This window comes from Variovorax sp. P5_A3 (assembly GCF_056400665.1).
The window spans coordinates 1-113,708 of sequence record NZ_JBFUKW010000007.1; the positions used below are offsets into that span (position 1 = coordinate 1).

General features: G+C 65.7%; 102 protein-coding genes, 2 tRNA genes, 1 other RNA gene and 2 pseudogenes (1 of these 107 running past the window's edge). 54 read left to right on the forward strand and 53 right to left on the reverse strand.

Going from position 1 to position 113,708, the window contains the following annotated elements; translation table 11 throughout:
• The 3 genes from AC1D3B_RS12370 to AC1D3B_RS12380 form a co-directional block, all read right to left on the reverse strand.
• Window positions 1-203, reverse strand: a 203-nt coding sequence (locus tag AC1D3B_RS12370; protein WP_478190966.1) for a DUF2950 family protein, incomplete at its 3' end; no start/stop codon positions are given.
• A gap of 45 nt (window positions 204-248) precedes the next feature.
• Complete coding sequence (locus tag AC1D3B_RS12375) at window positions 249-1,814, reverse strand: DUF3300 domain-containing protein (protein WP_478190967.1); 1,566 nt, start codon at window positions 1,812-1,814, stop codon at window positions 249-251.
• Between the two features lie 43 nt (window positions 1,815-1,857).
• A complete protein-coding gene (locus AC1D3B_RS12380) occupies window positions 1,858-2,544 on the reverse strand; it encodes a response regulator (protein WP_478190968.1) in 687 nt (228 codons plus the stop codon).
• 267 nt (window positions 2,545-2,811) lie between these two features.
• On the opposite strand from AC1D3B_RS12380, the gene AC1D3B_RS12385 reads away from it, so the two are divergent.
• Entirely contained in the window at window positions 2,812-3,657 is an 846-nt protein-coding gene (locus tag AC1D3B_RS12385; RefSeq protein WP_478190969.1) for a Crp/Fnr family transcriptional regulator, read from the forward strand.
• 16 nt (window positions 3,658-3,673) lie between these two features.
• Here the strand turns inward: AC1D3B_RS12385 and AC1D3B_RS12390 are convergent, their stop codons facing one another.
• Window positions 3,674-4,102, reverse strand: a complete 429-nt coding sequence (locus tag AC1D3B_RS12390) for a response regulator (protein WP_478190970.1) — start codon at window positions 4,100-4,102, stop codon at window positions 3,674-3,676.
• Window positions 4,103-4,230: 128 nt separating this feature from the next.
• Between AC1D3B_RS12390 and AC1D3B_RS12395 the strand changes: the two genes are divergently transcribed.
• From AC1D3B_RS12395 to zwf, 13 genes are all read left to right on the forward strand, one after another.
• Window positions 4,231-6,777, forward strand: coding sequence for a sensor histidine kinase (locus tag AC1D3B_RS12395; RefSeq protein ID WP_478190971.1), 2,547 nt, complete (start codon window positions 4,231-4,233; stop codon window positions 6,775-6,777).
• 3 nt (window positions 6,778-6,780) lie between these two features.
• Complete coding sequence (locus AC1D3B_RS12400) at window positions 6,781-7,695, forward strand: LysR family transcriptional regulator (protein WP_478190972.1); 915 nt, start codon at window positions 6,781-6,783, stop codon at window positions 7,693-7,695.
• Window positions 7,696-7,870: 175 nt separating this feature from the next.
• On the forward strand, window positions 7,871-8,287 hold the full coding sequence (gene madL / locus AC1D3B_RS12405; protein WP_478190973.1) for a malonate transporter subunit MadL: 417 nt from the start codon (window positions 7,871-7,873) through the stop codon (window positions 8,285-8,287).
• A gap of 5 nt (window positions 8,288-8,292) precedes the next feature.
• Window positions 8,293-9,057, forward strand: coding sequence for a malonate transporter subunit MadM (gene madM, locus AC1D3B_RS12410; protein ID WP_478190974.1), 765 nt, complete (start codon window positions 8,293-8,295; stop codon window positions 9,055-9,057).
• 9 nt (window positions 9,058-9,066) lie between these two features.
• A complete protein-coding gene (gene mdcA / locus AC1D3B_RS12415) occupies window positions 9,067-10,749 on the forward strand; it encodes a malonate decarboxylase subunit alpha (RefSeq protein ID WP_478190975.1) in 1,683 nt (560 codons plus the stop codon).
• Between the two features lie 12 nt (window positions 10,750-10,761).
• Window positions 10,762-11,097: a malonate decarboxylase acyl carrier protein gene (gene mdcC / locus AC1D3B_RS12420; RefSeq protein ID WP_478190976.1), complete on the forward strand. Its 336-nt coding sequence runs from the start codon at window positions 10,762-10,764 to the stop codon at window positions 11,095-11,097.
• Window positions 11,094-11,972, forward strand: coding sequence for a biotin-independent malonate decarboxylase subunit beta (locus tag AC1D3B_RS12425; protein WP_478190977.1), 879 nt, complete (start codon window positions 11,094-11,096; stop codon window positions 11,970-11,972). The genes mdcC and AC1D3B_RS12425 overlap by 4 nt, the downstream gene beginning before the upstream one ends.
• 13 nt (window positions 11,973-11,985) lie before the next feature.
• Window positions 11,986-12,687 (forward strand): biotin-independent malonate decarboxylase subunit gamma, encoded by a 702-nt coding sequence (locus AC1D3B_RS12430; RefSeq protein WP_478190978.1) that lies wholly within the window; start codon window positions 11,986-11,988, stop codon window positions 12,685-12,687.
• Entirely contained in the window at window positions 12,684-13,388 is a 705-nt protein-coding gene (gene mdcG / locus AC1D3B_RS12435) for a malonate decarboxylase holo-[acyl-carrier-protein] synthase (protein WP_478190979.1), read from the forward strand. The genes AC1D3B_RS12430 and mdcG overlap by 4 nt, the downstream gene beginning before the upstream one ends.
• Entirely contained in the window at window positions 13,385-14,248 is an 864-nt protein-coding gene (locus AC1D3B_RS12440) for a triphosphoribosyl-dephospho-CoA synthase (RefSeq protein ID WP_478190980.1), read from the forward strand. The genes mdcG and AC1D3B_RS12440 overlap by 4 nt, the downstream gene beginning before the upstream one ends.
• Window positions 14,245-15,153 (forward strand): acyltransferase domain-containing protein, encoded by a 909-nt coding sequence (locus tag AC1D3B_RS12445; RefSeq protein WP_478190981.1) that lies wholly within the window; start codon window positions 14,245-14,247, stop codon window positions 15,151-15,153. Before AC1D3B_RS12440 ends, AC1D3B_RS12445 begins: the two co-directional genes overlap by 4 nt.
• A gap of 43 nt (window positions 15,154-15,196) precedes the next feature.
• Window positions 15,197-17,164, forward strand: a complete 1,968-nt coding sequence (gene acs, locus AC1D3B_RS12450) for an acetate--CoA ligase (protein ID WP_478190982.1) — start codon at window positions 15,197-15,199, stop codon at window positions 17,162-17,164.
• Window positions 17,165-17,231: 67 nt separating this feature from the next.
• The gene (zwf, locus tag AC1D3B_RS12455) at window positions 17,232-18,698 is read left to right on the forward strand and encodes a glucose-6-phosphate dehydrogenase (protein ID WP_478190983.1); all 1,467 of its coding nucleotides are present in this window, start codon (window positions 17,232-17,234) and stop codon (window positions 18,696-18,698) included.
• A gap of 3 nt (window positions 18,699-18,701) precedes the next feature.
• Here the strand turns inward: zwf and AC1D3B_RS12460 are convergent, their stop codons facing one another.
• The 5 genes from AC1D3B_RS12460 to AC1D3B_RS12480 form a co-directional block, all read right to left on the reverse strand.
• On the reverse strand, window positions 18,702-20,153 hold the full coding sequence (locus tag AC1D3B_RS12460; RefSeq protein WP_478190984.1) for a cytochrome P450: 1,452 nt from the start codon (window positions 20,151-20,153) through the stop codon (window positions 18,702-18,704).
• A gap of 224 nt (window positions 20,154-20,377) precedes the next feature.
• Entirely contained in the window at window positions 20,378-20,788 is a 411-nt protein-coding gene (locus AC1D3B_RS12465) for a hypothetical protein (protein ID WP_478190985.1), read from the reverse strand.
• Window positions 20,789-20,901: 113 nt separating this feature from the next.
• Entirely contained in the window at window positions 20,902-22,380 is a 1,479-nt protein-coding gene (locus AC1D3B_RS12470) for a DUF1254 domain-containing protein (protein ID WP_478190986.1), read from the reverse strand.
• 149 nt (window positions 22,381-22,529) lie between these two features.
• Complete coding sequence (locus AC1D3B_RS12475; protein WP_478190987.1) at window positions 22,530-23,993, reverse strand: DUF1254 domain-containing protein; 1,464 nt, start codon at window positions 23,991-23,993, stop codon at window positions 22,530-22,532.
• A gap of 121 nt (window positions 23,994-24,114) precedes the next feature.
• A complete protein-coding gene (locus tag AC1D3B_RS12480) occupies window positions 24,115-24,744 on the reverse strand; it encodes a hypothetical protein (protein ID WP_478190988.1) in 630 nt (209 codons plus the stop codon).
• 189 nt (window positions 24,745-24,933) lie between these two features.
• Between AC1D3B_RS12480 and AC1D3B_RS12485 the strand changes: the two genes are divergently transcribed.
• On the forward strand, window positions 24,934-25,986 hold the full coding sequence (locus AC1D3B_RS12485; protein ID WP_478190989.1) for a helix-turn-helix domain-containing protein: 1,053 nt from the start codon (window positions 24,934-24,936) through the stop codon (window positions 25,984-25,986).
• Between the two features lie 147 nt (window positions 25,987-26,133).
• Here the strand turns inward: AC1D3B_RS12485 and AC1D3B_RS12490 are convergent, their stop codons facing one another.
• Window positions 26,134-26,682 (reverse strand): cytochrome b, encoded by a 549-nt coding sequence (locus tag AC1D3B_RS12490; protein ID WP_478190990.1) that lies wholly within the window; start codon window positions 26,680-26,682, stop codon window positions 26,134-26,136.
• Window positions 26,679-27,737: a catalase family peroxidase gene (locus AC1D3B_RS12495; RefSeq protein WP_478190991.1), complete on the reverse strand. Its 1,059-nt coding sequence runs from the start codon at window positions 27,735-27,737 to the stop codon at window positions 26,679-26,681. Before AC1D3B_RS12495 ends, AC1D3B_RS12490 begins: the two co-directional genes overlap by 4 nt.
• 96 nt (window positions 27,738-27,833) lie before the next feature.
• Here AC1D3B_RS12495 and AC1D3B_RS12500 point away from each other — a divergent pair, with 96 nt between their 5' ends.
• Window positions 27,834-28,304, forward strand: a complete 471-nt coding sequence (locus AC1D3B_RS12500) for an SET domain-containing protein (RefSeq protein ID WP_478190992.1) — start codon at window positions 27,834-27,836, stop codon at window positions 28,302-28,304.
• Between the two features lie 48 nt (window positions 28,305-28,352).
• On the opposite strand, the gene AC1D3B_RS12505 is transcribed toward AC1D3B_RS12500, so the two are convergent.
• The 5 genes from AC1D3B_RS12505 to AC1D3B_RS12525 form a co-directional block, all read right to left on the reverse strand.
• On the reverse strand, window positions 28,353-28,625 hold the full coding sequence (locus AC1D3B_RS12505; RefSeq protein ID WP_478190993.1) for a lipoyl domain-containing protein: 273 nt from the start codon (window positions 28,623-28,625) through the stop codon (window positions 28,353-28,355).
• Window positions 28,618-29,679, reverse strand: a complete 1,062-nt coding sequence (locus AC1D3B_RS12510; protein WP_478190994.1) for an alpha-ketoacid dehydrogenase subunit beta — start codon at window positions 29,677-29,679, stop codon at window positions 28,618-28,620. The genes AC1D3B_RS12505 and AC1D3B_RS12510 overlap by 8 nt, the downstream gene beginning before the upstream one ends.
• Window positions 29,676-30,701, reverse strand: coding sequence for a thiamine pyrophosphate-dependent dehydrogenase E1 component subunit alpha (locus AC1D3B_RS12515; protein ID WP_478190995.1), 1,026 nt, complete (start codon window positions 30,699-30,701; stop codon window positions 29,676-29,678). The genes AC1D3B_RS12510 and AC1D3B_RS12515 overlap by 4 nt, the downstream gene beginning before the upstream one ends.
• A 13-nt stretch (window positions 30,702-30,714) precedes the next feature.
• The gene (locus tag AC1D3B_RS12520; RefSeq protein ID WP_478190996.1) at window positions 30,715-31,137 is read right to left on the reverse strand and encodes a 2,4'-dihydroxyacetophenone dioxygenase family protein; all 423 of its coding nucleotides are present in this window, start codon (window positions 31,135-31,137) and stop codon (window positions 30,715-30,717) included.
• Window positions 31,138-31,198: 61 nt separating this feature from the next.
• Window positions 31,199-32,206, reverse strand: a complete 1,008-nt coding sequence (locus tag AC1D3B_RS12525; RefSeq protein ID WP_478190997.1) for an AraC-like ligand-binding domain-containing protein — start codon at window positions 32,204-32,206, stop codon at window positions 31,199-31,201.
• A 248-nt stretch (window positions 32,207-32,454) separates the two neighbouring features.
• Here AC1D3B_RS12525 and AC1D3B_RS12530 point away from each other — a divergent pair, with 248 nt between their 5' ends.
• From AC1D3B_RS12530 to AC1D3B_RS12565, 8 genes are all read left to right on the forward strand, one after another.
• Entirely contained in the window at window positions 32,455-34,785 is a 2,331-nt protein-coding gene (locus AC1D3B_RS12530) for a heavy metal translocating P-type ATPase (RefSeq protein ID WP_478190998.1), read from the forward strand.
• A complete protein-coding gene (ccoS, locus tag AC1D3B_RS12535; protein WP_478190999.1) occupies window positions 34,785-34,922 on the forward strand; it encodes a cbb3-type cytochrome oxidase assembly protein CcoS in 138 nt (45 codons plus the stop codon). Before AC1D3B_RS12530 ends, ccoS begins: the two co-directional genes overlap by 1 nt.
• Before the next feature lie 72 nt (window positions 34,923-34,994).
• Window positions 34,995-36,437 (forward strand): cytochrome-c oxidase, cbb3-type subunit I, encoded by a 1,443-nt coding sequence (gene ccoN, locus AC1D3B_RS12540; protein ID WP_478191000.1) that lies wholly within the window; start codon window positions 34,995-34,997, stop codon window positions 36,435-36,437.
• A gap of 10 nt (window positions 36,438-36,447) precedes the next feature.
• Window positions 36,448-37,074, forward strand: coding sequence for a cytochrome-c oxidase, cbb3-type subunit II (ccoO, locus tag AC1D3B_RS12545; RefSeq protein WP_478191001.1), 627 nt, complete (start codon window positions 36,448-36,450; stop codon window positions 37,072-37,074).
• Between the two features lie 11 nt (window positions 37,075-37,085).
• Entirely contained in the window at window positions 37,086-37,232 is a 147-nt protein-coding gene (locus AC1D3B_RS12550; protein WP_478191002.1) for a cbb3-type cytochrome oxidase subunit 3, read from the forward strand.
• Window positions 37,229-38,143: a cytochrome-c oxidase, cbb3-type subunit III gene (ccoP, locus tag AC1D3B_RS12555; protein ID WP_478191003.1), complete on the forward strand. Its 915-nt coding sequence runs from the start codon at window positions 37,229-37,231 to the stop codon at window positions 38,141-38,143. Before AC1D3B_RS12550 ends, ccoP begins: the two co-directional genes overlap by 4 nt.
• Window positions 38,144-38,153: 10 nt before the next feature.
• Window positions 38,154-39,593, forward strand: a complete 1,440-nt coding sequence (gene ccoG / locus AC1D3B_RS12560) for a cytochrome c oxidase accessory protein CcoG (RefSeq protein WP_478191004.1) — start codon at window positions 38,154-38,156, stop codon at window positions 39,591-39,593.
• An 18-nt stretch (window positions 39,594-39,611) separates the two neighbouring features.
• Window positions 39,612-39,887, forward strand: a complete 276-nt coding sequence (locus AC1D3B_RS12565) for a FixH family protein (RefSeq protein WP_478191005.1) — start codon at window positions 39,612-39,614, stop codon at window positions 39,885-39,887.
• A 13-nt stretch (window positions 39,888-39,900) separates the two neighbouring features.
• Here the strand turns inward: AC1D3B_RS12565 and fnr are convergent, their stop codons facing one another.
• The gene (fnr, locus tag AC1D3B_RS12570; RefSeq protein WP_478191006.1) at window positions 39,901-40,617 is read right to left on the reverse strand and encodes a fumarate/nitrate reduction transcriptional regulator Fnr; all 717 of its coding nucleotides are present in this window, start codon (window positions 40,615-40,617) and stop codon (window positions 39,901-39,903) included.
• A gap of 154 nt (window positions 40,618-40,771) precedes the next feature.
• Here fnr and hemN point away from each other — a divergent pair, with 154 nt between their 5' ends.
• A complete protein-coding gene (gene hemN / locus AC1D3B_RS12575) occupies window positions 40,772-42,154 on the forward strand; it encodes an oxygen-independent coproporphyrinogen III oxidase (protein ID WP_478191181.1) in 1,383 nt (460 codons plus the stop codon).
• Window positions 42,155-42,156: 2 nt separating this feature from the next.
• Complete coding sequence (locus tag AC1D3B_RS12580) at window positions 42,157-42,873, forward strand: sulfite exporter TauE/SafE family protein (RefSeq protein ID WP_478191007.1); 717 nt, start codon at window positions 42,157-42,159, stop codon at window positions 42,871-42,873.
• Window positions 42,874-42,882: 9 nt separating this feature from the next.
• Here AC1D3B_RS12580 and AC1D3B_RS12585 read toward each other — a convergent pair.
• Window positions 42,883-43,113: pseudogene (locus tag AC1D3B_RS12585) on the reverse strand (acetyl CoA synthetase); the annotation flags it as partial.
• 183 nt (window positions 43,114-43,296) lie between these two features.
• Here AC1D3B_RS12585 and AC1D3B_RS12590 point away from each other — a divergent pair.
• The gene (locus tag AC1D3B_RS12590; RefSeq protein ID WP_478191008.1) at window positions 43,297-44,700 is read left to right on the forward strand and encodes a phenylacetate--CoA ligase family protein; all 1,404 of its coding nucleotides are present in this window, start codon (window positions 43,297-43,299) and stop codon (window positions 44,698-44,700) included.
• Between the two features lie 63 nt (window positions 44,701-44,763).
• Here the strand turns inward: AC1D3B_RS12590 and AC1D3B_RS12595 are convergent, their stop codons facing one another.
• Together AC1D3B_RS12595 and AC1D3B_RS12600 are read right to left on the reverse strand one after the other, a co-directional pair.
• Complete coding sequence (locus AC1D3B_RS12595; RefSeq protein WP_478191009.1) at window positions 44,764-45,207, reverse strand: universal stress protein; 444 nt, start codon at window positions 45,205-45,207, stop codon at window positions 44,764-44,766.
• A gap of 134 nt (window positions 45,208-45,341) precedes the next feature.
• Window positions 45,342-46,118 carry a Rossmann-fold NAD(P)-binding domain-containing protein gene (locus AC1D3B_RS12600; protein WP_478191010.1) on the reverse strand — a complete coding sequence of 259 codons (777 nt, stop codon included), beginning with the start codon at window positions 46,116-46,118 and terminating at the stop codon, window positions 45,342-45,344.
• Between the two features lie 195 nt (window positions 46,119-46,313).
• Between AC1D3B_RS12600 and AC1D3B_RS12605 the strand changes: the two genes are divergently transcribed.
• A complete protein-coding gene (locus tag AC1D3B_RS12605) occupies window positions 46,314-46,982 on the forward strand; it encodes a Crp/Fnr family transcriptional regulator (protein WP_478191011.1) in 669 nt (222 codons plus the stop codon).
• On the opposite strand, the gene AC1D3B_RS12610 is transcribed toward AC1D3B_RS12605, so the two are convergent.
• The 10 genes from AC1D3B_RS12610 to AC1D3B_RS12655 form a co-directional block, all read right to left on the reverse strand.
• Window positions 46,976-49,021 (reverse strand): PAS domain S-box protein, encoded by a 2,046-nt coding sequence (locus AC1D3B_RS12610; protein WP_478191012.1) that lies wholly within the window; start codon window positions 49,019-49,021, stop codon window positions 46,976-46,978. The two genes, AC1D3B_RS12605 and AC1D3B_RS12610, sit on opposite strands and share 7 nt — an antisense overlap.
• Entirely contained in the window at window positions 49,021-49,746 is a 726-nt protein-coding gene (locus tag AC1D3B_RS12615; protein ID WP_478191013.1) for a winged helix-turn-helix domain-containing protein, read from the reverse strand. The genes AC1D3B_RS12610 and AC1D3B_RS12615 overlap by 1 nt, the downstream gene beginning before the upstream one ends.
• A 56-nt stretch (window positions 49,747-49,802) precedes the next feature.
• Window positions 49,803-52,514, reverse strand: a complete 2,712-nt coding sequence (locus AC1D3B_RS12620) for a bifunctional acetate--CoA ligase family protein/GNAT family N-acetyltransferase (RefSeq protein ID WP_478191014.1) — start codon at window positions 52,512-52,514, stop codon at window positions 49,803-49,805.
• Window positions 52,515-52,518: 4 nt separating this feature from the next.
• On the reverse strand, window positions 52,519-53,445 hold the full coding sequence (locus AC1D3B_RS12625; protein ID WP_478191015.1) for a histone deacetylase family protein: 927 nt from the start codon (window positions 53,443-53,445) through the stop codon (window positions 52,519-52,521).
• Window positions 53,446-53,457: 12 nt separating this feature from the next.
• A complete protein-coding gene (locus tag AC1D3B_RS12630) occupies window positions 53,458-54,288 on the reverse strand; it encodes a universal stress protein (protein ID WP_478191016.1) in 831 nt (276 codons plus the stop codon).
• Window positions 54,289-54,338: 50 nt separating this feature from the next.
• Entirely contained in the window at window positions 54,339-54,713 is a 375-nt protein-coding gene (locus AC1D3B_RS12635; RefSeq protein WP_478191017.1) for a TraR/DksA family transcriptional regulator, read from the reverse strand.
• 97 nt (window positions 54,714-54,810) lie between these two features.
• On the reverse strand, window positions 54,811-55,794 hold the full coding sequence (locus AC1D3B_RS12640) for a zinc-dependent alcohol dehydrogenase family protein (RefSeq protein WP_478191182.1): 984 nt from the start codon (window positions 55,792-55,794) through the stop codon (window positions 54,811-54,813).
• A gap of 35 nt (window positions 55,795-55,829) precedes the next feature.
• Window positions 55,830-55,961, reverse strand: a complete 132-nt coding sequence (locus AC1D3B_RS12645; RefSeq protein WP_478191191.1) for a hypothetical protein — start codon at window positions 55,959-55,961, stop codon at window positions 55,830-55,832.
• A 59-nt stretch (window positions 55,962-56,020) separates the two neighbouring features.
• Window positions 56,021-56,203, reverse strand: coding sequence for an SDR family NAD(P)-dependent oxidoreductase (locus tag AC1D3B_RS12650; RefSeq protein ID WP_478191018.1), 183 nt, complete (start codon window positions 56,201-56,203; stop codon window positions 56,021-56,023).
• Window positions 56,204-56,205: 2 nt separating this feature from the next.
• Window positions 56,206-56,865, reverse strand: a complete 660-nt coding sequence (locus AC1D3B_RS12655; RefSeq protein ID WP_478191183.1) for a BON domain-containing protein — start codon at window positions 56,863-56,865, stop codon at window positions 56,206-56,208.
• A gap of 234 nt (window positions 56,866-57,099) precedes the next feature.
• On the opposite strand from AC1D3B_RS12655, the gene AC1D3B_RS12660 reads away from it, so the two are divergent.
• A complete protein-coding gene (locus AC1D3B_RS12660; protein WP_478191019.1) occupies window positions 57,100-57,855 on the forward strand; it encodes a universal stress protein in 756 nt (251 codons plus the stop codon).
• 117 nt (window positions 57,856-57,972) lie between these two features.
• Here AC1D3B_RS12660 and AC1D3B_RS12665 read toward each other — a convergent pair whose 3' ends face one another.
• Both AC1D3B_RS12665 and AC1D3B_RS12670 read right to left on the reverse strand, forming a co-directional pair.
• Window positions 57,973-59,700, reverse strand: coding sequence for a cation acetate symporter (locus AC1D3B_RS12665; protein WP_478191020.1), 1,728 nt, complete (start codon window positions 59,698-59,700; stop codon window positions 57,973-57,975).
• Window positions 59,697-60,005 carry a DUF485 domain-containing protein gene (locus AC1D3B_RS12670; RefSeq protein WP_478191021.1) on the reverse strand — a complete coding sequence of 103 codons (309 nt, stop codon included), beginning with the start codon at window positions 60,003-60,005 and terminating at the stop codon, window positions 59,697-59,699. Before AC1D3B_RS12670 ends, AC1D3B_RS12665 begins: the two co-directional genes overlap by 4 nt.
• 183 nt (window positions 60,006-60,188) lie before the next feature.
• On the opposite strand from AC1D3B_RS12670, the gene acs (AC1D3B_RS12675) reads away from it, so the two are divergent.
• The 3 genes from acs (AC1D3B_RS12675) (at window position 60,189) to AC1D3B_RS12685 (ending at window position 65,434) form a co-directional block, all read left to right on the forward strand.
• Window positions 60,189-62,111 (forward strand): acetate--CoA ligase, encoded by a 1,923-nt coding sequence (gene acs / locus AC1D3B_RS12675; protein ID WP_478191184.1) that lies wholly within the window; start codon window positions 60,189-60,191, stop codon window positions 62,109-62,111.
• A 63-nt stretch (window positions 62,112-62,174) separates the two neighbouring features.
• Window positions 62,175-62,996 carry a universal stress protein gene (locus AC1D3B_RS12680; RefSeq protein WP_478191022.1) on the forward strand — a complete coding sequence of 274 codons (822 nt, stop codon included), beginning with the start codon at window positions 62,175-62,177 and terminating at the stop codon, window positions 62,994-62,996.
• 53 nt (window positions 62,997-63,049) lie between these two features.
• Window positions 63,050-65,434, forward strand: coding sequence for a phosphoketolase family protein (locus AC1D3B_RS12685; RefSeq protein WP_478191023.1), 2,385 nt, complete (start codon window positions 63,050-63,052; stop codon window positions 65,432-65,434).
• A gap of 46 nt (window positions 65,435-65,480) precedes the next feature.
• Here AC1D3B_RS12685 and AC1D3B_RS12690 read toward each other — a convergent pair whose 3' ends face one another.
• A complete protein-coding gene (locus AC1D3B_RS12690; protein WP_478191024.1) occupies window positions 65,481-69,161 on the reverse strand; it encodes an AsmA family protein in 3,681 nt (1,226 codons plus the stop codon).
• Window positions 69,162-69,332: 171 nt separating this feature from the next.
• Here AC1D3B_RS12690 and AC1D3B_RS12695 point away from each other — a divergent pair, with 171 nt between their 5' ends.
• Window positions 69,333-71,078, forward strand: coding sequence for a bifunctional aminoglycoside phosphotransferase/ATP-binding protein (locus AC1D3B_RS12695; RefSeq protein ID WP_478191025.1), 1,746 nt, complete (start codon window positions 69,333-69,335; stop codon window positions 71,076-71,078).
• A gap of 48 nt (window positions 71,079-71,126) precedes the next feature.
• Here the strand turns inward: AC1D3B_RS12695 and AC1D3B_RS12700 are convergent, their stop codons facing one another.
• Complete coding sequence (locus tag AC1D3B_RS12700; protein ID WP_478191026.1) at window positions 71,127-71,654, reverse strand: universal stress protein; 528 nt, start codon at window positions 71,652-71,654, stop codon at window positions 71,127-71,129.
• A gap of 138 nt (window positions 71,655-71,792) precedes the next feature.
• Here AC1D3B_RS12700 and AC1D3B_RS12705 point away from each other — a divergent pair, with 138 nt between their 5' ends.
• Both AC1D3B_RS12705 and AC1D3B_RS12710 read left to right on the forward strand, forming a co-directional pair.
• Entirely contained in the window at window positions 71,793-72,215 is a 423-nt protein-coding gene (locus tag AC1D3B_RS12705; RefSeq protein WP_478191027.1) for a universal stress protein, read from the forward strand.
• A 93-nt stretch (window positions 72,216-72,308) separates the two neighbouring features.
• Window positions 72,309-72,452 carry a hypothetical protein gene (locus AC1D3B_RS12710; RefSeq protein ID WP_478191028.1) on the forward strand — a complete coding sequence of 48 codons (144 nt, stop codon included), beginning with the start codon at window positions 72,309-72,311 and terminating at the stop codon, window positions 72,450-72,452.
• A 54-nt stretch (window positions 72,453-72,506) separates the two neighbouring features.
• Here the strand turns inward: AC1D3B_RS12710 and AC1D3B_RS12715 are convergent, their stop codons facing one another.
• The 11 genes and pseudogenes from AC1D3B_RS12715 to AC1D3B_RS12765 all read right to left on the reverse strand — a co-directional run bounded on the left by AC1D3B_RS12715 (window position 72,507) and on the right by AC1D3B_RS12765 (window position 82,338).
• Window positions 72,507-73,136: a 3'-5' exonuclease gene (locus AC1D3B_RS12715; protein WP_478191029.1), complete on the reverse strand. Its 630-nt coding sequence runs from the start codon at window positions 73,134-73,136 to the stop codon at window positions 72,507-72,509.
• Window positions 73,133-74,953, reverse strand: coding sequence for a putative nucleotidyltransferase substrate binding domain-containing protein (locus AC1D3B_RS12720; RefSeq protein ID WP_478191030.1), 1,821 nt, complete (start codon window positions 74,951-74,953; stop codon window positions 73,133-73,135). Before AC1D3B_RS12720 ends, AC1D3B_RS12715 begins: the two co-directional genes overlap by 4 nt.
• A 194-nt stretch (window positions 74,954-75,147) precedes the next feature.
• Window positions 75,148-75,906: pseudogene (locus AC1D3B_RS12725) on the reverse strand (YoaK family protein); the annotation flags it as partial.
• A gap of 215 nt (window positions 75,907-76,121) precedes the next feature.
• Window positions 76,122-77,924 (reverse strand): SulP family inorganic anion transporter, encoded by a 1,803-nt coding sequence (locus tag AC1D3B_RS12730; protein WP_478191031.1) that lies wholly within the window; start codon window positions 77,922-77,924, stop codon window positions 76,122-76,124.
• A 125-nt stretch (window positions 77,925-78,049) separates the two neighbouring features.
• Window positions 78,050-78,256 (reverse strand): hypothetical protein, encoded by a 207-nt coding sequence (locus AC1D3B_RS12735; protein ID WP_478191032.1) that lies wholly within the window; start codon window positions 78,254-78,256, stop codon window positions 78,050-78,052.
• A 131-nt stretch (window positions 78,257-78,387) separates the two neighbouring features.
• Window positions 78,388-78,464: transfer RNA gene (locus tag AC1D3B_RS12740), tRNA-Arg, on the reverse strand.
• Window positions 78,465-78,569: 105 nt separating this feature from the next.
• A complete protein-coding gene (locus AC1D3B_RS12745) occupies window positions 78,570-79,358 on the reverse strand; it encodes an SDR family NAD(P)-dependent oxidoreductase (RefSeq protein ID WP_478191033.1) in 789 nt (262 codons plus the stop codon).
• 114 nt (window positions 79,359-79,472) lie between these two features.
• Window positions 79,473-79,549 (reverse strand) — tRNA-Pro (locus AC1D3B_RS12750).
• 50 nt (window positions 79,550-79,599) lie between these two features.
• On the reverse strand, window positions 79,600-80,304 hold the full coding sequence (locus tag AC1D3B_RS12755) for a glutathione binding-like protein (protein ID WP_478191034.1): 705 nt from the start codon (window positions 80,302-80,304) through the stop codon (window positions 79,600-79,602).
• A gap of 71 nt (window positions 80,305-80,375) precedes the next feature.
• The gene (locus AC1D3B_RS12760) at window positions 80,376-80,636 is read right to left on the reverse strand and encodes a UBP-type zinc finger domain-containing protein (protein WP_478191035.1); all 261 of its coding nucleotides are present in this window, start codon (window positions 80,634-80,636) and stop codon (window positions 80,376-80,378) included.
• A 22-nt stretch (window positions 80,637-80,658) separates the two neighbouring features.
• On the reverse strand, window positions 80,659-82,338 hold the full coding sequence (locus tag AC1D3B_RS12765) for an FAD-dependent oxidoreductase (protein WP_478191036.1): 1,680 nt from the start codon (window positions 82,336-82,338) through the stop codon (window positions 80,659-80,661).
• A 138-nt stretch (window positions 82,339-82,476) separates the two neighbouring features.
• Between AC1D3B_RS12765 and AC1D3B_RS12770 the strand changes: the two genes are divergently transcribed.
• The 3 genes from AC1D3B_RS12770 to AC1D3B_RS12780 all read left to right on the forward strand — a co-directional run bounded on the left by AC1D3B_RS12770 (window position 82,477) and on the right by AC1D3B_RS12780 (window position 86,062).
• The gene (locus AC1D3B_RS12770) at window positions 82,477-83,340 is read left to right on the forward strand and encodes a GNAT family N-acetyltransferase (protein WP_478191037.1); all 864 of its coding nucleotides are present in this window, start codon (window positions 82,477-82,479) and stop codon (window positions 83,338-83,340) included.
• A 64-nt stretch (window positions 83,341-83,404) separates the two neighbouring features.
• The gene (gene ppk1 / locus AC1D3B_RS12775; protein WP_478191038.1) at window positions 83,405-85,594 is read left to right on the forward strand and encodes a polyphosphate kinase 1; all 2,190 of its coding nucleotides are present in this window, start codon (window positions 83,405-83,407) and stop codon (window positions 85,592-85,594) included.
• Window positions 85,595-85,600: 6 nt separating this feature from the next.
• Window positions 85,601-86,062, forward strand: coding sequence for a SixA phosphatase family protein (locus AC1D3B_RS12780; protein WP_478191039.1), 462 nt, complete (start codon window positions 85,601-85,603; stop codon window positions 86,060-86,062).
• Window positions 86,063-86,083: 21 nt separating this feature from the next.
• Here AC1D3B_RS12780 and AC1D3B_RS12785 read toward each other — a convergent pair whose 3' ends face one another.
• Window positions 86,084-87,604, reverse strand: coding sequence for a Ppx/GppA phosphatase family protein (locus AC1D3B_RS12785; protein WP_478191040.1), 1,521 nt, complete (start codon window positions 87,602-87,604; stop codon window positions 86,084-86,086).
• A 243-nt stretch (window positions 87,605-87,847) separates the two neighbouring features.
• On the opposite strand from AC1D3B_RS12785, the gene pstS reads away from it, so the two are divergent.
• The 7 genes from pstS to phoR all read left to right on the forward strand — a co-directional run bounded on the left by pstS (window position 87,848) and on the right by phoR (window position 94,580).
• A complete protein-coding gene (gene pstS, locus AC1D3B_RS12790) occupies window positions 87,848-88,885 on the forward strand; it encodes a phosphate ABC transporter substrate-binding protein PstS (protein ID WP_478191041.1) in 1,038 nt (345 codons plus the stop codon).
• A 22-nt stretch (window positions 88,886-88,907) separates the two neighbouring features.
• Window positions 88,908-89,978 carry a phosphate ABC transporter permease subunit PstC gene (pstC, locus tag AC1D3B_RS12795; protein WP_478191042.1) on the forward strand — a complete coding sequence of 357 codons (1,071 nt, stop codon included), beginning with the start codon at window positions 88,908-88,910 and terminating at the stop codon, window positions 89,976-89,978.
• Entirely contained in the window at window positions 89,975-90,859 is an 885-nt protein-coding gene (gene pstA / locus AC1D3B_RS12800; RefSeq protein ID WP_478191043.1) for a phosphate ABC transporter permease PstA, read from the forward strand. Before pstC ends, pstA begins: the two co-directional genes overlap by 4 nt.
• An 8-nt stretch (window positions 90,860-90,867) precedes the next feature.
• Window positions 90,868-91,647 (forward strand): phosphate ABC transporter ATP-binding protein PstB, encoded by a 780-nt coding sequence (pstB, locus tag AC1D3B_RS12805; RefSeq protein WP_478191044.1) that lies wholly within the window; start codon window positions 90,868-90,870, stop codon window positions 91,645-91,647.
• Window positions 91,648-91,656: 9 nt separating this feature from the next.
• Window positions 91,657-92,358, forward strand: a complete 702-nt coding sequence (phoU, locus tag AC1D3B_RS12810) for a phosphate signaling complex protein PhoU (protein WP_478191045.1) — start codon at window positions 91,657-91,659, stop codon at window positions 92,356-92,358.
• Window positions 92,359-92,502: 144 nt separating this feature from the next.
• A complete protein-coding gene (gene phoB / locus AC1D3B_RS12815; RefSeq protein ID WP_478191046.1) occupies window positions 92,503-93,195 on the forward strand; it encodes a phosphate regulon transcriptional regulator PhoB in 693 nt (230 codons plus the stop codon).
• A 44-nt stretch (window positions 93,196-93,239) separates the two neighbouring features.
• A complete protein-coding gene (gene phoR, locus AC1D3B_RS12820; RefSeq protein ID WP_478191047.1) occupies window positions 93,240-94,580 on the forward strand; it encodes a phosphate regulon sensor histidine kinase PhoR in 1,341 nt (446 codons plus the stop codon).
• On the opposite strand, the gene AC1D3B_RS12825 is transcribed toward phoR, so the two are convergent.
• The 3 genes from AC1D3B_RS12825 to AC1D3B_RS12835 form a co-directional block, all read right to left on the reverse strand.
• Window positions 94,564-95,904, reverse strand: coding sequence for an MATE family efflux transporter (locus AC1D3B_RS12825; protein ID WP_478191048.1), 1,341 nt, complete (start codon window positions 95,902-95,904; stop codon window positions 94,564-94,566). The genes phoR and AC1D3B_RS12825 overlap by 17 nt on opposite strands.
• Complete coding sequence (locus AC1D3B_RS12830) at window positions 95,897-97,645, reverse strand: hypothetical protein (protein ID WP_478191049.1); 1,749 nt, start codon at window positions 97,643-97,645, stop codon at window positions 95,897-95,899. The genes AC1D3B_RS12825 and AC1D3B_RS12830 overlap by 8 nt, the downstream gene beginning before the upstream one ends.
• Window positions 97,646-97,727: 82 nt before the next feature.
• Window positions 97,728-97,994 (reverse strand): type B 50S ribosomal protein L31, encoded by a 267-nt coding sequence (locus tag AC1D3B_RS12835; RefSeq protein ID WP_028253870.1) that lies wholly within the window; start codon window positions 97,992-97,994, stop codon window positions 97,728-97,730.
• Between the two features lie 160 nt (window positions 97,995-98,154).
• On the opposite strand from AC1D3B_RS12835, the gene AC1D3B_RS12840 reads away from it, so the two are divergent.
• Entirely contained in the window at window positions 98,155-99,216 is a 1,062-nt protein-coding gene (locus AC1D3B_RS12840) for an oxidoreductase (RefSeq protein WP_478191050.1), read from the forward strand.
• 25 nt (window positions 99,217-99,241) lie between these two features.
• On the opposite strand, the gene rho is transcribed toward AC1D3B_RS12840, so the two are convergent.
• Window positions 99,242-100,507 (reverse strand): transcription termination factor Rho, encoded by a 1,266-nt coding sequence (gene rho, locus AC1D3B_RS12845; protein WP_478191051.1) that lies wholly within the window; start codon window positions 100,505-100,507, stop codon window positions 99,242-99,244.
• A 184-nt stretch (window positions 100,508-100,691) separates the two neighbouring features.
• Entirely contained in the window at window positions 100,692-101,024 is a 333-nt protein-coding gene (trxA, locus tag AC1D3B_RS12850; RefSeq protein ID WP_028253873.1) for a thioredoxin TrxA, read from the reverse strand.
• 129 nt (window positions 101,025-101,153) lie between these two features.
• Here trxA and AC1D3B_RS12855 point away from each other — a divergent pair, with 129 nt between their 5' ends.
• The 4 genes from AC1D3B_RS12855 to AC1D3B_RS12870 all read left to right on the forward strand — a co-directional run bounded on the left by AC1D3B_RS12855 (window position 101,154) and on the right by AC1D3B_RS12870 (window position 108,579).
• Window positions 101,154-103,706 carry a PD-(D/E)XK nuclease family protein gene (locus AC1D3B_RS12855; protein ID WP_478191052.1) on the forward strand — a complete coding sequence of 851 codons (2,553 nt, stop codon included), beginning with the start codon at window positions 101,154-101,156 and terminating at the stop codon, window positions 103,704-103,706.
• Between the two features lie 8 nt (window positions 103,707-103,714).
• Window positions 103,715-106,969: a UvrD-helicase domain-containing protein gene (locus AC1D3B_RS12860; protein WP_478191053.1), complete on the forward strand. Its 3,255-nt coding sequence runs from the start codon at window positions 103,715-103,717 to the stop codon at window positions 106,967-106,969.
• Window positions 106,966-108,204, forward strand: a complete 1,239-nt coding sequence (locus AC1D3B_RS12865; RefSeq protein ID WP_478191054.1) for a TIGR03862 family flavoprotein — start codon at window positions 106,966-106,968, stop codon at window positions 108,202-108,204. Before AC1D3B_RS12860 ends, AC1D3B_RS12865 begins: the two co-directional genes overlap by 4 nt.
• A 90-nt stretch (window positions 108,205-108,294) precedes the next feature.
• Entirely contained in the window at window positions 108,295-108,579 is a 285-nt protein-coding gene (locus tag AC1D3B_RS12870; RefSeq protein ID WP_478191055.1) for a hypothetical protein, read from the forward strand.
• Between the two features lie 408 nt (window positions 108,580-108,987).
• Here the strand turns inward: AC1D3B_RS12870 and ffs are convergent.
• Window positions 108,988-109,084: signal recognition particle sRNA small type (gene ffs, locus AC1D3B_RS12875), an RNA gene on the reverse strand.
• A gap of 24 nt (window positions 109,085-109,108) precedes the next feature.
• Window positions 109,109-110,230 (reverse strand): M12 family metallopeptidase, encoded by a 1,122-nt coding sequence (locus tag AC1D3B_RS12880; protein WP_478191056.1) that lies wholly within the window; start codon window positions 110,228-110,230, stop codon window positions 109,109-109,111.
• Window positions 110,231-110,342: 112 nt separating this feature from the next.
• Here AC1D3B_RS12880 and dnaX point away from each other — a divergent pair, with 112 nt between their 5' ends.
• From dnaX to AC1D3B_RS12900, 4 genes are all read left to right on the forward strand, one after another.
• On the forward strand, window positions 110,343-112,157 hold the full coding sequence (dnaX, locus tag AC1D3B_RS12885) for a DNA polymerase III subunit gamma/tau (RefSeq protein ID WP_478191057.1): 1,815 nt from the start codon (window positions 110,343-110,345) through the stop codon (window positions 112,155-112,157).
• A 40-nt stretch (window positions 112,158-112,197) separates the two neighbouring features.
• Window positions 112,198-112,530, forward strand: a complete 333-nt coding sequence (locus AC1D3B_RS12890; RefSeq protein ID WP_012747441.1) for a YbaB/EbfC family nucleoid-associated protein — start codon at window positions 112,198-112,200, stop codon at window positions 112,528-112,530.
• Between the two features lie 18 nt (window positions 112,531-112,548).
• Entirely contained in the window at window positions 112,549-113,139 is a 591-nt protein-coding gene (gene recR, locus AC1D3B_RS12895) for a recombination mediator RecR (protein WP_478191058.1), read from the forward strand.
• 156 nt (window positions 113,140-113,295) lie between these two features.
• Window positions 113,296-113,708, forward strand: partial view of an ABC transporter substrate-binding protein gene (locus tag AC1D3B_RS12900; protein ID WP_478191059.1) — the 5' end (the start) only. Its footprint extends 622 nt past the window's final position; the window shows 413 of its 1,035 coding nt (coding positions 1-413); it begins with the start codon at window positions 113,296-113,298; its stop codon lies beyond the right edge, outside the window.

The following is a 113,708-nucleotide window of genomic DNA, read 5'->3' on the forward strand; positions in this document are numbered from 1 at the left end:
TCGGGCACGAAGCGGCGCCAGTCGGGGCCGAGCACGGTTCGCAAGGCGACCACATCGCTGTGCGCAATGGCGTCGACGAAGGCCTGCGCCGCGGCATCGGGTGTCGGATAGGCCTTCTGCGCGAACGAAGATCCCGAGGCCAGCGACAGGGTGATCGCGACGGCCGCCGCCAGGGGCTTGAAGAGTGAGCTTTGAATGGACATGATCCGGCCTCTTGGGTGGATGGATTGCGTCATGTGGGCCTCCTGTCAGCGACGGCCGCCACCGCCGCCGCCTCTCCCGCCACCACCACCTCCACCGCCGCGCCCACCACCGCCGCCGCCCGCGCGCGCGCCGCCGCCCCCGCCGGCGCTTGGGCGTGCGCCGCCTCCGCCGCTCATTTGGGGGGCACCGCCTCCGGCGCTTGCCCGAGCGCCCCCTCCGCCATGGCTCTGCATGGATTGGCGGCTGGCATCGCCGCGGCTCGCCTGCTGGCGGGCCTGTCCGCCGGCGTCGCCTGCACCTCTGAGGGCGTTGTCGCCGCCGCGTCCGCCAGCGCCCCCGGGACCACCAACCCCGCCCGGACCGCCAACGCCTCCAGGACTACCGACACCTCCAGGACCGCCAGCGCCCCCGGGACGGCCTGGGCCGCCGGCTCCGCCGACACCTCCAGCACTGCCGACGCCTCCAGGACCGCCAACGCTCCCGGGTCCGCCGGGGCCCCCGGGTCCGCCAACACCCCCGGGACCACCAGCGCCCCCAGGACGACCAGCGCCTCCGGGCCCGCCAGCGCCTCCGGGTCCGCGACCCGCGCCACCTGCGGCGGCTTGGGCCCGATCCCTGGTCGCCGGGTCGTTGCGAAGCTGGTCGCGGCCCTGGCCCGGGTCCATGCCGCGTTGCTGCAACTGGGATTGCGCCTGCTGGCGTTGTGCATCGCGTCCGCGGTAGTCCCCGCGCTGGTCCGCGCCGGCCACGTTCTTCCCGAACTGCTGCTGGCTCGCCGAATCCCGATAGGGTACGCCGCGCCGGTTGGTCGCGTTGTGCTGGAAGTTCGTCTGGTTGGCGCTGATCTGCCGGCTGGCGTTGACGCTGTTGTAGCGGTTCACGTTCACGTTGACGTTGCCGCCGCCCCAATTGGCATTGCCCCAGAGCGCCGCGGTGGCTGCCACACCCACGCCGAACGCGATGCCGGTGGCGAGTGCGGCGCCGGGGTAGTAGTAGGGTGCCGGCGGGTAGTTGTATGGCGGGTACGCTGGATAGGGCCATGCGCCGTACACCACCGTCGGGTTGTAGGAGGGCACGTAGACCACCTGCGGATTCGTCGGCTCGATCTTGATCACCGTCTGCTGCGTCTGCGGCTCCTGCTCGACGATGACATTCTGTTGCTCGGAACTCTTGAGGCTGCCCGTCTTCTGCGCCTGGCCACGCAGCCGCTGCGCCGAGTCGAGCACATCCTTGGACGACGCCAGGAAGGCATCACCCAGGTTCTGCACCCAGTCCGGCCTGTCGCCCATCGTCTGCAGCACCTGCGGAAAAGCGACCAGCGACTGCACGCTGGGATCCCATGGCTGGTCGGCGACCAGCTTCAGCGCTGCATCGCCCTTCTGGTCCGGGTGGGCCTTGGACCATTTGGCCGCATCGGCGACATCCGCCGGATAGGTCGCGGCCATCAGCACCTGCGACAGCAGCGAATCGGGGTACAGCGCGATGGGCGCCATCATCTGATCGAGCTGCTCGCGGGAAAAGGTCGGCGCCTGCTGCGCGCCCGCCAGCGCCGTGAACAGCGCGGCGGCGAGCATGAGCGCGCGCCCGAAACGGATCATCAAGCCTTGCATGAGGCCTTCCTTTCTTGGGGGCAGTCGATCACGGGTTCAGTCATCAAAGAGGCAAGGCCTGTAGGAACGGATCGTCGATCCGGTTCTCGAGCGCATAGCGAACCAGTTCGGCGGTGCTCGATACCTGCAGCTTGTCCTGGATGCGGGTCTTGTGCGTGCTCACCGTCTTCACCGACAGGTGCAGCGCGTCGCCAATCTCGGCGAGTCGCTGGCCGGCGGCGACGCGACGCAAGACATCGAACTCGCGGTCCGTCAAGAGCATATGGCGTGGCGATTCCGTCGATCCGTTGAGTTGCTGCACGACCCGCTCCGCGAGGCTCTCGGTGACGTAGGCGCCACCTGCCGCCACCCGCCGCACGGCGGCCACCAGTCCCGTGGCCGCGATGTCCTTGGTGACATAGCCGTTGGCGCCGGCCTTGAAAGCCCGCATCGCATATTGCGCTTCGGCATGCATGCTCAGGACCAGCACGCGCACGCCGGGGAATTCGGTCCTGATGCGCCGCACCAGCTCGAGGCCGGTCATGCCCGGCATCGACAGGTCGACGAGCGCGAGGTCGAAGGGGTTCGCGCGAAGGAGTTCGAGCGCCTCGAAGCCCGTGACGGCCTCGGTCAAGCTCCAGCCGTTGCCGGCCGGATCGAGCACGCGCTTCAGTCCTTCCCGAACGATCGAGTGATCATCGACAAGTAGCAGTCGCAGCGTCGGCATGGCTGCGTTGGTCGAGACTGTCAAGGTGTCCCCTCCGGGTCCGGCCGCGAAACCGCCGCCTGGCTCGCGCTTGCCCATCTTCTGACTTTGACGCCAAACGCGAGTCTCCACAAGAGAGCGAGCCCCCGGGGCATTGGGACTGCGCCCGGTCGTGCGTTCGGAATATTCCTAATCCCGCAAGGCGCAATCCGCGGCTCAGCGGAGCCTTGGCCCGATGTTCAAGCGGCAGGCTTCGCCGCAAGCTTCGTCCCTTGCTGTCACCTTCCTTCCGCCAGCCAGGAGCGCATTTCCATGGACATCCTCCCCATGCGTGACACGCCGGTTCAATCGATCCATTCGCCCATGCGTGGCGCGACGCGCATCGCCGGCACCGACCGTGGCGAGTGGACGAGCCTGCACGAGGTGTTCGATCTCATCGGCGTGTCCGACGTCGATGTGCAGCAGATGCCGGTGCCATTGCCGGCCGTGCGTCGCCTCCGCGCGGGCGAGGTGGTCTACATGGAGGGCGCGCCGACCTCGTCCATTTATGTCATTCGCACGGGCACCGTCAAGCTCTTTCGGACTGCCGAGGATGGCTACGAGCAGGTCTTCGGCTTCGTTCGCCGGGGTGACATGCTGGCGTGCGACGCGCTCTCGGGCGAGCGCCACATGATGTCGGCGGTGGCCCTGGAGGATGCCAGCGTGCTTTCCATCGCGCTGTCCGACTTCTACGCGCTCGCGCAGCATCTGCCGGCCTTCGATCGCGGCGTCATGCGCGCCGTGAGTCATTCGATGATCGACCTGATCCAACTGTCCGACATGATGGCTGCCGTCGCGTCGGAAGTGCGGTTGGCAAGATTCCTGGTGGACCTGTCGCGGCGGATGTCGGCAAGCGCTCAATCCGCACGATCCCTTCGGCTGCAAATGACGCGCCGCGACATCGGCAGCTACCTTGGCGTGGCCCACGAGACGATCAGCCGCTCGTTCGCCGCATTGGCCGAGGCGGGCCTGATCGAGGTGGAGCAGCGCAAGGTCGAGATCCTCGATCCGGATGGGCTGCAGCACTACGCGCAAGGCACGCGGGCCCCCGTCAAGGCGGAGTTTCGCGCTCCGCAGGCGGCGTCGCGGCCCAGGCGCAGGCTGGCGCTCGCGGCCTGATCGAACCCCGCGGCGCTCAGGCCTTGGCTGAGCGCGCCGCGAGGGATTGCGCCATCGCAAGGTCCGCGATGCAGTCTCGCGCCTGCTGGAACTCGGTTCCCTTGTCGAAGTAGGCAAGGGCTCCGGCGTCGATGTGCTTTTTCCGCATCGATGCCCACCCGAATTGCGAAAACACGACCACCTTGATGTTCGGGTAGTGCTGCCTGACGTAGTGCAGGACATCGATGCCCCGGTCATGCCCGCGCAACTTGGCGTCCAGCACGATCAGGTCCGGCCGGCGCGATCCGATGGACGCCAGCGCCGTGGCCACGTCGCCGGCGTAGCCGACGATCTCGATGCCCGGCGCGGTCGTGAGGAGCGCGCCGAAGCTCTGCTGGATTGCCATGGAGTCGTCGACCAGAAGCACCTTCACCTCTGCACCTCGCGTTGGTCCGTCTTCATTCATCTTGCAGTCATATTGCCCTCGAACGCTGGTGCACGAGATGCGACTTCTCAATGATTCGGCAGAAAGAATCACGTTTTCGGGCATCCTACGGCGATCCGCCCCAATTTCTCGGAGTGGCCAACGATTCCATGGCTTCGTGGCTTGAGAACCTGTCGATCCGCAGCCGCATCATCCTGTTGATGATGGGGGTCGCGCTGCCTGTCGCGGCACTCCTGACTTGGCTCCTGGCCATCGACGTTCGCCGGACACGCGATGCCGGACATGAAAAAGTCTGGATCCTCGCCACGGGGACGGTCGCCGATCTCCAGCGCGTGCTGGACCGGTTCGAGTCGGTGATGGCGCGGGTGGCCGCACGCCCGATGGTCAGGGCTCTCGATCCCGCGCGCTGCGATCCGCTGGTTGCGGAGTACCTGCAGCTCAGCCCGATGTTCGTGGGGTACGCGGTGCGTGACGCGTGGGGCAATGTCGTGTGCCGCCACGAACCGGCGCCTGCTCCGTCGGCGATCGTCACGGACGCAGCCAGCGCCGAGCCTGCCTTGCCTGCCGGCGCGTTCGGTGTTAGCGACCTTTCCGTCGACGCCCGCACGGGCCGGAAGATCGTGGCGTTGAGCCATCCCGTTCGCGACGACAGAGGAAGGCAGATTGGCCAGTTGTTGATGACCGTCGATCTGGTGGCGCTGAACACGCATTTGCTCGATTCGACACCGGAACGCGCCGTCGTCACCGTCGTCGACCGGACCGGGGCTGTCCTCTTGCGATCGGCGGACCTCGACACCTTCATCGGAACGCGGCCGGCCGCTGGCGAGCCGGACCCTTCGAAGGGCCTGCGCGAAGGCTTTGTCGCGGCGAAGGGGCGTGACGGCGTGCCGAGGCTGCTTGCCTTCCAGACGCTTCCCCGCATCGGATGGCGGGTGGACGCGAGTCTTCCCGAGGACCAGGTCTTCGTCGACTACAGGGCCGCCATCACGCGAACCATCGGCATCGCCGTGGGACTGTGCCTTGCGCTGGGCCTGGCATGGCGCCTGGCGGTGCGCCCGCTCTATACCGTGATCCTGCGCGACATCACCGAACGCAAGAAGGCCGACCAGGACCTTCGCGCGAGTGCGTCGAAGCTCCAGGCGGCGCTGTCGAGCATGAGCGACGCGGTCTGCATATCCGATGTCGATGGCCGCCTCGTCGAGTTCAACGATGCGTTCGCCGGATTCCATGGATTTGCGGACAAATCCGGATGCAGCAGGATGCTTGCGGACTACCCGCGCATCCTGGAGATGGTCATGCGCGACGGTGGTCATGCGCCGCTGGAGGATTGGCCGCTCCATCGGGCTCTGCGAGGGCAGGTCGGGACCAACGTCGAGTACCTGTTGCGGCGCAAGGACACGGGAAGGAAGTGGATCGGCAGCTACAGCTTCGCGCCCATGCGCTCCGACAACGGAACGATCACCGGCGCCGTGATGACGGCGCGCGACGTGACGGCGATCAGGGAGGTTCAGCTCGATCTCGCGTCTTCGCATTTCGCGCTGCAACGGCTCATCGCCTCGCGTGACCAGGTCCAGGAAGAAGAGCGCAAGCGCATTGCGCGCGAACTGCACGACGATCTGCAGCAGACGCTGGCGGCGATTCGCATGGACCTGCATGTCATCGGAGAACGTTTCGGAGCCGGGGCCCCCGACTTGCCCGCGCTGGTTGCCGGAGCCGACCGCCTTGCCGAACGGGCCGTCGTGTCGACGCGCCGCATCGTGAATGACCTGCGCCCGCCCATGCTCGAAGACCTTGGACTGGTGACCGCGCTGGAAGCCATGGCCCACCAGTTCAGCCAGCAATCCGGCATCGCATGCCGGATCGACGCGGCCGACGACGTGTCCGACGAACTGCTGGAAGAGTCTTCGGTCGCCATCTGCCTGTACCGCGTGGCCCAGGAGGCGTTGAACAACGTGGCCAAGCATTCCCGGGCCAGGGAAGTGCACATACGGCTCGTGAGAGCACCGGCGAACTCGATCTCGCTGCGTGTCAGGGACGACGGCCAGGGCATGCAGCCCGCGGACAGCCGGAAGCTCGAATCGTTCGGGATCCTGGGCATGCGGGAGCGAGTGCGCGCCCATGGCGGTGTCATGCACATCGAAAGCTCGCCCGGAGCTGGCACTGTCCTCGGCGTCCTGCTCCCGCTGAACGTTGCGACGTCGATGCCCCGTCCGTCGGAACCGGGCCGGTCGGGCGACTGTCCCGAAGCGACGTCGGCCTCCGCGACCCTCGACGACCCGCACACGATGTCGCGGCTCCTGAGTCGCGCGACGGACAACACACTGCAGGATGTGATCGACGCCATTTCAGGCATCGTCGCGGTCATGGACCGACGCGGCACGATCCGCTTCGTCAATCGTGCGTGGACGCAGTTCGCGGATTGCAATGGCAATCCGGGCACGCTGTCGATCGGCCCGGGCGCAAGCTATCTGGAGGTCTGTCGACGCAGTTCGCTCGACGATGCGACGGCACTGAACATTCTGCGCGGTCTGGAGCAGGTTCTGTTCGAGGGGCGGGCGGCCTTCACTTGCGAGTACGCGTGTCATTCGCGGGACGAACTGCGATGGTTCCGGATGCATGCCACGCCGATGGCGAATGGCGACGTGATGGTCGCCCACTTCCTGATCAGGACCGAGAATGCCATCGGAGTGCACTGACCCATGCTCATACGCATCGACGAGGAAATCACCTTTCGCAAGCTGGAGATCCTCCTTGCTTTCATGGAGACGGGCAATCTCGCCCGTGCGGCCGAGCGCCTCGACGTCAGCACGGTGAGCGTCCATCGGGCGCTTCATTCGCTCGAGGCAGGCGCTCGATGCGCCCTGTTCCGCCACGAGGGGCGCAACCTGCATCCGACCGATGCTGCGCGCGAACTGGCCGAAGTCGCGCGCGAAGTGCTGCGCACGATGTCCGACGGCATTCGCTCGACGCGCGAACTGGCCGGCTATTCGGCCGACCGGATTCGCATCGGCTCGCTGTATTCCCTGACCAGCCGCACGGTGCCGACGATCGTGATGGGCATGAAGGTCCGCAAGCCCGAATTGCAGCTGGAACTGGTGCTCGGGTCCAATGCCGACCTGCTGCAGCGGCTACGCGACGGCACGGTCGATGCCGCGTTGATCGGGAGGCCCGAAGGCGCCGCCGACGTGGAATCGGAGCTGCTGTTCGAGGACGACATCTTCTTCGCCGCACCGACCGGTTCACGCTACGCCGACCTCCAGGAGGTCGACCTGGGCGCATGCGCCAACGAACCCTTCGTGAGCCTGGGCGAAGGTTTCGTGACCTACACCGGCTTCCAGGACGCGTTTCGGGTTGCCGGCTTCACGCCCAATGTGGTCATGGAGACCGGGGACATCTTCTCGCTGATGAACCTGGTGAGCGGCGGCGTGGGCTACACGCTCCTGCCCGGCCGTGTGCGCGGCGTGATGCCCCAGCGGGTGCAGTTGCTGCCGCTGCAGGAGCGCTACCTCATGCGCCAGAAGATCGGTGTCAGCTTCCTGCGCACGCGCGAGCGCGACCCGAACCTGCTGGCGCTGCTGGCCGTGTGCCGAATGGCGCGCGCAGACCTCTCCTGATGCCCCGCCGGGCCTCCCAGCGAGTTCAGGGTTAACCCTCGATCGTTTCGCTGTGCGTGTTTTTGCGCGCGGGTGGTTAATTGATCGCATCCGGTGCCACCGGTACCTTTCGTCTCCAGGGAACGAGTTCCCCCGGGTCGCGCAGTTCGCGCGCCACGAACCAGGAGACAAACCCATGATCATCTACGGCACCGCGCTACTGGCAGTCTGCCATCTGCTCGGCATCTTCATCGGCGATTTGCTCGGGCAGGCGCTGGGCGTCAAGACCAACGTGGGAGGCGTCGGCATCGCGATGCTGCTGCTGATCTTCGCGCGCATCTACATGCAGAAGAAGGACATGCTGCCCAAGCTCACCGAACTCGGCGTGGAGTACTGGGGCGCGATGTACATCCCGGTCGTGGTCGCCATGGCGGCCCAGCAGGACATGGTGTCCGCGCTGCGTGGCGGCCCGGTGGCCTTGCTCTCGGCCATCGCGGCCGTCGGCCTCTGCGCTGTCGCCATCTCGGTCATCAATCGGACTGAGCGCATGGAAGACGAACCGGTGAGCGCCCCGATCCTGCACGACAACCCCTTGCTCGCTGAAGCGGAGTGAACGCCATGCTCGAAATCCTCGAAAAAGCCGCGGCCCTGAATGGCCTCGTCACTGCCTTCGCCATCGTCGGCTTCGTCGTCCTGATCTCGGGACAGATCTCGCGCCGGCTGACCATGGGCCGCGTCCACGGCTCGGCCATTGCCATCGTCATCGGACTGGCGCTCGCCTACTGGGGCGGCACGCAGACCGGCGGCCACAAGGGGCTGGCCGACATGTCGCTCTTCGGCGGCATCGGCCTGATGGGCGGGGCGATGCTGCGCGATTTCGCCATCGTCGCGACCGCGTTCGAAGTGCAGGCCACCGAAGCGCGCAAGGCCGGGATGATCGGCGTGGTCGCGCTGTTGCTGGGCACCGTACTGCCCTTTATCGTCGGTGCGGCGATCGCGTGGAGCTTCGGCTACTCGGACGCCGTGAGCATGACGACCATCGGCGCCGGTGCGGTGACCTACATCGTCGGTCCGGTGACGGGCGCTGCCATCGGCGCCACACCGGACGTGATGGCGCTGAGCATCGCCACCGGCCTGGTCAAGGCCATCCTTGTGATGGTCGGCACGCCGGTCGCGGCGCGCTTCCTGCGCCTGAAGACGCCGCGCTCCGCCATGGTGTTTGGCGGACTGGCCGGCACGGTGAGCGGCGTGTCGGCGGGCCTTGCCGCCACCGATCGCAAGCTGGTGCCCTACGGCGCGCTGGTGGCGACCTTTCACACGGGCCTCGGTTGCCTGCTCGGCCCGTCGCTCCTGTTCTTCGCAGTCAAGGCACTGGTGCACTGAGGACTTCACATGGACCGCATGATCTGGAATACCAAGACGGCCAACCGCAACGCGCGGCTGGCAAGGGTCTCGCAGGCGCTCGGCGCGCAACGCGTGGGCAAGTGCGTGGCGACCGAAGCGATTGGCCAACTGCTCGAAGCCGCGCTCGAACCCGGTGATCGCGTTTGCCTCGAAGGCAACAACCAGAAGCAGGCCGACTTCCTGGCGAAGGCGCTGGTGCAGCTCGATCCCCAACGCATCCACGACCTGCACATGGTGCAGTCGGTGCTTGCACTGCCGGAGCACCTGGACATCTTCGAGAACGGTATCGCGTCGCGACTGGACTTCAGCTTCTCGGGGCCGCAGGGCGCACGGCTGGCCAAGCTGGTCTCAGCGGGCCGCATCGAGATCGGCGCGATCCATACCTACCTCGAATTGTTCGCGCGGTACTTCGTCGACCTGACGCCCAAGGTCGCGCTGGTGGCCGCGCAGGCAGCCGATGCCGAGGGCAACCTCTACACCGGCCCCAACACCGAGGACACGCCGGCGATCGTCGAAGCGACGGCCTTTTCCGGTGGCATCGTGATCGCCCAGGTCAATGAAATGGTCGACGGCAAGACGACCACGCTGCCGCGCATCGACATCCCGGGCGACTGGGTCAGCTATGTGGTGAAGGCACCGAGCCCCAACTTCATCGAGCCCCTGTTCACCCGCGACCCTGCGCAGATCAGCGAGATCCAGGTGCTGATGGCGATGATGGCGATCAAGGGCATCTACGGCGAATACGGCGTGCAGCGCCTGAACCACGGCATTGGCTTCGACACCGCGGCCATCGAACTGCTGTTGCCGACGTACGGCGAATCGCTGGGCCTGAAGGGCAAGATCGCGAAGCACTGGGCGCTGAATCCGCACCCGGCGCTGATTCCGGCGATCGAGGCGGGATGGGTCGAGTCGGTCCATTCCTTCGGCTCCGAGTTGGGCATGGAGGACTACATCCGCGCGCGCTCCGACGTGTTCTTCACCGGGCCCGACGGCAGCCTGCGCAGCAACCGCGCGCTCTGCCAGGCGGCGGGCCATTACGCGTGTGACCTGTTCATTGGCTCGACCTTGCAGATGGATCTCGACGGCAACAGTTCGACCGCAACGCTGGGTCGCATCGCCGGCTTCGGCGGTGCCCCCAACATGGGTGCCGATGCACGCGGCCGGCGTCACGCGAGCCCCGCATGGCTGAAAGCCGGCCGCGAGGCACGCGCCGGCCGCAGTGGGGCGGCAGGCACGCCGCGCGGGCAGAAGCTGGTGGTGCAGATGGTCGAGACCTTCCGTGAACACATGCAGCCCGCCTTCGTCGACCGGCTCGATGCATGGACGCTGCAGGAGCAGGCCGGCATGGACCTGCCGCCGATCATGATCTACGGCGACGACGTGACGCACATCCTCACCGAGGAAGGCATCGCCAACCTGCTCCTTTGCCGCAGCGATGCCGAGCGCGAGCAGGCCATCCGCGGCGTGGCGGGCTACACCTCCGTAGGTCTGGGGCGGGACAAGCGCGCGGTGGAAAACCTGCGCGACCGCGGCGTGATCCGCCGCCCGCAAGACCTCGGCATCGACCCGCGCGACGCCACCCGCAACCTCCTGGCCGCGCGCAGCATGCGCGACCTCGTGCGCGCCTCCGGTGGGCTCTACCAGCCGCCCAAGCGCTTCCGCAACTGGTAAGGAACAACCGACATGAGCGACATTCCCGTGGGGATCGAAACCCTGGACTTCTCATTCGCTGGCGGCCGACCCGTCGGCACATTCGCACCGGTGCTCGTAGGCGTGGTGGGCTCCGGCAATCTCGAAGTGATGCTCGAAGCTTCCGCCGACGACAAGTGCGTGGTGCGCGTCGAGACTTCCGCTCGCGGCTTCGGCCCGATCTGGCAGGCCGTTGCCGATGACTTCTTCGCGCGCCATCCGCTCGGCGGGCTGCGCGTCTCCATCAACGACATGGGCGCCACGCCCGCCGTCGTGAGCCTGCGGCTCGACCAGGCCGTCGCCGAATTGCCTCAAGGAGCGTCCTCATGATCAGCTTTGCCGAATGCTCTGCGCGCGAGCGCCTTGCCTTGCTGTTCGATGCGGGCAGCTTCCATGAATGGATTCCGCCGTCCGAGCGGCTCACCAGTCCGCACCTTGCGCAACTCGGCGTGCCCTCGGCCTTCGACGACGGCGTGGCGATCGGGCGGGCGAAGCTCGATGGGCATGACGTCTTCGTCGGCGCGCAGGAGGGCGCCTTCATGGGCGGCGGCGTAGGCGAAGTGCATGGGGCCAAGCTGGTCGGCATGCTGCGGCGGGCCTTGCGCGACCGGCCCGCTGCGGTGATCCTGCTGGCCGAGTCCGGCGGCGTGCGCCTGCACGAAGCCAACGCCGGCCTGATCGCAGTGTCGGAAGTGATGCGCGCCGTGCTGGACGTGCGCGCTGCGGGCATCCCGGTGATCGTGCTCATCGGCGGCGCCAACGGCTGCTTCGGGGGCATGGGCATCGTGGCGCGCTGCGCCGACTACGTCGTGATGAGCGACGTCGGCCGGCTCGCCATGTCGGGCCCCGAAGTCATCGAGGCCTCGCACGGCGTGGAGGAGTACGACTCCCGCGATCGGGCCCTGGTATGGCGCACCAGCGGGGGCAAGCATCGCTGGCTGACCGGGGACTGCGATGCGCTGGTCGAGGACGACGTGCAGGCCTTCCGCGAGGCAGCCATCGCCGCGATCGCGCAGTCGAGGCCGGTGACCCTCGAATCGCTCGAAGCCGAGCACGCGTTGCTCGATACCCGCTTGCATCTGCTTCCCCTGGAGACCGACGGGACCGATGCGGCGACATGGCTGTGGCACGAACTCGGCATCGAGAAAGCCGAGTGCGTGCCCGAACTGGATGTAGGCGCGGTGCGCGCGTTGCGCAGGGCATGAAAGGCGAACGAACATGAACTGGAATGCACTCGTGACCCAGCTTTTCGGGTCCTATCACGGCATGCGCGCTGCAGGCGATTTCCTCGAAGGCGACGTGATGTTCGAAGGCCGATCCCTCACGGTCGTCGGCACCACGAACCATGCACCGATCGGTGTCGCGCTGGCCCTGGCGCAGGCCCGTGTGATCCTCGACACGATCGCGCAGCATCCGGGGCGGCCCATCCTGCTGCTGATCGACACGCAGGGCCAGCAGTTGCGACGGCGTGACGAGACGCTGGGCATCAACCGCGCGATGGCGCATCTGGGCATGTGCATCGACCTGGCACGGCGGCGCGGCCATCAGGTCATCGGGCTGGTGTACGACCAGGCGCTTTCGGGCGGCTTCATCACCTCGGGGTTGATTGCGGACGCCTGCTACGCCTTGCCGGAAGCCGAGATCCGCGTGATGCGCATTCCGGCGATGGCGCGGGTCACGAAGCTGTCGGAAGAAACGCTCACGGCCTTGTCGCAATCGAATCCGGTGTTTGCGCCGGGGGTCGGCAACTATGTCGCGATGGGCGGCGTTCGCGCATTGTGGGAAGGTGATTTGCGAAAGGCGCTGCGCGAGGCCTTGGCAGATTCCCCGGTCGAGGACACGCGGGCTCGGGACGGGGCCGAGCGCGGCGGGCGCAAGCTGGCGGCGTCGGTCGTGCAGCGCGTGCTGGCAGCGGCGTGACACGCGAGGGCTGCACCGTGGAAGCGCTGCGTCGACATCGACTCGCGCGCCTGACCGTCGCAGGCTGGGCCGCCGTGCTGGCGCGGCCCTGGGACGAGCAAGCGCGCGACTGCCTGGCGCACTGGGCTGCACATCGATTGCCGTTGGTCGTGACTCGGCAATCGATCGACGCGGGTGCCGGCGAACGGGTCGGTCTGGGCTTGCCTGCACCGACACAGTGGGAACGTCGGCGTATTGCGGTGCAGGTTCCGCACACCTCGGTGTCGTGTTTCGATGAATTTGCCGACCTCGGCGAGATCCTGTCGCTCTTGCCGCATTCCGCGCAGCCCGTGGCCAGCGATCTTCGGGGCGGACTCGCAACATGCGGTGCGACGGCGCGTGTCTACGGCAGCTATGGCTGGCAAGCCATCAGTGGCCTCGATCACGTGCGTCCGGGCTCCGATCTCGACCTGTGGGTGGCTGTGGAGGATGTGGCACACGCAGATGCGGTTGCTGGCCAGTTGCATTCCCTTGCCATCGAACGTCCAAGAGTCGACGGCGAACTCATGTTCCCTGACGGGACTGCCGTGGCATGGCGCGAGTGGGTCGAATGGCGGGCAGGGCGGGCGCGCGCCGTGATGGTCAAGCGACTCACGGGTGCTGCGCTACGACATGACACCGCCTGGTGTGGGGGCGACCGCATCGCGGCGCTGGCAGCATGAACGCAGCGCGCCTGTCCCAAGGCCACGCAGCGCCGCTGACGCCGACGGCGATCGGCCGCGCGGCCACGCTGGCCTTGCATGACGAACTCGCGCTGACGCCCAAGCCGGGGCTCGTCACACTGGTAGACAACGGCAGCCATCAGGACATGGACGCGCACACCTTCATGCGCAGCCTGTTCGCATTGCGCGGCTACTTCGTGCAGATTGCCGAAGCGGGCCACACTGGCGCCGAGTTCTCCGTTCTCGAACGCTGCGGCATCGCCGCCGAAGCGCGGATGCTGGCGGCCACGAAAGGGATCAACACGCATCGCGGTGCGATCTTCATGCTGGGCCTGTTGTGCGCAGCTGCCGGTGCGGTCGCGCGTGAGTGCGATGGTCCCATCCACACGGCGCAACTGCGCGACGCGCTGCGTCGACATTGGGGCGACGCGCTGATGGCACGCAGCAAGCGCGTTTCGACACTGCCCGGCGGCATCGCCGCGCGGCGACTCGGTCTGCGCGGCGCTTCGGAGGAAGCGGCATTGGCCTTTCCGGTGCTATTCGATGTGGCGGTACCGGTTTTGGCGAGAGGGCTTGCGAAGGGCCTGTCGCCACAACTGGCGCGGCTCGACACCCTGTTCCACGTGATGGCCGTGTTGGACGACAGCAACCTCGCGCACCGCGGCGGCCTTTCCGGATTGCGCCACGCGCAGCGTACGGCGCAAGGATTCGTCGACGAGGGAGGCGTCGCCAGGCCTGGCGGCCTTGCGGATGCGCACGCCATCGCGGACGACTTCGTCGCGCGTCGGCTCTCGCCCGGTGGCGCGGCGGACACGCTCGCCGCGGCGTGCTGGGTCATGCGCCTGGGTACGGCACCATGAGCTTTGCCGTGTTCTTCTCCGGTCAGGGGACGCAGCACCCTGCCATGCTGCCCTGGCTGGCCGATGACGAGCGCGTGAGAGAAATGCAAGTGCGGCTCGGCGTGAGCGACTGGCGCAGCAGCCTTGCAGACCCGGCCTGGGCTGCGAACAACGCCAATGCGCAGACGCTGCTGACCGGCCTCGCGCTGGCGGCGTGGAGCCAGTTGATGCCGTTGGTGCCTCAGCCCGCGGTGGTCGCCGGTTACAGCGTCGGCGAGCTGGCTGCCTTCAGCGCGGCGGGCGTGTACGACGTCACTACCGCGACGGCGTTGGCACCGTTGCGTGCTGCGGCGATGGATCGCAGTGCAGCCTGCGAGGCCGGTGGCCTTCTCGCCATCAATGGCCTGGCGGAACCGGCGATGGAAAAGTTGTGCGGCGAAACCGGGTTGGCGCTCGCGATCCGCAACGGCGTCGACAGCTTCGTGCTCGGCGGCCCCGTCGCAGCGCTGGAACACGCGGAACGGTTGGCAACCGATCGGGGTGCGCAATGCACGCGCCTGCGCGTCAACGTCGCCTCCCATACGCCGTGGATGGGTGACGCAGCCGAGAGCTTCGCGCAGACGCTCTCGGACGTCGACTTCCGATCGCCGCGGACCCTGCTGTTCAGCAACGCGTGCGATCGCATTCGCGACGCGGATTCCGCGAAGACCGCGCTCGCCGCCCAGATCGCGCAGACAGTGCGCTGGGACGAATGCATGGAAAACGTCGGGGCGCGCCAGATCCGCTGCGTGCTGGAGGTCGGACCGGGCCAGGCGCTCACGCGCATGTGGAACAAGGCCTATCCGGACATTCCCGCGCGCGCCTGCGATGACTTCCGAAGTGCAACCGCCATCGCGAACTGGCTGCGAGCGCACGCCGACGACTGAATTCCCCTTCACCCATCTTCTACAGAAACCAAGGATCGAGACCATGAGCAACAACGAAGCAATCAGCCCTTCGGTGCCGGAAGCCGCGATGCCCGACGCCCACATCCGTGGCATGTCGGCCTACGAAGCCCTGGTGGACGAGGCCGACGCCGACTACCGCGCCTACTGGGCCCGGCTTGCGCGCGAGTTCGTGACGTGGAAGACACCCTTCACGAAGTCGCTCGACGACAGCGAGGCCCCGTTCTTCAAGTGGTTCGAGGACGGGACGCTGAACGTCTCGTACAACTGCCTCGACGTCCAGGTGCAACGCGGCCTTGGCGAGAAGGTGGCGATCATCTTCGAGGCGGACGATGGCCAGGTCAGCCGCGTCACCTACAACGATCTGCTGGCGCGCACCTGTCGTCTTGCCAATGCGCTGAAGGCGCGCGGGGTGAAGAAGGGCGATCGCGTCGTCATCTACATGGCGATGAGTGTCGAGGGCGTGGTCGCGATGCAGGCTTGTGCACGCATCGGCGCTACGCATTCGGTGGTGTTCGGCGGCTTCTCGGCACAGAGCCTGCGCGACCGGATCGAGGGGGCGGGCGCGGTGATGGTGATCACTGCCGACGAACAGGCGCGCGGGGGGAAGCATCTGCCGCTCAAGGCGATCGTCGACGAGGCCATTTCGCTCGGCGGATGCGAGTCGGTGAAGGACGTGATCGTCTATCGCCGCACCGGAGGCGACATCGCGTGGGATTCGTCGCGCGACCGCTGGATGCACGAGGAGGCCCAAGGCCAGCCCGCTGTTTGCGAGCCTGAATGGGTGGGGGCGGAACACCCGCTTTTCCTGCTGTACACATCGGGTTCCACCGGCAAGCCCAAGGGCGTGCAGCACTCCACCGGCGGCTACCTCTTGCACGCGGCGCTCACCACGAAGTGGACCTTCGACCTGAAGGACGACGACGTCTTCTGGTGCACCGCCGACATCGGCTGGGTCACGGGCCACACCTACATCGCCTACGGCCCGCTGGCACTGGGCGCGACCGAGGTCGTCTTCGAGGGCGTGCCCACCTACCCGGACGCGGGCCGCTTCTGGAAGATGATCCAGGACCACAAGGTGACGGTGTTCTACACGGCGCCCACCGCCATCCGCTCCCTCATCAAGGCGGCCGAGGCCGACGAGAAGGTGCATCCCGGCCGGTACGACCTGTCGAGTCTGCGCATCCTGGGCTCGGTCGGCGAGCCGATCAATCCCGCCGCCTGGGAGTGGTATCACAAGCACGTGGGCGGCGGTCGTTGTCCGATTGTCGACACATTTTGGCAGACTGAAACCGGTGGCCACATGATCACGCCGCTGCCCGGTGCCACGCCGCTGGTGCCCGGTTCCTGCACGCTGCCGTTCCCCGGCATCGCGGCTGCCATCGTCGACGAGACCGGCAACGACGTGCCGAACGGGCAGGGCGGCATCCTCGTGGTGAAGAAGCCCTGGCCGAGCATGATCCGCACCATCTGGGGCGATCCGGAGCGCTTCAAGAGCAGCTACTTCCCGCCCGAACTCAAGGGCTACTACCTCGCGGGTGACGGCGCGATCCGCGACGAAGAGACGGGCTACTTCACCATCACCGGCCGCATCGACGATGTGCTCAACGTCTCGGGCCATCGCATGGGAACGATGGAGATCGAATCGGCACTGGTGTCGTGTACCGACCTGGTCGCCGAGGCGGCGGTGGTGGGCCGGCCCGACGACACGACGGGCGAATCGATCTGCGCCTTCGTCGTGCTCAAGGGATCGCGCCCGACCGGCGACGAGGCCAAGGCCATTGCGACCCAGTTGCGCAACTGGGTGGGCCGCGAGATCGGCCCGATCGCCAAGCCCAAGGACATCCGCTTCGGCGACAACCTGCCCAAGACCCGCAGCGGAAAGATCATGCGGCGCCTGCTGCGTTCGATTGCCAAGGACGAGACGATCACGCAGGACATCTCGACGCTCGAGAACCCGCAGATCCTCGAGCAGTTGATGCAAAGGAACTGATCTCCGCCGGTCGCCTGGCATCAAAATCGCTTGCCTTCCGGCACGATAACGATGCAAGGTGACAAGAATGGCCAAGATACCTCCCGGCGTCGGTCCCCGTTTCCCGCAAGTCGTGATGCTGGTCGGCGCGACCGGCGACCTGGCGCGGCGCAAGCTCCTGCCAGGCCTGTTTCACCTCTGCAGTTCGGGCTTCATTCCCGGGTGCCGGATCATCGGCGTCTCGCTCGATGAGCTCGACGCGGAGGGATTCCGCGCCGCCGCGCGCAGTGCATTGGACGAATTCGGCAGCCGCAAGGTCTCACCGGCCGCCTGGGACGCCTTCGCGGGCATCCTCGACTACGTGCCGCTGTCGGGCGGTGCGCAGGCTCTCAAGGAGGCAGTCGACCGTGCGGAGAAGTCGCTCGGCGCACCCGAATGCCGGCGCCTGCACTACCTGAGCGTGCCGCCGAGTGCCGCCTTGTCGGTGGTGCGCATGCTGGGCGCGGCCGAACTGGTCGAACGCTCGCACATCGTGATGGAAAAGCCCTTCGGCACTGACCTCGCGAGCGCGGTGTTCCTGAACAGCCAGCTGCACGAGGTGTTCAAGGAAGAGCAGATCTTCCGCATCGACCACTTCCTCGGCAAGGAGCCGGCGCAGAACATCCTGGCCTTCCGCTTCGCCAACGGCCTCTTCGAGCCGATCTGGAACCGCAACTTCATCGACCACGTGCAGATCGACGTGCCCGAGACGCTCGGTCTCGGCAAGCGCGCGGGTTTCTACGAGCAGACCGGCGCCTACCGGGACATGGTGGTGACGCATCTGTTCCAGATCCTCGGCTTCATGGCGATGGAGCCGCCCACGGCGCTCGAACCGGCGCCGATCAGCGAGGAGAAGAACAAGGTCTTTCGCAGCATGCTGCCCATTGCACCGTCGGACGTGGTGCGCGGCCAGTACAGCGGCTACCGGCAGGAAGAGGGCGTCGACCCGGACTCGGACACAGAGACCTTCGTGGCGCTCAAGTGCCACATCGACAACTGGCGCTGGGCCGGCGTGCCTTTCTTCCTGCGCACGGGCAAACGGCTGGCCGAGGGGCAGCGGATCATCTCCATTGCTTTCCGCGAACCGCCCAAGAGCATGTTCCCGCCCGGATCGGGGGTCGGCTCGCAGGGCCCGGACCACCTGACCTTCGATCTGGCGGATGCATCGAAGATGTCGCTGTCCTTCTACGGCAAGCGACCTGGGCCGGGCATGCGCCTCGACAAGCTGAGCCTGCAGTTCGCGATGCGCGACACCGGGCTGGTCGGCGAAGTGCTGGAAGCCTACGAGCGCCTGATCCTGGACGCCATGCGCGGCGACCGCACCCTGTTCACGACGGCAGAGGGCATCGAGCGGCTGTGGCAGGTCTCGACGCATCTGATCGAGGCGCCGCCGCCGGTGCGGCTCTACGAGCCGGGCTCCTGGGGGCCGAAACCGATCCACCAGTTGATCGCGCCGCATGCGTGGCGGCTGCCCTTCGAGCGCGCCTGGCGGGACCCGAACAAGGCGGGAAGCTGAGACTCAAGCCTCCGCGGCGATGCGGTGCTCGCGCAACTTCATGGTCAGGCCGACGGGCGCCATGGAGAGCTGAAGCAGTTCGCGCGGCTCCTTGCCGTCGACGGTGCCCACGTCCTGGATGTCGAAGCGGCTCAACAGGACCGCCATCGCCGTCTTCATTTCGACCAATGCCAAATAGCGCCCAGGGCAGATGCGCGGGCCGGCGCCGAAGGGCATCGAGATGCGCTTGGCGGCGCCGGCGGCTTGCCCGGGGTTGCCATCCGCCAACCAGCGTTCGGGCTCGAAGCTGGCGGCGTCGTGAATGAAGGTTTCACTCACCGCGTCGCGCCGCATCACCGCCATGACAATCATGCCTTCCGCGATGTGCACATCGCCCAGCGTGGTGTCGTGCAGGGCTTGCATGGCGTTCTGCGGCGCCACGGGCTTGAGGCGCATGGTCTCGTGAGCGCAGGCTTCAACGTAGTCCAGCTGGGCGATCTGATCCACGGAAGGCGGCTCGCCATCCGCGCACACGCGGCGCACTTCGGCCGTGGCCTTGGCCAGCGCCTGCGGGTTCTTCCACAGCAGGTGGATCATCCAGGACACCGTGTTCGCGGTCGTGTCTTCGCCGGCCAGCAGCATGGTCAGAACGTTGCCGGCGACCTGCTTGTCGTCCATGCCGCTGTCGGGTTCGTCCGCCGCTACCAGCATGGCTTCCAGCAGGTTGGAGGGATGCTCGCGCAGCGCCGGGTTCGCCTGCATTCGCTCGCGTGCTTCGGCAATGAAGCCGTCGATCGCCACGTTCACCTCGGCCACGCTGTGAACCAGCGCGCGATCCTCGGCGGTCGGGAACCAGCGCCACGTCGGAAGCGGCGCGAAGATGCGCTTGAACACGGCCGGGAAGATGCGGTTCAGGTGCTTCTGGATCACGTCTTCGTCGCTTTGCAGCGTGTTGACGTCGGCACCGAACGCGAGGCCTGCGATCGCGTCCACCGTGAATCGCATCAGGTCGGCCTGCAGGTCGATGGTCGTGCCCTGCCGCGCGGCCTGTTGCCAGCGTTGGACCAGACGCGATGCGACACGTTGCAGTGAAGGGTGATAGCGCCGCACGCTCCCAGGGTCGAAGCCTGCCATCACCATCCGTCGCTGGCGCTTCCAGGTCTCGCCGTTGGCGCCGAAGACGCCACCCACCAGACCGAGTTCGTTCCACACCTGCTGCAGCTTGGTGGTGCGGCGAAAACCATCGGGGCGGTCGCGCAGGGCCTTGGCGATCAGCTCATGATCACCCACCACGACCACACGGCGAGGGCCCAGGCGCAGCTTGAAGATCGCGCCGTACTCCTGGCACCACTTTTCCATTTGCAGATGGAGCCGGGTGGAGTCGATCTGCAGCAGGTTGCCGAACACCGGCACGCCGCGTGGGCCCGGCAGGTCGTCGAACTGGCGCAGCCGGCTTGCCGTGGTGGGCGTGTTCATCGTGTGCTGACTCCATGAGCGGCGCGAAGTGCGAAGGTCGCGCGAGCGGTCATCTTGACCGGGTGCTCAAGTATTGGGCAGTTTCGAGAGCACGGCAATCGTCGTTTGAGTATCTTCGGTGTCGGGAAGACGCCGACGGCTGCGTGGGGCGCTGACCTCGTTAAAGGACTCTGCCACTCGGGACTACCCCATCATTTGAATCGCTCTCGACGCCGATCGCTCGCTCAGGGGCCAAAACCGCCGACAAAAGCCACGCCACCACCGCCCCACGCGCCCCAATCCGCATTGTTCAGCTCGTCGAGCTGAGCCTCGCGCAGATCCTCATTGTTCATACGTTGGTGATATCGCATTTCCTGGTAGACCGAGTACTGGGCCGAGTTGCCGACGAGTGCCATTCCATTTGAGGAATCGCGCATCACGTAGTAGATGACTCCCTTGTACTTGACGGGCGTGACGGTGTCTTTGGGTAGTTTGGCGTAAAGAGCCATCTGTTCAGGAGTGGTCGGCGTAACGATCTTGAAGCCCGCAGCGATTGCGATCTTGTCACGGTCCGGGTGGCCGGTTGCGCAGCCGGCGGCCAGTGCAATCAGCGCCATGGCGCAGATTCTCTTGAAGATGGTTTGGAATTTGTTCATTGGTTTTTCACTTGAAGTTGGCGACAGGTGACCAGACAGCGCAGCATTCCGTTCTCTGTTCGGCGCGGATTGCTCTCGGAGCCTGCCCCTTTCCAGGGGCGAACCCCGGACCGCTACTTCGACGCCACGATTCCCGGCGGCTTCCAGGTGCCTGCACCGGCCGGCAGGATCGAAGGCGGCGTTTCCTTGGGCCAGTACAGGCGCATCACCAGGTAGATCGGGCCGTCGGGAGCGGGCAGCCAGTTGGCTTCTTTCGCCTTCCCAGGTGAGTCCTTCTGGATGTAGAGCGTGAGCGAGCCGTCAGCGTTCTTCTTCATGCCCGACACCATCGGCGAGTTGATGAGGTAGCGGTTGATCGGATTCTTGATCAGAAGCTGGCTCTTGCCGTCGTACATCGTCACCGACCAGAAGGCGTTGACGGGAGGCTGTTGGCCTGCAGGAAAAGTCAATGTGTAGGCGTGCTTGCTTCCGTCCAGAGGCTCGCCCTTCCCATCAACGCGAGTGAACGGATACATGGCCTCCACCGCGTCATTGCCGTAGATTCCAGCTTTGGCCGTAGCGGCTCGCTTGAGCCAGTTGCCGTTGTAGAAGGCGCGGTTGCCTGGCAGGGAGCCGACGCTCCAGCCGTTGACATCCTTCATGCCGGTCGCCAGATACTTGTCGATCTTTTCGTCGCCATCCTTCATGCCCAGGCCGACGGCGGCCTTGTGTTCGAGCGAAAGATCCTTGAATTCGAAGGTCTTACCCGGCCCGATGCCGATGCTGGCGAGCCTGGCGCGTACGTCCTTGTCTTCCGGGGTGGGCGGCACGTACTTGAGCGCGGCGTCCAGGTACTCGAAGTAGTTCTGCTTGATCCCGGCCGTGGTGGCGGGGAGGAAATTGATGGTCGGCGCAGCCGCTGGAGCAGGCTGATTGAGGAAGGCGGACAGCGGTTGCACCTTGTAGCCCGACTGCACCTTTACCACGTTGGGCATGTCCTTGGGATTGAAGAGCTGTGTCCGCATGCCGGTCAAGGCGAAGGGCGTGGACGAGGTGAAGACCTTCTTGATGCCAGGGGGCGTCGCGCCTTTCCAGTCGGGACCGACCACCATGTAATGGCCTGGCTCGTTGCCGGTGGCACGGCTGCCGATATAACCGTAGTTGTAGGTGTTGCCGTCGATCAACTGCACCGAGTAGTAGCGCCGCTTTTCCACTGCCGGCACCGAGATCACCACCGGCTCTGCGCGCAAGTCCAGCCAGGCAAACGAGTACGGGGTGTCGCTGTTCGGAGTGACGATGGCCGTGTCTTGGTATGTGTAGACGCGAGGCTCGTTCTTGAGCTGGTTGAACGGCGCCTTGAATTGCGGGCCGCCCTTGTCAACGGCGTATTCGAGCATCACGGCATAGTTCATGACCAGCGGCAGCCCGTAGATGAAGGCCTCCTCCGCGATGGCCTTGGTCTCGGCGATGCTGGGCGCGGCGATGCCCTTGGCGGCGTCGGCTTTTGCGGCCTGGGCCACGGGATCGTTCTTGCTGGCGCAGCCCGCCATCAAGGCCATCGCGGCAGTGGCAATCGCTGCCCATTTCAAGAGCGAAGGAAAGTTGGCGTTCATGATTGACTTTTACTTTGCAAAACGTGATCCCTGCAACTGTTGCAGTGGCGCGCGCGATGCTGACAGCTGCCCCAATGGTTGGCAACTGCCCTTTAGGGCAGGTGCCTATGCATCTCAGTCTGAGGTGCTACTTCTACATGCCGCTTCGATCAGCCCGCCTTCTTCACCAGCGGCGGCGACCAGGTCCCATTGAGGATCGATGGCGGCGGATTCTCCGTGGGCCAGTACATCCGCATCATGAGAATGAAGTTGTCCGGCGGCGCAGGCAGCCAGTTGGCCTCGGGCGCATTGGCGGGCTTCACGTTCGAGAAGTACAGGTCGAGCGAGCCGTCCTTGTTGAACACGGGCTTGTCACGCATGCTCACGGTCTGCTTGTTCTGTGGATTCGGGAAGAAGAAGTACGAGCTGTCGTACATCGTGATCGACCAGAAGCCAGACGCAGGCGGTGTCTTGCCCTTGGGGAAGTGCACCGTGTACGTGTTCTTGCCGACCAGCGGCGCCCCGGTGTCGTCGTCCTTGGTGCTCGGGTACATCGCGTCCTTGGTCAGGTTCGCGCCCCAGCCGTAGTTCGCCATGGCGGCTCGCCAGAGGTAGTTGGTGCCGTATTTGCCGGTGCCCGAGGTGTACAGCCATCCGTCGACGACCTTGTTACCCGACTTGGTGGCGTCCACGATCTTCGCCGTCGCGACCTTGACCGAGTCGGCCACTGCCGCCTGATCCGCTGCGGACAGCTTGCTCAGGTCGAAGGGCTTGCCCGGCGCGATGCCGATCTTGGCCATCTCCTTGAGGATTGGACCGTCCTCCGGCAGGACGGGCGGGTTTTGGACCATCGACTTCGTGACCGCGTTGAAATAGGTCTGAGCGTCCATCGCGGCGATGATGTCGCGGACCTTCTCCTTGACGCTCGGTGCGCTGTCGTTGATCACGCCCTCCGGCGGGGTGTACGGCTTGCCGTAAGCGCTCAGCGGAACCAGCTTGAACTCCTTCTGCGCGGCGTTGACCTCCGCGTAGTCGGCATCGGTGCCGTCGGCATAAACGCGGCCGATCGTGAAGACGGTGTTGGTCGGTGACTTGACGATTTGCGTCACGCCGGCCGGCAGCTTGCCCTTCCAGCCCGGGCCGACGATGGCGATTGTCTGCGCGCCCGTGCCCAGGGTTCGCTTGCCCGGCGCTGCGATCACGTTGGTGTATTGCGAGTAGATCGGGAAGAGGAAGTAGCGCCCCTTCATGTCCGGGTAGGACAGCAGCATGGGCTCCTGCTTCACGTCCATGAACGCCGCCGTGTAGAGAGTGTCCGCATTGGGAGCAGTCACAGCCTTGTAATCCGCGGGCGGGTACTTGGGCATGTTCACCAGCTGGTTGAGCGGGGCCTGGAGCGTTGCCGGATTGGGCGCCTTCACATTGGTGAAGGCATTGCCCGTGATGTCACTGGTCAGCAATGCATAACCGTAGATATACGCATCGACGGCGATCTTCTTCGTTTGCTCCGGGGTCAACGCAGCTGCGTGCGCCGGCGCGGCGGCGAGCGCCACGAGCGACAGCGTTGCGGCGCCGAAGGCTCGCTGCGACACGCTGTGGAGGAACCGCGCTCGCTTCTTGATTTCAATTGGCATCAGACTCTCTTCTTGTTAACGGTTGAATTCACTGTACTTGGCGCCGCCATGTGTCCTGGCCAAGCCGCTGCGCAGCTTACAGGGCTTGCGCGACGACAGGCATGGGTCCACAGGACTCGGATCAGGCTGCCTTGCACATCACTTCGTCGAACGAGCGCAGCGGCTTGATGAACGGCGCGAGCAACTGGCCCGATGCCTCACTTGTCAGCACCTCGGACGGCGCGAGCTTGATGACCGTGCGCGCCGCCGGGTTAGGCTCCCAGACGTCTTCCCCGATCAGGCGGCAGCGCTCGTCGTAGGGCCAGAACATCTGCAGCCCGGGCACGCGCAGCAGGTAGTAGGAGTTCTCGTCGTCGACCTCGATGCCGTTCGCCTTCAGGGTCTTGCCGTGCGTCTGCTGGTACATGGTGCCGACCGAGGCAATGAAGTTGTCCGCTACAGCGATCTTCTCGTCCTCGGCGTAGAAGACCGACTGGTGCGTCTGGGCCCACAGTGCATAGAAGCCCTTGACGGACTCGGTGCCCTCCAGCGTGGCATGGTTGCCCGCCATCTCGAAGTGATAGACGGGGTTCGGCGCGGTCATCTCCGGCGCGAAGATTTCCTCGTAGCGACCGGCGATCTCGAGAAAGCGGTGACGGTAGTAGGCCTCGAGCATGAAGCGGTGTCGCGGGTTGGTCGTGACTTCCATGAGCTCGTCGATCGCGCGGTTGGTTTTGCGCACGTCCAGGTTCGGGTTGCCAAGAATTGCCATGTGGTTCCTCGATGAGTGGGGGGATCGATGAATGATCGATCGCGCGCGCACCCTGTACAAAGTCCTAAACCGACACCTGCGTGTCCGTTGTCGACATCCGGGTAGAAACCCTATGGAGCCGACTCCGATGGTCGAGTCGCAAGCGCCTGGTTACCATTTCCACCCCATGTACCCCAAGCGAGTCATCGAATGAAGAACGCGGCCACCAAAACCGTGCCGGCTCGTTATCTTTCGCTGCTTCTGGGACGCCTCGCGGTGCAGGGGGTTGATACCGCGCGTCTCCTCGATCTCGCGAAGGTTGAAGCCGCCCGTTTCGAACGAAGCGACGGCGTCCTGGAGCCGAACGAAGTGGAAGCCTTGGTCGAGTGGGCCTATCGACTCACCGGCCGCACTGACCTTGGATTCGAACTCGGGCAAGCGATCAAGTTGAATTCGCACGATCTGATGGGCTACGCGATGCTCAGCTGCCGCGACCTGGACCATTTCATGCAGTTCACCAGCCGCTACTATCACTTCATCATCACGCTGTTTACGATGAAGTACGCGCGGCGACCAGGTCTCGGCGAGGTGGTCTTCAGCCCTGCGGCCGTGATGCCCCTGCGCACCATGTATTTTGCGATCGAGGCCATCGCCGTCTCGCTGCACACCCAGGTCCAGTTGCTGTTCGGCTCCGAGATTGCGTACGACATCCGCCTCGGAATGCCGGCGCCCGCGCATGCAATGCGCTATGCCAGCTTGGCGCCTGCGCGTTTCCACTTCGATGAAAGTGCGCTCCCTGGCATCCGCGTGGTCTTCGACGGCGAGCTGTTGGATCGCCCGCTGCCTATGCCATCGCCCACTGTGGTTCAGCAAATCGAGCAGCGGCTGCATGTGCTGCAGAGGCGGCCCGTGCCTGGCGGCGAATGGGGTGCCTACATCTCAATGCTGCTGCGCGAGACGCAGGGGCAACAGCTCACGCTTGAAGAGATCGCGCAGCGCATGAACATCTCGGATCGGACCATCGATCGCAACCTGAAAAAGGAAGGGGTGAACTTCCGCGATCTCTCACAGCGGGTACGGCTCGAACGGGCACAGGACTTCTTGGCAAGGCCAGGTGCGACGGTCCATCAGGTCTCCATCCAACTCGGCTTTCGCGACGTCGCCAATTTCGCGCGGGCGTTCCGGCGCGATGCAGGCGTCACGCCAAGCGAATACCAGCGCAACTTCCGCAAGCTTGCGCAATCTTCGGTCTCCGGCTCATAGCCGGCGGCTCGAGCTCGGCCGCGGCCTGAAGCGGGACCCTGAATCGAAGAGGCGCCGCAGGCCTTCGAGCATCTGGCGCAAGGTCGCAATGCGCGGGGAGTGATCGTCTTCGCAGCGTCTGGCGATTGAAGCAGGGCTCCGCGCCCCTCAATCGCGGCCCCCGTTGGGAGCAGGCGACATGGCTTCGAACACGCCATCGCGCCTGACCCATGCGTGGAACAGCCCGGCAGCAAGATGCAGCAGGATCAACGCGAAGAAGCACATCGCAAGGAACATGTGGGCGTTCCACAGCATGCTGTGCACCGCAGCGTTAGGCGGCACGATGGCCGGCAAGTGCAAGCCGGCAACCACCACCGGATAGTCGGCAGCCGACAGCATGCCCCAGCCGATCAGCGGCATCGCGATCATCAGCAGGTACAGGAGGACATGCGAAAGCTTCGCCGCGAGCTTCATCGGCCCGGGCATGTCGGATGGCAATGGCGGTGTGCCAACGCGCCAGCGCACGATGAGCCGCAACAGTGCGAGCACCAGTATGGCGATGCCCAGCGGCTTGTGGATGGACACCAACGTCAGGTACACCGGGCGAACCGTCGTGACCATCCCGATGCCTATGAACAGCATCGCCAGGATGCAGACCGCCATGACCCAGTGCAGCAGGCGCTGCAATGGCGTGAACCGCTGGCGACCCTCAATCACGGCTTGGCTCCCGAAGTGGTGCGGGGATAGTCCTTCTCTTCGGCGGTACGCAGGTTGTACGACACGGAGTACGCGGCCGAACGCGCGGCCGGGAACGGGTCGTCGGAGGTGCTCATGCCGGAGGGCAGCACAACGGGGTCGAAGTTGAGATCACGGCAGGGCCCATTCGGTTCAGGCTCGATCTTCTGGACCACGAGCGAGCCGACTTCGATCTGGCGGCGATCGTCCGGCCATGCCTTGGTCGGGTCTGCGGTCGGATCTCCGGGGTTGGCGACCGTGACCATCAAGGTCCAGCGCTGGGGTGAACGAGCAACTCTGTCGGTGATGTCCTGGCTCAGGAAGTCGGGACCGCGCTTCTTGAGCTCGTCCGGCGGAACGGACACCGGCGTTGCGGCTGGCAGGTACGACCAGCGCACCGTCTGGTCCTGGCCCTGGGCATTGGTGAACACGAAGCTGTTCAGGCTGTTGAAGCGGTTCTCCGCATAGGAAGCGGTGAAAGGTGCGCTGCCGGCCCATGCGCCGAACGCTGCGAGCCCGGGATGCGCGGCCGCGAAGGTCTTCATGGCATTGGGATCCTTCGAATGCGATGCCAGTTGCAGGTCGTAGAAGGCCTGCGGCGTGGCGACGGGAAAGATGGGCGCATCGATCATGGCCGATCGCCATTCCTGCCCGTCCGGCGACTGGATGCGCAGGCTCAGGCCCCGCACGCGCGAGCTTGCATCCTCGGTTTTCGGGTCGGCCACCGCCAGATTGAAACGACCGGTCACCGGATAGGCGCCCTTCGCAAGGACCTGCGCCTTCGACAGGGCGGCGCCCGCGCCGTTGGCCTCGAAGGTGCCGGTAAAGCAGATGCCTTTCGCGTGATTGCGGCGGAAACCGAGTGCTGCTCCGCCGGGCGGCGCCAGGGTGTCCACGAGCTTGTCCGGGGTGAGCCGGGCTGGCGTGAACCAGCCTGCGGTGTAGCCAAAGGCGACAGCGATCGCGGCGACGATCGCTGCAATCAGCACGAGGCGGATCGGGATCGATCCGGAGGATGAGGGCTGGCGGTGAATCATTGAAATCCCGTCCAACGCTGGGCGCGTGCGCAGAATCTATCAGTTCGCTGCACGCTTTTCCATCGGACATTGCCGAAGCCTACAATTTCCACCCGCATGGCAAAGCTTCGCAAGTCCACATCTTCAACCCCCTGTATCAGGGTGGGGCCCAGCGGTGTCCACGGGCTCGGCGCCTTCGCGACGCGGGCGCTGCCCGCTTTCGCATTGCTGGGCCTTTACGAAGGCCGCCGCTATTCGCAACAGGAAATCGCGGCCAGGACCTGGAATGACCAGCTGACTTACCTCTTCATGTTGTCCAACCACGAGACCATCGATGGCGCCAAGGGCGGCAATGGCACGCGCCACTTGAATCACGCCTGCGACCCGAACTGCGAAGCGGTCGAGGAGTACGACGACGCAGGCCGGTTGGTGCTGAAGTTTCAGACGATCATCCCCGTCGAGGCAGGGGACGAGTTGTTCATCGACTACTGCCTGACTGCGGACGACGGCTCACCGCCCTCGGACTATGTCTGCCGCTGCGGTTCTGCCGACTGCCGCGGCACGATGCTCGCGCCTGTCGGCGCCTGAACTCCGCGGGCCGATGCCGGCTCACGCGAGGTTGGGGCGTCCGCTCACCTAGGGCGTCTCGATGCGGGCGAGCACGGCATGGCGGCCGAAGCTCTCGCCCGCAGCGAACAGCAACTCGGCCACTCGGCCCGCCACCGGTGCCACGACCGGCACGCTGGCCTTGACGAGTTCGGCCACGCCGATCTCCTGTCCTTCGTCGACCCGGTCGCCGGGTGCCACGGTCCATTGCGCGAGGAGTGCTTCCGCATCTTCCTCCAGGCCTTCCCAGGCCGGCTCGTCGAGCCGCACGGCCACCAGGGTGGATGCGCCGCTCTCAGGCATGGAACGCAGCCTCCTGCACCAGTGGACGCCGCGCGGCGACGAGCCCGCGTGCGCCACGAACGATATGGGCCACCTGCGGGATGACCGCCTGCTCCAGCGGCCGACTGAACGGGATCGGCACGTCGGGCACGGCCAGCCGGCGTACCGGCGCGCGCAGCGCGATGCTGTCGAGATGCTCCGCCACCAGCCCGGCGATCTCGCCGCTGAGGCCGAAGCTCAGGTAGTCCTCGTCGAGCACGAGCAGTCGGCCGGTCTTGCGTACCGAGGCCAGCACCGCCGCGCGGTCGAGCGGCACGAGCGTGCGCAAATCGATGATCTCGGCATCGATGCCCTCCTGTGCCAGCTCGCGTGCAGCGATCTCGGCCTTGTGCACGAGTTGGCTCAGCGTGACGATGCTCAGATCCTCACCCGCGCGCACGATCCGCGCCTGGCCGAAGGGCAGGGCATAGGCGGCCTCGGGCACCGGCACGGTCGCGCCTTCGTGGAAGGACATCCAGGGCAGGCCCATCAGCCCCTTGTGGAACATGAAGACCACCGGATTCGGATCGCGCAGGGCCTGGGTCATCAGGCCCTTGGCGTCGTAGGCGTTGCTTGGCACCACGACCTTCAGACCCGGCACGTGCGCAAAGCTGCCCCACAGGCACTGCGAGTGCTGGGCCGCGTCGTTGTAGCCGCCGCCGACGGCCGTCATCAGCACCACCGGAAGGCGCTGCGCGCCGCCCGACATGTAGTGGTTCTTGGCCAGATGGTTGTAGATCTGGTCGAAGCAGACACCGAAGAAGTCGGCAAACATCAGCTCCACCACCGGCCTCAGGCCTTCGGCCGCGGCGCCGATGGCTGCACCGATGAACGCGGTCTCGGAGATCGGCGTGTCCATCACGCGCTCGCCGCCGAACCGCGCGTGCAGTCCGCCGGTGGAACCAAAGATGCCGCCGTAGCGGCCGACGTCCTCGCCCATGACGAACACGCGTTCGTCCGCCGCCATCTGCTGGGCGATGGCTTCCGAGATGGCCGCTGCCATGGTCAGCGATCGCGTAGGTTGGTTGTCGGTCATGCGGGCTCCTCTTCGTTGCAGAACACCTGTTGAAGTGCTTCGGCGGCTTCGGGGTAAGGGCTTGTTCGCGCGTGCTCGAAGGCTTGCGCCACGCAACTCGCGGCCTGATCGCGCACGGCCGCTTCGCCGGCGTCGTCGAGCGCACCAAGCGCGCGCAGGCGCACGGCGAGCGCTGCAATCGGATCGCGGGCCTTGAGCGCATCGACTTCACCAGCCGGGCGGTAGGCCTCGGCATCACCCTGGAAGTGGCCAAGGTAGCGATCGGTCTGCACCTCGATCAACGTCGGGCCTTCGCCGCGGCGCGCGCGCGCGATGGCGGCGCCGGCGGCTTCGAACATCGCCACCGGGTCATTGTTCTCCACCAGGACGCCCGGCATGCCGTACCCGGCTGCACGCACGTCGTTCGTCGGCACCGACGTGGAATCGGCCTTGGCCACCGAGATGCCCCAGCGGTTGTCCTCGCAGACGAACACCACCGGCAGGCGCCACAGCGATGCGAGGTTGAGCGCCTCGTGAAAGCCGCCCTGGTTGGCCGCGCCCTCGCCGAAGAAGCTCACGGCCACCCAATCCTTGCCCAGGCGCCTGGCAGCGAGCGCGGCGCCACAGGCCTGCGGTGCGCCGGCCGCCACGATGCCCGAGCAACTGAACTTGCGCGGCGGGTCGAACAGGTGCATGTGCCCGCCCTTGCCGCGGCACAGGCCGTTGGCCTTGCCGAACATCTCGGAGGTCATCGCATCGAGCGGCACGCCCTTGGCGATCGCGAAGTGATGCGGCCGATGCGCACCAACCACCGTGTCGTTGTCGGACAGGTGGGCGCATACGCCGACCGCAACGGGCTCCTGGCCGGCTGCCAGGTGCATTTCGCCGGGCACGGGGCCGCTGCCGATGTCGAAGGCCAGGCCTTTCTGGATCTTCGGCGGAAGCTTGCCTTCGAGGTAGATGCGGGCCATGGCCTCTTCGTAGAGGCGGATCTTCACCATGGTCAGGTACATCCAGTGCAGCTGTTCGGTACTGGGAGTCATGCGCGCTCCTCCTTCAGGCCCGGTCGGCGAAGAACTTCCAGTCCAGGATCATCTTCACGCCCTGGTTCTCGTCCAGAAAGGCAACCGGGCCGTGATTGGTGAACAGAAGCTCGGAGTCTTCGATGAAGCTTGTGAGCTCATGAAACGAGCCCAGCGGCTCGTAGCCGTAGTCGCCGGCGTCGGCCACGCCCATGCGGTAGTCCATGCGGCCCTTGAGCATCAGGTATTCGCCCGCGCCGTGATGGAAGTGCGCGGGAAACGCGGAGCCCTTGGCGCAGCGGAAGACCACGGTCCAGACGCCGGTCTCGGCGCTCGTGCGAAGGGTCTTGAATTCGATGCCCGGGGCGAACTCGACCCAGGGCTTGCGTGCGACTCGCAACAGCACTTCGGCGTTGGGATCGGCGCGATCGGTATCTTCGGCAATGGCGGCTTGCATGGTCGGTGTCTCCTTGGTTCGTGGAGCTCCGATGCTGCGGCCGCATGCCGCGAGGCGCTTGTCAGGGCGCGCCCGTGCCCTGGTGTTGCAGCGCCCGTGCGCGGAACTCGCGCGGCGCGAGCCCGTAGGCGGAGTGAAACAGCTTGCTGAACTGGCTGGGGTCCTCGAAGCCCCAATGGCCGGCAATCTCTGCGATCTGGCGCTGCGCCAGCGTGCTGCTCTCGAGGTCGCGCCGGCACATCTCCAGGCGCCGTTCGCGCACGTAGGCGCTGACGGTGCTGTCGGTGGCCTCGAAGAGCTTGTGCAGGTTGCGCTCACCCATGCGGAAGGCCTGCGCGATCGAATGCACGTCGAGGGCGGGATCGGTCAGGTGCGTGTCGATGTGGCGCATGACCTGCTCGAGCGTCAACTGGCGCAGGCGTGGCGCCGGCAATGCGGGCTGCGCCCCGAGGCACAGGCCGAGCAGGTCGAGCGTGGCATCGAGCACGCTGCGCCGGTTCGCCACGGGCAACTCGGGAAAACGCTCCACCAGCGAGAGGATGTGGTCGACGAAGAGACCGCCAACGCCCTGCCGGCCATCGATCGGCCGCCCGACCAGGTCGCGCACGCGCGGAACGCGCCGCAGCAGGCGCGCCTCCGGCACCAGCAGCGAGATCTGGCGCAGGTTGTCGCCGGTCATGAAGGCCAGCGGGCGCGTACTGTCCCAGAGGGTGAACATGCCCTGGCGCAAGAGAAGCTCGTGCGATTCGTCGGCGCCGAAGCGCAGCGCCTCGGACCCGCGGGCGACCAGCACGACGGTCAGATAGGCCTCGTCGTCATGCGCGATCTGGGCGCGGCGGCGACGTCCGCCGACCGGCGCGGCCGAAGTGCAGTCGGTCAGCCGCATGCCGTCTATGCGGTGTTGGTGCATGTAGGCGGGAAATCGCTCGCAGGCGATGCGTGGAATGTCCCAAGCCAGGTGGGCATCGACGATCACCTCGCGCCATGCCTCGAACTGCTGCGCCGCAGGCAGGGTCTCGGTGCACCAGATCTCCGGCGGCCGGGGCGTGAAGGCGACGAGGGCGGCCATCGGGTGTCTCCTGCGGCGTCGAATGCGCCTTTGTGCTGCCCGCACTGTGCACCAGGCAGCCGGCGGCGGCAAACGCCACTGGTGCGCCAGCGAACGGGTTGTGGTCAGTTCGCGAACGCCCGGGCGCCTGGTTCGGGAGCAGGGCAGTGGATTTCGGCAAAGGATGGCGCGGATTCCGATTTCCTGCCGCAGCGCGGGCCTTGATCCAGATCAATCTTGCGGTACGGACATCCCGATAGCCTTGCGAGATGCAAGCTGCGCTCTCGTACGACCCTGCCGGCGACCGCGACCTGAAGCCCGGCACCACGGCGGAGTCGGGTACCTGGTCTCTCCTGGACGATCCCGGTGAGTGGCCGACATTCGGCCGACCACTGGATGGCGATTCAGCCGAAGGCCTCTGGGAATCACACGTTGTGGTCGAAGGCATGCACTGTGCAGCCTGCGCGTTCGCGATCGAAGCAGCGGTAGGGCAGGTTGCGGGCGTGCAAAAGGTCGAGGTGAATGCGACGAGCAGGCGCGCACGCGTCGTCTGGTCGCCTTCGATCGTCAAGCCGTCGCGCTGGCTCGAGGCGTCCGCGGTGGCCGGCTACCGGCTCACCCCGGCCGCTGACAGATTGCTGGGCGTGCGGCGGGCACGTGAAGCGAGGCTTGCCCTTTGGCGCTGGCTGGTCGCGGGCTTCTGCATGATGCAGGTCATGATGTACGCATACCCTGCATACATCGCGCAAGCCGGCGACATGACGCCCGACGCGGCGCAGCTTCTGCGCTGGGCTTGCTGGGTGCTCACGCTGCCGGTGCTGTTGTTCTCCTGCAAGCCCTTCTTTGCCAGCGCGTGGCGCGACCTGCGCCAGCGACGCATCGGCATGGACTTGCCGGTCAGCCTGGGCATCGCCATCACGTTCGCAGCCGGCACTGCGGCGACGTTCAACCCCGCCGGCGCACTGGGTGGCGAAGTCTATTTCGACTCGCTCACGATGTTCGTCTTCTTCCTTCTGACAGGTCGGTGGCTGGAGGCCCGATTGCGCGATCGCACGGCTGGCGCACTCGAATCCTTGATGAACCGGATGCCCGAAAGTGTCGAGCGGCGAGGTTTGGACGGCGTGTTTGAGCGCGTGGCGGTGCGTCGGCTGGCGCCCGGTGATGTCGTTCGGGTGCTCCCGGGCGAAGCCTTTCCGACGGATGGTGTCGTGGTCGCCGGAGACACGACGGCGGACGAGGCCATGCTCACGGGCGAGTCTCGTCCGGTCCCACGTCCTTGTGGAGCTCGTGTGCTGGCCGGCAGCCACAACCTCGCATCGATGGTGGAGGTGCGAGTCGCTTCGGTGGGAAAGAGCACCCGCTTTGCGCAGATCGTCGCCCTCATGGAGATCGCCTCGCTGCAGAAGCCCCGGCTTGCGCAACTCGCGGACCGTGCCGCGCGTCCGTTCCTGGCTTTCGTGCTCGCTGCGGCCGCCATCGCCGCCGCGTTCTGGTGGCCGGTCGACTCCGGCAAGGCGCTGATGGTGGCAGTGGCCGTGTTGATCGTGACCTGCCCATGCGCGCTCTCCCTCGCGACCCCAGCGGCGATGCTCGCCAGCGCCGGCGCGCTGGCACGGCAGGGCGTGATCGTCCGCAACCTGCAGGCACTGGAGGCGCTTGCCTCGATCGACACCGTCGTGTTTGACAAGACCGGCACGCTGACGAGCGACGTACCGCGCCTCGAACGCGTCTACTGCCGGCGGGGACTGCGCCCCGGCGATGCGCTCGAACTCGCCGCTGCGCTCGCCGTGCTGTCATTGCATCCGACCGCCCGGGCGCTCGCCGGTGCGTGGCGTTCGCAGTTCCGGTCATCCCCGGCGTGGGAACTCCTGCAGCTCACCGAACACGGCGGGCTGGGTCTTGAAGGTCGCTTGCGTCGCAAGGGCGCGAAGGACCAGGCTCCCCGATGCATGCGGCTGGGATCGGCCGCATTCTGCGCCGTCACGCCCGTGCAATGCGATTCGGCGCAGGTGCATCTGAGCGATGCGCAAGGATGGATCGCGAGCTTTGTCCTCGCGGAAGCGCTGCGCGCCGACGCCGCAGCCACTGTCTCCACACTCGCGGATCAGGGAGTGGCGGTGCAACTCCTTTCCGGGGATCGAGGCCTGGCCGTGCTCGAAGTCGCTTCCCGCGCCGGCATTCGGAACGCGCGTGGGGACTGCATGCCCGAGCAAAAGCTTCAGGTCGTGCAGCAACTCCAGTCACAGGGTCGACATGTCGCGATGGTCGGCGATGGCCTGAACGACGGCCCTGTCCTGGCGCGGGCGAACGTGTCCTTCGCTGTCGGCAGTGCGGTCCCGCTCGCGCAGGCACGCGCCGATTTCATCGTCCTGGGCGATGCGCTCGCCTCGATCCCCTTGGCCATCGCGCAAGCCCGTCGAACGCTGCGTGTGGTTCGACAGAACCTGTGGTGGGCTGCCGGCTACAACGCGCTGTGCGTGCCGCTGGCGCTGACGGGCTGGTTCCCAGCCTGGTTGGCGGGCCTGGGCATGGCGGGAAGCTCGCTGGTGGTGGTGCTCAATGCGGCTCGGCTGGCCCGGCCGTCGGAGGCAGTGCGCTGATGGACATCCTGTACCTCCTGATCCCCCTGTCGGTCGTGCTCGTCCTGGCGATCCTGGGCGGCCTGTGCTGGGCCGTCGAGCGTGGCCAGTTCGACGACGTCGAGCGGGAAGGCGAACGCATTCTGCGCAACGATTGATCTGCATCAAACCGCTCCTTCCGACGCGCGCTGACACTGCCCGCAACCCAAGGAAGAAGAGAAGGCCCGACGATGCAATCCACGAACCCTGTCGCAGCGATCTACAGCGACACCGCGGTCAAGCAGTTCGCGCTCATGTCGGTGGTATGGGGAGTGGTGGGCATGCTGGTCGGCGTGATCATTGCTTCGCAACTGGCTTGGCCCGAACTCAACTTCGGCATCCCGTGGCTCAGCTATGGCCGACTGCGGCCCCTGCACACCAATGCCGTGATCTTCGCCTTCGGCGGGTGCGCGCTCATGGCGACCAGCTTCCACGTGGTTCAACGGACCTGCCAGGTGCGGCTCTTCGCGCCGGCACTCGCATCATTCGTGTTCTGGGGCTGGCAGGCGGTGATCGTTGCCGCCGCCATCAGCCTGCCTCTCGGGTACACGAGCGGCAAGGAATACGCAGAGCTCGAGTGGCCCATCGACATCCTGATCGCGCTGGTATGGGTGGCCTACGCGATCGTGTTCTTCGGCACCGTCGGCACGCGCAAGGTCAAGCACATTTACGTGGCGAACTGGTTCTACGGCGCATTCATCATCGCCGTGGCTCTGCTCCACATCGTCAACAGCGCGGCCGTTCCGGCCGGTTGGATGAAGAGCTATTCGGCTTACGCTGGGGTGCAGGACGCGATGGTCCAGTGGTGGTACGGCCATAACGCTGTGGGCTTCTTCCTCACCGCGGGCTTTCTCGGGATGATGTACTACTACATTCCAAAGCAGGCAGGGCGGCCCGTGTACTCCTACCGGCTGTCGATCGTGCACTTCTGGGCGCTGATCTTCACCTACATGTGGGCGGGTCCCCACCATCTGCACTACACCGCCTTGCCCGACTGGACCCAGTCGATCGGCATGGTGTTCTCGCTGATCCTGCTGGCGCCGAGCTGGGGCGGGATGATCAACGGGGTCATGACGCTCTCGGGTGCGTGGCACAAGCTGCGCACCGACCCGATCCTGCGCTTCCTGATCGTCGCGCTGTCCTTCTACGGCATGGCGACCTTCGAAGGTCCGATGATGTCGATCAAGACGGTGAACGCACTCTCCCACTACACGGACTGGACCGTCGGCCACGTGCATGCTGGCGCGCTCGGCTGGGTGGGCCTGATCTCGATGGGCTCGCTCTACTACCTGATCCCGCGTCTCTATGGCCGCATCGAGATGTACAGCGTGAAGGCCATCGAGTTGCACTTCTGGATGGCCACCATCGGTATCGTGCTCTATATCGCCGCGATGTGGATCGCCGGCGTGATGCAGGGCCTGATGTGGCGCTCGATCAATCCCGACGGCACCCTGACCTACACCTTCGTCGAGAGCGTCAAGGCCACCTATCCCCACTACGTCGTGCGCCTCGTCGGAGGTGTCCTCTACCTGGGCGGCATGCTGGTGATGGCATGGAACGTCGTGATGACCATCGGCGTGGGGCAATCGGCGCGCGCCAGCATCCCTTCGACGGCGGCTGCGGCCCACGCATGAGGAACGAACGATGAGCTCCAGAACACCCGGAACCGGCTTCTCGCATCAGAAGATCGAGACCAACAACTTCCTGATGATCGTGCTGATCCTGCTGGTGATCGCCGTCGGCGGCCTGGTGGAGATCGTGCCGCTGTTCTTCCAGAAGTCCACGACCGAGCCCATCGATGGCCTGAAGCCACCGACGTCGCTGCAGGTGCTGGGCCGCGACATCTATGTGCGCGAGGGTTGCTACAACTGCCATTCGCAGATGATCCGGCCGTTCCGTGCCGAAACACTGCGCTACGGGCACTACTCGGTGGCCGGGGAGTTCGTCTATGACCACCCATTCCAGTGGGGAAGCAAGCGCACCGGCCCGGACCTGCACCGCGTGGGCGGCAAATACAGCGACGAGTGGCATCGCATTCACCTGAACAACCCGCGCGACGTCGTGCCCGAGTCGAACATGCCGGCGTACGTCTGGCTGGAGAAGACCAGGGTCGATCCCGAGGAGGCCGCGCGACACATGCGCGCACTGCGCCGCGTCGGCGTGCCATTTACCGACGAGCAGATCGCCTCGGCGCCGCTCGACCTGAAGGACAAGAGCGAGATGGATGCCCTCGTCGCCTATCTCCAGTCGCTCGGCCTCGCGCTCAAGTAAGGACCGGTTGTATGGACATCACCACCTTGCGGATCGTGGCGACGCTCGTTTCGTTCGCCACCTTCATCGGGATTCTGGTCTGGGCGTTCTCGCGTCGCCACGCGAAGGACTTCGAAGACGCGAGCCGATTGCCTTTCGAAGAGGACCGAGCATCATGAGCGACTTCACCAGCAACTTCTGGTCGCACTACGTGACCCTCCTGGCGGTCGGCGGCATCCTGGCCTGCGGATTGCTTCTCTGGATCACGGCACGCGTCAAGACACCGCCGGGAACGGACAACACCACCGGCCACGTGTGGGACGAGGATCTTCGCGAGATGAACAACCCGATGCCACGCTGGTGGATGGGGCTGTTCGTGATCACCATCGTGTTCGGGCTCGGCTACCTGGTGGCATTCCCCGGCCTTGGAAGCTACAAAGGCGAACTCTCGTGGAGCACCGAAGGCGAGTACACCAAAGACATTGCCAAGGCCAATGCCGAACTGGAGCCGGTCTACGCCGCCTTTGCGGCCCTGCCTGTCGAGCGCGTGGCGGGCGATCCGGGGGCAATGGCCATCGGGGAGAGGCTCTTTCTGAACAACTGCGCCCAGTGTCACGGCTCCGATGCGCGCGGCGGCAAGGGGTTTCCGAACCTCACCGACAAGGACTGGCTGCATGGCGGCATGCCTGACAAGATCAAGGAAACGATCACGCTGGGCCGCACAGGCATGATGCCGCCAATGGCAGAGGCAGTCGGCACGCCGGAAGACGTCAAGAACGTCGCCAACTATGTGCTGAGCCTCTCGCGCGAACCGCACGACTCCGTGCGCGCGGGCCTAGGCAAGAGCAAGTTCACGGTCTGCGCCGCCTGCCATGGCATCGGCGGGGTAGGCAACACAGCGGTGGGCGCACCCAATCTGACGGACAACATCTGGCTCCACGGCTATGGGCAGAACGCGATCATCTCGATCATCAACACCGGCAAGACCAACCAGATGCCGGCGCAGCAGGGGCGCCTGACCGAGGCGCAGATTCATGTGCTGACCGCGTACGTCTGGGGTCTGTCCAACAAGTCGGGCATCGCCCCCTGAATGCCAGCGCATGACCGATTCCGCGCCCGCATCGTCGTCGCCTGCGCGCAGGGTGATTCCCATCGCGGCGGAGGCAGAGGGCGACAGTCTCTATGCCGCGCATCGCAAGGTCTACCCGCGCGTCATTCGCGGCGTCTTCGCGCGGTGGCGCTGGGTCACGGTGTTCGCGACACAGCTGCTGTTCTATGGCTTGCCCTGGTTCGAATGGGGACAGCGCCAGGCGGTGCTTTTCGATCTGGGCGCGCGGCGCTTCTACATCCTCGGCCTGGTGCTCTATCCGCAGGACCTGATCTACCTGACCGGCCTGCTCGTGATCTCGGCGCTGTCCCTGTTTCTCTTCACGGCGGTCGCGGGACGGCTGTGGTGCGGCTATGCCTGCCCGCAGACGGTCTACAGCGAGATCTTCATGTGGGTCGAGCACAAGATCGAAGGCAATCGCATCGCGCGCATGCGCCTGGACAAAGGGGACTTCACGCTCGAGAAGCTCGTCAGGAAGTGGTTCAAGCACCTGGTCTGGCTGGGCATCGCCGTGTGGACCGGGTTCACCTTCGTCGGCTACTTCACGCCGATCCGTGACCTGGGCATGGAATTTCTGCAGACGCGCATGGGGGCGTGGGAACTGTTCTGGGTCCTCTTCTATGGCTTTGCCACCTATGGCAATGCCGGCTTCATGCGCGAACAGGTCTGCAAGTACATGTGTCCGTATGCGCGTTTCCAGAGCGCGATGTTCGACCGCGACACGCTCACCGTCAGCTACGACATCGAGCGCGGCGAGCCCCGCGGCAAGCATGCGAAGGGTGGCGACGCCCGCGCCCAGGGCTTTGGCGACTGCATCGACTGCTCGCTGTGCGTCGAGGTCTGCCCGACCGGCATCGACATCCGGCAGGGCCTGCAGTACGAGTGCATCGGCTGCGGTCTCTGTGTGGACGCGTGCAACACGGTGATGGACCGCATGGCGACGCCGAAAGGGCTGATCCGCTATGCCACCCAGAACGGTATGGCAGGACACTGGACACGCAAGCAGGTCCTGCGCCGCGTGTTCAGGCCCCGGGTTCTGGTCTATGCCGGCATCCTGGTAGCCCTATGCATCGGCCTTGTGGCCAGCCTGGTGGTGCGAACGCCCCTGAAGGTCGACGTGGTGCGAGACCGTGGCACCCTCGCACGCATCGCCGAAGGCGGCCGCATCGAGAACGTCTACCGCCTGCAAATCATGAACGCCACGGAGCGGCCGCAACGCTACCGGATCGAGGCGAACGGCCTGGAAGGCCTGGCCGTATCGCCCGCCGAGCCTGTCGAGGTCGGCTCCGCGCAGTCGAGGTGGATCGCGGTGCGCCTGCAGCTGCCCTATGGCAGTGCCACAGCCGGATCCCACCCGGTGTATTTCGATGTGCGCTCTGCCGACGGCAGTGCACGCGTGTCGGAAAAAGCCACCTTTCTGGTGCCACGCTGATTCTTGAAGGAGACGGACATGAACGACAACGCCCTCGCATCGTCGGAGAACGCGCCCTGGTGGCGATTCCCGCTGCTGTGGATGGTGATCGCGGGGCCCGTCGTCGTTGTCGTCGCCAGCTTCGCCACTCTCTGGATCGCCCTGAGGGTGCCCGATCCTGTGGTGGCCTCGGACTACTACCGCCAGGGCATCGAGATCAACAGGGCGCTCGCCGACAAGAAGCTGATGCCGGCGCTTGCTGGGCGCAACCATGCGGCAACGCCCGACGCGGATGTCCCCGCATCGAAGCGCTGAGAAGGCGTCGCGATCAGCAGCTCGGCGGATTGACGATGCGACGCAGCGCCTCGGCATCCAGGATCCGCAGGTTGCGCTGCTGGACATCGACGATGCCGTCTTCCGCGAACTTCGACAGCGTCCGGCTCACCGTCTCGAGCTTCAGGCCGAGATAGCTGCCGATCTCCTCGCGCGTCATCCGCAGCACCAGCTCGGACTGCGAGAAGCCGCGCGCATGCAGGCGCGTGACGAGATTCAGCAGGAAGGCGGCGAGGCGCTCCTCCGCCCGCATGCTGCCGAGCAGCAGCATCACGCCGTGATCGCGCACGATCTCGCGGCTCATGATCTGGTGGACATGGCGCTGCAACGCCGTCACTTCGCGCGACAGTTCCTCGATGCGGTCGAAAGGCATCACGCAGACCTCCGCGTCCTCGAGCGCGACCGCGTCGCAGGTGTGCTGGTTGTTGACGATGCCGTCGAGGCCGATGATCTCGCCGGCCATCTGGAAGCCGGTGACCTGGTCGCGTCCGTCCTCGCTCGCCACGCGCGTCTTGAAGAAGCCGGTGCGAATCGCATAGAGCGAGGTGAAGCGCTCGCCATTGCGGAACAGGGCTTCGCGCCGGCGGACCTTGCGGCGCGTGGCCACGAGGTCGTCGATGCGCTGCAGATCGCCCGGCGGCAGGCCGATGGGCATGCAGAGCTCGCGCAGGTTGCAGTTCGAGCAGGCGACCTTGGCTTTTTCGGTTTTCATGATGTATGTCGAGTTCGTCGCGATTCTGGGGCTGCGCAGGAGCCGAAGGTTTGACCCAGATCAAGAAACGCAGGTCGGCGCGGCGGCATAGTGGTTCATTGTCTGCACCTGTCCTGCGATGCCTTCCTCTCCTGCTTTCCGGTCCGTTCCCCCGTTGAACGCGGTGCCGTCAGGTGCTGTCCTGCACCGTTTCGACGTCACGGGTCCGCGCTACACCTCGTACCCGACGGCGGACCGCTTCGTGGAGGCGTTCAACGCGGACGACTACGCGCAAACGCTTCGCCAGCGCTCGGAGGCAGGCGCGCACGGACGGCCTTTGTCGATCTACGTGCATATTCCGTTTTGCGAATCGCTTTGCTACTACTGCGCTTGCAACAAGATCGTGACCCGCCACAAGGGGCGGGGGCGCGAGTACTTGGATTACCTGGCGAAGGAGATCGACCTGCAGGCGGCGCAACTCGGGCGAGGTGCCGTCGCCAGCCAACTGCACCTGGGGGGCGGCTCGCCCACCTTCCTGGACGACGCCGCACTCGGCGAGTTGATCGCCATGCTCGACAGTGCGTTCACGCTCGCCCCCCAACGGGAACAGTCGATCGAGATCGACCCGCGCACCGTGGACGAAACGCGTCTGCGCCACCTCGCCGGGCTCGGATTCAATCGCCTGAGCCTGGGGGTACAGGACTTCGACGCGCAAGTACAGAAGGCCGTGCATCGCATTCAGCCCGCCAGCCAGGTGTTCGACCTCGTGGCCGGCGCCAGGCAGCTTAGTTTCGGCTCGATCAATATCGACCTGATCTATGGGTTGCCGCGCCAGAACGCCGCATCCTTCGATCGCACATTGGCGCAGGTTTGCGAACTCCGGCCTGATCGCATTGCGCTCTATGCGTATGCGCACCTGCCGGATCGCTTCAAGCCGCAGCGCCGCATCGCCGAACAGGACCTGCCCGATGCCAGGGTCAAGATCGAGATGCTGTCACGCTCGATCACCGTGTTGACCGAAGCCGGCTATGTCTATATCGGCATGGACCATTTCGCGTTGCCCGAGGATGGCTTGGCGATCGCGAAGCGACAGGGGCGACTCCATCGCAATTTTCAGGGCTACAGCACCCAGCCCGACAGTGACTTGGTGGCGCTGGGCGTGTCGGCCATCGGCCGCGTGGGCGCGACCTACAGCCAGAATGCCAAGACGCTGGCGGAATACTGCGATCACCTCGACCAAGGGCGCCTCCCGGTTGCGCGCGGCTTGGCGCTCACGCGCGACGACGTGCTTCGACGAGCTGTGATCATGGCGCTGATGTGCCAGGGCCACGTCGATTTCGAGGCGATGGGGCTTGCGCACCTGATCGACTTCAGGCGGCATTTCGCGGTCGAACTCGCTGCCCTCGGGCCCTTGATCGCGCAAGGCCTGGTGTTGTTGAGCGACCACGACATCCAGGTCACGCCCCTGGGATGGTTCTTCGTGCGCGCCGTTGCGATGGTGTTCGACCGCTACCTGCAGGCCGATCGCAACCGCACGCGATTCTCACGGATCGTCTGACCGTGCAGGCCGCACTCGCAGGCACCGCATTGCTGATGGGCCTCGTGGGCGGCCCGCATTGCGTCGCAATGTGCGGCGCGGCTTGCGCGGGGGTGATCCGAATCGTCCGTGCGCCTTCCGGCGGGGGTGTCGCCGTGTTGCCGGCGAGTTCGCGAGGCCTCGGGGCCGCCTCGCTGGCCTTTCATGGCGGCCGCGTCGCGGGGTATGCAGCTGCCGGCGCCGTTGCCGCGATGGCGGGGCGGAGCCTCGAGCTGGCCGGCGAGCATGTCACGGCGCTGCGACCCTTGTGGGTGCTGCTGCATGCGTTGGTGCTGGCATGGGGCCTGATGCTGGCAGCACTCGGACGCCAGCCGATGTGGGCGCATGGTCTCGGCCGGTCGCTGGCGGCTCGCCTGCAGCCGTTGACCGGGTCCGCCGCCGGTGTGCTGGCGACCGGAGCGCTCTGGGTCTCGATGCCTTGCGGTTTGCTCTATTCGGCGCTACTGCTGGCAGGACTTGCCAACGACCCCGTCCAAGGGGGGATGGTGATGGCATTGTTTGCACTGGGCAGCGGCATTTCGCTGCTCTTGGCGCCTTGGCTCTGGGAGCACTTGCGCTCGGGCCTCAACGTGCGTCGCAGGGCGTGGGGCACGCGCGTCGCGGGGGGATTGCTCGCAGCCATGGCGCTGCAGTCGATCTGGATGGACCTGGGCCGGCAGATCGAAATCTGGTGCCGCTGAGTTCACCCTGAACTTTCGTGGGGACTCGAGCGATTCGATGTAGAGCAGGATGGATCGTGTCCGGGCGTCGTTCGCGAGATAGTCGAGCAGGTCGCCGAAATCGACGTCGCAATGGTCGCCGAGCGACACGAGGTGGGAAAGGCCGATCGCGCGGCGCCTGGCCCAGTCCAGCACTGCAGTCACCAGCGCGCCGGATTGGGACACGAAGGCCAACTCGCCCGGCAGTGCGGTCGAGATGGCGGATGGTCAATTGAGCCTCCAGAGAAAAAGACATCCTGCCCGCGGCAAAGCTTCGATCCCTTGACCGTCGTCAATTCAATGCGTGCGCCGAGTGCCAAGCTTGCGCACACGAAGGAGACCTGATGCGCATCCAGTTCCTCGGTGGTACCGGCACAGTCAGTGAATCCAAGTAGGGCTCGCACCATGGATTCCGATCGCTTGCCCGCGCGCACGCCCGACCCCTGGCTTTCAGCGACGATGGCGGTCGACGTCGCCCTTGTGTCACACGGATCTTCCGACGCGCTCGCGGCCCGGCAGGCCCGACGACTGGGCGAGTTGCTCGCTTCGTCGAGGCGAGGCTCACCGATGTATCGCCGCCTGCTCAAGGGGCGCGACCTCCAGCATGTGCGCCTGGAGGATCTGCCGGTGATGGGCAAGGCGGAGCTGATGCGCGACTTTGACGAATGGGTCACCGACCCCCGCGTGCGGCTCGACGAGTTGCGTCACTTCGTCTCGGATGTTCGACGGATTGCGCAACCTTTTCTCGGACGCTACGTGGTGTGGGAAAGCTCCGGAAGCACGGGCGAGCCTGCTTTCTTCGTGCAAGACGCCTCGGCGATGGCCGTCTATGACGCGCTGGAGGCCCTGCGCCGACCGGCGCTCAGGCCGCTGCAGAGGCTGCTGGATCCTTGGGGCCTGACAGATCGGATCGCCTTCGTCGGGGCCCTTGGAGGGCACTTTGCGAGCACCGTTTCGATCGAACGCCTGCGACGGATCAACCCCGCATTGTCGAGCCATCTTCGAAGCGTCTCCTTCCTGCAGCCGGTCGGGGACATCGTGGCGGAGTTGAACGACTATGCCCCCACCGTCATCGCCACCTATCCGACTGCCGCTGTCCTGCTGGCCGAGGAACGCATGAGCGGGCGACTTCGAGCGTCTCCGGGCGAAATCTGGACGGGGGGTGAGGATCTCTCGCTGGCCAAGCGTGAGTTCGTGCAGCGGGCGTTCGGCTGCCGGGTGGCCAACAGCTACGGGGCCTCTGAGTTCCTGTCGCTGGCGTCCGAGTGCGATCGGGGCCGTCTTCATCTCAACAGCGACTGGGTGATCCTCGAGCCCGTGGATGCTCAGGGACGGGCGGCGGCCGTCGGGGAGACAGGCGTCACGACGCTGCTCACCAACCTCGCGAATCACGTGCAACCCCTGATCCGGTACGACCTGGGCGATCGGGTCACCGTGCAGCCTGGGCGGTGCAACTGCGGCTCTTGCCTTCCAGTGATCGAAGTCCAGGGCCGCAGCGAAGACACCCTGCATCTGGGCGGTTCCGGCCCGGGTTCGGTGAGCGTGCTGCCCCTGGCACTGACCACGATGCTCGAAGAGAATGCCGGCCTGTTCGATTTTCAGCTGGTGCGGGAAGGCCCCTGCGACCTGCTTCTGCGCACCGGCCTGTGCGGCGCGGAAGCCGAACTGGCGCTGCAGCGAGCGCATCGCGTCCTCGACGAATTCCTGGCATCCCAGGGCGCCGTGGGCGTGCATGTCCATTGCCGCAGCGGCGAGCCCGGTCGCGCCGGCCGCAGCGGAAAGGTATTGCGCGTCTTGGCGGCGCCCTGACAAACAGCGCGGACGGCTCATCCGACCTTGCCGGCGGGGCCGGGAATGCGCTTGTAATCGCGACTATCGCAGCACGAGCACCGGCACGTCCGAGTTCGCAAGCACATGGGCGGTTTCGCTGCCCAGGACGGCACGTGTCAGCCCGATCCGTCCGTGCGAGGCCATCACGATGAGGTCGCTGCCGTTCTTCCGGGCGGCCTCGACGATGGAATCGGCCACCCGGTTGGACTTGACCATTGCCGTATTGATCCGTACGCCGCACGCTGTGGCGCGAATCTCGATGGCCGCGAGCATTTTCCTGGCGTGCTCCGCACGATCGCCCGCCATTCGGTCGATCTCCTCGGATTCGACGACGGTGGAGCCGTCCATGTAACTCTTGGGCTGGATTCGCACCACCGTGAAGGCTGTGAGCTCGGCCTCTTGCTCCGCCGCCAGATCGATGGCCTTGGCGACTGCCTTGTCCGCAAGCTCGGAGCCATCGGTGGCTACCAGGATTCGTTTGAACATGATCTTTGTTCCTCGAGAGTGATCTTCACAGGCTAGCCTTTGAAGGGCTTTGGTTGTTGATGAATATCAAGCGCGCGCTCCGTTTCGGACCGGGAGCAGTTTTGGCGATCTGGTGCGAGCCCGTTCGCGCCGGTTCATGCCCGAGCGATCGTGTCAAGGAGCACGGTCTGGATGACGCAGCGGTGGTTTTCCGTTCGGGGCGCCTCCTCGATGCGGCGACCCTTCGCAAACAGCGCCCATTCGGGTGAATGGGTGGCGTCGACAACGCAGCCCAGCTCGTTGGACGCCGGCGGACTCGTTTCGCTGAACTGCAGCGAAAAGCCCAGTTCCCGCGCAGCCGACAGGAACATGCTGCTGCGCGGCGTCAGCGGATCGCCGATGAAAAGCAGGTTCGTCCGCGAGTCAGGAGGGGACCGGAGTTCGCACAGCGTCAACAGGTCCGCGAGTGCCTTGGCAGGGTGGTCGTCCCGGCCGAGACCTGCGTAGACCGGAACGCAGGCCTCCATTTCGATCCTCTGGATCGTGGACGGTGGAAGGGTGTCGCAGTCGATCGCGTCGTACATGCGTCCCAGAAGGCGTGCCAGGGATCCGATGTCGGGCTGCTTGGAGACATCCGTCTCGAACCGGACTTCCGCGACGCGCGCGCCAAGGTCCTGGGCCGCACGATGGAGAGGCGACATCTCCCGCCCTGACGGCGTGGTGAGAAGCAAGGCCAGGTTCTTGCCGCGAAGCGCCTTGCGGGCTCCTGCCCCATGCGCATCCGTGCGGAGGCGACGGGCCGTAGCGAAGATGGCGGCAGCTTTTCCGGCGCCCAGTGGCTCGTCCGACGACCAGAGCGGGGAGGAAGGGATGGCGGCGTTCACAACTGCAACGGTATGGCTTTGGCTGGCGCCGAGCTTGACGGGCGTCAACAAATCGTTGTCCGCCCTCGTCGTTGCAGTCCGGACACAAACCATTCACCCGCTGTTACCGAGACCCCGGTTGCGTTGGCGCTTCATTTGCACTCGGTTCCTAAGCTCAGTCCATCGAAATGCAAGGAGCGAGCGATGACTGCAGTGACCAGCCTACCGAAGTGCCCGGGTTCAGCTGTCGGACGGATTTCCGACATGCTGCAGCTTCTTCAGGACAGCGTGCCGCTTCAGCGGCGTATCGTCCACGCGGGCGAGTCGGTGTATCAGGTGGGGCAGGCCTTCGGGTCGCTGCACATCGTGAATTCCGGCTACTTCAAGATGGTCAATCTGTCGGGGGAAGGCCGCGAGCAGGTGGTCGGCCTCTACTTCAAGGGCGATTGGCTCGGTCTCGACGGCATCGCGACCTCGCAGTACGCTTGCGATGCAGTGGCCATGGATACCGGCGAGGTCTGGTCGATCCGCTACGACGCACTGATCCAGGCCGCGGTGCGTACGCCAGCGCTGCTGACCGCGCTTCACGAAGCGATGAGTCGCGAACTGACGCGCGATCACGAGTCGATGTTGTCCCTGTGCACGCTGCCTGCCGATGCGCGGGTCGCGGGCTTCCTGCGCTACTGGGCCGACGCGCTGTCGCAGCGCGGTCTGCGCACCGACCAGTTCACGCTGCGCATGACGCGTGCCGAGATCGGCAACTACCTGGGCATGACGCTGGAGAGCGTCAGCCGGGCATTGTCCCGTCTGGCGCGAGGCGACGTGATCCGCTTCACGGAAAAAGGCCGACGTGACATTCACATCCCGCAGGTGGATGCGCTCACGGCCTTCATCCAGCGGACGGTCACGCCGATGGCCAGCGCGCTTCACTGAGCGACTTTGAGCACCTTCGCGATGGCCCGCTCCAGTTCCTCCCGCGTGAAGGGTTTGCGCAGCAGCTCCCGACCCAGGGGCTCGTCGAGCAATTCCCCGGAGTAGCCGGACATCAACAGCACGGGGAGCCGCGGCAGCAGCGCACGCGCCGCATCCACCAACTCGGTGCCGCGAAGGCCCGCGCCGAGCAAGATGTCCGTGAGCAAGAGGTCGATGCCCGAATCGGTTGCCAATACGCCCAATGCCTCCTCGCCGTCGGCGCAGGCGATGACCTCGCAGGCGATGGCGCCCAGGAACTTTCCGACCACGCTGCGGACCTCTGGATCGTCCTCCACGAGCAAGACGCGCAGCCCTGGAGGAATCTCGCTCGCCAGGGATTCGAGATCCTCGTCGCACGCAGCGTCGCCTTCGACCTGCGGCAGGAAGATCGTGACGGTCGTTCCCTGGCCGGATGCGCTCGCCAGACTGACAGCGCCGTGCGACTGCTTCGCATAGCCGTAAACCGTGGAGAGTCCGAGCCCCGTGCCGCGGCCGGACTCTTTCGTCGTGAAGAAAGGTTCGAAAGCGCGCGCCTTGATGGCTTCCGGCATCCCGACCCCTGTGTCGGAAATGGCGATCGCAACGAACCCATGCGCGTCCGATTCGTCCGGTTGGGGTGCCAGTTCATCGGGCAAGGCCGGCACCGCCCGACAGGTGAACGACAGCGTTCCACCCTGTGGCATGGCATCACGCGCGTTGATGGCGACGTTCAGGAGGGCGGATTCGAGCTGTACCGGATCGGCCATGCAAAGCACGTCCTGCGCATCGAGGGTGATCGTGATGCGCTGGTCCAGCGTACGCCGGAGCATGTTCGTCAGTGAGTGCAGCAGCGCGGCTACGTCGACGATCGTGGGCTGGAGCACCTGGCGCCGGGAGAATGCGAGCAACTTGCCTGTCAATTCCGCACCGCGCCGGGTGGCGCGCGCCGCTGCACTGACCACTTGCTGTACCAAGGGATCGCCCGCGTAGGCCGGCGTGTCCTCCAGCACCTGAAGATTGCCCGAAATCACCGTGAGCAGGTTGTTGAAGTCGTGGGCAATGCCGCCCGTCAATTGGCCGACGCTCTCGAGGCGCTGGGCATGGTTGAGCGCGTCTTCACTGCTCTCGCGCTGCAGCACGGTGGCGAGCATGCTCGACAGCGACCCGAGGAAACGGACTTCATCGTCGCCGAAGCGCTGGGGTGTGCGCGAGCGGACCGCCAGCGTCCCGATGGTGCGGCCCCGATCCGCCAGCGGCACGGAAAGCTCGCACACCATGCCGGCGCTGATGTACTGGGGCGGAATTCGAAAGCGCTGCTCCTGCGCGTAGTCGGCCATGAGCACCGGCTCGCCGTGCGCCACCACGTGGCCGGACGGAGATCCCGGCTCATTGGGAATCCGGTCGCCGATCGACTCCTCGGGCAGCAGCCCGACGCCGGCGACGATGCGGAAATCCGTGCCGCTCGGCTCCAATAGCAGAATCTTTGCCAACTCGACCTGCAAGGCGTCCGCCGCGATCGCCGGAACGAGCTCGAGCAACTTCCTCGAGTCGCGCGCGTCCACTGCGTGCCGCCCGAACTGCGCGAGGTATTCGGCGTAGCGGGCGCGCTGCAAGGCCTGCTTCACGCGCGGATAGGCGCCCACGCCGCGGATCGCGGCCACCACGTAGGGCAGGCCGTGGTCGTGCAGCGGACTCAATGCGATCTCCACCATCACTTCGCTGCCGTCGCGGCGCTTGGCCACCAGTTCCATCTGCGTTCCCATCGGGCGCGACCGAGGATGGTCGGCATAGGCATTGCGGTAGGAGGCGTGGCGCGGGCGGATGGCGTCCGGCACCAGCTCGTCCACTGAAAGACCCACCAGCTCTTCCTCCGTATAGCCCAGGAGATCCTGGGCAGCGGGATTGGCAAGGCCGATCACGCCTTGCAGATCCACCAGGAGGAGGGCGTCGGGATAGGCGACGAAGAGCGAGCGGAAGACATCTCCATCGTCGAAGCCGGGAACAGCAGGCTCGGCAGGCATCACGCCGCCTCGACCTTCGGGATCAGGATGTAGCCCGCGCCGCGGACCGACTTGACGATCTGCGGGTTGTCGGGGTCGGCCTCGATCTTCCGACGCAATCGTCCGATCTGGACATCGATCGTGCGGTCGAAGGGGCCGCCGTCGCGGCCGCGCGTGTGCTCGAGCAGGAAGTCGCGCGACAACACTCGCCCCGGATGAGTGACCAACGTGTTCAAGAGATCGAATTCCCCCGTGGTCAGTGCGACCTCCTGCCCGTGCGGATTCAACAGTCGCCGCGCCGCAGTGTCGAGCTTCCACTCGGCGAAGCGCAGCAACGTGGGCTCTGCCGTCACACGGGTCGGAGCGAACTCCGAAGGCGCCAGGCGGCGCAATACCGCCTTGATGCGCGCGACGAGCTCTCGCAGATCGAAGGGCTTGGTGACGTAGTCGTCGGCACCGACTTCGAGCCCGACCACCTTGTCGACCGCGTCACCCCGCCCGGTGACGATCACCAGGCCGCAACGCCAATGCTCCCGCAGCTGGCGTGCGATCGCAAAGCCGTCTTCGCCGGGCAGGCCCAGGTCGAGCAACACGAGTGTGGGCGCGTCGCGCGACATCAGTTCCATGAGCGCGACGCCCGAATGGACCTGGGTCACGCGAAAGCCGTGGCCCGCCAGGTAGGTGGCAAGCAGCTGCGTGATATCCGCTTCGTCGTCGAGGACGGCAAGGTGGGTGGGGGTGGTCACCAAGCCATGTTAGCGCCTGTGTCTGCCGCCTCGCAACGACATGCCGGGCAGCGGGGTCAGAGAGCGTAGGTCGCCAGCTGGAAATCCGGGTCTTCATCGAAGCGCTTCAACGAGAAGCCGAGTCGCTTCATCAGCTTGAGCATCTCCGCATTGCCGGCGAGCACCAGCCCATCCATCTCGGCGAGGCCCTTCTCGCGCGCAGCCTCGATGATGCTTTCCATCAGCCGCGAACCGATTCCCCTGCCGCTGAATTGATCCGCGACCAGCAGAGAGAACTCGCAGCTGCGCTGGTCGGGGTTGGTGATGTAGCGCGACACGCCCACGATGCGCTCGGTTTCGTGGATCTCGCCGGCCGCATCGGTGGTGCGTTCGGAGAACACCGCCACGAGTGCCATTTCCCGGTCGTAGTCGATCAGCGTGAAGCGCGAGAGCATCCCCGGCGGCAATTCCTCGAACCAGGACATGAAGCGGAAGTAGCGGCTTTGCGGGGATAGATGCTGCACCAGGTCCTGCAGCATCTGCGCGTCGCCGGGATGAATGGGTCGCACGGTGTACGTACCGCCACCTGGCATCGGCCAGACGCGCTCGTGCCGCGCCGGGTAGGGCAAGATGGAGAGATGGAGGTAGTCGCCGGCGCGGCCGCCCTGGGGATGAGGTGCGTTGTCAACCAGGATGCGGGCGTCGACCGCCACCGCGCCCGAAGCGTCGACAATGATCGGATTGATGTCCATCTCGCGCAGCTCGGGCAGTTCGCACACCATCTCGGAGACCCGCAGCAGCAGTTGCTCCAGCGATGCCATGTCCACCGCACTGGCACCGCGCCATTCCCCGAGCGTCTCGGCCACGCGCGAGCGTGCGATGAGCTGGCGCGCGAGGAAGGTGTTGAGCGGCGGCAGTTCCATCGCGCGGTCGTCGATGAGTTCGATCATCGTTCCGCCGGCGCCGAACACGATGACCGGGCCGAACGGCCGGTCCGTCACGAGTCCGACGTGGACCTCGCGGCCGCGTTGCGCACGTGCCATCTTCTGCACAGTCACGCCGTTGATGCGGGCGTCGGGCATCAGTCGCGCGACGCGCTCCACCATGTCGCGGTAGGTGTCGCGCGCGCTCGCTCCGTTCATGATGTTGAGCGCCACGCCATCGACGTCCGACTTGTGGCTGACATCCGGCGAATCGATCTTCAGCGCCACCGGGAAGCCGAGCTGCGTCGCGATCATCATGGCCTCATGCGCACTGCGCGCCAGCAGCGTCCTCGTGATGGGGATATGAAAGGCCGACAGCAGCGTCTTGGACTCCATCTCGGTCAGCACCTTGCGGCGCTCCGCGAGCACGCTTTCGATCACCAGGCGGGCGCCTTCGATGTCGGGCTTGGCCATGGTCGACAGCGGCGGCGGAATCTGTTGCAGCAGTTGCTGGTTTTGATAGAAAGCCGCGATGTTGCCGAAGGCGCCGACGGCAGCTTCGGGCGTGCGGAAGCTCGGGATGCCGGCTTCGTTGATGATCGCGCGACCTTCCCCTACCGAGGCATCGCCCATCCAGCACGACAGCAGCGGCTTGCTGATCGAGGCGTGGACATTCAGGAGTGCGCGGGCCGTGGCCGACGCGTCGGCGCCGGCCTTTGGCGAAAAGATGGCCAGCACGCCATCCACCTGCGTGTCCCTGCCTGCCGACGCTATGGCCGCCTCGTAATGCGCCGGCGTGGCCTCTTCGGACAGGTCGATGAGATCGGACAGGGACGCCGTCGCCGGCAGCAGGGGCGCCAGAACCGCGATCGAATCGGGCGAGAGCCGGGCGAGTTGAAGGGAGAGCTCGTTCACCCAGTCTGCCGCCAAGACACCGGGGCCGCCCCCATTCGTGACGATGGCGAGGCGGCGGCCCACCGGCCGATAGCGCGATGCCAGGCATTTGGCTGCGGAGAACAGCTCCACGAACGAGCGCACCCGCACGGCGCCCGCCCGGCGCAGCGCGGCGTCGAACACATCGTCGCTGCCGACGATGGTGCCGCTGTGGGTCTGCGCCGCCTCGTTGCCGCCGGGTTTGCGACCCGCCTTCAGCACCACCACGGGCTTTGCATTGGCCGCCGAACGCAGCGCGCTCATGAACGGTCGCGCGGCGTGGATGCCTTCGAGATACACGATGATGCTCTGGGTCTGCCCGTCGTTTGCCAGGAAGTCCAGGACTTCCGCGATGTCGAGGCAGCCGTGCCGTCCGACGGAGACGACGCAGGAGAAGCCGACCATGTTCTTGTGGGCCCAGTCCAGCATGGACGCGGTGAGCGCGCCCGACTGCGACACAAGCGCCAGCGAACCGGTCCGGGCGAGGGGGCCGGCCGCACTCGCGTTGAGCTGCAGGTGCGGGCGCTGGAAACCCAGCGAATTGGGCCCCAGCAGGTGGATGCCTTCGTGCTGCGCGATCTTCCTGAGGGCCGAAGCCTGCGCCGCGTCCATGCCGCTCGAAATCACCAGTGCGGTCCGGCAGCCGATGCGCGCCGCGACTTCCAGCGCTGCGGCAACTTCCTGTGGCGGCAGGGCGATGATGGCCAGGTCCGCGCGAGTCTGGGCCAGGTCGCCCAGTGTGCCGCTGGTCCCGATGTCGAGGAACTGGAGCGTGCCGGTGAAGCGCTGGGCGCGCAGTGACTCGTGCAGCACCTGGGCCAGGGTGGCCGGACCGGGGGCAGGATCGGCCGGATCGGGCGCTTCCGCCCGTGCGCCTGCGAAGACGACGACCGATGCGGGGGAGAAGAGCGGGGCGAGGTAGTGCTTTTCCATACCCTCAGTCTGCACCCATCAGGACCCGGACGTGCGCTGCCGCGCTGCGCGCGAGGGCACTCAGCGCATAGCCGCCCTCGAGGCAGGAGATGACCCGCCCCTGGCAGTGGCGGCGCGCCACCGCCATGATCTGCCGCGTGACCCACTCGTAGTCAGCTTCGACCAGGCCGAGGTTGCCCATGTCATCCTCCCGATGGCCGTCGAAGCCGGCCGAGACAAAGATCAACTGCGGCGCGAAGGCCTCGAGCGCGGGCAGCCATCGGTGCGTGACGGCATCGCGAAACGCCTCGCTGCCCGAGCGTGCGGGCAGTCCGATGTTGACCATACCCACAGCGGCATCCTCCTCGCCACAGAACGGGTACAACCCGCGTTCGAAGGTCGAGCACATGAGCACCCGCTCATCGCCGCGCAGGATGTCCTCGCTGCCGTTGCCGTGGTGCACGTCGAAGTCGATCAGCGCGACGCGCTGCAGTCCGTGCACGTCGAGCGCGTGCCGCACCCCGACCGCGACGTTGTTGAAGAAGCAGAACCCCATGGCGGCCTCGCGTCCGGCGTGGTGGCCGGGAGGGCGCACGCAGCAGAACGCGTTGGGCACCTGGCCGCTGAGCACCAGGTCCGTGGCCAGCACCGCCGCACCAGCCGCCCGCAGCGCCGCAGAGATCGTGCAAGGATTCATGGAGGTATCGGGATCGACCTGTCGGTGGCCTTCCACGGGCGATGCGGCGATGAGGTCGCGAACGTAGCGCAGCGAATGGGCGCGGCTGAGCTGCTCGAGTGTCGCGGCCGGCGCGTCGTGCGGGACCATGTAGTCGAGGAGTCCCTTGATCAGCAGATGATCGTGGATGGCCGAGAGCCGGTCGGGCGATTCCGGGTGTTGCGCCCCCATTTCGTGCAGGGCGCAATCCGGATGGGAGATGTAGGCTGTCAGCAAGGAGCCGGTCCCTCAGTGGGCCATGAGAACTGGCATCGTCATGGAGTCCAGCACCGTCCGGGTCGCACCGCCGAGCACCAGTTCGCGGGCGCGACTGTGACCGTAGCAGCCCATCACGATCATCTCGGCACCGCACTCCGCGGCGCACGAAAGCAGATCGTCGCCCGCATGACGACTTGTGAGCCCGGCGTGCTCGTGCACGCGGGAGATACCGTGCAGCCCGAGATAGTCCCGCACGTCCGCAGGGGCGGCCTGCGTCTCGTCGTCGTCCCCGGCCACCAGATGCACCTCGCTGGCACCTTTCAGGAAGGGAAGAGCGGCCGTGATCGCCCTTGCGCACTCGCGTGTCGCCTTCCAAGCCACCAGCACCGTCCTCGGCGCGACGCTTGCCGCTCCGGTGTACGGCACGACGAACGCGGGCCGCCCGCTGTCGATGATCACCGACGCCACGAAGTCGGCTGGTACATCGAAGCCTTCCGGATCGCCGGGATCGCGCTGCCCAAGGAACAGCAGGTCGGCGGTGAGCGCTCTGCGCGAGAAGGTCTCGATCACCGGCTCGCCATTCAACTCCAGCCACTGGCAAGGCTGCGCGCTCGCGGCGCGTGCCCGTTGGAACACGCCCATGGCATGCATCCGGTGGTCGAGATCGACCTGCCCCCCCATCGGCATCGACGGAACCCCGCCCGCCAGGGGCAAGAGCGGCAGGTAGCGCGGCACGACCGCGAACAGCGCGCTCACCCGTGCGTTGCACGTCGCGGCGTAACGAAGTGCGAGGTCCAGGCGGGTCTCGGTGCGCGCGGAGCCGTCCAGGTGGACGAGAACGGATTGGGTCGAGGTCGACATGATCCTGCTCCTGCCGATGGTGAAAGCTGTGCGAAAGAATCAGGCAGGTGTCAGCGGCGGTGCGGGCTTTCGGCCGAGGTCTGGCAAGCGGCGCATCGGATGGCAGTCGGCTGCACCAGCATGCGGTCTCGCGGAATTTCCTCGCCGCAGTCGATGCACAGGCCGTAGCGGCCGCAGGCCATGCGTTCCTGGGCCTGTTCGATCTCATGCAGGCGGTGACGGTCGACCTCGATCTCGGCGAATTGCACGTCGTCCAAGCGCTCTGTTTCGGCCTCGTCGGCATGGCTGTGGACCTCATGATCGCTCGCGCGCGTGCTGCGTTCGACATAGGCCCCGGCGCTGCGAAGCTCGTCCAGCACGCTGCGCTTCAGGATGTCGAGTTGCAGGGCAAGGGCTTTGCGATCTGAAGTGGTGAGAGTTTCCATGGGGTCTTCGTTTGGATGGTGCTGAACAATCGTCGCCCCATTTCGCCTGCTGAGGTTTGACGCGCATCAAGTCGCTGCGATCCGGCTGGCGCAATCGTCAATGCGAGGGGAGCAGAACGGCCGCCCCCTGGAGACGACCGGCCCGCACATCCGCGATGGCTTCGTTGGCTTGCTCCAGCGGATAGCGCGTGATGTGGACCTGCGGAGGATGCGCCCGCACCACGTCCAGAAACTCGTGGGCGTCGAGCCGCGTCAAGTTGGCCACCGAGACGAGTTGGCGCTCCTCCCACAGCAGCCGGTAAGCGAATGCCGGAATGTCCGTCATGTGGATGCCGCCGCAGACCACGCGGCCCCCCTTGCGCACAGCGCGCAAGGCCAGCGGCACCAACTCGCCCGCGGGCGCGAAGATGATGGCGGCATCGAGAACCTGCGGCACTTCGTCCGCACCTCCGGCCCACGTGGCGCCGAGGCTGCGCGCGAAAGCCTGTCCCGCCGCATCGCCGGCGCGCGTGAAGGCGTAGACCTGCCTGCCCTGGGCCACCGCGACCTGGGTGATCAGGTGCGCGGCCGCGCCAAAACCGTAGATGCCCAGCCGCTGCACGTCATCGCCGGCGGCCTTCAGGCTGCGCCAGCCGATCAGGCCGGCGCAGAGCAGGGGGGCGATGCGCTCGGGTTCCTGCGCCAGGCCGCCCAGCGGCAAGCAGAAGTCGGCTTCGGCCACGACGTGGCTCGCAAAGCCGCCGTCGCGGTGATAACCCGTGAAGCGCGGCGTGTCGCACAGGTTCTCGCGACCGGCGTTGCAGAAGGCGCAGTGTCCGCAGCTGTGGCCGAGCCAGGGCACCCCGACGCGATCGCCCACGGCAAGCGACTGGACACCGGCGCCGAGCGCTTCGACCTCGCCGACGATCTCGTGGCCCGGGACGATGGGCAATGCGGGCAGCGGCAGGTCGCCGTCGACCACGTGCAGGTCGGTGCGGCAGACCGCGCACGCCAGCACACGCAGGCGCACTTCGCCGGCGGCAGGCTCCGGGACCGGGCGTTGCTCGAGGCGCAGCGCCTGGCCGGCCGCGTAAAGCACCATGGCCTGCACTGACTAGGCCTCGTCCGTCATTCGCATCACCACGCGGCCCTCGACGCGGCAACCACCTGGACCAGCACCTGTCCGCGCGCTACCTCGGGAACGGGCACTTCCTCGATCTGCAAGGGTTGTCCGAATTCATGAACGACGGCGGCTTTCATCTTGCGCATGGTGGGCTCCGGAAAAAGAAACGTTGGAACGGGGTCGAAAGTCACCGTTGCGGCCAGGCTCAGGCCATGTATTTGCCGCCGTTGATCGACAGGGTGACGCCAGTGATGCGTGCGGCGAATCGCTGTGCGGTTTCGATGTTCGATCCGTGATTCACCGCCACGCGATAGCCGGCAGCGAGCAAGGCTTGCGCCGCAGCCGCGCCAATGCCCGACGTGCCGCCGGTCACGAATGCGACTCGCATGCTCACGCCTCGATGAGCAGGTTGTTCACCACCAGGGCGACGCCCGGTGCGGACCATGCAGCCCCTTGCGCAGCCCGGCGTTCCGCCCAGGACTTGACGACACCTCGCAGCGTGACCTGTGCCCCATTGACGATGACCTCGATGTGCCTGGCCTCGCGATCGGCTTGCCGGTGCAAGGCTTCGCTGATCTTCCTCTCGACGTCGGCTGGTGTGAAACGGCTTTTCACCTCGACCAGGTTGGTCACGCCCTTCACGCCGAGCAGATTGCGCACGGCAACTTCGGCCGCCCTGCGCTGGTACTCCCATTCCACCCGCCCGTTCAGCGTGATCCAGCCGCTTTCCACCATCGGATGGATGCTGTTGTCGGGCACAAGCACGTTCCATTCGAGCGTGTTCTCCGCCGCTTTGGCGATGTCCGCGTCGGCGCGCTCGCTGCCGGCCGGGAGCTTGACGGACATTTCGATGGCCAGTGCCTTGACGCCCTTGACGCGCTGGACCGCACGCTCGATGGCGTGTTTCTCCGCGTGACTCGCGGGGTGCCCGCTCAGCGTGACCACGCCATCCTTGACGATCACGCCGATGTCGGTGGCGTTCACGGTGATGGCGGGATCGAAATTCAGCTCGGCGACGATGTCGCTTCTCAGCATGGCATCCGATTTCATCATGTTCCTTTCACAGGTCGGTTTCTCACTGTAGGCAGTGCGGTGGCCACGGGGCTTGCGCTGGATCAAGCGCGGCGAAAGCACCGCTAGCGGACCAGGACATAGCTGCCCGGAGCGTCGCTAAGCGGGGGCAGGCCTGGGCGCACGCTGCAAGACCGGGTACCCGCGATGCCCTCTGTCAGATCGCGCAGTCCCGCATGCAGCGCGCCGTCCAGATCTCTTTTCGTAGGGTTCATGCACCTGATCCTTGCTGGGATCGAAGTCTGGCCCCACCGCCGCGGCAGCATCCCGGCGGACGCCATTGCGGCGGACAACGCCGAATTCATGGCAGCGTCGGCCGACTACTTGCGCACGCGCGCGGAGGCCGTCGCGCATGTGTTCAGGGACCAGATCCGTGGCCCGGGTCCGCTGTCCCATGACATTCGCCTGGTCGACGACCCCGCGGTGGACGCCGTGATTCGACAGGGTCGCACCAGCGATCTCATCGTGGTCGGGCAGACGAGCGCGGAGGGAAAGGACGCCATGACTTCCGGCAGCCTGCCGGAGCAGGTCGTGATGCACGCCGGTCGGCCTGTTCTCATCGTGCCTCGGAAGCGACTCTCTCACCAATTCGGAAGCAACGTTCTGGTTGCATGGGACGGCACGCGCGAAGCGGCGATCGCATTGCGCGATTCGCTGCCGCTGCTCACACGTGCGGCGAAAGTTGCCCTCGTGTCGGTCGGCATGGCCGACGAGACCGCGGAGGCATCTTCCTATCTGGTTCCGCAGACACTCGCCTGGCTGCAACGCCACGGCGTCCAGGCGAATGCGCAGCGGCTCGCGGCCACCACGGATATCGCGAACCTTCTGCTGCGCTGTGCGACGCAGATCGACGCCGACCTCATCGTGATGGGCGGTTATGGGCATGCACGCCTGCGCGAATTCGTACTCGGCGGCGTCACCCGGGAGATTCTCCAACGGATGAGCGTGCCCGTCCTGATGGCACACTGATTCCGTCGCGCCCTCGGCGCTTCAGCCCCCCGCCGCGAGTCGATGTTGAGGAAAACGACGTCTCTTGCTGCGTTCATGAAGATCTCCGGGTGAGGGTTTGAAGAAGCATCCGTGCGCTCAGTGGCCGCTCGCGCCTGACGCGCCGACGCCTGTCTCCGAGCGAACCTGCTGCGCCTGGAAGCCGCGCCGGTCGACATCGCCACGCGCACTGGAATCCAGCAGCGAGAAGACCCAGATGCCGAGGAACGCGATCGGCATCGAGAACAGGCAGGGCGATGCGTAGGGGAACAGCGCCGAGCCCGCCGGGTGGCCCAGCGTCGCCTCCCACACGGACGGCGACACCACCGTCAGCGCGACCGATGAAAACAGCCCCAGGAAGCCGCCGATGACGGCACCGCGTGTGGTGCAGCCCTTCCACAGCACGGACATGAACAGCACCGGGAAGTTGGCCGACGCCGCGATCGCGAAAGCCAGCGAGACCATGAAGGCGATGTTCTGCTTCTCGAACACGATCCCGAGCAGCACCGCCAACGCGCCGAGGGCAAGCGTCGTGATCTTCGAGACGCGCAGTTCGGATGCGCTGCCAGCCTGGCCCTTCTTGACCACCGTCGCGTACAGGTCATGCGAGACCGCCGAAGCGCCCGACAGCGTCAGGCCGGCGACGACCGCCAGGATGGTGGCGAAAGCCACCGCAGAGATGAATCCCAGGAACACGTTGCCACCGACGGCGTTGGCAAGGTGGATCGCCGCCATGTTCCCGCCGCCGCGCAGCACGCCGTTGCTGTCGAGGAAGCTGGGATTGGTCAGCACGAAGGTGATGGCGCCGAAGCCGATGATGAACGTGAGCAGGTAGAAGTAGCCGATCCAGCCCGTGGCCCACATCACCGACTTGCGCGCCTCCTTCGCGCTCGGCACGGTGAAGAAGCGCATCAGGATGTGCGGAAGGCCGGCGGTGCCGAACATCAGGGCCATGCCGAACGAAATAGCCGAGATCGGATCCTTGACGAAGTTGCCGGGGCCCATGATCGACTGGCCGATGGCGGCGGCGGCCCCGGCCGTCTTGCCGTCCTTCAGTGCCAGGTCGGTCTTGATGTTCACGGCGCCCGCGAACATGGCTTCGGGGCTGAAGCCGAAATGCCAGAGTACCGACAGCGCCATGAAGGTGGCGCCTCCGAGCAGCAGCCCGGCCTTGATGATCTGGACCCAGGTCGTGGCCGTCATGCCGCCGAACAGCACGTAGACCATCATCAGCGAACCGACGATGACCACCGCGATCCAGTACTCGAGTCCGAAGAGCAGCTTGATGAGCTGGCCCGCGCCGACCATCTGCGCGATCAGGTAGAAGGCCACCACGACGAGCGTGCCCGAGGCCGCGAAGATGCGAACAGGCGACTGTTTGAACCGGAACGCGGCGACGTCGGCGAAGGTGAACTTGCCGAGATTCCGCAACCGTTCGGCCATCAGGAAGGTGAGGATGGGCCAGCCCACGAGAAAGCCGATGGAGTAGATCAGCCCGTCATAGCCCGCGGCCATCACCGCGGCGGAGATGCCGAGGAAGGACGCCGCCGACATGTAGTCGCCTGCGATCGCCAACCCATTCTGAAACCCGGTGATGCCGCCGCCGGCGGTGTAGAAATCGGCCGCCGACTTGGTTTTCGCGGCGGCCCACTTGGTGATGAACAGCGTGCCGACGACGAACAGGCCGAACATTCCGATGGCGGTCCAGTTCGTGGCCTGCTTCTGCGCCTGGCCCAGATCGGCCCCGGCGGCCCAGGCCGCCGAAGTGAGAGTGAGAAGCGCAATCAGCGCGAGCGCGCGGCGCGCGGCTTTGGCACTGGGTCTCATCGCAGCGCCTCCTTGACCACCGCGTCGGACAGCACGTCGAACTCGGCGTTGGCCCGGTTCACGTAGTAGGCGGTGATCGCGACGGTGAACACGATCACACCAAAGCCAATCGGCATTCCCAAGGTCATCACGCCATCGCCGAGCCGCTGGGAGAGGAAGGGCTTGTTGAACGCCACCAGCAGAATGAAGCCGTAGTAGACGATCAGCATCAGCAGGGTGAGCGTCCAGCCGAAGCGTGTTCGCTTGGCTTTCAGTTCCCTGTATTTTGGTTGCTCCGCGATCCTTTGAACCAGGCTGTCGTCCATGAATGCTCCTTTGATGGTGGTTGGTGGCACGGCCGAATTGGATGACGTCCGGTGCGCGGACTCCTTGCGCTAGCGCAAGGTCTGGCGATGCGGCATGCGCGACGATGCGTCCCATCGAAGGAGATATTCATGAACCAGACGGACAGGAAGCAGGTTTCGAAGGCATATGCGCCGCCGGCCGGGATGGCACGTTCGGCCCATGTCGCCGGGCGCGCTGCCTACGACGCGCTCGTGGCGGAGTCCGAAGCGGACTACGAGGGCTACTGGGCGCGTCTCGCGAAGGAATTCGTTGTCTGGAACAAGCCCTTTTCCAAGGTGCTCGACGACAGCCGCGCGCCTCACTTCGAATGGTTCGCGGACGGCACGCTGAACGTCTCGTACAACTGCCTGGATCGCCAGGTGGAAGCCGGTCGCGGCGACAAGGTCGCGATCATCTTCGAGGCCGACGATGGCTCCGTCACGCGCGCGACCTATGCCGAGCTGCTCGCGCAGACGTGCCGGCTGGCCAACGCCCTCAGGGAGCAGGGTGTCGGGAAGGGCGATCGCGTCGTGATCTACATGCCGATGTCGATCGAAGGCGTGGTGGCCATGCAGGCCTGTGCGCGTCTCGGCGCGGTTCATTCCGTGGTGTTCGGCGGTTTCTCGGCACACTCGCTTCGCGATCGCATCGCCGATACCGGCGCGGTACTGGTCATGACCGCCGACGAGCAAATGCGCGGCGGCAAGGCGCTGCCGCTGAAGGTGCTGGTCGACGAGGCACTGGCGCTCGGCGGGTGCGAGTCGGTGCGCAAGGTGATCGTCAACCGGCGTACCGGCGGCGCGATCGCCTGGCAAGACCACGACTGCTGGCTGCACGAGATCACGGCCGGCCGTCCCGCAACCTGCGAGCCCGAATGGGTGGGCGCCGAGCACCCGCTGTTCCTGCTCTACACCTCGGGCTCCACAGGCAAGCCCAAGGGCGTGCAGCACAGCAGCGGCGGCTACCTGGTGCATGCGGCCGTGACGACGAAATGGACCTTCGACATCCACGACGATGACGTGTTCTGGTGCACCGCCGACATCGGTTGGGTGACGGGCCACACCTACATCACCTATGGCCCGCTGGCCATCGGTGCGACCGAGGTGGTCTTCGAGGGCGTGCCCACCTATCCGGACGCGGGTCGCTTCTGGAAGATGATCGAACGCCACAAGGTGACGGCGTTCTATACGGCACCAACCGCCATCCGCTCGCTGATCAAGGCGGCAGACGGTCACCCCGCGGTGCATCCACGCAACTACGACCTGGGAAGCCTGCGCGTCCTCGGCTCGGTTGGCGAACCCATCAATCCGGCCGCCTGGGAGTGGTACCACGAGCATGTGGGTGGCGGACGCTGCCCGATTGTCGATACCTGGTGGCAGACCGAAACGGGCGGCCACATGATCACGCCGCTGCCCGGCGCCACGACGCTCGTGCCGGGATCGTGCACGCTGCCCTTCCCGGGCATCATGGCCGCGATCGTCGACGAGACAGGCGGCGATGTTCCGAACGGCGAGAGCGGCATCCTCGTGATCAAGAAGCCCTGGCCCAGCATGATTCGCACGATCTGGGGCGACGACGAGCGCTATCGTGCGAGCTACTTTCCGTCGGAGCTGCGCGGTTACTACCTCGCGGGCGACGGCGCGGCGCGCGACGCCGACTCCGGCTACTTCACGATCGGCGGAAGAATCGACGACGTGCTGAACGTGAGCGGCCACCGCATGGGCACGATGGAGATCGAATCGGCCCTGGTCTCATGCACCCATCTGGTGGCCGAGGCGGCGGTCGTGGGCCGGCCGGACGACACCAGCGGAGAAGCCATCTGCGCGTTCGTCGTGCTCAAGCGGGCGCGCCCGAGCGGCGAGGAGGCACGCAAGCTCGCGGCCGAACTGCGCAACTGGATCAGCAAGGAAATCGGCCCGATCGCCAAGCCCAAGGACATCCGCTTTGCCGACAACCTGCCCAAGACGCGCAGCGGCAAGATCATGCGTCGGCTGCTGCGCTCCGTGGCCAAGGGTGAAGCGATCACGCAAGACATCTCCACGCTCGAGAACCCCGCCATCCTCGACCAGTTGTCCGAGGCGCATTGATGGCCGGCCCGGTCTCGACCCATCACGCGGGAACGGCGGAGCACGCATTCAAAGGAACCCCTCATGCAGACCCCGAAAACGATCCTGCTTCACCTCGACAGTTCAGCACGCGCCACTGAGCGGGCCCGGGTCGCCCGGCAACTGGCCGAAGTATTCGACGCCGAAGTCACCGGCCTGCCGTGCACGATGTCGGCGCTGATGCGCTATCCCTATGCGCTGGAAGGCGCGGCCGAGGCCGTGGCCATCATGCAGTCCCTCGACAAGGACTGTCGCGACAAGGCTCATGCCTCCTTCGCGGCTGCCGCCGCCGGATCGCCTCGCATGCATTGGGCCGAACCCATGAGCGATGCGCCCTGGGGTTTCGCGCGGCGTGCCCTCTACGCCGACCTGTTGGTGCTGGGCCAACGCGACGGCGACGATCCCGAGGCGGGAGAGCTGCCGGTCGACTTCGTCCCCAGCCTCTTGGTCGAATGCGGGAAGCCCGCGCTGGTGCTGCCCTACGCAGGAGCCATCGGCCCCGTGGGGCGCACCGTCCTGATCGCCTGGAAGGAAACAAGGGAATCCGCGCGCGCCGTGGCGGCTGCGCTGCCATGGCTGACGCGTGCGCAGTCCGTGCATGCGGTCAGCTACGGCGAAGCGGCGGACGCTTCATTGCGCAGCCTGCAGGGCTATCTGAAGGCGCAGGGAGTGAGCGTCACCTTGCATTCCGGCGGGCCGGAAAAGGGCAATGCCGGGGAAAACCTGCTGTCGACGGCGGCCGACTTGAGCGCGGACTTGCTGGTCATGGGCTGTTATGGCCACAGCCGCGCGCGCGAATGGGTGCTGGGCGGTGCCACGCGATCGATCCTCCAATCCATGACGCTGCCGGTACTGATGTCGCATTGATCCCGCGCGGGCGACCAATGCCTGCCTTCAACCGCACTTCCAGGATTTTCAACATGACGTCCATGACCCATTCCCGCGCGCACCCCGAGGACTTCTCGCTGCTGGACGCATGGTGGCGCGCGGCGAACTACATCTCCGCCGGCCAGATCTATCTGATGGACAACCCGTTGCTTCGGGAACCGCTTGCGCTGGCGCACATCAAGCCGCGCCTGCTCGGGCACTGGGGGACGACGCCGGGCCTGAACTTCAGCTACGCGCACATGAACCGGGCCATCAAGTCGCGGGACCTCGACGCGATCTTCGTGGCGGGACCGGGCCACGGGGGACCGGGCGTGGTCGCCAACACCTGGCTCGAAGGCACCTACAGCGAGGTGTACCCGGCCATCGGTCGTGACGCCGAAGGCCTGCGCCGCCTGTTCACGCAATTCTCGTTTCCGGGCGGCATCTCGAGTCACGTGGGCTCCGAGACGCCGGGTTCCATCCACGAGGGCGGTGAGCTTGGCTATTCGCTGTTGCATGCCTATGGCGCCGTGTTCGACAACCCGGACCTGATCGCCTGCTGCGTGGTGGGAGACGGCGAGGCAGAGACCGGCGCGCTGGCTGCGAGCTGGCATTCGAACAAGTTCCTGAATCCGGCGCAGGACGGTGCGGTGCTGCCCATCCTGCACCTCAACGGCTACAAGATCGCCGGTCCGGCGGTGCTGGCACGCATCGGCGACGACGAACTGGCGCAACTGATGCGCGGCTACGGCTACGAGCCGCATTTCGTCTCGGGGCACGAGCCTGATGCGATGCACCACGCGATGGCGGCCGCGCTCGACGCATGCCTGGACGCGATTTACGCCATCCAGATGGAGGCGAGGTCGGACGGCTTCAGCCGGAGGCGCAACTGGCCCATGATCGTGCTTCGCTCCCCCAAGGGCTGGACCGGCCCCAAGGTGGTGGACGACATTCCGATCGAAGGCACGCAGCGCGCGCACCAGGTGCCGCTTGCCGGCTTCAAGGACGACCCGACGCACGTGGTGCTCCTGGAGGAGTGGCTGCGCAGCTACCGGCCGCAGGAACTGTTCGACGCCGACGGCGCCTTGCGCGCGGAGATCGCGGAACTTTCGCCCCGCGGCACGCGCCGCATGAGCGCCAACCCACATGCCAACGGGGGCCTGCTGCTCAAGGACTTGCGCATGCCGGATTTCCGTGACTACGCGGTAACGGTGACCGCCCCGGGGGCCGAAAAGGCAGAAGCCACGCGCGTGGCCGGCCAGTTCGTGCGCGACGTCATGCGCCTGAACGCGCGGGATTCCAATTTCCGCGTGGTGGGACCTGACGAGACCAGTTCGAATCGCCTGGACGCGGTCTTTGAGGTCAGCAGCCGAACCTCGACCGCCGAAATCCTTCCAGGCGACGATCATGTCTCGCCCGGCGGGCGCGTGATGGAGGTGCTCAGCGAGCATCTGTGCCAAGGCTGGCTCGAAGGCTATCTGCTCACGGGGCGTCACGGCCTGTTCTCGTGCTACGAGGCCTTCATCCACATCGTCGATTCGATGTTCAACCAGCACGCGAAATGGCTCAAGGTGTCGCGCCAGATCCCTTGGCGCCGGCCCATTGCCTCGCTCAACTACCTGTTGACCAGCCACGTCTGGCGGCAGGACCACAACGGCTTCAGCCACCAGGACCCGGGTTTCATCGACCACGTCGTCAACAAGAAGGCCGAGGTGGTGCGTGTCTATCTGCCGCCTGATGCGAACACGCTGCTCTCGGTGATGGACCACTGCCTGCGCAGCCGCAACTACGTCAACGTGATCGTGGCGGGCAAGCAGCCCGAGCAGCAATGGCTCGACATGGCGTCTGCGGTGAGGCACTGCAGCGTCGGCATGGGCATCTGGAGCTGGGCCAGCAACGACCAGGGTGGGGTGCCCGACGTCGTCATGGCCTGCGCCGGCGACGTCCCGACCCTGGAGACCCTCGCCGCGGTGGACCTGCTTCGCCAGCAATTGCCGGACTTGAAGGTACGCGTCGTCAACGTCGTGGATCTCATGACGCTCGAATCACCTTCGGGTCACCCGCACGGCCTGTCGGACGCGGAGTTCGACTCCATCTTCACCGAGGACAAACCGGTCATCTTCGCCTACCACGGCTACCCATGGCTCATCCATCGGCTGACGTACCGGCGCACCAACCACGACAATTTCCACGTGCACGGCTACCAGGAAGAGGGCACGACCACGACGCCTTTCGACATGACGGTGCTGAATCGGCTGGATCGCTTCCACCTCGCGGCCGACGCGATCGACCGCGTGGCGCGCGTCAGGGATGGCGCGGGCCATGTGAAGCAGCATCTGCGCGACCGTCTTCAGGCGCACCGGGCATGGATCACGTCCCATGGAGAGGACATGCCGGAGATCCTGGGCTGGCGCTGGGGCGTACCAACGCGGACCTGAACAACCACGCCGGCTCCCGGTCAGCTGCTGGTCGCGAGACCAGTGCCTACCGCATCAGCACATCGAGTGGATCGCTCGAAAGTCGGGCGCCGGCAGCGATGCGGACGCAGGGATTGGCGGTCGACTCGAGCTTGCGCCACAAATCGCCCGCCAACAGCGACGCCCCGGCTGTGGCCCACGCCGCGGTCCCCACGATCAAAATGCCGCTGGGGTCCAGTTCGAAAGTCGGGTTGCTGATCGTGCCGGTGACTTTCGCGACGCCGCTCGTCAGGCCCAGCAGGCTGAAGCGGAAGAGCTCGCGTCGCACCGCGCGATACCCGAACAGGATCTCGCCTGTGTTGAGGTTCGCCGCGCCACCGCCCAGGATGTCCAGATGCTTCAGGCGCAGCGCCACGCCGTCGCTCGAGGTGGCCACGCCGTCGGCGATGGTGAAGCGCGCAGCCGCACACTCGAGTTCGGCGTTGTCGTTCGCCCTGCGGCCGGGGACCAGCGCCAGGAGGAGATTGCCGGCAATCCTCTCGAAGCCATAGCCTGAATTGATGGGCAATGTGCCCGCGCCGGCGGTGAGCAGGAACTCGCCGCGCCCTGCCGCGAGCATGTTGCGCAGCGTGCTGCCGGCGCCAGCGAGCTGCGCGCTCATTGACACCAACGGCCTGGTGGCCCTGCCCGGCCCCGCGCGTGCCGTATACAACGCCTCCGTATCGACCTCCTTGAGCGAGAGGCGCAGCGCCACGCCCGGCACTTCGGGGCGCAGATCAAGGCGCAGTTGCCCGCGCAGCTCGCCTTCGGCCGCTGCGGTTGAAACCTCGATCAATCCGTTCGTGAGTGTGCCGTCGAGTTGCAGCTTTGCCAGGTCGTATCGATGCAAAAGGAAGCGCTCTGCTCGCAGCCGCAGCTGCGCGTCGCGTGAGAGCAGGTACGGCATGCGGATGGAGCGGTCCAGCACAGGTGTCTCGTTCTCCGCGGATTCCTCCCACTGTGTGGTATCGATCAGTCTGGACGTGAGATCCGCTGACAGATTCAGCCGGTCGCGCCACCGAATTCGCACTTGCCCAGCCGCATCCGACTTGCCGGCCTGCGCGCTGAGATCGTCGATGGCCACCTCTCCGTCTCCCGGCGTGACCTGTCCCGCTGCGCTGAACGGGAGGGCAGGCAGGCGCGCAGCGGTGAACATCTTCGCCGTCTGCGCCAGGTTGTCGATCTCGATCCGGGCGGCAAGCCGCGTGCCCGCGGGCGCCGCCAGATTGCTCACGTTGCCCTCCAGGGTCGCTCGCGCGCCGGGCAGCGTTGCCTGCAATGCCACCGGCACGTCGCGCAGGCCGATCAGACGCTGCAGCGGCCCACTGGTCGCCACGACGTGCAGCGTTTCTCCACCCAGGGACGTGCGCAGATTCGCTTCGATCTTTGGCCACGCGGTCCCGGGATCCAGCAGTTCGACCAGCGACCCCGCGACCACCGTCAAATTCATCGGAGCGCCGAGTGCATGGCCCACCGCGCTCGCGCGCACCGGGCCACCCGGTGCCACCTCGATGTTCGCTTGCTCCACTTGGACGGGGGAGCGGTCGCGACCCACTGCAAGGGAGAAGGGAGCATTGCGAATGGAAAGCTTCGCCTGCTTCATGAGGTCGCGCAAGCTCGTGCCCTGCGAGCCGAACTGGACTTGCAGACCCCGGATCGAGCCGCTCGTCGTGTCCGGACGATTCGGCGAGCGCAGCAGCGCCGCCACGTCGATGCGGTCGGCACTCGCATTCGCATCGACGCGCCATGCCCGTCCGCTCGTATCGAGGGTGACATGGCCCTCCACCGGCGCGCTGGCGACCGTGGCAGATGTCAGGTCGATATCGAGCTTGCCGCCCCGCACATGCGCGAGCGCAGCAACCTTGCCGACCGACACCGGTGCGCCCGCAATGCGGGCAACGTCGAATTGCAGCCTGGCATCGAACGCGCGCAGCGGCGCCAGCGGCAGTGGATCGTCGAATGCACCGCGCGGTCCTGGTTTTGCCGTGTTGCCGCCGAGCTTGGCGAAGTCGAGCACTGCGATGCTCGCATTGCCATCGATCTGCGGCCGGCCATGGCTCCAGCGAATCGTGCCGTCTCCCGTGACAACCGTACCAGCCAGTGTGGCGGCAAGCCCCTGCAGCCGGACCACGTCGTCGCGCCAGAGGACTCGGCCGGTCAAGTTCCTGGCCGGGACCGGCAGGCCGGTGATGGCTGCGATCCGCACAGAGAGATCCGCTTCGACGCGTTGGAGCCACGCCGGCGCGCCCGCACCGGCGACGTCCCGTGGTCGTGACTCGACCGCGGCCGATTCGACAGCTTTGACATCGGGCTGACCAAAGTCCAACCGGCCGAGGCTCAGCGCGCCGGTGAGCAGCGCGCGCGGCGCGCTTGCGTACGCGAGATCTCCTGACACCGCCGACGCGAGTACCTGCCCACGGATGTTCGTGGCTGAATAGCCTTCCTTTGAATGTCTCACGTGAGCTGCGATATCCACGGGCAAGGGCCGGCTCAGGCGCGGGCCCGCAAGCAGGCGCAGCGGCGCCAGCGCGTCGCCACGGGCGGTCAGCGCCAGATCGAACTCCGTGGCGTCGGCCTTGGGCGTGATGCTCCCCTTGGCGCTCAGCGTGAAGTCCGCAAGCTCGGCGCGCAGCGTGAGAGGCGTGATGCCATCGATCTTTTGGAGCTCAGGCCATGGCGCGCTGCTGGCATCGAGCGAGAACGCCGCTTCACCGATCCGGCCTTCGACCGTCAGCCGCGTGTCCACGCTCGCGCCGAGCACAGCCTTGCCCGAGCCGATCTCGAGGCGCGACGGCTGCATCGGCAGTCCATCGAGCGAAAGACTCAAGTCTTCGACCTGCAGGCTGCCTCGTGCGTAGCGTGTCTGTGCCGACAGACGATACGGGCCCCATCCCGGCAATGTTCTCGCCAGGACGCGGGACCAAGCGTCGAGACGCTCGCCCGTCATCTCGAATCCGAGTTCGACACCCTCGAGCGATTCAATCGATGCCAGCCGCACGTTGAGCGTGAGTGACGCGCCCTCCGGTTGCAGGCCGATGGTCAGGCGCCACGGCTCGCCGCGAAGTGCAGCCTGCACCGAGGCGTTGGCCTCCACCTTGAATTGCATCGGAGTTTCTCGATAGGCGGCTTGCCCTCGAAGCCGGAACGGCGCGTCGTCGCTGATCGTGGCGTCGGCGGTATCGACACGAACCTGCTCGACGGAGCCGCCGCTTTGCCGCCAGCCGATATGTACGTCGGTCAGCGACACGGTGCCGAAGTCAGGCAACGCCGGGCGCTGGGTGCTCCGATCGGGTGTGCCGAACGCCCAGTTGCCTTCGCCCTCCTGATTGCGCTCGAGCAGCAGGTCGACACCCTCCAGGTGCACGCCGCGCATTTCGACTTGACCATTCCACAGGGCGACGAGATCGACGCGCGCCTCGCCGCTCGCAGCGGTGGCGAAGGACGGTCGCGATGCCCATGGAGGGTTGGCGATGCGCAGATCACGCACGGAAAAGGTCGGTCGCAGGGCAAGGTCGAACGACACACTTCCGATCGACACCTCCCGATCCAGAACGGATGAAAGCCTTCGCTCCAGGGCTCGCTTGTAGACGTCGGCGTCGAGTGTCTTCAGGAAGACCAATACCCCAGAGACAGCGGCAAGCAGCAGCCCTATCGCCAACAGCAGCAACCTGGTTGTGCGTCGACGCCGTGGCGACCCGGATGTGGTCATGGACTGGGCAATGAGAGACGGGGAGTCGGGGAGTCGGGTCGCAGGATGGGTGACGAGCGAAGTGCCGCCATCGTAGCGCGCCGCATACGCGAAGAGAGACGAAGCAGAAGTCGCGAAACGCCGACGCGGCCGATCGAGTACAACGGGGCGCCCCCAGCTCGGACTGGCTTGATGTGCGTCAAGGATCACTGGGCCGTCGCGGCTAGGATAATACGTCCCAGCGTGCGCAGGAGTTTGGCCATGCCGACAAAAGATCGTCGAGCTGCGCAAGGACAAGGCGATGTCGCCCTTTTGCACGCTGCCCGGATCGAATCCGAAGGCACATCCGCAATGATCGTCGACCGTACGTTGGTGGAAGCGCTGCGCGAGCACTTTCGCGCGGAAACGGGACAGGCGGTGTCGCTGATCGAAACGCACATCTCCTGGGTCCTGCTGGTCGATCGCTTGGCGTACAAGCTCAAGAAGCCGGTTCAACTGTCCTTCGTCGACTTCAGCACGCTGACGGCACGCAAGCACTATTGCGAGGAAGAACTGCGACTCAATAGACGACTTGCGCCCTCCATCTACCTGGACGTGGTCCCGGTGTGCGGGACGCGCGACTCGCCGCGTCTGGGTGGTCGCGGCGATGCCATCGATTTCGTCGTCCGCATGCAGCGATTTCCGGAAAGCGCCGTGCTACGCAACCTGCTTCTGGAAGGTCGGCTGGTCGCGGATCAGCTTATGCGTTTCGCACACAGTCTGGCTTCGTTCCACGGCGAAGCGCAGGTCGCGCCGCTGTCCTCGGGGTTCGGCGCGCCGGGCCAGATACTCCGGGCGATGAATGGCGCGCTCGGAGCGCTGGTCGACCACCCCCATGCGGCGCGCGTGGAGACGCTGCGGACATGGGCGGCCCGGCAGGGCGCTTCCTTGAGAGCGGCGTGGATTGAACGACAGTCCCAGGGCGCCGTGCGCGAAGTCCATGGCGATCTTCACTTGTGCAACGTGGCGCTGATTGAAGATGCACTGACCGCGTTCGACTGCATCGAGTTCGATCCGGCGCTGCGCTGGATTGACGTCATGAGCGACGTTGCGTTCCTCACGATGGATCTGACAGCCCACGGGCGGCCTGATCTCGCGTTTCGCTTTCTCGATGTGTATCTGCAACACACCGGCGACTACGCTGGCCTGCCGGTCTTGCGCACCTACGAGGTGTATCGGGCGCTGGTGCGCGCCATGGTGGCAAGCTTGCGTGCGCAGGCACCGGAAGCGGCCCTTGGAGCGGCCGGTCCGGACTATCTTGCGTGTGCGGAGGCACTGGCCTCCCAGATCACGAATCCGTCGCCCCGACTGATGATCACGCATGGCTTGTCAGGTTCCGGCAAGTCGACGGTCGCGGCTGAACTGCTCGCTCTGGCGGGAGCGATTCGCATCCGGTCCGATGTCGAGCGCAAGCGGCTCTTTGGCTTTTCGCCGGTGCAGCGATCGGCCGAACACGGGATTGACATCTACACGCCCGAGGCCACCCGCCTCACGTTCGAGCGGCTGGCGGTGTACGCCCGTTCGGCCCTTCAGGCAGGCTATCCGGTGATAGTCGATGCCGCGTTTCTGCGAAGAGACGAACGTCGGGTTTTCCGGGCGCTCGCAGTCGAACTTCGAGTGCCTTTTTCGATCCTTCACTGCCAGGCTTCCGAAGGCCAATTGCGTCAGAGGGTAGTCACACGCCTGGAAGGCGGCACCGATGCGTCGGAAGCGAATTTGGCGGTTGTGGACCGGCAGTTGACCACCTATGAGCCCCTGGATGAAGAGGAGCGGGCCACGGCGCTCGAAGTCGTTACGGACCAACCGCTGGATGCTCCGTCCCTCCTGGCTCGATGGCTCGCCTTGGCGCCGCGAGTGCAAGGGGGACCGGGCGACGGGCGGACGCACATCGGGCGATGACACCTGCAGGCCAGAATTCGTTGATGCATGGGGAACTCCCTCGATCAGCTACTCGATCGAGAGGGCCGCCGAAGGCAGGTTCACCCTTGTCGACGCGACTGCCGCCTCCGCCTTCGCGGTAGCCGTGGCTTCCGAAGCGCGCACCAGCAGAATCGGTACCGTGGCGTGGCGCAGGATGTGCTCCGCGCTGCTGCCCATCACGAGCCGCCCGACGCCGCGCCGGCCATGCGTTCCAAGAACGATCAGATCGGCCGGCCATTTGATGGCTTCGGCGGTGACCTGCTCGTGGACGGAACTGGAGAACTGGTCGCACAGTACGGAGTCGGCCTCGACCCCCGAAGTCCGCGCGACGGCTCTCGCTTCATCAAGCACGCCTTGGCCCTTTTCGCGCAAGACCTTGAGCCAATCCCCTGCGTACCCCGTGTAGGCATCCATGCCGAGCGCGAAGGAAAGCTCGTCGATCACATGGAGCAGCCGCAGCCGTCCCTGTGTCAGTTTGGCGACCCTGATGGCCTCTTCCAGTCCGCGCGTCGATGTCGGACTCCCGTCGACGGGAACAAGAATTCGTTGATACATACAAGCTCCTTCTGATGGCGGTGGTGAAGCGTCCAGTATCGAAACCACAGCGCACAGCGCCTTTGATCTGGCGCAAACCGCGACGATGGAGCTGGTAGGAATATCAGGCCATCCAGGACTCTCGATGGGAAAAGCATCATGAAGATACTTCTTGCGGTGGATGGCAGCGACTACACGAAGCGCATGCTCTCCTACCTTGGCGAACACAAGGACCTGTGGGGCGCGGGACACGCCTTCACCGTATTCCACGTGGTGCTCCCGGTGCCTCACCGCGCCGCTGCCTTCGCGGGACCAGACGTTGTCCGCGCCTACTACGAGGACGATGCGCGGGGCGTGCTCGACCCCGTGCGCGCGCTCCTGTCGCAGCATGGCATCGACGCCAGGATCGTCCATACGGTGGGCCACCCGGCGGAGGAGATCGCGTCGTACGCCGAGTCGGGCACCTTCGACCTCCTGATCATGGGATCGAGCGGGCAGGGGGCTCTCAAAAATCTGGTACTCGGCTCGGTCGCCACCAAGGTGCTGGCGCGCTGCGCGGTGCCCGTCCTACTGGTGCGTTGAAATGTCGCGCCATTTCCCAGCGGGGAACTCGCTGACACGATATCGCGCGAAGGGCGCCGACTGGGCCAATCGGCCCGTAACGAGGAACTCTCCATGAACATCAGAAGGAAAGGAATACTGCAGGCTGTCGGATTTGTTGCGGCAACGCTGCTTGCGACCGTCGTGCTCGTTGTCTCCGGTCTCGGCGATGACGGTCAAGGCCTTCGTGTCGGTTGGTTCGAGGTGTCGCAGCATTGAGTGCGGCATTGCGAGCGGGGTGCCAGTCAAGGCGTGGGCGCTCGAGCCCTGTGTTCAAAGCAGGCCTCGCAACTTCACGAAGGCCAGGCCCGCCATGACTGCATCGTCGAGTGCATCGTGCGCAGGGCGAAGCGGCAATCCCAGGTCATTCATCATCGTCGCGAAACGCAGGTCGATGGTGCCGTCGCGCAGGTGCGCCGGGCGCTGCCGGTTCCTGTAGTCGTAGTACATCGCCGATACCTCGATCTTCGGCTGCGGCAGCCGCAGGCCGAGCAATGGCCAGATCTCGCGGTTGAGCATCGCGACGTCGAACTCCAGGTAGTAGCCGACGAGGGGGCGGCTGCCGATGAATTCCATCAGTCGGCGCATCGCCTGCGCCGCATCGATGCCACCCGCGACATCCTGCTCGCGCAGCCGATGCACTCGCACGTTCTCGGCCGTCATCGCACGCTCGGGTCGCACCAGCAGCTCCAGTCGCTGGCTGGTCAACAGCCGGTTGCCCACGATGCGCACCGCGGCGATCGAGATGATGCGATCGTGGCGCACGTCCAAGCCGGTGGTCTCGCAGTCGACCGTCACCCACTCGCCTTGCGGCGGCGCGTCGTACATGAACGCGAAGTGGGGGTCGGCCAGGTGATACAGCATCCACCTTCGACGCAACGCATCCAGCCAGCGCGGCTTCATGCGCTCTCGAGATGGAACTGGTGCCGGACCAGCGCCTTGAATCGCTTGACCACCGCAAGTGCATCCTTCAGCAGATCGCGATCCAGGCTGCTCAGCCGTTCGACCTGGACATTGCCGCTGACCGCATGCCCGGCATCCGATTCGGCCAGGCCTGCCTTCAACTTGAGTCCCATCAGAAAGTGAAGGCTGTCGGCCAGGTCGCTCGCCAGTTCGGTCGGCAGGCGGCCGTTGGCCACCAACGCATCGAGCCGCGCGGCAGTGCCGGTGGCTCGCACATGGTCGCGCAAGGCCAGGCTGCGCACGCCGTGCACGATCGGGAAGATGCCGCCTCTCTTCAAGTCGACCGCCTGCCGTTCGTGTTCGCCGAACAGCAGCAGGCGGTTCCACCATCCACTGGGGGCGTCGGGAAACAGATCGATGGGCGCGGCAAAGCGCCCGAGCAGCGCGTCATTGGCCACCACGAGGCGATCGACCTCGGCACGCACCTCATCGAGCAACGCGGCGTCACCTGCGACGGCATGGGCATCGATGAAAGTGGCCAGGGCGATCAGCCCTTCGGGATCGGGCAGAAGCAGCCATCGGCGGACCCGATCTCGAAACTCGCTCAGGCGGTGCCGCCAGGCCGGATTGCTCACCATGATGCCGCCTGGGCATTCGGGGTAGCCGAAGTCGCGCAACGCAGACGAGAAGTCCAGGCATGCCGATTCCACGACGGCATCACTGATGGTCGTGTCATCGCGCAGGACGAGGCCGTTGTCCTGGTCGGTCTTGAGCAGTTGCTCGCCACGTCCCTCGCTGCCCATCACGAACAGGCAGCTGTCGGCCAGCAACTCGGGCGGCGCGACCAGTTGCCAGGTGCGCTCGAACAGCTTTGCGTTCAGCGCCTGCACCAGCTTGCCAATCTGGCCGACGCGTGTCCCGCCGCGGTACAGCAGCGCAATGAAGCCGGTGATTTTTCCGGCTTCGGCGCGCAGTTCGTCCAGGCTCTGCGCACGCACGATCCGCACCGTGATCAGATAGGAATGGTTCGACAGGAAGCTCAGCAGGTCGAGCTGCTCCAGCAGTCCCAGGACGCGCGGCCCATCGGCCACCACCAGGCGGTGGACCTGATGCCGGATCATCAGCGCCAGCGCGTCGAACAGCGGCGCGTCCGGCGCGATGCTGACCAGCGAGAAGGTCGCGAGATCGCGCACGGGCCGCCGGTCCAGGGGCTGGCCGTCGACGACCGCGCGCTGCAGGCCGGTGTTGGTGAAGATGCCGAGACGCTCGCCGTCCCGCACCAGCACGCTGCTTGAGTGCTTCGCCTGCATCAGCTGCGCGACGGTCACGATGTCCGTATCGCCTTCGACCACATGCGCAGGCCGCAGGAAGGCTTCTTCGACCCGTGACATCGTCAGCGCATGCATCTCGCGTTGCTCGTGGCGTTGGGCGAGTGCGCCCAGCTTGTTCGAAAGGTCCGAGAACAAGAGCGCCCCGAAAGTGGCGTTGCGGGAGATCAGCGCGTTGACGGCTTCCTTTGCCAGCAGGTAGGCCACCACTTCTTCCGCGGCGACGAAGCGGCTGCTGGCGCGGCCGGCCATCAGGGAGCGGCCATCGAAGCAGTCGTTGGGCCCGTAGCCGGCCACCGCCTCGCCGGCATCGAACTGCGAGACGTGGCCCTTGATGATGATGAAAAGGTGCGAGGGCTCGATCCCCGGCTGCAGGATCGCTTCGCCTTCACGGAAGTAGCCGACGTCGACGCTGTCGCGGACTATCTTGCGCTCGGCATCATCCAGGCAATCAAAGGGGGAGGCTGAGAAGTCGAAGGCATTGGGCATATCGCGTAGCCCGTTCAATTGACTTCACGAACACCGTCATCACCGTTACCGCGAAGGCGATGCTCATCGGCGGTGGATAGGCCATCGCTGCGACGCGCAGCGGCCGTGGCCACCGGTTCGCTACAGGCAGACCTCCGGAGGCGAACTTTCGCGGTTGAGGTATTGCTCGCGGTGCGAATGCGACGGCCAACCGAGCTGAACGTGGAGCCGAGAGCATGCAACTTTTGAAGATCTCGGCGAAATGGGGGAACGGACAGAAGCAACAGGAGTGCAGCCAGAGGTATGACGCATACGAAACCCAGATACTTGAATCCGAGCGCTCCCGCGACGCCCCCCACGACAAACATCGCGACAAGACCGCTAGCCATGCGCATGCGCTGCCGGTCCGAATGCACGAACATTTGAGCCGGCCTTTCGCGCCGGTTCCAATAGAGCAGCTTGCCGAGCTCCATCCCCATGTCTGTGATGTTGCCGGTCATGTGGGTCGTCCTGGTGCTCCCGCCAGAGGTCTTGGAAGCGACGGCATTCTGCAAACCCATGATGAAAGACAAGAGCAGGACCGTGAGAGGCACGGCGAAGGGTGTGTTCAAGTTGAGGGTGACCGCACCCATGAGACCGAACGGAAACATCAACGCAGCCTCCAACATGAGCGGAAGCGCGTAGACGCTGTGAAGGCGATGCTTGCGGCTCCAGTTCACCAGTACCGCACAGACCGCCGCCCCCGACATGAAAGACAGAATGGCGCCAAGGGCGTTCATCAACAGTCTGGAATTACCCAGCACAAAGCCATCGGCGAGCTGAGACGCGAAGCCCGTCATGTGCGAGGTGTAGAAATGCAGAACCAGAAATCCCCCGGCGTTGACTGCGCCGGCATTGAACGCGAGGAGCAACCCAAGCACGCGATTCGTCGAGGGGGCCCGATGTCGGTTTGTCAGGAAGCGAATTCGTCGCACGGTTGCAGATCTCGTTTTCCGAACTGCGGACGCAGCCCATGCTCGGCATGCCATTGTGCGGCCAGTTGCGTCATATCGAAACCTCCGAGAGCCGATAAGGGAACTGGCCAGTCTACCCATGGTCAAGGGGCGATACATTGACCTGCGTCAGCAGACTGCGATCGGCCCGGTGATGCGCGACAGCATCGTGGACGGCGCGCGCTCAGTCGATGAATTCATGCCGGAATCCTTCTGACGAAGGGCTCGTCTTCTTGATCAACCCAATCCACCGGATGTGTCGCGACGTAGCTGCCGACGGCGGCGTCGATGGTGGGAAAGAAGGCGTCTTCGCCGAACCGCGCAAACAGGCCGAATCGCTTCAGCTTGTCCTTGACCGGATCCTTCATTTCGGCAAAGCACAGCTCGATGCCGGCTGCGTGCAAGGTCTCGTCCAGCTCGGCCAGCATGTCGGCGGAAGTGACGTCCACGCTGGTGACCGGCTCCGCCGCAAGGACCAGCCATCGCACCGGCGTCGGCGATGCGGCTACGGCATCCAGGGCCCGGTTCTGAAACAGTTCCGCATTGGCAAAGAACAAAGGGGCATCCCAGCGGAACAGCACCAGGCCGGGGATGAGGCGCGCGTCCGGATAGCGCGTGATGTCGTGGTAGCCCCTGACACCATCCGCGCGTCCGAGAACCGCCGAATACGGGCGCCACGCATCCCACAGGAACTCGATGACGGCAAACAGGATGGCCAGGCCGATGCCCTGAATCGCGCCCAGTACCGCGACGCCGACCGTGCAGGCGACCGACAGCCAGAACTCCCAGCGTTGGATGCGATAGATGCGTCGCAGATCGGTGACCTCGATGAGGCCAATGGCCGATGCGATCACGACCGCCGCCAGCGCACTGGTGGGCAGGTTCTTCAGCAGGTCCGGCGCCACGACCAGCAGAAGAGCAACAGCCAGGGCGCCGACGACCCCCGTCAGCTGCGTCCTGGCGCCTGCGGCTTCGGCCACGGGGGTCCGCGACGAGCTGCTGCTGATTGGAAAGCCCTGAAAAAAACCGGCGGCCAGGTTAGCGAGGCCGAGCCCCACCATCTCCTGGTTGGGGTCGACATAGGTCCGCGTGCGCGCCGCATAGACACGCGAGAGCACGCTGGTGTCGGCGAAGGACACCAGCGCGACGGCGCAACCGCCGATCAGCACCGGGCCGATGTCTGCGGTGGTGATCCAAGGAATCGTGAGCGAAGGCAGGCCCTGCGGAAGAGCGCCGAGGACCGACACACTGGCGCGTGCTGCGAGGTCGAGCACACCGACGACGATTGTTGCCCCCAATACAGCGATCAAGATGCCCGGCAGGCGCTTGTGGCCCTTGAGCAAAAGAATCACTGCCAGGGTGCCTGCGCCGACCATGAAGGCCGTCCAGTTGGTCTTTCCGTCCATCACGCCTGAGGCGATGGCCAGCATGTTCCCTATTGGTCCATCGGAGTCGATCGAGAAGCCGAAGAGCTTGGGCAGTTGGCTGATCAAGACAGTCAGTGCGATGCCGTTCATGTAGCCGTACCGAATCGGCTTGGAAAGCAACTCGGTGACGAAGCCCAGGCGGGCGACACCGGCAAGGATGCACACCACCCCCGACACGATCGCCATCATGCTTGCCAGGGCGACCGCGCGAAGCGGATCGCCGCCTGACAGTGGCAGCACCACCGCGAGGATGACCGCAGCCAGCGAGGAATCCGGGCCTAGCACCAGAATCCGGCTGGGGCCGAACAGCGCGTAGGCAATCAGCGGAACGATGGTCGCGTAGAGGCCATAGATACCGGGTACGCCTGACGCCACCGCGTAGGCGATGCCGACGGGGACCAGCATCGTGGTCAGCACCAGTCCGGCAACGACGTCATGCCGCAACCAGACCAGTTGATACTGGCGCAGCGTGCGGAGTCCTGGCAGCCAGCGACCCAAGCCGGCCTGATTGGCGGCTCGTTGCGCAATCCGACCCGGTTCCTGGTTAGGGGAGGAAAGGTTTGAATTGCTCATGAGTAAGCCTCTTTTGGGGGGTGGCCAGTGTGCAGATCGCCGACCAAGTGACTATTGCATGTGTGCCAGTTCGCGAACATCCGAACGTACCGCTGCCGGATCCGCGCCACGCACCAGCAGAAAGGTCAAGAGCTCCATCTCATCGGGGTCGTCAAGACCGCCAAATGGATCAGCGCGAGACCCACGGCCTTGTTCATCTGCGCGCCGAGGACATGCGACAGCGTGACGGCGCTGTAGGACGCGTAGCTGATCTTGCCCGGGTTGGCACCATCGGCCAGTGCGCCATCGACCATGTCGCGGAGCAGCTGGGCGTCGACCGGCGAACCGTCCATCGGCGCGTCTTGCGGGAAGGCACGACATTCACTGAGGTGGTGAACACCGTCCGACGCGAGCTCGCTGCACACTACATCGACGATGCCGCGCGTCCGCTGTCAGGCGCGGGGAGACACTTGGCCCAGATCGTTGGCCTGCCCGGAGGGGATCGAACCCCCGACAACCTGCTTAGAAGGCAGGTGCTCTATCCAACTGAGCTACGGGCAGTGAATGATGGAGCGCGATTCTACGGTGGCGGCGGGGGCGTCAGCGCCGGCCGACGAGCGGAGCCGATGCCGGAGCAGTTTCCGTCCAGTTGAGTCTGGGCACAGCTCAGACCACCATCGGCACCGCTGCGCCATCCATGGAGATGATCGCGCCGGAGATGTAGGCGGCACTTGGCGACGCCAGGAAGACCACAGCATTGGCGATGTCCTCCGGCTTGGCGAGGCGGCCCAACGGCATGCGCGCCTCGGCGTCGCGCAGCACCTCTTCTTCCGAAACCTTTCGCAGGCGCGCGTCGGCCGCGATGCCTTCGGCCATGCGGTCGGTCAATGTCAACGCCGGATTGACGGCGTTCACCCGAACACCGAGCGGACCGTACGCTTGGGCGAGCCCGGCCGTGGCCAGCATCAATGCGGCATTCGCGGCGCCGCCTGCGAGATGGGTCGGCGTTGCGATCTTGCCTCCCATCCCGATGACGTTCACGATCGCGCCGGAGCCACGTTCGCCCATGCGCTTGATGAGCGGGTCCATCACGTTGATGTAGCTGAAGAACTTGGCCTGCATGGCGTCGTGCCAGTTCTGCGGTTCCAACTCGCCGAAGGGCGTGCGGCGCGCCGCCCCGGCGGAATTGACGAGGATGTCGATCGGGCCTGATTCGGCCTGCACGGCATCGAGCATGTGCAGTGCCGCGCGTGCATCGCTGAGGTCGGCGCTGTAGCCGCCGACCGAGTGACCTTCCGAAAGCAACTGGGCTGCGGCGGCATCGAGGCGGGCTGGGGTGCGTGCGGCGAGGCTCACTCGCGCGCCTTCGCGCAGGAAGGCTTGTGCGCAGGCGAGGCCGATGCCTCGGCTGCCACCTGTCACGAGCACATGTTTTCCGGTCAGTTGAAGATCCATACGGGCTCCGTAGATTGATCGTTGGAGACGCATTGTGGAACGCTGGTGCTCGCGGCGCAGAAAAGCAAAACGCCTGCAAGAACCGAAGTCCTTGCAGGCGTTCACTTTTTTTGATGGTCGGGGCGAAAGGATTCGAACCTTCGACCCTCTGGTCCCAAACCAGATGCGCTACCAGGCTGCGCTACGCCCCGACGAAGCCCACGATTCTAACCTTTTTGCCGGGCCGAAAATCGCCCGCTGTTCAGCGACGCTCATATTGCGTCTTGCCGAACAGGATTTCGCGTTCCTTGTCCCCGGTGATCGGCGCGCGCAGGTCGGCCAGCACCTTGACGCCGCGCTGCACCGCGGGGCGGGCGGCGATGCCGTCGAACCATCGCTTCACGTGCGGAAAGTCCGCCAGCACGATGCCCTGGTTCTCATGGCTGCGCAGCCACGGGAAGATCGCGATGTCGGCGATCGAATAGGTCTTGCCGGCGATGAACTTGTTCGTCGAGAGCTGCTTGTCGATCACGCCGTAGAGTCGCCTGGCTTCGTTCGAGTAGCGGTCGATGGCATAGCCGATCTTCTCGGGCGCGTAATTGCGGAAGTGGTGTGTCTGCCCAAGCATCGGGCCGACACCGCCCATCTGGAACATGAGCCACTGGAGGACGTCGTAGCGCGCACGATCGCCCGCCGGCAGCAACTTGCCCGTCTTGCCGGCCAGATAGATGAGGATCGCGCCCGACTCGAAGAGCGAGATCGGCTTGCCATCCGGTCCTTCCGGATCGGTGATGGCGGGGATCTTGTTGTTCGGGCTGATCTTCAGGAAGGCCGCCTCGAACTGGTCGCCCTTGCCGATGTTGACCGGATGCGCGCGATAGGGGAGGCCGCATTCCTCCAGCATGATGTGAACCTTGTGGCCGTTGGGTGTCGCCCAGGAATAGACGTCGATGGGTGATTGGGGCATGTCTCGGGATCCGTTGGTGATGACAAGGCCGGCCAGCATAGCCCTCGGGGGCTTTTCGTGCAGGAGACGCGCTATCCCACCTGGCTGTCGTGCGCGAAGCACCACATCCAGTCCTCGTTGGGTTCGAGCGAGGCGACGACGGCGTGTCCGGTGGTCTTGAAATGCCGGCTGGCATGCCTGTTCTTCGACGAGTCGCAGCAACCCACGTGGCCGCAATGGACGCACAGCCGCAGGTGAACCCAGGTATCGCCCACCGCGAGGCATTCCTCGCAGCCGGCCGAGGCCGGCGGGACGATCACGTTGGGCACGTGGGAGCAGGGATACACGGACATCGAAACCTCCTGTTGACGCGGCTCAGGCGGCGGTTGCTGCCGATGCCAGGTGTTGATGGATCAGCGCGACGACCGCGGCGCCTTCGCCGATGGCGCCACCCACCCGCTTGACCGATCCGGCGCGCACGTCGCCGACGGCAAACACGCCGGGCACGCTGGATTCGAGCGTTGCGGCCACTTTCGCCGGAAACCCGCCACGCGCTTCCTGACCTGTGAGCACGAAGCCGTGCTTGTCGAGCGCGACGCCGCAGCCCTCGAGCCAGTCCGTCTCGGGGACGGCGCCGATGAAGAGAAAGATGTTGCGCGCCGGACAGTCCTCCAGCTCGCCGCTCTGCCTGTCGCGCCAGGTGGCGCCGTTCAGGCCGCTGGTCGGCTCGCCGTGCAGGCGCACGAGTTCGGTGTACGGGTGCAGCGCAATGTTGGGCGTCGCCTCGATGCGATCGATCAGGTAGCGCGACATCGTCGCCGCCAGCGAGGGGCCGCGCACCAGCACATTGACCTTCGCCGCGTGCTCCGAAAGGAACACCGCGGCCTGGCCGGCGGAGTTCCCGCCGCCGACCAGCGCGACCTCCTGCTGGGAACACAGCTTGGCCTCCAGGGCCGAGGCCCAGTACCAGATGCCGCGGCCTTCGAACTCGGAAAGACGCGGGACTTCCGGCCGGCGATAGCGTGCGCCGCTGGCAATCACGAGGGTCTTCGAGCGCAGCTTGCGACCATCGACGAGTTGGACCGACACTTCGCCGTGCGATTCGGCCAGGCCGCAATCCAGAGAGGTGACCTGCGCCGGGATCAACATCTCGACGCCGAACTTCTGCGCCTGCACATAGGCCCGCCCGGCGAGGGCGCCGCCGGAAATCCCGGTAGGAAAGCCCAGGTAGTTCTCGATGCGCGCACTCGCGCCGGCCTGCCCGCCGAAGGAGCGGCAATCGACCACGATGACCCGCAAGCCCTCCGAGGCCGCGTACACGGCGGTTGCGAGGCCCGCCGGGCCGGCACCCACCACGAGCACGTCGAACAGTTCCTCGTGCTCGATGCTGTCGACCATGCCCAGGCACCGTGCCAGCGCATGCTCGGTCGGATTGGGCATGACCGACCCGTCGGGGCAGACCACCAGCAGCTCCGACTCGCCGTACTGTTCGAGCAGCGCGGCCGCGTCGCTGTCCTGCGTGGCGTCGACCACGTGATAGGGGTAGCCGTTGCGGCCGAGGAAGTTCTCCAGGCGCATCACGGCGGCCGACTGCGGTGGCCCGATCAGCACCGGGCCGCTCGCGCCGGATTCGATCAGCGCCACGCGGCGCAGGATCATGGCGCGCACCAGGCGCTCGCCCAGGTCGGCTTCCGCAATGATCAGGGCGCGCAATTGTTCGGGCGGCACCAGAAGGGTCTCCACATCGCCCTGCGCGTGGCCGTCGACCAGGGCGGGACGCCCTGAAAGCTGTGCGACCTCGGCCAGGAACTGGCCCGGACCCTGCTGTTCGATCGGCACCACATGGCCGAGCCCGTCGCGGTGGGTGATGGCGACCGTCCCTTGCAGCACGACGAACATCCCGGGCCCGGGTTCTCCGGCCCGGAAGAGGCAGTCGCCGCGGTGAAAGCGGTGCACGGTGCCAAAGCGCCGGATGCGTCCGATGTCCGCGGCGCTCAGTACCGGGAACATCTGGTGGCGGCGGGTCTCGACTTCGATTCTTTCAGTAGCAGCCATCAATAAAACTCCAATAGGGCGAGTCCCTGGAATTAAACGCTGAAGCAGTGCCCTCCGTGTGCGTCATCCAATTGCCATCGGAATGACACGCTTGTTTCATTGCAAATCCCGAGACTCCGTCGGCAGAAAGGGTCTCGCATGAAAGAACTGCCCACGCCGACGTTTCCATTTTCCCAGTTGGGACTGCGCGCCGCCCTGTGGCCCGTGGCCCATCCGGTCCAGGCCCCTGCAGCAATACCCGTGCCGAAAGCGCCGGCGCCTGCCGGCGATACCACCGGCGGCATCAGCGTGAGCTGGGCGCGCCATCAGGACGACGTGCGCGCGGCGCAACGGCTCCGTTACGAAGTGTTTGCAGGCGAGATGGGCGCCCGTCTGACGACGCCACTGGACGGACACGATATCGATTTGTTCGACGACTTCTGCGAGCACCTGCTCGTTCGCGACGAAGCCACGCAGCGGGTGATCGGTACCTACCGCGTGCTGACGCCGGCCCAGGCCCGGCGCGTCGGCAGCACCTACAGCGACACCGAATTCGACCTCACGCGGCTTCGCGACCTGCGCGAGCGGATGGTCGAACTCGGCCGCAGCTGCGTGCATGTCGACCACCGCCAGGGCGGGGTGATCCTCGCACTCTGGGGTGCGCTGGCCGGTTTCATGAACCGCAACAAGCTCGACACGATGATCGGTTGCGCCAGCATCCCCATGTGGCACAACGGCGTGACCAGCGGCGATGCGGCGGCCAGCATTTGGCGCCAGCTTTCGGCCACCCACATGGCGCCTATTCAATATCACGTCCAGCCGCGTCTGCCGCTGCCGGTGCATCGCCTGGACAGCGCGCTCGAAGTCGAGCCGCCCGCGCTCATCAAGGGCTATCTCCGGCTCGGCGCTAAGGTGCTGGGGCCGCCGGCCTGGGATCCGGATTTCAATACGGCGGACCTGCCGATGCTCATGCGGATCGAAGACTTGCCGGCGCGCTACAGGAAGCACTTCCTGGGCAATTAAGACAGCCCCGGAACGATCGTCACGCATTTGTCATGCAACTGTCACAAGAGCCGTGGACACTGTCATGCCTTGGCTTTTGAGTGCCTCTGTGCCGGTTGATCCAGAATCCTTTTCCATGCCGCCTGCCATCAGCGACAGCTTGCCTGTTGCCGCCGAACCCGCTCTGACGCTGCTCGATCGGGATCACAGCATCCTTGCGTTCAATGAACGGGTTCTCGACTGGGCGTATCGGCCCGAAGTGCCGCTGATCGAACGGTTGCGCTACCTCTGCATCGTCTCGTCGAACCTGGACGAATTCTTCGAGGTTCGCGCCGCACCCCACCTCGGCGCGGGCGTGGCGGGCGATCGCAAGGGCAACTACACGATCGAATCCTTCGAGCGGCTTGCCGATGCGGCCCATTCGCTGGTGGGGCGGCAGTACGCGCTCTACAACGACGAATTGATCCCGACCTTCGCAAGCAAAGGCATCGAGATCGTCTCGCACGGCGAGCGGAATCCCGCCCAGCGCAAATGGGTGCACGAGTACTTCGAGCGCGAGGTGCGGCCACTGCTGATTCCCGTCGGGCTGGACCCGGCGCATCCCTTCCCGCAGGTCGCCAACAAGTCGCTGAATTTCATCGTGCGGCTCAGCGGCAAGGACGCCTTCGGCCGCGAGAACCCCATCGCCATCGTGAAAGTGCCGCGGGTGCTTCCACGCGTGATCCGCATGCCGGCGAAGGTGTCGGGCGGCAAGACGCTGTTCATCGCGCTGTCGAGCGTGGTGCGCGCGCACCTGTCGAGCATGTTCCCTGGGCGCGAGGTGGGCGAGTTCTCCCAGTTCCGCGTGACGCGGCATTCCGATCTCGCGGTGGACGAGGAAGACGTGAAGAACCTGCGCACGGCGTTGCGGCAGGGGTTGCAGCATCGCCACTACGGGCAGGCTGTCCGGCTCGAGGTGTCGGCGAGCTGCGCCGAATCGCTGGCGAGCTTCCTGCTGGCTCAGTTCAACCTGCCAGCGCAGGCGTTGTACCGGGTGCACGGGCCGGTGAATCTCGCCCGCCTGACGCAGTTGATCGACCTGCTCGAAGAGCCCGAACTTCGCTTTCCGCCCTACCAGGCGTCCTATCCTGTCACGCTGTCGCCGGGCCAGTCCTTCTTCGACAGACTGCAACGCGGGGATGCCCTGATCCACCAGCCGTTCGAGAGCTTCAGCGGCGTGCTCGCGTTCCTGCGCGAAGCCGTGCAGGACCCGCAGGTGCTGGCGATCAAGCAGACCATCTACCGCACCGGCACCGATTCCGAGATGATGGACCTCCTGCGCGAGGCCGTGCGCCGCGGCAAGGAAGTGACGGTGGTGGTGGAGCTCAAGGCGCGCTTCGACGAAGAGGCCAATATCAACTGGGCCGAGATGCTCGAATCGATCGGCGCGCAGGTCGTCTACGGCGTGGTCGGGCTGAAGACGCACGCCAAGATGCTGCTGGTGACGCGCCGCGAGGGCAAGCAGATGCGGCGCTACGGGCATCTGTCCACCGGCAACTACAACCCCCGCACGGCAGCGCTCTATACCGACATCAGCCACCTGACGGCCGACCCTCTGCTCACGGCGGACATGGAGGCCGTGTTCGTCCACATGGCGGGCCAGAGCCGGCCGGCGAAGCTGAATCGCATGTGGCTCGCGCCTTTCGACCTGCACCGCAACCTGGTCGCCCGCATCGACGCGCTCGGCATCGCGGCGGCCGCCGGCGAGCCGACACGCATCGTCGCCAAGATGAACGCGCTGACCGACGAGGACCTGATCGCCGCCCTGGTTCGGGCCGGCCAGAAGGGCGTGAAGATCGACCTGATCGTGCGCGGCGCCTGCACCTTGCCCGCCCGCGTCCCCGGGCTGACGGACAACATCCGCGTGCGCTCGGTGATCGGCCGCTTCCTCGAGCACTCGCGCGTCTTCTATTTCCGCCAGGGGGAGGACGAGTCGCTGTATCTCTCGAGCGCCGACTGGATGAACCGCAACATGATGCGCCGCATCGAGCTGGCCTGGCCGGTGACCGATCCGGTACTGCGCCAGCGGCTCATCGACGAATGCCTCGTGGCCTATCTGCATGACGGACGCGACGCATGGGATCTCGGACCGGACGGCGCCTACCACCGCGTGTACCAGGACACCCATCCGGGCGAGGAGGGCGCATCGCGGGCCATCGAGGCCCATGGCGCGCAGACCGCGCTCATGAACCGCTACGCGTCGCGCGGACTTCATCGCGCCGCATCACGGGATTGACGACTCATGGACTTGATTTTCTGGCGCCACGCCGAGGCGGACGACTGGACCGAAGGCTGCGACGACATGCAACGGTCGCTGACTGCCCGCGGCGAAAAGCAGGCCAAGCGGATGGCGGCGTGGCTCGATCGGCAGTTGCCCGAAGGCACCCGCATCGTCTGCAGTCCGGCCCGCCGCTGCGAGCAGACGGCGCTGGCGCTGGGGCGCAAGTACAAGCTGAGGACTGAACTGGCGCCGGACACCACGCCGGATGCGCTCCTGGGCGCGGCCGGCTGGCCAAACGGCAAGTCGGTCGTGCTGATGATCGGCCATCAGCCATCGCTGGGCCAGGCCATCTCGCTGCTGCTGGGCCTCCAGCACGACAGTTGCCCGGTTCGCAAGGGCGCGGTCTGGTGGATCCGCACGCGCGAGCGCGACGGCGACGTCCAGACCGTTGTCGTCACGGTCCAGGCGCCGGAACTGCTCTGACGGCGCCTGCTGGCGCGTGCGTCAGCAGCCCGCGAGTTCGACGCGCCAGTTGGTCTTCTGCCAGGCCAGCACTTCTTCCCGCAACAGGTGCGCCGACTGCGGATAGAGCGCTGACCACCCCGCGCGACAGGAAAGGGCAAAGAGATTGCCGCCGCCGGGCTGCGCAAGCCGCAGCCCTTCGAGGTCGGGATCGCGCCGGGCATGGCAAAGCAGCACGGCCAGTCGCAATGCCAGCAGTTGGGGGACGAAGGTCTCGTCGTCCAACGCGGTCTCCAGCTTGCGCAACTTGCCCCGGTGGCCCAGCACGAGCTGGCTCAACCAGTGCATCTCGTTGACCGCGAAGCCCGGCGCATCGGCGTTATCGAGGATGTAGGCGCCGTGCTTGTGGTATTCGCTGTGCGAGATCTGCGCGCCGATCTCGTGCAACTGGGCCGCCCAGCGGATCTTGCGCAAGGCTCGGCCAGCCCGGCTCGTCGTGCTGCCGCCGTTCGCGCTGGGGTCGAGCTGTACGAACAGGGCGGCCGCCGTGTCGCTGACTCGCTTGACTTGCGCAGCGTCGACGGCAAAGCGGGTGCCGAGCCGCGCCACGGTGCTGGTGCGCAGGTCGGCGACGATGTCGTCGCGCTCCAGGAGTTCGTACAGCACGCCGTGGCGCAATGCGCCTTGCGCGACCTTCATTTCCTCGATCTCGAGCAAGTCGAACACCGCGCGCAACACGCTCACGCCGCCGCCGATCACTGCCTTGCGGTCTTCGCGCATGCCGTCGATGCGCAGGCGGTCGACGCTGCCGGCCCGGAGCAAGCGGTCGACCAGCCAATCCAGCCCGTCGCGAGTGACCAGGCCCGGCTCGCCGCCGGCCAGGGCCAGCACATCGCCGACGGCGCCGATGGTTCCGGAGGCGCCGTAGACCACGTCCCAGCGATCGGGCACGTAGGTGCCGAGCGCATCGTCGAGAACCGCCTTGGCGGCGATTTCGGCCGCGCGGAACGCCGAGGTCGTGAAAAGGCCCTGCGGGAAGTGCTTCATCGACCAGGCGACGCTGCCGACCCGGTAGGACTCCATCACTTCGGCTTCGTGGGCCTGGCCGATGATCATCTCGGTGGAACGGCCGCCGATGTCCACCACCAGCCGGCGCTCCCGGTTCGAGGCATCTGTGTGGGGCAGGGTGTGGGCCACGCCCTGATAAATGAGGCGGGCTTCTTCGCGCCCGGTGATGACGTCGATGCCGAAGCCCAGGATGGTGCGTGCGCGCAACAGGAATTCGTCGCGATTGCGGGCCTCGCGCAGGGTCTGGGTCGCGACGGCGCGCACCTGGGAGCGCTTGAAACCGGCAAGACGCTCCCCGAAACGGGCGAGCGCATCCCAGCCCCGTTGCATGGCTTCGGGCGTCAGGTTGCGTGAACTGTCGAGGCCGTTGCCCTGGCGGACGGTCTCCTTGAGGTATTCGGCACGGTGAATCTGGCCATGATCGACCTGGCCGATCTCGAGGCGGTAGCTGTTGGAGCCGAGATCGACCGCTGCGAGGCGGGTTCCGTTTTGCATGTTGAAGTGTTGTCGTCGGGGCCTGATCGTAGCGCCCTCCCTGTGGACCACTGCGTCAACCGGTATCTCGGCGAGGGACAAAGGCTAAGGTCGACACATGACGGTTGTGTGACATCGTTGCGCCGCATCCTCGGAAATGGCCCCATCCTCCTCTGTGAGCGAGTGTCATCGAGTTGTCACACAAGCTTTCTAGAGTCCTGCCAACCCCCGAGAGGGGTGCTTGTGCAGCTCAAAGGAAGCATCATGAAAACGACGTTCAAATTCGCTGCCGCCGGCCTGATCGCCGCGGCTTTTGTCCATATTCCTGCATTCGCCCAGGACGCCACCGGCGCCGGCGCCAGCTTCCCGGCGCCCCTGTACTCGAAGTGGGCCGCCGACTTCAACAAGGCCACTGGCGCCAAGATCAACTACCAATCGGTCGGTTCCGGCGCCGGCATCAAGCAGATCGAAGCCAAGACGGTCGATTTCGGGGCTTCGGACATGCCCCTGTCAGACGACGACCTCAAGGCCAAGGGACTGATGCAATTCCCCACCGTGATCGGCGGCGTGGTCCCGGTGATCAACATCCAGGGCATCAAGCCCGGCGAACTCAAGCTGAGTGGCGCGGTCCTCGGCGACATCTACCTCGGCAAGATCACCAAGTGGAACGACCCGGCGATCAAGGCCCTGAACCCCACGCTCGCACTGCCTGACGCCGCCATCGCCACCGTGCGCCGCGCCGACGGCTCGGGCACGACCTTCCTGTTCACCAACTACCTGAGCAAGGCCAACCCCGAGTGGAAGGCCAAGGTCGGCGACGGCACGGCAGTCAACTGGCCCAACGGCGCCGGCGGCAAGGGCAATGAAGGCGTCGCGGCCTTCGTGAACCGCCTGCCCAATTCGATCGGCTATGTCGAGTACGCCTATGTCAAGCAGAACAAGATGACGTACGCCCAGATGCAGAACAAGGACGGCAGCTTCGTGTCGCCGGACGATTCGGCCTTCAAGGCCGCCGCCGCGGGCGCCGACTGGTCCAAGTCCTTCTACCAGGTGCTGACCGACCAGCCGGGCAAGGAAGCCTGGCCCATCACCGGCGCGACCTTCATCCTGATGCACAAGGTGCAGGACAAGCCGGCGCAGGCCACCACCGCGCTCAAGTTCTTCGACTGGGCCTACAAGACCGGCGACAAGACCGCGGGCGACCTCGACTACGTGCCGATGCCCGACAAGGTCAAGGGCGTGATCGCGACCTCCTGGGGTGAGATCAAGGACGCGTCGGGCAAGCCCGTCGCGTTCAAGTAAAGCAAGGTATAACGGCGCGCGTATGAGCACTCCGCTTGATCGCGCGCCGGTTTCGGAGCGACCTGTGTCATCCACATTTCCTGCAAGTGCCAATCCGCTCGACCTGGCAGGCGAGCGCGCTCGCGCGACCGCGAGCCCGCCGCCTGCCAAGCGTCCGCGCACCGGCGCCGCCACCGATCGTCTGTTCGGCTGGGCCGCCAAGGGCGCCGCGCTGCTGACGCTCGCGATGCTGATCGGCATCCTCCTGTCGCTGCTGGTCGGCGCCTGGCCCGCCATCTCGAAGTTCGGCCTCGGCTTTCTCACCAGCAGCGTGTGGGATCCGGTGCAGAACGAATACGGCGGCCTCGTGATGATCTACGGCACGCTCGCGACCTCGCTGATCGCGCTGATCATCGCGGTTCCGGTCAGCTTCGGTATCGCGCTGTTCCTCACCGAGATGTCGCCGTCTTGGCTCAAGCGCCCGCTCGGCACGGCGATCGAACTGCTCGCGGCGGTGCCGTCCATCGTCTACGGCATGTGGGGTTTGCTGGTGTTCGGGCCGATCCTGTCCACTTTCGTGCAGCAGCCGCTGCAAAAGCTCTTTGACGGCGTGCCTTATCTGGGCGCACTGGTGTCCGGCCCGCCCGTGGGCATCGGCATCCTGTCGGCCGGCATCATCCTCGCGATCATGATCATCCCGTTCATCGCCTCGGTGATGCGCGACGTGTTCGAGGTGACGCCGCCGCTGCTCAAGGAATCGGCCTACGGCCTTGGTTCCACCACCTGGGAAGTGGTCTCGAAGGTCGTGCTGCCCTACACCAAGGCCGGCGTGATCGGCGGCATCATGCTCGGCCTCGGCCGTGCGCTGGGCGAGACGATGGCCGTCACTTTCGTGATCGGCAATACCAACCAGCTCAATTCGCTGTCGCTTTTCGAGGCGGCCAACAGCATCACCTCGGTGCTGGCCAACGAGTTCGCCGAGGCGGGTGCGGGCTTGCACCAGGCATCGCTGATGTACCTGGGCCTGGTGCTGTTCTTCATCACCTTCGTCGTGCTCTCGCTGTCGAAGATCCTGCTCATGCAGATGCGCAAGAGCGAGGGGACCAAATCGTGAGAACCGCCGAACGACTCCTGAGCGCCAAGGCGCTCGACGAGACCCGCGCAGCGAAGTTCGCGGTTCGCAAGCGCGTCAACTTCATCGCCCTGACCCTATCGATGGCCGCGATGGCCTTCGGCGTCTTCTGGCTGGTATGGATCCTCTGGGAAACGCTGCGCCAAGGCGTGGGCGGCCTGACGATCGCGACGCTCACCGAAATGACGCCGCCACCCAACGAGGTCGGCGGCATCGCGAATGCGATCTTCGGCTCGCTGGTGATGGTGATGCTCGCCACGTTCGTGGGCACGCCGATCGGCATCATGGCCGGCATCTACCTGGCGGAATACAACCCGAAGGGCTGGTTGTCGAACATCGTGCGCTTCGTCAACGACATCCTGCTGTCGGCACCGTCGATCGTGATCGGCCTGTTCGTCTACGCGGTCGTCGTGGCGTATTTCAAGTCTTTCTCGGGCCTGGCAGGCGCTCTGGCGCTGGCACTGATCGTGATCCCGGTCGTGATCCGAACGACCGAGAACATGCTGCAACTGGTGCCCCCGGGCCTGCGCGAAGCAGCTTACGCACTGGGCACGCCGAAGTGGAAGGTCATTCTGAGCATCACCCTGCGCGCCGCACGCGCCGGGGTGGTTACGGGCGTGCTGCTGGCCGTGGCCCGCATCGCGGGTGAAACCGCGCCGCTGCTCTTCACCGCGCTCAGCAACCAGTTCTGGACGTCGAACCTGACGCAACCGATGGCCAGCCTGCCGGTGACGATCTTCAAGTTCGCGATGAGCCCCTACGAGAACTGGCAGCAATTGGCCTGGGCCGGCGTGTTCCTGATCACCGTCGCGGTACTGGGGCTGAACATCCTCGCGCGAATCCTCACGCGCAACAAACTCTGAAGAAGAATATGCCAACCACTATCGCTCAGCCGACCCGCGCGAAGATCTCCGTCAAGGACCTGAACTTCTACTACGGCAAGTTCCACGCCCTCAAGGGAATCAATCTCGAGATCCCCGAGAACAAGGTGACGGCTTTCATCGGCCCGTCGGGCTGCGGCAAGTCGACCTTGCTGCGCACCTTCAACCGCATGTTCGAGTTGTACCCGGAGCAGCGTGCCGAAGGCACCATCGCGCTGGACGGGGAGAACCTGCTGACCTCGAAGCAGGACGTGGCGCTGATCCGCGCCAAAGTCGGCATGGTGTTCCAGAAGCCGACGCCGTTCCCGATGTCGATCTACGACAACATCGCTTTCGGCGTCAAGCTGTTCGAGAACCTGAGCGCTTCCGAGATGGACGACCGCGTCGAATGGGCGCTCAAGAAGGCGGCCCTCTGGACGGAGGTGCGCGACAAGCTGCAGCAGAGCGGCTCGGGCCTTTCCGGCGGGCAACAGCAGCGCCTGTGCATTGCGCGCGGGATCGCGATCAAGCCCGAAGTGCTGCTGCTCGACGAACCGTGCTCGGCGCTCGACCCGATCTCCACCGCGAAAATCGAAGAACTCATCGCGGAGCTGAAAAGCGAGTACACCGTAGTCATCGTGACCCACAACATGCAGCAGGCGGCCCGTTGCAGCGACTACACCGCCTACATGTACCTGGGTGACCTGATCGAGTTCGGTGCGACGGAGGAGCTCTTCTTCAAGCCGAAGCGCAAGGAAACCGAAGACTACATCACGGGCCGTTTCGGCTAAGGAGATCGCATGACCGAGAAGCACCTTTCCAGCCAGTTCGACAGCGAACTCAACACGGTCTCGTCGCGCGTGATGGAACTCGGCGGCATGGTCGAGGCACAGATCCACCAGGCCGTGTATGCGCTGCAGCAGTTCGACCCCGAGACGGCCGACCGCGTCATGGAAACCGAGAACCGCGTCAATGCGATGGAGATCGAGATCGACCGCGAGCTGTCATCGATCATCGCCCGCCGGCAACCGACCGCGCGCGATCTGCGCCTGCTGATCGCGATCTCGAAGACCACGGCCAACCTGGAGCGCGTGGGCGACGAGGCGAACAAGATCGCACGCATGGTCAAGTCGATCATCGAGAGCGGTTCGGCCCGCGCGCTGCCGTCGACCGAGCTGCGCATCGCCGCGGACCTGGCTTCGGGCCTGCTGCGCAAGGCGCTCGACGCGTTTGCGCGCCTGGACACGGCCGCAGCGCTGTCGATCCTGAAGGACGACGACCTGATCGACAAGGAGTTCGACGGCTTCGTGCGCAAGCTGGTCACCTACATGATGGAAGACCCCCGCACGATCTCCGCGAGCCTCGACCTGTTGTTCCTGGCCAAGGCGATCGAGCGCATCGGCGACCACGCGAAGAACATCGCGGAATTCATCATCTACATCGTGAAGGGCGCCGATGTGCGGCACACCTCGATGGAGGACATCGAATCGGCGTTGCAGTGACTCGCCCCCAGGCTGCGCGCACTTCGTGTCGCTTCGCCTACCCCCTGACCGGGGGCAACACCGGCGGACCGGCGGAGCCGGATCCGCGGTGTTTCGCGAAACGCGCCGCACGGGAAATGGAATCGAAAGAGAATTTGAGGATTCATGAAGAAACCCCGCATCCTGATCGTTGAAGACGAGTCCTCGATTGCCGAGTTGATCGCCGTCAACCTTCGCCACAACGGTTTCGAGCCGATCTGGGCCGAGGATGGCGCCTCGGCGCAGCGCGAGATCGATGCCTACCTGCCGGACCTGGTGCTGCTGGACTGGATGCTTCCGGGCCAGAGCGGTCTGCAGCTGGCGCGCCAATGGCGCAAGGATTTGCGCACCAAGTCGTTGCCGATCCTCATGCTGACCGCGCGCGGCGACGAGCCCGACAAGGTCGCGGGCCTCGACGCCGGGGCCGACGACTACATCACCAAGCCGTTCTCCACGCAGGAGATGCTGGCACGCATTCGCGCGGTGCTGCGCCGTCGTGCGCCCGAAGCCGTGACCGAGCGTGTCGAGATCGGCGAGTTGGCGCTGGACACCGCCACGCACCGCGTGACCTGGCAAGGTACGCCACTGAAGGTGGGGCCGACCGAGTTCAAGCTGCTCGGCTTCCTGATGCAGCATGCCGAGCGCGTGCACAGCCGCGCGCAATTGCTCGACAAAGTGTGGGGCGACCACGTCTACATCGAGGAGCGCACGGTCGACGTGCACGTCAAGCGGCTGCGCGAATCGCTCGGTCCGGCCGCGGCGATGGTCGAGACGGTTCGCGGCGCCGGTTACCGGCTGACGGCCCAAGCCACTGTCTGAGAGACCGCGCCGGCCGACAAGACCGGGCGGGATAATGGGTTGGCATGCCGTTTCGTATCGCAACTTTCCTGATGGCCTCCCTCCTGGGAGGCGCCTGCGCCGGATCAATCCTGGGGTGGCGCTCCGTGTGGCTCGGTGCATGGCTGGGGGCCGTGCTCTGGCTGGTGATCGACGCCTGGCGCGCGCGCCGCTTGCTGGAGGTGCTTCGTGCCGATGCCTCGGGGTTGCCGTCCCGCGGTCCCGGCGTATGGGGCGAGTTGGCCGAACGCATCCGCAAGCTTCTGCGCGCCAGGGAGCAGCAGACCAAGCAGGCCGAGGAGCGGCTGCAGGAGTTCCTGGCAGCCATCCAGGCATCGCCCAATGGCGTGGTACTGCTCGACGAGCAGGGGCGCATCGAGTGGTGCAACCAGACGGCAGCCGGCCAGTTCGGTATCGATGCGGAGCGCGACCTGCTTCAGCACATGGCCAACCTCGTGCGCGATCCGGCTTTCGTGGCGTACCTGGCCTCGTGGAACTACAGCCGTGATGTCGTCATCGACGCGCCTTCGCATGGGCAGGCCCATCGCAGCCACCCGGCACGGCTGTCGGTCCAGGTACATCCCTACGCGGGCAATCGGCGCATGCTGCTCACCCGTGACATCACGTCGCTGGAGCAGGCCGAAGCGATGCGGCGCGATTTCGTCGCGAACGTCTCGCACGAGATCCGCACGCCGCTCACGGTGCTTGCGGGCTTTGTCGAAACCTTGCAGAACCTGCCGCTCGACGCCGAGGAGCGCTCCCGCTATCTGACGCTCATGGGGCAGCAGTCGCACCGCATGGAGACGCTGGTCAACGACCTGCTGACCTTGTCGAAGCTCGAAGGCAGCGCCGCGCCGCCACCGAGCCGATGGACACGCATTCGCGCGCTGATGGCGCAGTGCGAGGACGAAGGGAGGGGCCTGTCTAGCCGCCTGTCTCCGCAAGGCCATCGACTTTCGTTCTCGATGGAAGGCGACTCCGAGATCGCCGGAGCACCGACCGAATTGCAGAGCGCCATGTCCAACCTGTTGAGCAACGCCATCCGCTACACGCCCGGCGGCGGCGAGATCAAGGTGGCCTGGCGACTGCTGCCCGACGGCCGGGGCGAATATGCGGTGCAGGACAGCGGCCCGGGAATTGCCGCCGAGCACATTCCTCGGCTGACAGAGCGCTTCTATCGGATCGACCGAAGCCGCTCGCGTGAAACCGGCGGGACCGGATTGGGGCTGGCGATCGTGAAGCACATCGCGCAACGCCACGGTGCCGAGTTGCGCATCGAAAGCACCGTAGGGAAGGGCTCGCGCTTCGCGCTCGTCTTCCCCGTCACGCGGCTGCGGCAGGGCTCCGCGCTCAGCGCCGTCGCCTGAGCGTCGACACCAGCAGCGCAAGGAACAGCATCGCGGTGATCGCGAGCGCCAGTGCGCTCATGAGCCAGAAGGCGAGGGGCGACTGCATCGCCGGCCAGGGACCGATCCCGCGATAGGCCAGCAGGTAGCTGCCGCCGAGTCCCACGCCCCAGAGCAGCGTGCAATAGAGGATCAGCGGCATCACCGTGACTCGGTAGCAACGCAGGACGAAGACGCACAGCGTCTGCAGCGCATCCGCCAGGTGATAGAGGGCTGTGGTCAGCAGCAGCGTTGCGCCGAGGGCGACCACGGCCGGATTGCCGGAGTAGATGCCTGCGAGTTGCCAGCGCAGCAGTGCCATCAATGCGGCGAAGAGCAGCGCAAAGAACATCGTCAGTTCGAAACCCTTCAGGCACGCCCCGCGCGCCCGGACGGCATCGCCGGCCCCGAGCCAGAAGCTGACCCGAGCGCTCGTGGCGATGGCGAGCGAGAGCGGCATCATGTAGGCGACTGCCGTCAGGTTCGACGCGATCTGGTGCGCGGCCGCTGCGGCAGTGCCCAGCCGCGCAATGAACAGGGCCATCAGGGTGAATGAGGTCACTTCCACCAGCACGGCCAGGCCGGCGGGGACACCGAGCCGGGCGAACTGGCGAATCTGCGTCCAGTCGAAGACCTCGATCCGTTGCCAGAATCGGTATTCGCGATAGAAAGTCTGATTTCGCAGCAGCCAGATCGCGGCGGCCAGCATGGTGTAGTTGACCGTCAGCGTGGCCCAGCCGCAGCCCACCAATCCCATCGCCGGCACGCCCGCGCCGCCGAAAGTGAACCAGATCGACAGCGGCAGCTTCAGGCCGAGCGACGCCAGTTGCAGCCAGGTCACGAGTTGCGGCTTTCCCAGACTCTGGTTGAGCGTACTGAACAGGCGGAACAGCAGCGCCGGCGGTAGTGCGAAGGCCAGAATGCGCAAGTAGGCTTCGACATCGGCGCGCATGCTCTGCGGCACTTCGGTCCAACCCAGCATCGGCGCGGGAAAGAGCAGCACGGCCATGCCGAGCACGATCGTGATGCCGCACAGGTAGAGCGATTGCCGAACAGACCGTCCGACCTCTGCCGTGCGCTGGGCGCCATGGAGTTCGGCCCATACCGGCAGCAAGGCCTGCAGCACGCCCATCAGGGACACATAGACGCTGATGAAGATCGCCGAGCCGACCGAAAGGGCCGCCAGCGCGCCTTCGGCGTAGCGTCCGGCCACGATCGTGTCGGTGACGCCGAAAGCCATCACGGCCAACTGGCCGACCAGGACCGTTGCGGCGTGGCGCACGATCACACGCCTTTCGCTAACCACCTGTGGGCGCAATCCGCTGGAAGAGGAGCAGGTCGTCGCTTGCACTGGTCGGCCGACGGAAGGTGCCGATGAGGCGCCAGCGCTCGAGGTTCGCGATGTTGTGCAGGTATCCGACGCCGTCAGGGCCGACGATCAGCCAGGGGCAGTTCGCGCCTCCCTCGGGCAACAGGGGCGTCAGGTTCAAATTCCCATGGTGCCGGAGCGCTGCGACGTGTGGACGGCTGAGCGCCAGGGTGGAGACGCAGGCAGGTTGGCCTATCCGGTCGGAAATGACGCGCACTTGTGGCGCGTAGCTGAGGGCATGGTCCAGCGCCGGCAGCCAGAGCGTGGTGCCGAGGAGCCAGCACAGCGCCGCACCGCCTGCGGGCAGGACCAGCGTCTTCCAGAGCGCGGCGCGATGACGACCGGTCCGCCACCGCACGAGCCAACCCCAGGCGATCGTGGCAGCCACGGCGAACATGAGCGTGAGCCAGGAGAAGGACGGCACGAAGCCGGGTACGAGCCGCGTCAGGCTGGCGGCCATCTTGGGCGGGTAGCCGGTCTGCAACGCGATCCAGTAGCCCCAGATGATGACGGCGGTGCCGCTGAAGAACAGCAGCGTGAACCAGTCGATCAGCGCCGAGACGCTGCGCCGGAGGGTCGGCAGTGCGAAGGCGGCCAACGTCGCAAACGCGGGGAGGGCGAGCAGCAGAGACCGCTCGGAGAAGCTGGTGGTCCAGGTGGCAAACAGCGGGACGAGGGCAAACCACAGCGGAAGCGCGACGTGCCGCGCGGTGAGCTGATGGCGCCAGCGCCAGATTGTCCAAACCGTGAGCGGCCAAGCCGGCCAGGTGAACCAGAGGAGCAACTTCGCCTGGCTACGCAGGTCGGCGATGAGGCGAATGCCGGGGCGGCCGCCGGGGAGTGCGATCTTCCACTGCAACAGGCCGAGCCCGATGGACAGCGCAGCAGTCAGCAGTGCGACACCAAAGACCGTTGCGATCGCGCCCGCGGCGTACGTGGGCTCGGCATCCTGCGTTTCGTCGGCGCTTCCGCCACGGCGCCGTTCCAGCAACAGGATCGCCACGCAGCCGAAGCCCAGCATCGACGCCACCGTGGGACCGCCGCTCAGCGCCAGGCCGATCGCGCCGGCGGTCAGGGAGATGAACGCGCCGGTGCGCCGATAGGGCAGCGCTGCGACGCCGAAGAACATCAGGGAAGTGAAGAAGAGCTGCGCGAGTGCCGGGGTGGTCTCGTGTCCGAGCTGTGCCAGGCCGAGGCAGGCAATCAGCGCCAGCAAAGCGCCGTCGGCGATGGCACGCGCGTAGTCCGTCGGGAGCGCCTCGCCACCGAAGGCAAACGCCACAGGCTGCGCGCGGGGTGTCCGGGCCAGGTAATAGACGGCGTACCACGTGGCGGTGAACGCGCCGGCCAGCAGCATGGCGAAGGCGATGCGAACGGCGAGGTCGGGGGTGACCCATGCGGGCGCGATCTTGATCGCCCAGGCGCCGATCCAGTACGGGATCAGTGCGGGTGTTTCAGGCCGCCATCCGAGCAGTAGCGGATCGAACCAGCGCGCAATGCCTTCGGTGCTGTTCGCGAGTTCGGCCATGTAGCCGAAGGCCGTGATATCGGCGCTCTTCCACGGGCCCCGCCCCAGCAGTCCGGGCATCAGGTACGCCGCGCAAAGCAGAAGCAGCGCGATGCGCGGCAATCGGCGCACGGCGCTCTGGGCAACGATCGCGGGCGTTGGCTGGTTCAACGGGGGAGAACGGGATGGTCAGGAGGAAAGAAAAAAGGGCAGCGCGGTAAACCGGGCTGCCCTCGACGCGGAAGCGCCTTCCTTACTTGGAGGCGGCGCCGGTGGTCTTGCCGAAGCGATTGCGGAACTTCTCGACGCGACCGCCCATGTTGTCGACCGACTTCTGCGTGCCAGTGTAGAACGGATGGGATTCGCTCGAGGTATCGAGCTTGAACAGAGGCAGTTCACGACCGTCGTCGGTGGTGCCCATTTCCTTGGTGTTCGCGCACGAACGGGTCACGAACTTGAAGCCGTTCGACAGGTCGACGAACAGAACTTCGCGGTAGTTCGGGTGAATGCCTTCTTTCATGGTCTTTCCTTTGGTCGATGCGAGAGCCACAAACCCCGAAAGCCACGGATCGGCCGGGTTGTCCCGAAGGGGATGACACGGCACGGCGCCGTGTTGCACTTTTCGCTAAGCCCGCAATTATCGCATACTGGGGCTTTTCAGCGCCAGAGAGACCGCCAACATGCCACTTCGTACCTTGCGCGCCGGTCTTGTGGGTTACGGATTCGCAGGCCAGACCTTCCATGCCCCCATCCTCTCGGCCGTAGCCGGCCTCGAATTGGCGGCGGTGGCAAGTTCTCAACCGGGCAAAGTCCATTCGGATTGGCCGGGCGTGGACGTTGTCCCGGACGTCGAGGCATTGTTGCGTCGAACCGACATCGATCTGGTCGTGATCGCAACCCCGAACGCCCAGCATCACCCGCTGGCAAAGGCCGCGCTCGCTGTCGGAAAACATGTGATCGTCGACAAGCCCTTTACGCTCGACGCGACCCAGGCGCGCGAACTGGCAGGGCTGGCCCAGCAGAACGGCCGGTTGCTGTCTGTCTACCAGAATCGTCGTTACGACTCGGACTTCCTGACGCTGCGCGACCTGCTCGCCGGCGGCGAACTGGGTCGCCCGGTGTATTTCGAGTCCCATTTCGATCGCTATCGCCCGCAGGTGCGCGAGCGCTGGCGCGAACAGCCAGTACCCGGAGCGGGCCTTTGGGTGGACCTGGGTTCGCACCTGGTCGACCAGGCGATTCAATTGTTCGGCAGGCCCGACACCTTGCAACTTGATACCGCGACCCTGCGGGATGGAGCGCTGGTCGACGACTACTTCCACGCCGTGTTGCGCTACGAGAGTGGTCCGCACGCGCCCTTGCGGGTGGTATTGCATGCAACCACGCTGGCCGCGCACGCGGCGCCTCGCTACATCGTGCATGGCACGCGTGGCAGCTATATCAAGCGGGGAGTGGATCCGCAGGAAGATGCTCTGCGCGCCGGCGGCCGTCCCGGCGATGCGGATTGGGGCGCAGACCCTATCGACGGAGAACTCACTGTGGTACGCGACAATGGCCGCGTTCAGACGCGAGCCGTGCCTACATTGCCGGGCAGCTACGTCCGCTACTACTCGGCAATCCGCGATGCGATCCATGGAGAGGGCCCGAATCCGGTGACGCCGGACCAGGCGGTCGAGCTCATGGAACTGCTCGACCTGGGACGCCAGAGCGCGACGGAAGGCCGGGCCCTGGCGGCGCGCTGACGTCGTCGCCAGCGCAAGGAGGCGATCAGCCTCCGCGACGCATCATGTCGAAGAACTCGACATTCGTCTTCGTCGCCTTCATGTTCTTGAGCATCAGCTCCATCGCCTCGATCTCGTCCATGTTGTACATGAGCTGGCGAAGGATGCGCGTCTTCTGCAGGATCTCGGGTGGCAACAGCAGTTCTTCGCGGCGCGTGCCGCTGCGATTGAGCTGGATCGACGGGAAGACGCGCTTCTCGTAGAGACGACGGTCGAGGTGGATTTCGGAGTTGCCGGTACCCTTGAACTCTTCGAAGATCACTTCGTCCATGCGGCTGCCGGTGTCGATCAGCGCGGTGCCGATGATCGTGAGCGAGCCGCCTTCTTCCACGTTGCGCGCGGCGCCTAGGAAGCGCTTGGGACGCTGCAGTGCGTTGGAGTCGACACCACCGGTCAATACCTTGCCCGAGGAGGGCACTACGTTGTTGTAGGCGCGGGCCAGGCGGGTGATCGAGTCCAGCAGGATCACCACGTCCTTCTTGAGTTCGACCAGGCGCTTGGCGCGCTCGATCACCATTTCGGCGACGTGCACGTGACGGGCGGCCGGTTCGTCGAAGGTCGACGCGATGACCTCGCCCTTCACCGTTCGCTGCATTTCGGTCACTTCTTCAGGCCGTTCGTCCACCAGCAGCACCATCATGTGTACTTCGGGATAGTTGGCGCTGATCGCGTGGGCGATGTGCTGCATCATCACCGTCTTGCCGCTCTTGGGCGGGGCGACCAGCAGAGCACGCTGGCCTTTGCCGATCGGCGCGATGATGTCGATGATGCGGCCGGTGATGTTCTCCTCGCCCTTGAAGTTGTCGCGCTCCAGCCGCATCAGTTCCTTCGGGAACAGGGGCGTCAGGTTCTCGAACATCACCTTGTGCTTGTTCGCTTCGGGCAGGCCGTCGTTGACCTTGTCGAGCTTGGTCAGCGCGAAATAGCGTTCGCCGTCCTTGGGCGTGCGCACTTCGCCTTCGATCATGTCGCCGGTGTGCAGGTTGAAGCGACGCACCTGGCTGGGCGAGATGTAGATGTCGTCCGTGCTCGCCGTGAAGCTGGTGTCGGGACTGCGCAGGAAGCCGAAGCCGTCCGGCAGGATTTCGAGCACGCCGTCGGCAAACACCTGCTCGCCGGCCTTTGCACGCTTCTTGATGATCGCGAACATCAGTTCCTGCTTGCGCATGCGGCCGACGTTTTCGATCTCAAGGGCTTCGGCCTGCTTGAGGACTTCGGACACGTGGAGTGCCTTGAGTTCGTTTAAGTGCATGGAATGACCCCGTGCGGGGAAATCTGTCAAAACCAGGAGGGGGAGGTTTGGGAAGAGGCGAGAGATGCCTCACAAACCGGGGAACTCGAACCGGGTACCTGAATGGGCCGGTGATCTGTGGGGAATTATGACAGGAAAAAAGAAGAAGCTGCCCGCGCGTTGCGCGCAGGCAGCATGGGAACGCTCAGGCCAGTTGCTGATCGATGAAAGCCGTGAGTTGCGCCTTGCTCATCGCACCGACCTTGGTGGCGGCCAATTGGCCATCCTTGAACAGCATCAGCGTGGGGATTCCGCGGATACCGAACTTGGCAGGGATGTCGCGGTTTTCGTCGACATTCATCTTGGCGATCTGCAGTTTGCCTTCATAGGTGTTGGACACCTCGTCGAGGATCGGCGCGATCATCTTGCAGGGGCCGCACCATTCAGCCCAGTAGTCCACCAGAACGGGCTTGCCGGACTTGAGCACGTCGGCTTCGAAAGAAGAGTCGGAGATGTGTTTGATGAGGTCGCTGGCCATGGATGTGTCCTTCTGCGCGGAGAGTTTCGGTGCAGCTAAAGTGCGGGTCATTGTGACAGAAACCAAGTGCCGGCGTGGCCGGCGCCCAAGCTATGGCCCCGATAGCCAAAGCCATCCCAAATACACCCCATGCAATCTTCTGAGCGCCATCCGGCGCACGCGCTCTGGTGCGATCCGGGCCAGGGCATCGTCGGCCGCATTTCGAGCGTTCTCGCCGAACGAGGGCTTCACGCGGCGCGGACCGTGGTGCTCGTCCCCTACGCGCAACTGATGCCGGTGGCGCGCGCCATGTGGGCGGCGCACGGCGGCCCGGGGTTCGCCCCGCGCTTCGAAACCACGCGCAACTGGGCGCGCAGCGCGGGTGGCTTCACGCCGGGCGTCGACGACATCGCCTTCGACATGGCGCGCGACCTGTTGACTGCACAGTCCTTGCTGGCCCGCACGGGCTTTGCGGCATCGCGCAACGCGCTGGCGGGGCGGCTGGTCGAGATCGTGCTGCAACTTGCGCCGCTGGCCGCGGCCGAGCATCCCGACGAACGCGCGGCGTGGGCCCAGCGCATAAGCGACATCGTCGGCGCCGGCAAGGGCTCCGAATGGTTCGACATCGAAAGCGCGCTGAACGGTATCGCGCTGGCCTGGGCATCCACCTCCGGCTATGCCACCGACGTGCTGCTCGCGGGCAACGCTCTGGCACAGGTCGACCTGCTGATCGTGCTCGACGGCCTCCAAAGCGATCCGCTCACCCGCAAGCTCGCCGCCCTGATGGGCGAACGCGCGTTGCATCTTCCGCTCGCGACGCTGAGCGCGCCGGCCTGCGTGGCCGATCTGCACGCAGCGGCCGACCCCGAGGACGAGGCGGAGCGCGCGGCGGCTTGCGTCCTGCGTCACCTGTCGGAAGACCGCGCGCCCGTCGCCCTGGTCGCAACTGACCGTGCACTGACGCGCCGCATCAGCGCGCAACTCGCGGCGCATGGCGTTGTTCCCCACGACGAGACCGGCTGGAAGCTGTCCACCACCCGTGCTGCGGCGAACCTGATGAGTGCGCTGCGCGCCTGCGCCCACGACGCCAGCAGCGACCAGGTGCTCGACTGGCTCAAGGCGGCGAGTGCCTTCGATGGTCGTGCCGTCCTGGGGCTCGAGGCGCGCCTGCGCGATCGTGGTCTGCGTGACTGGCGCGGTTGGTGTTCGTGGGTCGCTGCCAGCGAGAAGCCCGCCGATGCGAGTCTCTTGCGTTTGACGGAAGCCGTCGAGGCACTGAGAGCACCGCTTGTCCGGACGCGGCCGCTCGGCGAATGGCTGCAGGCGACGAGGACCTTGCTCGACGCCGCCGGCCAGTGGTCCGCACTGGTGGGTGATGTGGCCGGCATCGAGGTGATCGCCGCGCTCTACCTGGACGCCGACGAAGGCGAGATTCGCGGCACGCGCTGCACACTGGCCGAGTTCACCGCCTGGGTGCGCGATGTGCTCGAAGCTGGTAGTTTCGTGTTGGCGCCATCGAACAGCGAGGCGCCGCAGGTCGTGGTCCTGCCCCTGCACCAGTTGCTCGGTCGTGCCTTCGCAGCCATCGTCGTGCCGGGTTGCGACGACCAGCGCTTGCCTGCCTCCCCCGAGCCGCCGGGTGACTGGAACCCCGCGCAACGCGCTGGCCTGTCGCTGCCATCGCGCGAGGATCTCGAAGCCGCACAGCGCGCGGCATGGGCCGTCGCGATGCGCGCGCCGCGCTGCGATGTGCTGTGGCGCCAGTTCGACGCGAGCGGCGAGCCGGTGCGGCCGAGTCCGCTCGTACAGATGCTGCATCTCGACCATTCGGCGGCCGAGGCCACCGATCCTCGCCTCGCCGTGCAGGTCGAGGCACGGCCCACACCGCATCCGCAGCCACATGGCGACGCGCTCGTGCCCGCCAGCCTGTCATCGACCGCCTATGAGGACTTGCGGCGTTGTCCCTACCGCTTCTTCGCCTTGCGCCAGCTCGGCCTGCGCGACAGCGACGAACTCGATGCCGAGATCGACAAGCGCGATTTCGGCAACTGGCTGCATGCCGTTCTCGGCCACTTCCACGAAGCCCTGAAGGATGCTCCGACCACCGATCTTCCGACCCGCCGGGCGATGATGGCCACCGCTGAATCACTGGCGACCCGCGAGTTCGGCCTGTCGAAGGCTGAATTCCTTCCCTTCGCCGCGGCCTGGCCAGCGGTGCGCGACGGCTACCTGTCCTGGCTGGCCGGACACGAGGCCGGCGAAGGCGCCGTGTTCGTCGAATCCGAACCCTGGAAGGAAGTACCGCTGGGTACCGTGAAGCTCATCGGCCGACTGGACCGCGTCGACGCCACGCCCGACGGCAGGGCCTTCGTGATCGACTACAAGACAGAGTCGGCCGACAAGACCCGCGAGCGCGTCAAGGACCCGACGGAGGACACGCAGCTTGCCTTCTACGCAGCCCTGTTTCCCGACGACAGCTTGCGCGCGGCCTACGTCAACGTCGGTGAAAAGGCATCGGGCACGCACACCTTCGAGCAGCCTGAGATCGTCGCCGCACGCGATGCGCTCGTGGCGGGCGTGATGGACGATCTGGCACGCATCGGGCAGGGCGCGCCGTTGCCCGCGCTGGGCGAAGGGCAGGTCTGCGAGCACTGCGCGGCCCGCGGCCTCTGCCGCAAGGATTTCTGGGAAGTGACCGAATGAGCGCTGCCATGACTGCCGCAGCCTACGAACACAACGGTGTGCACGTCGCGCGCGAGCGCTTCTATGCCATCGCCTGTGATCCCCGCCGATCGGTTGCGGTCGAAGCATGTGCGGGTGCCGGCAAGACCTGGATGCTGGTGTCGCGCATCATTCGCGCCTTGCTGGAGGAAGGCGAGGGCGCCTGCGCGCCCCACGAGATCCTGGCCATCACCTTCACCAAGAAGGCTGCCGGCGAAATGCGCGAGCGCCTCGACCAATGGCTTGAAAAGTTCGCTGGGCAACCAGCGGCCGAGTTGGTGCCGGAACTGGTGATGCGTGGGATGGACCCGTCGGCCGCGGAGGCAGCAGCGCCACGCCTCCAGGGCCTCTATCGGGACCTGCTCGAGCGCGGCCGGCCGGTGCAGTTCCGAACCTTCCATGCGTGGTTCGCCGGCTTGCTGCGCAGCGCGCCGATCGCAGTGCTCGAACGCCTCCGACTGCCCGCCAACTACCAACTGCTGGAAGACGACGCCGAGGCGCGCGCGCGCGTCTGGCGCCCCTTTTATTCCGCCGTTGCCGCCGACGAGGCCGCGTCGGCCGACTACCATGCGCTCGTCGCGACGCACGGTCGTTCGCAGATCGCCAAGGCGCTGGACGAGGCCCTAACGCGCCGCGTGGAGTTCGCACTCGCGGATGCCCGTGACGCAGTCGATGCGGCAGTGACACCCATGGGCCTGATGTACCCCGCCTTCGAACGCGCGGAATCGCCGGATGACATCCTGCTTCGTGACCCCGCATGGCGCAGCGTGATGCTGGCCGCGGCCCGCGCGCTCGGCCGCGCGAGCGCCCCGACCTTTTCGCGGCGGGGCGTCGAACTCGAGCAGGCCATGACCGAAGGCCATGCGGCCGGCGTGCTCGATGCGCTGCTCACGCAGAAGGGCGAAGCGCGCAAGTTCAGCGAGAAGCTCGTCGGCCTCGATGACGTACGCGCCGCGCAGGAGCGCGCGTTGCAGTTCTGTGCAGCGAAGGCGCAGCACGAAGCCTGGCTCCACCAACAGCGCATGGCCCGGCTCACTCGGCTGCTGAACGCCTGCTTCGCCGAAGTCAAGACCGAGAACGGCTGGGTCGACATGAACGATGTCGAACAGGCAGCGCACCTTCTGCTCGGCAATGCGGAGCTGTGGGGATGGGTGCAGGAGCGTCTCGATGCGCGCGTGCGGCATCTGCTGATCGACGAGTTCCAGGACACCAACCCCTTGCAGTGGCAAGCCCTCAACGGCTGGCTCGGGAGCTACGCCGGCGCCGGCGGGCGACGGCCGGGCGTGTTCATCGTCGGCGATCCGAAGCAGAGCATCTACCGATTCCGGCGGGCCGAGCCGCAGGTGTTCGTCGCGGCAAAGCAATTCGTCCAGCAGGGACTGAATGGCGACTTGCTGAACTGCGACCACACGCATCGCAATGCACAGGCTGTTGTGGGCCTGGTCAATGCGGCGATGCAGGATGCCCAGCAGGCCGGCGAGTTCAGCGGATTCCGCGACCACACGACGGAATCGCGCGTGCCGGGGCGGGCGCGGAAGTTGCCGCTGATTGCGCGGGATTCGATAGGGGACGCCAGCGCGGCCGACCACGCGGCTGCCAGTGGCGACGGCATGCTGCCCTGGCGCGACAGCCTGACCACTCCGCGCGTCCTGCCGGAAGAGCGCCTCCTGCAAAAGGAGTGCGAACAGGCAGCGCGCTGGATCGCCGAGCGCATCGCGGGCGGCCTGGCGCCGAGCCAGGTCATGGTCCTGGCGCGCAGGCGCAGCCGATTGGCCGTGCTGCAGGACGAACTGCGCAAGCTGCACGTCGCCGTGCAGCAGCCGGAGAAGAACGAGCTGAACGACGCGCCCGAAGTGCAGGACGTCGTCGCGCTGGTCGACGCGTTGGTGTCTCCGGACCACGACCTGTCGCTTGCGCGCGCGTTGAAATCGCCCTTGTGGAGCATCGATGACGATGCGCTGGTGCAACTCGCACTGCGCCAGCGCGCGGGCCGCGCGAGTTGGTTCGACTTGCTGCAGTCGCCGGACTGGCAAGGGCCGCTTGCAGGCATCGGCCCGCGTCTGCGTCGGTGGCAGCAATGGCTTGCCGCGTTGCCGCCGCACGATGCGTTGAGCGCGATCTTTCATGACGGTGAGGTACTGTCGAAGTTCGCCGCGGCCGCACCGGCCGCGCTGCGTGCGAGCGTGCTCGCCAACCTGCGCGGCCTGCTCGCAGCATCACTCGAACTCGACGGTGCCCGTTTCGCGACGGCCTATGGCTTTGTGCGCGCGATCCGTGCCGGCGGCGTTCGCGCGCCCTCGGTCGCGGTGGCCGATGCCGTGCAACTGCTGACGGTTCACGGCGCCAAGGGGCTCGAAGCCGAAGTCGTGCTGCTGCTGGACACCGACGCATCGGCACAGCGCGCGCAAACCATGGGCGTTCTCGTGAAATGGCCCGGCCATGCCGCCGCGCCGGAGCGCTTCGTGTTCATGGCGAGCGAGAAGAATCCACCGGCGTGCACGGTCGATGACCTCGCGCAGGAACAGGCGGCACGCCATCGTGAGGAGATCAACGCGCTCTACGTGGCAACGACGCGCGCCAGGGGCGAATTGGTTGTCTCTGCCGTGGCCGCCGCGCGCCCGAACCCCCAGAGTTGGTGGGCCCGGCTGGAGCCGCGCTGCGAACTGGTTGACGACGTTCCGGAGACGGCCCCTGCGGTCGCGACCCGGGTTCCTTCCACGTTTCAGATGCTGTGCTTGCCGGAAGTCATGGCGACAGCAGCGGCGCAACCTGTCGTGCGCACGACGGTCGACGTCGACACGCGTGCCTCGGCCATGGGGCAAGCAATGCATCGACTGCTCGAATGGGCGAAGCCGGGCGCCGCGTTGCCGGCCGAGCACGTGCGCGCTGCCGCACGCGAGTTCGCGCTAGACCTGCAGGCCACGCGGGCCGCAGCCGCTCTGGCGCAGCGCATTCGCGCCGGACAAGGCGCGTGGGCGTGGGACATGGCTGCGCTCGACTGGCAGGGCAACGAGGTCACGCTGATCCACGACGGGCAGACACTGCGCATCGATCGCCTGGTCCGCCATCGCGAAAGCGGTGCATGGTGGGTGCTCGACTACAAATCTGCCGCACGGCCCGAGCGCGACGCCAGCCTGATCGCGCAACTCAACCGCTACCGCGACGCGGTGCAAGACGCCTACCCTGGTGAAACGGTACGCGCTGCGTTCCTGACCGGGCAAGGCGAACTGGTCACACTCGAATGAAACAAGATCAACATGTCGCCGTCGTCGGTGGCGGACCCGCAGGTTTGATGGCGGCGGAACTCCTCAGCGCGCAGGGCGTGCAAGTGCATCTCTACGACGCCATGCCTTCCGTCGGGCGCAAGTTCCTGCTCGCGGGGCGCGGCGGCTTGAACCTCACGCATTCGGAACCCTTCGACAACTTCGCCGGCCGCTTCGGCGATCGCCGCGCGCAGATCGAGCCGCTGCTCCAGCGCTTCGGACCCGATGCACTGTGCGAATGGGCGCACGGACTTGGGATCGAGACCTTCGTGGGTACCTCCGGGCGCGTGTTTCCGAAGGACATGAAGGCCGCGCCGCTGCTGCGTGCGTGGCTGCATCGCTTGCGCCAGGCCGGCGTGCAATTTCACATGCGGCACCGATGGCTCGGCTGGGCTGATCCATCGCAGCCAGCGACGACGCTGAGTTTCACCAGTCCCGCAGGCGAAGTCGTGGCGTCCTACGACGCCGTCATCCTTGCGCTCGGCGGGGCGAGTTGGTCGCGTCTGGGCTCCGATGGGGCGTGGGTGCCGTGGGTCTCTGCGCGTGGCGTGGACGTGGCGCCACTGGCGCCGTCCAATTGCGGCTTCGACCTGCAGTGGACGCCGTTCTTTGCCGAGCGCTATGCGGGCATGCCTTTCAAGTCGGTGGCGATCTCGTTCACGGACGCGCGAGGGCATCGCTTTCAGCGCAAAGGCGAATTCGTTGCCACGGCGACTGGCGTCGAAGGCAGCTTGATCTACGCGGCCTCGGCGTTGCTGCGCGACGAGATCGCATCCAACGAAAGCGCCACGTTGCAGCTCGATCTGCTGCCTGATCGCAGCGCCGAGCAAGTGCGCGCCGCCGTATCGCATCCGCGAGGCTCGCGTTCCGTCGCCAGCCACCTGAAGAGTCGACTTGGCCTGGAGGGCATCAAGACCGGCGTTCTGCATGAGGTGCTCACGCGCGACGACATGCACTCATCCGAGAAGGTGGCCGACACCATCAAGTCCGTGCCGCTTCGGCTGCTGTCGCCGAGGCCCATCGACGAGGCCATCAGCACCGCGGGCGGCGTTCGTTTCGATGCCCTGGACTCGAACCTGATGAGCACAGCGCTGCCCGGCGTGTTCTTCGCGGGCGAGATGCTCGACTGGGAAGCGCCGACTGGCGGCTATCTTTTGACCGCATCGATGGCCAGCGGCGCAGCTGCCGCACAGGGCGTTCTGGGTCGATTCGGCTAGCACATTCAACGCCATGTGTACTTATGGTTGACGTGCATTTTTTCACGTTGACGATGACAATTTGCGGTCCTCTCAGTGGCACCCCCCACCATGTACCCGCAAGTCGATATCAAGAAGATCAGAGACGGCTACTTCAACTACGGCGTGAGCATCGGCAACGCCGACGAGTGCTACGCGCGACTCGGGTTGTGCTCGATTGCCGAATGCCTGCATGACGCCGCCACGGCGCTCGGCACTCATTTTCCGATTGCAGCCGTCAGCTATGAGGGGCGCGCGCTCGGTTGCTATCACGTGGCGAACATGGAGCACAAGACCTTGGCGCTCGCAGCCATGTTGACCGACAAGTTGCTTCGTGCGGAAGCGATCAGCCAATAGAAGCAGAAGCGGAAGAGCCGACCGGGCTGCCGACGACTTCAGCGCACTTGCCAGTGACGCGCTGTCGTGGCGATGACCTGCGCCGCATGAACCCTCAGATGGTCGCCTGGCTCTTTGTCCTGCGCGACTGGAAACGGCCAGGATGAGCGCCTGGCGACGTTCGGCCGCGGTGTGAATGGGAGCACCCGCACGGCGGCCAATGTAGGGATGGAAGGGTTCATTCTGTCGCCTCGATGTCGTTCTTGGGGACGATGAATTCTACTGGAAATACTGTATGCGCATCCAGTATTTCAGGGCGCACAAAAGCAGGCGCCGCGACAGGGGGCGACGGGTTCAAAAGAGAGGAAATCGGGGCACTTGGCCCCTCAAGGCGCGTGAGTGTTGAAACTCACGGCTTCTGAATGTTGGGTTGACGAGCCTTACCCCCGGCACTGACTACGCAGTTAGGGCTGCTTGGTTCCCCACCTGACCCGGTTGGCCACTTCACCATGCGGGGAGGCCCGTCAGACGCGATTGTAGGCGACTCGATTCACCAAACCAGCAGCGAGGTCTCCAGCGTCGCATCGGCGTAGTACAGACGCACGCCGACCTGGTAGCTGCGCCCCTTCAGCAGCCGCATGCTGACCTTGGCATTCAGGTCGGTGCCGCTGTCGTCAGCGCCCGCGATCTGCACATTACCGGTAGGCGTGACCTCGAACAGCACCAGCACCGTGTCGGAGGTGCCGAAGGTGCCGATGTTGTAGGTGCGGGTGCGGGTCGGCACGAAGTCGAAGGTGCGTGTCTCCCCGGCCTTGAGCTTGAGCAGTTGCGAGAGCCCCAGCTTCAGCGCCGAAGTGCTGGGTGCCCGCACGCCGGGGTAGGACTCGACCACCCAGGCCTTGTCCGCGTAGGAGAGTCCGCCCTTGGGCGTGAGCCCGGCCTTGTACTTGGCGGGAGCATCGATAAGCCCCGGGTCGAACTGGTATTCCATGACCGAATCGGGATCCCACGTGGTCCCCTTGATCTCCGACACCGGGATCTTGCGCAGGATGTTCCAGTCGATCTGCTGCTGGTCCCAGTTGTTGGGCGGCCCTGAAAAGTAGTCGAGCACGGCCTGGCGGTTCCACGTGATGCCGGCGTTGGGGTTCTGGTGTTCGTGTTCGAGTCCGATCGTGTGGCCGATCTCGTGCAGCGCCGTATCGTGGCCGTAGTCGGTCGTGAGCGCCCAGCCGAAGTTCATCGTGCGCTCCTGCGGCGACTTGGTGCCGAGCACATCGCGGCCCACGAAGGACCAGGACCCGTCCTGCGGATCGAAGCCGATTCGTACCATCGCGTCTTCAGGCGCATCCACCTTGCGGAAGCTGATGCCGATGCCCAGCTTGGCCCACGCCTCGAACGAGGTACCCACGACGCCGATGTCGGCCGGGCTGCCCTGCCATGCCGCGGGGACCGGATCGCCACGCTTGAAGCAGTAGTACGTGATCTGCGTGCCGTTCACCCATTTCTTGCTCGCGGCCATGATGGCACGGACGCGACCCGCGCCGACGCTGGGGTCGAACTGGCGGATCGTCTGCACGGGCTGTGCGCAATAGCGGCGCGGACCTGCATCGCCAGCCTGCCTGGTTTTCTTCGCCGCGGCGGTGCCTGCGGCTTTTCGTGGCGCAGTGGGCATATCGGTCTCCTCGATGGTGTTTTCATGCTAGACGCGAGGCGCGCGAATTCCATCTGCAAGATGGCCTAGCCCGGCGCGGGGCCGGGTCCGGCGCCGACCCTAAAATGCGCCGATGGCCTATCTCGTGCTCGCTCGCAAACACCGTCCCAAAACCTTCAGCGAGATGGTGGGCCAGGAACATGTCGTCCAGGCGCTCGAGAACGCGCTGACCTCGCAACGGCTGCACCATGCCTATCTGTTCACCGGGACGCGCGGGGTCGGCAAGACGACCGTGTCGCGCATCCTGGCGAAGTCGCTCAACTGCCAGGGGCCGGACGGGCAGGGCGGCATCACCGCCGCACCGTGCGGCATATGCCAGGCGTGCAGGGACATCGATGCAGGCCGTTTCGTCGACTACACCGAGCTGGACGCGGCGTCGAACCGCGGTGTCGACGAAGTGCAGGCGCTGCTGGAGCAAGCGGTGTACAAGCCGGTGCAGGGTCGCTTCAAGGTCTTCATGATCGACGAAGTGCACATGCTCACCGGCCACGCGTTCAACGCGATGCTGAAGACGCTCGAAGAGCCGCCCGAGTACCTCAAGTTCGTGCTCGCCACGACCGACCCGCAGAAAGTGCCCGTCACGGTGCTCTCGCGCTGCCTGCAGTTCAACCTGCGGCCGATGGCACCTGAGACCGTCCTCGAACATCTCACGCGCGTGTTGCAGACTGAAACGGTGCCGGCCGAGCCGCTGGCACTTCGCCTGATTGCGCGCGCCGCGCGCGGGTCGATGCGCGACGCGCTGTCGCTCACCGACCAGGCGATCGCCTTCGGCAATGGCGAGTTGCTCGAAAGCGGCGTGCGCCAGATGCTCGGCAGCGTCGATCGCGGGCATGTGTTCCGCCTGATCGAGGCGCTGGCGGAGGGCGACGGCAAGACGGTCGTCGAGACCTCCGAGGGACTGCGCCGGGACGGCCTGTCCGCCGCGTCCACGCTCGAGGAAATGACGACCGTGCTGCAGGCCATGGCCGTGTTGCAGGCCGTGCCCGCGCGCGCCGAAGCTGGCGGCACGGATCCGGAAGCGGCAGAGACTGCGCGTCTCGCCGGCTTGATGCCCGCAGACGAAACGCAGCTTCTCTACAGCCTCTGCCTCCATGGCCGAGGCGAACTGGGGCTTGCCCCGGACGAATACGCGGCGCTCACGATGGTGCTGTTGCGCCTCCTGGCGTTCAAGCCCACCGGCGCGGCCGGCGCGGAAAAAAAAACTCTGAATGAAGCACATCGGCCTGTGGCGGAAACGCCGCGTGCCGTACCAGCACAAGTCGCCCGGCCGGTCGCCACGCCGGCCGCTTCGATCGCAGAGCCTGCGGCCTCCGCTACACCGCCGGGGCATCGTCTGCCCGTCGTCGAAGCGCCTTCTCTGGCGTCGTCTGCATCGCCGAGGCCCGCCCCCGCCGACGAAACAGTGCCCGCTCCAACCAAAGTGGTCGCGATGCAGGTTCGCGTGCAACCTCCCGCCGGTGCGCGCGAGAGCGAGATCGTTGCCACCTCGGCTCCGATCCCGCCGAGCGAAGAGGGCGATTTCTGGCACGCGACCGTCACGCAACTGGTCGCAGCCGAGGCCATCGCGGCACTGGCACGCGAACTCGCGCTGCAATCCCAATTGGTGGCCCGCGACGTCGACCAGTGGCTGCTGCGCGTCGAGCGCGAATCGCTCAACCAGACCGGCAGTCGGGAGAAGTTGCAGAACGCGCTCGCGAGCCTGGGCCATGGCGTCAAAATCGCCATCGAGATCGGTGCTGTCGTCGACAGCCCGGCGCGTCGCAACAAGCAGGCGGCGGACGAGCGACAGCGCGTGGCCGAGGAAGCGATCCGCAACGACCCGGACGTGCAGTCGATGATGCGCGACTGGGATGCGCGGATCGTTCCGGGGACGCTGCGACCCGCCTGAGTTTCATTCATCCATTTTTCAACGATCGACAGGACCAACGATGTTCAACAAAGGACAACTGGCCGGCCTCATGAAGCAGGCGCAGGCAATGCAGGACAACCTCAAGAAGGCGCAGGAAGAACTGGCCACCATCGAGGTCGAAGGCGAATCGGGTGCCGGCCTCGTGAAGGTCGTGATGACGTGCAAGCACGACGTCAAGCGCATCACGATCGATCCCAGCCTGCTGGCCGATGACAAGGACATGCTCGAAGACCTGGTGGCTGCCGCCTTCAATGCCGCGGTGCGCAAGGCCGAGGAGACCAGCGAGCAGAAGATGGGCAAGCTCACGGCGGGCATGCCAGGCCTTCCGCCCGGCATGAAGCTGCCGTTCTGACGCGCCGTCTGGCCTGACGTGGCGGATTCCAGCTCGCTCGATGCGCTGGTCGAGGCACTGCGGCGCCTGCCTGGCGTCGGTGCGAAGTCGGCCTCGCGCATGGCCTTTCATCTGTTGCAGCACGATCGTGCGGGCACGCAGATGCTGGCGCGCGCGCTGGAGCAGGCGGCCAGCAATGTCCGGCATTGCGAGCGCTGCAACACCTTCACCGAAGCGGCGATCTGCAGCGTCTGCCAGGATGCTCGCCGCGACGCGACCAAGCTGTGCGTGGTCGAGACGCCCGCCGACCAGGCTGCGCTCGAGCGCACCGGTGCGTTTCGCGGGTACTACTTCGTGCTCATGGGCAAGCTCAGCCCGCTCGACGGCATCGGGCCCAAGGACATCGGCCTTGCGAAGCTGTTCGAGCGCGCGCTCGACGGCACCGTCAGCGAAGTGATCCTTGCCACCAACTTCACTGCCGAAGGCGAGGCCACGGCCCATGTCATCGGCGAGGCGCTCAAGCAGCGCGGCTTGACCGTGACGCGGCTTGCGCGCGGGGTTCCGGCAGGCAGCGAGCTCGAATACGTCGACCTCGGCACCATCGCGCACGCGTTGGTCGATCGGCGCTGACCGGAACCTGAGCGAAAAAAGCATCGCCATCGCAAGGATGACGGTGGTCTTCGTGTTTACGTAAAAACCCGCACGGGATGTTCCCGATGCAGGCGCAGAAACGCGCCCCTAAGCTCGATTCGAATCATTCGAACAAAGAGCCCGCGGGCGCTACTCATGCTCAATCGCCGTACCTTCACCGTTGCCGCAGCGCTAGGCGCTGCCGCCATCGGGGCACCGCTGGTCCATGGGCAGCCGAAGCTGGAGAAATCGAAGGTATCGATCGCAGTTGGCGGCAAGGCCGCCTTCTACTACCTGCCACTCACCATCTCCGAGCAACTCGGCTACTTCAAGGCCGAAGGTCTTGACGTCGAGATCTCCGACTTCGCCGGCGGTGCACGCGCATTGCAGGCGGTCGTGGGCGGCTCGGCCGACGTCTGCTCGGGTGCCTTCGAGCACACCATCAACCTGCAGGCGAAGAACCAGTACTTCCAGGCCTTCGTACTCCAGGGGCGCGCGCCGCAGATCGCGATCGGCGTCTCGACGAAGAACATGCCGACCTACGCAACCATTGCCGATCTGAAAGGCAA

Bases quoted from the DNA above. Each gene is read 5' to 3' on its own strand.
- AC1D3B_RS12375 (WP_478190967.1), bottom strand. From the start codon at position 1,814: ATGCAAGGCTTGATGATCCGTTTCGGGCGCGCGCTCATGCTCGCCGCC.
- AC1D3B_RS12385 (WP_478190969.1), top strand. From the start codon at position 2,812: ATGGACATCCTCCCCATGCGTGACACGCCGGTTCAATCGATCCATTCG.
- AC1D3B_RS12390 (WP_478190970.1), bottom strand. From the start codon at position 4,102: ATGAATGAAGACGGACCAACGCGAGGTGCAGAGGTGAAGGTGCTTCTG.
- AC1D3B_RS12395 (WP_478190971.1), top strand. From the start codon at position 4,231: ATGGCTTCGTGGCTTGAGAACCTGTCGATCCGCAGCCGCATCATCCTG.
- AC1D3B_RS12400 (WP_478190972.1), top strand. From the start codon at position 6,781: ATGCTCATACGCATCGACGAGGAAATCACCTTTCGCAAGCTGGAGATC.
- madL (WP_478190973.1), top strand. From the start codon at position 7,871: ATGATCATCTACGGCACCGCGCTACTGGCAGTCTGCCATCTGCTCGGC.
- madM (WP_478190974.1), top strand. From the start codon at position 8,293: ATGCTCGAAATCCTCGAAAAAGCCGCGGCCCTGAATGGCCTCGTCACT.
- mdcA (WP_478190975.1), top strand. From the start codon at position 9,067: ATGGACCGCATGATCTGGAATACCAAGACGGCCAACCGCAACGCGCGG.
- mdcC (WP_478190976.1), top strand. From the start codon at position 10,762: ATGAGCGACATTCCCGTGGGGATCGAAACCCTGGACTTCTCATTCGCT.
- AC1D3B_RS12425 (WP_478190977.1), top strand. From the start codon at position 11,094: ATGATCAGCTTTGCCGAATGCTCTGCGCGCGAGCGCCTTGCCTTGCTG.
- AC1D3B_RS12430 (WP_478190978.1), top strand. From the start codon at position 11,986: ATGAACTGGAATGCACTCGTGACCCAGCTTTTCGGGTCCTATCACGGC.
- AC1D3B_RS12440 (WP_478190980.1), top strand. From the start codon at position 13,385: ATGAACGCAGCGCGCCTGTCCCAAGGCCACGCAGCGCCGCTGACGCCG.
- AC1D3B_RS12445 (WP_478190981.1), top strand. From the start codon at position 14,245: ATGAGCTTTGCCGTGTTCTTCTCCGGTCAGGGGACGCAGCACCCTGCC.
- acs (WP_478190982.1), top strand. From the start codon at position 15,197: ATGAGCAACAACGAAGCAATCAGCCCTTCGGTGCCGGAAGCCGCGATG.
- zwf (WP_478190983.1), top strand. From the start codon at position 17,232: ATGGCCAAGATACCTCCCGGCGTCGGTCCCCGTTTCCCGCAAGTCGTG.
- AC1D3B_RS12460 (WP_478190984.1), bottom strand. From the start codon at position 20,153: ATGAACACGCCCACCACGGCAAGCCGGCTGCGCCAGTTCGACGACCTG.
- AC1D3B_RS12465 (WP_478190985.1), bottom strand. From the start codon at position 20,788: ATGAACAAATTCCAAACCATCTTCAAGAGAATCTGCGCCATGGCGCTG.
- AC1D3B_RS12470 (WP_478190986.1), bottom strand. From the start codon at position 22,380: ATGAACGCCAACTTTCCTTCGCTCTTGAAATGGGCAGCGATTGCCACT.
- AC1D3B_RS12475 (WP_478190987.1), bottom strand. From the start codon at position 23,993: ATGCCAATTGAAATCAAGAAGCGAGCGCGGTTCCTCCACAGCGTGTCG.
- AC1D3B_RS12480 (WP_478190988.1), bottom strand. From the start codon at position 24,744: ATGGCAATTCTTGGCAACCCGAACCTGGACGTGCGCAAAACCAACCGC.
- AC1D3B_RS12485 (WP_478190989.1), top strand. From the start codon at position 24,934: ATGAAGAACGCGGCCACCAAAACCGTGCCGGCTCGTTATCTTTCGCTG.
- AC1D3B_RS12495 (WP_478190991.1), bottom strand. From the start codon at position 27,737: ATGATTCACCGCCAGCCCTCATCCTCCGGATCGATCCCGATCCGCCTC.
- AC1D3B_RS12500 (WP_478190992.1), top strand. From the start codon at position 27,834: ATGGCAAAGCTTCGCAAGTCCACATCTTCAACCCCCTGTATCAGGGTG.
- AC1D3B_RS12505 (WP_478190993.1), bottom strand. From the start codon at position 28,625: ATGCCTGAGAGCGGCGCATCCACCCTGGTGGCCGTGCGGCTCGACGAG.
- AC1D3B_RS12510 (WP_478190994.1), bottom strand. From the start codon at position 29,679: ATGACCGACAACCAACCTACGCGATCGCTGACCATGGCAGCGGCCATC.
- AC1D3B_RS12515 (WP_478190995.1), bottom strand. From the start codon at position 30,701: ATGACTCCCAGTACCGAACAGCTGCACTGGATGTACCTGACCATGGTG.
- AC1D3B_RS12520 (WP_478190996.1), bottom strand. From the start codon at position 31,137: ATGCAAGCCGCCATTGCCGAAGATACCGATCGCGCCGATCCCAACGCC.
- AC1D3B_RS12525 (WP_478190997.1), bottom strand. From the start codon at position 32,206: ATGGCCGCCCTCGTCGCCTTCACGCCCCGGCCGCCGGAGATCTGGTGC.
- AC1D3B_RS12530 (WP_478190998.1), top strand. From the start codon at position 32,455: ATGCAAGCTGCGCTCTCGTACGACCCTGCCGGCGACCGCGACCTGAAG.
- ccoS (WP_478190999.1), top strand. From the start codon at position 34,785: ATGGACATCCTGTACCTCCTGATCCCCCTGTCGGTCGTGCTCGTCCTG.
- ccoN (WP_478191000.1), top strand. From the start codon at position 34,995: ATGCAATCCACGAACCCTGTCGCAGCGATCTACAGCGACACCGCGGTC.
- ccoO (WP_478191001.1), top strand. From the start codon at position 36,448: ATGAGCTCCAGAACACCCGGAACCGGCTTCTCGCATCAGAAGATCGAG.
- AC1D3B_RS12550 (WP_478191002.1), top strand. From the start codon at position 37,086: ATGGACATCACCACCTTGCGGATCGTGGCGACGCTCGTTTCGTTCGCC.
- ccoP (WP_478191003.1), top strand. From the start codon at position 37,229: ATGAGCGACTTCACCAGCAACTTCTGGTCGCACTACGTGACCCTCCTG.
- ccoG (WP_478191004.1), top strand. From the start codon at position 38,154: ATGACCGATTCCGCGCCCGCATCGTCGTCGCCTGCGCGCAGGGTGATT.
- AC1D3B_RS12565 (WP_478191005.1), top strand. From the start codon at position 39,612: ATGAACGACAACGCCCTCGCATCGTCGGAGAACGCGCCCTGGTGGCGA.
- fnr (WP_478191006.1), bottom strand. From the start codon at position 40,617: ATGAAAACCGAAAAAGCCAAGGTCGCCTGCTCGAACTGCAACCTGCGC.
- AC1D3B_RS12590 (WP_478191008.1), top strand. From the start codon at position 43,297: ATGGATTCCGATCGCTTGCCCGCGCGCACGCCCGACCCCTGGCTTTCA.
- AC1D3B_RS12595 (WP_478191009.1), bottom strand. From the start codon at position 45,207: ATGTTCAAACGAATCCTGGTAGCCACCGATGGCTCCGAGCTTGCGGAC.
- AC1D3B_RS12605 (WP_478191011.1), top strand. From the start codon at position 46,314: ATGCTGCAGCTTCTTCAGGACAGCGTGCCGCTTCAGCGGCGTATCGTC.
- AC1D3B_RS12610 (WP_478191012.1), bottom strand. From the start codon at position 49,021: ATGCCTGCCGAGCCTGCTGTTCCCGGCTTCGACGATGGAGATGTCTTC.
- AC1D3B_RS12620 (WP_478191014.1), bottom strand. From the start codon at position 52,514: ATGGAAAAGCACTACCTCGCCCCGCTCTTCTCCCCCGCATCGGTCGTC.
- AC1D3B_RS12630 (WP_478191016.1), bottom strand. From the start codon at position 54,288: ATGTCGACCTCGACCCAATCCGTTCTCGTCCACCTGGACGGCTCCGCG.
- AC1D3B_RS12635 (WP_478191017.1), bottom strand. From the start codon at position 54,713: ATGGAAACTCTCACCACTTCAGATCGCAAAGCCCTTGCCCTGCAACTC.
- AC1D3B_RS12640 (WP_478191182.1), bottom strand. From the start codon at position 55,794: ATGGTGCTTTACGCGGCCGGCCAGGCGCTGCGCCTCGAGCAACGCCCG.
- AC1D3B_RS12645 (WP_478191191.1), bottom strand. From the start codon at position 55,961: ATGCGCAAGATGAAAGCCGCCGTCGTTCATGAATTCGGACAACCCTTG.
- AC1D3B_RS12650 (WP_478191018.1), bottom strand. From the start codon at position 56,203: ATGCGAGTCGCATTCGTGACCGGCGGCACGTCGGGCATTGGCGCGGCT.
- AC1D3B_RS12655 (WP_478191183.1), bottom strand. From the start codon at position 56,865: ATGAAATCGGATGCCATGCTGAGAAGCGACATCGTCGCCGAGCTGAAT.
- AC1D3B_RS12660 (WP_478191019.1), top strand. From the start codon at position 57,100: ATGCACCTGATCCTTGCTGGGATCGAAGTCTGGCCCCACCGCCGCGGC.
- AC1D3B_RS12665 (WP_478191020.1), bottom strand. From the start codon at position 59,700: ATGAGACCCAGTGCCAAAGCCGCGCGCCGCGCGCTCGCGCTGATTGCG.
- AC1D3B_RS12670 (WP_478191021.1), bottom strand. From the start codon at position 60,005: ATGGACGACAGCCTGGTTCAAAGGATCGCGGAGCAACCAAAATACAGG.
- acs (WP_478191184.1), top strand. From the start codon at position 60,189: ATGGCACGTTCGGCCCATGTCGCCGGGCGCGCTGCCTACGACGCGCTC.
- AC1D3B_RS12680 (WP_478191022.1), top strand. From the start codon at position 62,175: ATGCAGACCCCGAAAACGATCCTGCTTCACCTCGACAGTTCAGCACGC.
- AC1D3B_RS12685 (WP_478191023.1), top strand. From the start codon at position 63,050: ATGACGTCCATGACCCATTCCCGCGCGCACCCCGAGGACTTCTCGCTG.
- AC1D3B_RS12690 (WP_478191024.1), bottom strand. From the start codon at position 69,161: ATGACCACATCCGGGTCGCCACGGCGTCGACGCACAACCAGGTTGCTG.
- AC1D3B_RS12695 (WP_478191025.1), top strand. From the start codon at position 69,333: ATGTGCGTCAAGGATCACTGGGCCGTCGCGGCTAGGATAATACGTCCC.
- AC1D3B_RS12700 (WP_478191026.1), bottom strand. From the start codon at position 71,654: ATGTATCAACGAATTCTTGTTCCCGTCGACGGGAGTCCGACATCGACG.
- AC1D3B_RS12705 (WP_478191027.1), top strand. From the start codon at position 71,793: ATGAAGATACTTCTTGCGGTGGATGGCAGCGACTACACGAAGCGCATG.
- AC1D3B_RS12710 (WP_478191028.1), top strand. From the start codon at position 72,309: ATGAACATCAGAAGGAAAGGAATACTGCAGGCTGTCGGATTTGTTGCG.
- AC1D3B_RS12715 (WP_478191029.1), bottom strand. From the start codon at position 73,136: ATGAAGCCGCGCTGGCTGGATGCGTTGCGTCGAAGGTGGATGCTGTAT.
- AC1D3B_RS12720 (WP_478191030.1), bottom strand. From the start codon at position 74,953: ATGCCCAATGCCTTCGACTTCTCAGCCTCCCCCTTTGATTGCCTGGAT.
- AC1D3B_RS12730 (WP_478191031.1), bottom strand. From the start codon at position 77,924: ATGAGCAATTCAAACCTTTCCTCCCCTAACCAGGAACCGGGTCGGATT.
- AC1D3B_RS12735 (WP_478191032.1), bottom strand. From the start codon at position 78,256: ATGGACGGTTCGCCGGTCGACGCCCAGCTGCTCCGCGACATGGTCGAT.
- AC1D3B_RS12745 (WP_478191033.1), bottom strand. From the start codon at position 79,358: ATGGATCTTCAACTGACCGGAAAACATGTGCTCGTGACAGGTGGCAGC.
- AC1D3B_RS12755 (WP_478191034.1), bottom strand. From the start codon at position 80,304: ATGCCCCAATCACCCATCGACGTCTATTCCTGGGCGACACCCAACGGC.
- AC1D3B_RS12760 (WP_478191035.1), bottom strand. From the start codon at position 80,636: ATGTCCGTGTATCCCTGCTCCCACGTGCCCAACGTGATCGTCCCGCCG.
- AC1D3B_RS12765 (WP_478191036.1), bottom strand. From the start codon at position 82,338: ATGGCTGCTACTGAAAGAATCGAAGTCGAGACCCGCCGCCACCAGATG.
- AC1D3B_RS12770 (WP_478191037.1), top strand. From the start codon at position 82,477: ATGAAAGAACTGCCCACGCCGACGTTTCCATTTTCCCAGTTGGGACTG.
- ppk1 (WP_478191038.1), top strand. From the start codon at position 83,405: ATGCCTTGGCTTTTGAGTGCCTCTGTGCCGGTTGATCCAGAATCCTTT.
- AC1D3B_RS12780 (WP_478191039.1), top strand. From the start codon at position 85,601: ATGGACTTGATTTTCTGGCGCCACGCCGAGGCGGACGACTGGACCGAA.
- AC1D3B_RS12785 (WP_478191040.1), bottom strand. From the start codon at position 87,604: ATGCAAAACGGAACCCGCCTCGCAGCGGTCGATCTCGGCTCCAACAGC.
- pstS (WP_478191041.1), top strand. From the start codon at position 87,848: ATGAAAACGACGTTCAAATTCGCTGCCGCCGGCCTGATCGCCGCGGCT.
- pstC (WP_478191042.1), top strand. From the start codon at position 88,908: ATGAGCACTCCGCTTGATCGCGCGCCGGTTTCGGAGCGACCTGTGTCA.
- pstB (WP_478191044.1), top strand. From the start codon at position 90,868: ATGCCAACCACTATCGCTCAGCCGACCCGCGCGAAGATCTCCGTCAAG.
- phoU (WP_478191045.1), top strand. From the start codon at position 91,657: ATGACCGAGAAGCACCTTTCCAGCCAGTTCGACAGCGAACTCAACACG.
- phoB (WP_478191046.1), top strand. From the start codon at position 92,503: ATGAAGAAACCCCGCATCCTGATCGTTGAAGACGAGTCCTCGATTGCC.
- phoR (WP_478191047.1), top strand. From the start codon at position 93,240: ATGCCGTTTCGTATCGCAACTTTCCTGATGGCCTCCCTCCTGGGAGGC.
- AC1D3B_RS12835 (WP_028253870.1), bottom strand. From the start codon at position 97,994: ATGAAAGAAGGCATTCACCCGAACTACCGCGAAGTTCTGTTCGTCGAC.
- AC1D3B_RS12840 (WP_478191050.1), top strand. From the start codon at position 98,155: ATGCCACTTCGTACCTTGCGCGCCGGTCTTGTGGGTTACGGATTCGCA.
- rho (WP_478191051.1), bottom strand. From the start codon at position 100,507: ATGCACTTAAACGAACTCAAGGCACTCCACGTGTCCGAAGTCCTCAAG.
- trxA (WP_028253873.1), bottom strand. From the start codon at position 101,024: ATGGCCAGCGACCTCATCAAACACATCTCCGACTCTTCTTTCGAAGCC.
- AC1D3B_RS12855 (WP_478191052.1), top strand. From the start codon at position 101,154: ATGCAATCTTCTGAGCGCCATCCGGCGCACGCGCTCTGGTGCGATCCG.
- AC1D3B_RS12860 (WP_478191053.1), top strand. From the start codon at position 103,715: ATGACTGCCGCAGCCTACGAACACAACGGTGTGCACGTCGCGCGCGAG.
- AC1D3B_RS12865 (WP_478191054.1), top strand. From the start codon at position 106,966: ATGAAACAAGATCAACATGTCGCCGTCGTCGGTGGCGGACCCGCAGGT.
- AC1D3B_RS12870 (WP_478191055.1), top strand. From the start codon at position 108,295: ATGTACCCGCAAGTCGATATCAAGAAGATCAGAGACGGCTACTTCAAC.
- AC1D3B_RS12880 (WP_478191056.1), bottom strand. From the start codon at position 110,230: ATGCCCACTGCGCCACGAAAAGCCGCAGGCACCGCCGCGGCGAAGAAA.
- dnaX (WP_478191057.1), top strand. From the start codon at position 110,343: ATGGCCTATCTCGTGCTCGCTCGCAAACACCGTCCCAAAACCTTCAGC.
- AC1D3B_RS12890 (WP_012747441.1), top strand. From the start codon at position 112,198: ATGTTCAACAAAGGACAACTGGCCGGCCTCATGAAGCAGGCGCAGGCA.